The following is a 115343-nucleotide window of genomic DNA, read 5'->3' as shown; positions in this document are numbered from 1 at the left end:
TATCATTAGTAAAATGAAGATTTGAAAAAGAGAGATAGACTTGGCTATTTTGAGGAACCTCAATTTGATAATCAATCTTTGCATCTTCATTCGCAGAAGCTGTGATGCTCGTTAAACCATCTGAAGTATCTGTTTTATCATATGCTATTGGGGAGAAGTAATTTAAGTTGAGATTAGCAAGCTGGTTTATAAATAAAGCCTGATTATCTAGAGTGTGATTGTTAAAGTTTACATCTGTGTAAATAGATTGAGTGGCAAAGGCAATGGGTAAAGAGAGTTGATTTTTATATAAGATTAAATGATCCTTTTGATAAATTTCTTGAAAGCCATACTTATCAAGTGAAGTTTCAGAAATATTGTACTGGATTCCAAATAAACTGTCCGCCAAAATACTGTTATTTGCATAACGGAGATTGAGGTTGGTTCCAGAGGATTTGAATCCAAGTTTATCCAAACTAGTGCTAGCTGAACGATTTCGTACAGATGAAAATTGAGAGATTCCATTATAGTTAAATTTCATACTGTCATTTCCTGTCTGAATTTGCAGTTTCTCAGTACGTGTAAATGGATTGTCAATTTGGTTTAGAATGGATTCCATAGCAGTGATATCTCTATTATAGACGCTGCGAGAAGCAAAAGCCCATTCTTTAACTATTCCTTCCATTTGAGATGAAGCATTTAAGCTTAACTCAGCTGTTATAAATAAAGACAAAAGAATTGCAAATAGATTTACAGAGATAAATTTTCTGATGACTGCAAAGAGTAAAAGAGCATAAACTAGTAGAAATTCAAGAGTGAGTAAGATATTCAAATCTGTCAAAAAAGAATAGTGTGATTTAAAGTATACAGTAGCCAAAAATCCTGTCAGTACAAGAGAAAATGAGACAAATAGATTCCAGAGCTTCAGTTCTTTCAAGCGATTTAGTACTTCTGCTGCAGTATAAATTAACAGAGTGGAAAAAATCCAAGCATAGCGATGCAAAAACATATTTGGGGTATGCATCCCCTGCCAAAATAAATCAAGTGCTTCTATGTAAAAGCTTGTTATTAAAAAAGTGAAAAAAATTGCATAGGTAAGTTTCACGTGAAACCTTATGGATTTTATTGTGAAAAATAGAATGGTTAAAATAAAAGGAAGCAATCCAACAAAAATCATTGGTATAGATCCATACTTAGTTGTATCAAAAGATCCAATGAATTGTTTTGCGAAAATATCCAGATACCAGCTACTATCTGTCTTTAATTTTGTGATGGCAGTTAAGTTCTCCCCATGAGTTTGTAAATCAAACAGTGTAGGAAGAGTCATAATCAAACTAGCCATTCCTGCTAAAAAGGAGGTGATAATAAAATCTATAAAAGATGATTTTCGAGTTTTAAAGTCCCAAGAAATTTGGCAGAGATACCAGAAAATAAGAAACAATGCTGACATATACCCAAAATAATAATTTTGAATAAATAAAATTGACAAACTTGTAAAGTATAGTAGGCGCTTCTTTTGTGTTATAAGTAGGTGTAAACCAGTTATAATTAAAGGAATCAAGATAAAAACATCTAGCCAGGTTTTTATCTCTAACTGACTAACGGTAAAACTCATTAGAGCATAGGAAGTAGATAAGGCAAGTTTTAAAAATTTTGGGATATCTTTAAATAATCTAGTCAAACTAAAGAAGGTTGACAGACCAATCAATCCAAATTTTAATAGAGTGGTTAGATAGACAGCATCTGGCATATTCGACAGATTAAAAAAGTAAACCAGAGGTGAGAGAAAACTACCCAAGTAATAACTAGATAGAGCATAGAAATTCAGTCCGAGGCCACTTGTAAAGGTGTAAAACAAACTACCATTTCCATGTAGAATATTTCGTAAAGCTACATCAAAAATAACGTATTGATGAAAACCGTCTCCTAATAGTGGGGATGTATCGCTATTCCAGTAGATACCTTGAGATAGATATATTCCAGACATAATCACTACAGGAATAATGAAAGAAATAAAATAGGTCCAATATGTTTTAAAAAATGATTTCATGTTACCTCGCGGAATGATAGAAAACTCAGTTGGTTAACCCAACTGAGTTTTGAAGTCTTATTTAATCTTTCCAAAGTTCTTTAACTTTTGCTTGTACTTCTGCATTTTCTAGGAATTCATTATAGGTTTCATCGATACGATCAATGACGCCATTCTTAGACAAAACAATGATATGATTTGCCAAAGTTTGAATGAACTCGTGGTCATGACTGGCAAAGATGATGGATTCTTTAAAGTTTTTCAATCCATCATTTAAGCTTGAGATAGATTCCAAGTCTAAATGATTTGTTGGATCATCAAGTACAAGGACATTTGATTTCAAGAGCATGAGTTTTGAGAGCATGACACGTACTTTTTCTCCCCCTGACAAGACGTTTACAGTTTTGTTAACCTCATCACCAGAAAAGAGCATACGACCAAGGAAACCACGTAGGAAAGTATTGTCATCTTCTTCTTTACTTGCAAATTGACGCAACCAGTCAAGGATTGACTCTCCCCCTGCAAAATCAGCTGAGTTGTCTTTTGGCAAGTAAGAACGGCTAGTAGTAACTCCCCACTTGACAGTTCCTTCATAGTCAATGTCACCCATGATTGCACGAATTAATGCAGTCGTTTGGATATCATTTTGTCCAATAAGAGCTGTCTTATCACCTGGACGCAAGATAAAGCTGATATTATCTAAAATAGTCTCACCATCAATCTTTACAGTTAGATTTTCTACTGTCAAGAGATCATTACCAATCTCACGCTCTGCTTTAAAGTTGATAAATGGATATTTACGACTAGATGGCACAATTTCTTCTAGTTCAATCTTGTCAAGCATTTTCTTACGTGATGTAGCTTGTCTTGATTTAGAAGCATTAGCAGAGAAACGAGCAACGAATTCTTGCAATTGTTTAATTTTTTCTTCTGCTTTAGCATTACGGTCTGCTAACAATTTGGCAGCAAGCTCAGAAGATTCCTTCCAGAAGTCGTAGTTTCCGACATAGAGTTTGATTTTTCCAAAGTCAAGGTCGGCCATGTGAGTACATACTTTGTTTAAGAAGTGGCGGTCATGGGATACCACGATGACAGTGTTATCAAAGTCAATCAAAAAGTCTTCTAGCCATGTAATTGATTGGATATCCAAACCGTTGGTTGGCTCGTCCAAAAGAAGAACATCTGGTTTGCCAAAAAGTGCTTTGGCAAGGAGAACTTTTACTTTTTCACCATTGGCCAATTCGCTCATGTTTTGGTAGTGCAATTCTTCTGGAATATTTAGGTTTTGAAGTAGTTGAGATGCTTCACTCTCTGCTTCCCAACCTCCAAGTTCAGCAAACTCACCTTCGAGTTCAGCTGCACGAACACCATCTTCATCGGAAAAATCTTCCTTCATGTAAATAGCATCTTTCTCTTTCATAATGCTATAAAGTTTTTCATTTCCCATGATAACGACATCAATGACGCGCTCATCTTCATAGTCAAAGTGATTTTGACGAAGAACAGAGAGACGTTCATCCGGACCAAGAGAGATGTGACCAGTTGTAGGTTCGATATCACCAGCTAAAATTTTTAAGAATGTAGACTTCCCAGCACCATTAGCACCAATTAATCCGTATGTATTTCCTTCTGTAAATTTGATATTGACATCATCAAAAAGTTTGCGATCACTAAAACGTAGTGAAACATCAGATACTGTAAGCAATGTTTTTCTCCTATGATATGTAATACATTTATTCTACTAGAAAAGAGAGAAATATTCAAATTTTTATTCGTCAATTTTATGTCAACTAAGTTTACAATTGTGTTTACAACGAAGGAGAACTTTGATTTAAATAATTTTCTGTTATTTTAACAAAAAAATGCTATAATTGAAGAGACCATTTCGAAGGAGAAAAAAATGACGAAACCCATTATTTTAACAGGAGACCGTCCAACAGGTAAACTGCATATTGGACATTATGTTGGTAGTCTAAAAAATAGAGTATTACTGCAGGAAGAAGACAAGTATGACATGTTTGTTTTTTTGGCGGACCAACAAGCATTGACAGATCACGCCAAAGACCCTCAAACGATTGTAGAATCGATTGGGAATGTTGCCTTGGATTACCTAGCAGTTGGATTGGATCCTAGTAAATCGACTATCTTTATTCAAAGTCAAATTCCAGAGTTGGCTGAGCTGTCTATGTACTATATGAACTTGGTATCACTAGCTCGTTTGGAACGGAATCCGACAGTAAAAACAGAGATTGCTCAAAAAGGATTTGGAGAAAGTATTCCGACAGGTTTTTTGGTTTATCCAATTGCGCAAGCAGCTGATATCACAGCCTTTAAGGCTAATTATGTTCCTGTAGGAACAGACCAAAAACCAATGATTGAACAAACTCGTGAAATTGTTCGTTCCTTTAATAATGCTTATAATTGTGATGTATTGGTGGAACCAGAAGGGATATATCCAGAAAATGAGAGAGCAGGACGTTTGCCGGGTCTAGATGGAAATGCTAAAATGTCTAAATCTCTTAATAATGGTATTTATCTAGCAGATGATGCGGATACTTTGCGTAAAAAAGTCATGAGCATGTATACTGATCCGGACCATATTCGAGTGGAGGATCCGGGCAAGATTGAAGGAAATATGGTTTTCCATTATCTAGATGTGTTTGGTCGTCCAGAAGATGCTCAAGAAATTGCGGATATGAAAGAACATTATCAACGTGGTGGTCTTGGTGATGTGAAGACGAAACGTTATCTACTTGAAATATTAGAACGGGAACTTGGTCCTATTCGTGAGCGCCGTATCGAATTTGCTAAGGATATGGGAGAAGTGTACAATATGCTTCAAAAAGGTAGTGAAAAAGCGCGTGAGGTTGCGGGGCAAACTTTATCTGAAGTTAAGGGAGCAATGGGACTAAATTATTTTAAATAATAGATAAAATATGAATCGTAAAACTATCTCTTCCATAGAATCACAGGGATAGTTTTTTTATGTTTTCTGTTATAAATATAATTGACAAATTTTCATAGAATGGTATGATAGATACAATACAAAAAGAGTCAAGCTCAAAAAGAAAGAAAAGAGGAAACTTCAATGTCTAATTGGGATACTAAATTTTTAAAAAAAGGTTTTACCTTTGATGATGTATTGCTCATTCCAGCAGAAAGTCATGTGTTGCCTAATGATGCAGATTTAACAACAAAATTGGCAGATAATCTGACTTTAAATATCCCAATTATTACAGCCGCCATGGACACGGTCACAGAAAGTCAAATGGCCATTGCCATTGCTCGTGCAGGTGGTCTTGGAGTAATCCATAAAAATATGTCTATTGCACAACAGGCAGATGAAGTTCGCAAGGTAAAACGTTCTGAAAATGGTGTTATTATTGATCCCTTCTTCTTGACTCCAGAACACACTATTGCTGAAGCAGACGAACTGATGGGACGTTACCGTATCAGTGGTGTTCCAGTTGTGGAGACACTTGAAAATCGAAAATTGGTTGGTATTCTAACAAATCGAGATCTTCGCTTTATTTCAGATTACAATCAACCAATCTCAAATCATATGACCAGTGAAAATCTTGTCACTGCTCCTGTGGGTACAGATCTTGCAACAGCTGAAAATATTCTTCAAGAACACCGTATTGAAAAACTTCCTTTGGTTGACGAAGAAGGTCGCCTTTCTGGCTTGATTACTATTAAGGATATTGAAAAAGTGATTGAATTTCCAAATGCTGCTAAAGATGAATTTGGTCGTCTTCTAGTTGCTGGAGCGGTGGGTGTCACTTCAGATACATTTGAACGTGCAGAGGCTCTCTTTGAAGCAGGGGCTGACGCAATTGTTATTGATACTGCACATGGTCACTCTGCTGGGGTTCTACGTAAAATTGCTGAAATTCGTGCTCACTTCCCAGATCGTACTTTGATTGCTGGTAATATTGCAACTGCAGAAGGTGCGCGTGCTCTTTATGATGCGGGTGTGGATGTTGTCAAAGTCGGGATTGGACCAGGTTCTATCTGTACTACTCGTGTGATTGCAGGTGTAGGTGTCCCACAAGTGACAGCAATTTATGATGCGGCAGCAGTTGCGCGTGAATATGGTAAAACAATCATTGCTGATGGAGGAATCAAGTACTCTGGAGATATTGTAAAGGCCCTTGCTGCAGGTGGAAATGCAGTTATGCTTGGATCAATGTTTGCTGGAACAGATGAAGCGCCAGGAGAAACGGAAATATTCCAAGGACGTAAGTTTAAGACTTACCGTGGTATGGGATCAATCGCTGCAATGAAGAAAGGTTCAAGTGACCGTTACTTCCAAGGTGCGGTCAATGAAGCAAACAAACTCGTTCCAGAAGGAATTGAAGGTCGTGTTGCCTATAAAGGCGCAGCAGCTGATATTGTCTTCCAAATGATTGGTGGTATTCGCTCTGGTATGGGTTACTGTGGTGCAGCTAACCTTAAAGAATTGCATGACAATGCTCAATTTATCGAAATGTCAGGTGCTGGTCTCAAAGAAAGTCATCCACATGATGTTCAAATTACTAATGAGGCACCAAACTACTCCATGTAAGAAATAAAAAAGAACTCCTGAAATTCAGGAGTTCTTTTTTGTTTACAAAGGTGTCAATTTTAATTTACAGATATTTTACCGTTTTGGATATTGAAAATACTAAGATTTTCTGGTAAGTTTTGCAAGTGGTCTAAACTTGTTGTTGTAATAAAGGTTTGGATAGATTGAGAAATGGTTTCTAGTAATTTTAGTTGCCGTGTATTGTCAAGTTCGCTCATAACATCATCAAGCAGTAGTATCGGAGACTCGTTGGTAATACTTTCCATTAGCTCAATCTCTGCTAGTTTGATAGAAAGTACAAGACTACGATGTTGACCTTGGCTTCCAAAACTAGCGTCCATACCATTGATATAGAAAGTAATGTCATCTCGATGAGGGCCGACACCAGTATTCTTTTTAAATAAATCTCTTGATCTACTCTTCTCTAAAGCCATTTTAAAAGAATCCATTAAGACTTCTTCATTAGTGAAGTTGACAGTTGATTGATAAGATATTGACAACTCTTCTGATTGATTTGAAATTTCTAAGTGTTTTTTTTGACCAAATTTCTCTAAGTCTTTAATGAATTTTATCCGATGCTTTATGACGCGGCAACCATACTCTACTAACTGATCATCTAAGACCGACAAAAATGTTTCGTCAATCTTTTGACTGGATTTTAGGTAAGTATTTCTTTGCTTGAGTATATGGTTATAGTTTGACAGGTCTGACAAGTAGATTGGTTTAATTTGTCCCAGTTCTATATCTATAAACTTTCGACGAACGGAGGGCGCTCCTTTAATTAACTGGAGATCTTCAGGTGCGAAGAGAACCACATTCATATGTCCGATATAGTCTGAGAGGCGAGCTTGTTTTAAGTGATTGACTTTAGTCACACGCCCTTTTGGTATTAAATCAATTTCTAGAGGGATAGAGCCTGTTTTTTTCTGTAGTAATCCAGAAAGATGGAGTTGTTCTTCATCAAAATGAATGAGATTTTTATCTGTCCGAGTACGATGACTACGTGTCAAGGCTAAGAAATAGATTGCTTCGAGAATATTAGTCTTTCCTTGTGCATTTTGACCTAAAAAGATGTTTAATTTTGGATTAAAATCAATTTTTGCCTCTTTGTAATTTCGAAAGGTCTTAATTGTTAAATGTTGAAGCCACATAGTTATCTTCCTGGAAAACGTGGAGCTTGTTTGGCTTTAGGTGATGAAGTAGTTTTTTGTTTTTCTTTCTTTACACCCTTGTTCATCTCTTTGACAAGTTTAGCAATCCGCTCTTTTTCAATCTTATCTGCTTGGTATTCTTCTTGCTCTTTTAAACTTGGTTGTGTCAAGGTGATGTCAATTTTTAAATCAGGGATGTCAATCGTATCTCCAATACGGATTTTTTTCCCACGTCTACTTTCTAATTCACCATTAAAGTAAACTTGATGCTCTATTAGAAAGGATTTGATAGCACCGCCGCTTTGTATAATTCCAAGCTCTTTTAGGAGAGCTTGGAGCGTAATAAATTCTTCAAATAATTTGTATTCCATAATTCACCTCAATCTAAGGTATTATACCATATTTTCCCTGAAATAACTGAAGGAAAGTCAGTCAAAATGAAAACGATTTTACTCTTTAAAGCTATAAAGAGAACAAGAAAAATTTTGATTTTCGTGGTATAATAGAACTCTATATGTAAGGAGGTAAGATATGGAGTTAGTGCCTGGAATTTCAGCACATTTTGTTCAATCCAAAAAGTTTAAAACAAATAAAATCACTGTTCGTTTTACTGCTCCCTTATCTCTTGAGACAATAGCAGGCCGCATGTTAAGTGCGAGTATGTTGGAGACGGCAAATCAAGTTTACCCAACATCACAAGCATTTCGCAGATATTTGGCAAGTTTGTATGGAACAGATATTTCTACGAGTGCTTATCGTAGGGGACAGGCACATATTCTTGACTTAACATTTACCTACGTGCGGGATGAGTTTTTGAGTAAAAAAAATTTCTTGACTTCTCGAATTTTGGAATTGGTGAAACAGACTTTATTTGCTCCCTTAGTTGTAGATGGAGCCTTTGAACCAACCTTATTTGAAATTGAAAGAAAACAGTTATTGGCCAGTTTGGCTACTGATATGGATGATTCATTTTATTTTGCTCATAAGGAGTTGGATAGCTTGTTCTTCCGTGATGAGCGTCTTCAATTGAGATACAGTGATTTACGAAATCGCATTTCAAATGAGTCTCCGGAAAGTAGCTACACTTGCTTTCAAGATGCTCTGAAAAATGATCGAATTGATTTCTTTTTCTTGGGTGATTTTAATGAAGTAGAAGTGAAGGAGTGGTTGAGGTCATTCTCCTTTACTGGGCGTCAAATCGATGTCAAGCCTCAGTACCAACAACCATATTCAAATGTCCTTCGGGAAGGAATGGTTCGTAAGAATGTGGGCCAATCTGTTTTGGAATTGGCTTACCATTGTTCTACGAGCTATGGAGACAAGCATCATTTGGCCATGGTAGTAATGAATGGTCTATTAGGTGGTTTTGCTCACTCTAAGCTTTTTACAAATGTTCGGGAAAATGCTGGTCTAGCTTACACTATCTCCAGTCAATTGGATTTATTTAGTGGTCAATTGAGGATGTATGCTGGCATTGATCGGGAAAAGCGCAATCAAGCTAGGAAGTTGATGAATCATCAATTACTTGAACTAAAGAAAGGTAATTTTACAGATTTGGAGATTGAACAGACTAAGGAGATGATTCGCAGAACCTTATTGCTTGCGCAAGATAGTCAGAGCTCACTAATCGAGCGAGTTTACTTGAATAGTTTGTTAGGGAAATCTACATCAGATTTTGACAATTGGATTGAAAAATTAAATCAAGTTGATAAAGAAGCTATCTGCAAAGCAGCAAATAGTGTTCGGTTACAAGCGATATACTTTATGGAAGGAATAGAATGACACCAGTTACCTTTGAAGAAAAATACTATCCTGCTGTAAAGGAGACGGTTTATCAGACTCGTCTATCAAATGGATTGACAGTGTCTCTCCTTCCTAAGAAACAATTTAATGAAGTTTACGGAGTTGTAACAGTTCGATTTGGATCAGTAGACACAAGCTTTACACTATCTAAAAAAGGTTTACAGTGTTATCCAGCTGGAATTGCACATTTTCTTGAACATAAACTATTTGAGAGAGAAAATGCTGAAGATATTATGGAGTCTTTTACACGCTTGGGAGCTGATAGCAATGCTTTTACAAGTTTTACAAAGACGAGCTATTTGTTTTCAACAATAGATCATTTATCAGAAAATTTGGATTTGCTTGAGGAGTTGGTAACAGTTGCTCATTTTACAGAAGAGTCAGTTGAGAGAGAGAGGGAAATTATCCAACAGGAACGTGAGATGTACCAAGATGATCCAGATTCGCGTCTGTTTTTTGCAACATTAGCAAATCTTTATCCCAATACTCCTCTGGCAGCAGATATTGTTGGAAGTGAAAAGTCAATTAACAATATCCAGCTAAATGACTTAAAAAATAACTTTACAGCCTTTTACAAACCTGTAAATATGTCTTTGTTTTTAGTTGGGAATTTTGATGTAGATACAGTTGAGAACTATTTTTCGCAAAAGAAACTTAGAAACTTGGAAGAAATGGTAGTAAGGAAGGAGAAGCTTACTTTACAAGCTGTCAAAGAAACAGATAACCTTCGGATGGAAGTCTCTTCACCAAAAATTGCTGTTGGAATTAGGGGAGCAGGTGAGGTGGCAGCAGAAGATTGCTACCGTTATAATATTTTGCTAAAATTATTGTTTACGATGATGTTTGGTTGGACTTCTGAGCGATTTCAAAAGTTATATGAGAATGGGAAGTTAGATGCGTCATTGTCACTTGAGGTTGAAGTCAACAGTCGCTTTCATTTTGTGATGTTGACGATGGAAACGAAAGAACCTGTTTCGTTGTCTCATCAATTTCGAAAGGCTATTCTCAACTTTACGAAAGATTCAGATCTTACAGAGGAACATCTCGATCTTGTTAAGAGTGAGATGTTTGGGGAATTTTTTAGTAGTATGAACTCCTTGGAGTTTATTGCGACACAGTATGAACCAGTCGACAGAGGAGAAACTATTTTTGATTTACCAAAAATTTTACAAGAAATTACTTTAGACGATGTTCTTGAAGCAGGTCATCGTTTGATAGATGGTGGTAATCTAGTTGATTTTACAATCTTTCCAGCTTAAAAGATTAAGTAACCCTAGAAAGAAGGAATGCTAAGTATGAGAAAAAAAACAATTGGTGAGGTTCTGCGTCTAGCCAGAATTAATCAGGGATTGAGTATAGAAGAACTGCAGGCAAAAACGGATATTCAGATGAATTTATTAGAAGCTATGGAGGCTGATGATTTTGATCAACTTCCTAGTTCATTTTATGCTCGTTCTTTTTTAAGAAAATATGCCTGGGCGGTTGAATTGGACGAGCGAATCATTTTGGATGCCTATGATTCGGGAAGCATGATTACCTACGAAGAGGTAGATGTTGATGAAGAAGACTTGTCTGGTCGCAGACGATCAAATAAGAAAAAAACGTCTTATCTCCCCTTGTTTTATTTCGTTCTATTTGCTTTGTCGATTTTAATTTTTGTGACTTATTATGTTTGGAATTATATCCAGACTCAACCAACGCGTCCTTCTTCGCCTAATTATAGTGTTGTTAGCTCAACTAGTTCCACAACCTCTTCTAGTTCATCTTCTAGCAGTCAGACGTCTAGCTCATCTTCTTCTTCAGCATCAACTATTACAGTTTCGGGTGAAGGAAACCGCATTGAAGCTCGTTATAAAACGAATAAGGATACAGCTACTGTTCAACTGGCAGTTTCGGATGCAACTAGCTGGGTTAGTGTCTCAGGAAGTGAACTTGAAGGTGGTGTGACCCTGTCGTCAGACAATAAAAACGCAAAAACAACAGTTTCGACGAAAGAACCTGTGACGATTACTTTGGGTGTAGTGAAGGGAGTTACTTTAACTGTGGATAATCAAACAATCGATACCTCGAAGCTGACAACTCAGACTGGAACTGTGACACTTACATTCACTACAGATTAAGGAAAAACCAATGAAAAAAGAACAAATCCCTAATGTATTAACAATTGGTAGAATTCTCTTTATACCTCTCTTTATTCTTATTTTGACTTTGGGCCATTCACAAGGCAGTCACCTGCTGGCAGCGATTATCTTTGCAGTTGCTAGTGTAACAGATTATCTTGATGGCTACCTTGCTCGTAAATGGAATGTGGTTAGCAACTTTGGAAAGTTTGCAGATCCAATGGCGGATAAGTTGCTGGTTATGTCAGCTTTCATCATGTTGATTGAGTTAGGTATGGCTCCAGCTTGGGTTGTTGCTATTATCATCTGTCGTGAACTCGCTGTGACAGGCCTACGTCTGTTGCTCGTTGAGACGGGTGGAACGGTTCTGGCGGCAGCAATGCCTGGGAAAATCAAGACCTTCAGTCAAATGTTTGCGATTATCTTTTTGCTCTTACATTGGAATTTAATTGGGCAACTGCTGCTTTATACAGCTTTGTTTTTCACTATCTACTCTGGTTATGATTATTTTAAGGGTAGCGCTCATGTATTCAAAGGAACATTTGGTTCGAAATGAAATCGATTATTGAAGTAAAAAATCTGTCTTTTCGTTATAAGGAAGATCAAGATCATTATGATGTTAATAATGTCTCGTTTCACGTGAAACGTGGGGAGTGGCTCTCAATTGTAGGTCATAATGGGAGTGGAAAGTCAACAACTATTCGTTTGATTGATGGTTTGCTTGAAGCAGAGTCTGGAGAAATCTGGATAGATGACCAACTGCTGTCTTCTGAGAATGTTTGGGACTTGCGTCGACAAATTGGTATGGTTTTTCAAAATCCAGATAATCAATTTGTGGGGGCAACTGTTGAAGATGATGTTGCTTTTGGCCTAGAAAACCAGGGACTTCCTCGTGAAGAAATGAAGAAGAGAGTGGCTGAATCTTTGGAGTTAGTGGGTATGCTGGACTTTAACAAGAGAGAACCAGCTCGCTTATCTGGTGGACAAAAACAACGTGTGGCTATTGCAGGAGTTGTTGCCTTGAGACCAGCTATTTTGATTCTGGACGAGGCTACAAGTATGTTGGATCCCGAGGGGCGCAGAGAACTGACTCAGACTGTTCAAGAGATTCGAAAAGACTACCAGATGACAGTCATCTCCATTACGCACGACTTAGAAGAAGTTGCGATGAGTGATCGTGTCTTGGTCATGAAAAAAGGCCAAGTGGAGTCAACCAGCAGTCCAAGAGAACTTTTTTCTCGGGATGACCTTGACCAGATAGGGTTAGATGAGCCTTTTACTAATCAATTGAGAGAATCTTTGAGAGAGACTGGTTATCAGTTGCCGGATGGATATTTGACAGAAGGAGAGCTAGAGGACAAGTTATGGGAATTACTCTAGAAAATGTGAGCTTTACCTATCAAGAGGGGACACCCCTATCTTCATCAGCCTTGACTGATGTTTCTTTGACGATTGATGATAATTCCTATACAGCTTTAGTAGGGCACACAGGTAGTGGGAAGTCAACGATTTTACAGCTTTTAAATGGCCTATTGGTACCAAGTAAGGGTTCTGTTCGAATTTTCGATACTGTCATTACTCCTATATCAACCAATAAAGAAATTCGCCAGATTCGAAAGCAAGTCGGTCTAGTGTTTCAATTTGCTGAAAATCAGATTTTTGAAGAGACTGTTTTGAAAGATGTTGCATTTGGACCGCAAAATTTTGGAGTTTCTGAGGAAGAGGCCAAGAAAATTGCGCGTGAAAAGTTAGCCTTGGTAGGCATTGATGAGTCACTTTTTGAGCGCAGTCCTTTTGAACTTTCGGGTGGCCAGATGAGACGTGTGGCTATAGCAGGTATGCTAGCGATGGAGCCAACTGTCTTAGTTTTGGATGAGCCGACAGCTGGACTAGATCCTTTGGGCAGAAAAGAATTGATGTCCTTGTTTAAAAAACTCCACCTTTCTGGAATGACAATCGTTCTGGTAACGCATTTGATGGATGATGTAGCTGAGTATGCTGATCAGGTCTACGTTATGGAAAAGGGGAGCTTAGTCAAAAGTGGTAAACCGAGCGAAGTTTTCCAAGATGTAGCCTTTATGGAAAATGTGCAGTTAGGTGTGCCTAAAATCACAGCCTTTTGCAAACGTTTGGCAGATAGAGGTATAGCTTTTAAAAAACTGCCAATCAAGATAGAGGAGTTTAAGGAGTCGCTAAATGGATAGTATGATTTTAGGGCGTTATATACCAGGAGATTCCATCATTCATCGCTTGGATCCCCGTAGTAAATTGCTCGCTATGATCCTGTTGATTTTGATTGTATTTTGGGCCAATAATCCCCTTGCCAATCTCATTCTTTTTGTAGCGACAGGTATATTTATCGCTTTGTCGGGTGTTTCTCTCTCATTTTTCGTTCAGGGATTAAAGTCCATGTTCTTCTTGATTGCCTTTACGACTCTATTTCAACTCTTTTTCATTTCAAGTGGGAATGTCCTATTTGAGTTTTCTTTTATAAGAATAACGGATTATGCGTTGCAACAAGCTGGAATCATTTTCTGTCGTTTTGTGTTGATTATTTTCTTTTCAACCTTGCTAACCTTAACGACCATGCCTTTGAGTCTGGCAGCTGCAGTTGAAGCTCTTTTAGCACCGCTGAAACGCGTGAAAGTTCCCGTTCATGAAATTGGTCTCATGTTATCAATGAGTTTGCGTTTTGTTCCAACCTTGATGGATGACACAACGCGAATTATGAATGCTCAAAAAGCCCGTGGAGTTGACTTTGGCGAAGGTAGCATCGTTCAAAAAGTAAAGGCTATGATTCCGATTTTAATTCCTCTTTTTGCGACGAGCTTAAAGCGTGCAGATTCATTGGCAATTGCCATGGAAGCGCGTGGTTATAAGGGAGGAAAGGGTAGAAGTCAGTATAGACAGTTGAGATGGAGTCAAAAGGATACACTGGCGATTCTTGTGATTCTGGTGCTGGGATGTCTCTTATTTTTCTTAAAATCTTAGTGGATTTGTAAGATTGATAAAAAATCACAGTAGTAGATCTTTAGTAAAAAGGTAGGAATATGAACCGTTTTAAAAAATCAAAATATCTAATCATCGTTTTTGTCACAGTTCTGGCAGTTTCTGTACTATTAGTGACAACCTATTCAAGTGCTATTGTGACAAAACTAGGAGATGGGATTTCTTTAGTAGATAGAATTGTTCAAAAACCCTTTCAATGGTTTGATACTTTCAAATCGGATTTGGGCCATTTGACGCAGACTTACAATGAAAACGAGAGTCTAAAAAAACAACTCTATCAATTAGAGGTGGAGTCTAATCAATCAGAACGTTTAAAAACAGAAAATGAACAACTACGTCAGTTGCTAGAGATGAAGTCAAAATTGCAGGCTACAAAAACCCTAGCAGCAGATGTGATTATGCGTGCTCCAGTATCTTGGAAGCAAGAGTTAACAATTGATGTAGGAAGTTTAAAAGGAGCTTCTGAAAATATGTTGGCCATTGCAAACGGGGGCTTGGTTGGTAGTGTTTCAAAGGTGGAAGATCATTCAACAACTGTCAATCTTTTAACCAACGCTGAAAACACGGATAAGATCTCTGTTAAAATCCAACACGGTTCTACTGAAATTTACGGAATTATCGTTGGTTATGACAAGGAATCTGAACTGCTTAAAATCAGTCAATTAAATAGTAATAGTGACATCAGTGCTGGAGACAAGGTGACTACAGGTGGGCTAGGAAACTTTAATGTCAAAGATATTCCTGTTGGAGAGATTGTTGGTACAACGCACAGCAGTGACTATCTAACACGAGAGGTAACTGTAAAGTTAAGTGCTGATATCAAAGATCTTCATGTGGTAGAGTTAGTGGGGAATTAGCAATGAGATTGTTAAAACAAATTGGTATTTTCTTTTTACTCCCTTTTGTTGTGCTAATTGATGCTCATATTGGACAACTGGTGGGATCCTTTTTCCCCCACTTTCATTTAGCCAGTCATTTTCTGTTTTTGTTTCTCTTATTTGAGACAATTGAGGTTTCAGAATATCTCTACCTAGTCTATTGTTTTATAGTGGGTTTGGTTTACGATATCTATTTTTTCCACTTGATTGGAATTGCCACGCTTTTGTTTATCTTGATAGGTGCTTCGCTCCACAAGTTCAATAGCGTGATTTTGACAAATCGTTGGACAAGGATGTTGACCATTATTGTGATCAGTTTTCTGTTTGATATGGGGAGCTATCTTTTGGCTCTTGCCGTAGGACTGACTGTAGATTCCATGCCGGTATTCATCGTCTATAGCCTTGTCCCATCAATGATTCTGAACTTCTTATGGATTGTCATTTTTCAATTTATTTTTGAAAAAATTTATCTATAAGAAAGAAATATAAATGTAACAAAGGCGTAATATTTATTATGTCTTTTTTTGGTATACTAGTAATGTCTCAAATAGAAGGAGTATCGACAGAATATGAAGAAAAAAATCTTAGCGTCACTTTTGTTAAGTACAGTATTGGTCTCACAAACAGCAGTATTGACAACTGTTCGTGCAGAAACAACTGATGAAAAAATTGCTGCTCAAGATAATAAAATTAGCAGTTTAACAGCGCAACAACAAGAAGCTCAAAAGCAAGTGGATCAAATCCAAGGTCAAGTTTCAACAATTCAAGCAGAGCAAGCAAGCTTGCAATCCGAAAACGAAAAATTACAAGCTGAATCTAAAAAACTTGAAGGAGAAATTACAGAGCTTTCTAAAAATATCGTGGCTCGTAATGCTTCTTTAGAAAAACAAGCACGTAGCGCACAGACAAATGGAGCTGCGACTAGCTACATTAATACAATTGTAAACTCAAAATCAATCACAGAAGCCATTTCGCGTGTTGCTGCAATGAGCGAGATTGTATCGGCTAACAACAAAATGTTGGAGCAACAAAAGGCTGATAAAAAAGCAATTTCTGATAAACAAGTAGCCAATAATGAAGCAATTAATACAGTTATTGCTAACCAACAAAAATTGGCTGACGATGCGCAGGCATTGACAACTAAGCAAGCTGAGTTGAAGGTGGCAGAGTTGAATCTTGCTGCTGAGAAAGCTACTGCAGAAGGTGAAAAAGCTAGTTTGTTGGAGCAGAAAGCAGCAGCAGAGGCAGAAGCACGTGTCGCTGCAGAAGCAGAAGCAGCTTACAAAGCGCGTCAAACAAGCCAACAACAATCAGTAGTTGCTTCAGGAAATACAAGCTTCTCAGCTCAAGTACAAGCAACATCAACAACTGACGAGGAAGATTCAAGCTACACTCCGGCACCTGCGCCAGCGCCTGCTAGACAACGTCCAACTTACAGCTCAAATGCTTCAAGTTATCCAACTGGTGAATGTACTTGGGGAGCTAAAACATTGGCACCTTGGGCTGGAGATTACTGGGGCAACGGAGCTCAGTGGGCAACAAGTGCAGCCGCAGCAGGATTCCGTACAGGTTCAACTCCACAAGTTGGTGCGATTGCATGTTGGAATGATGGTGGTTATGGACACGTAGCGGTTGTTACAGCAGTTTCATCATCAACTCGTATTCAAGTATCAGAATCAAACTACGGTGGAGATCGTACAATCGGAAACAAACGTGGATGGTTCAACCCAACTACAACTTCTGAAGGGTACGTAACATACATCTATCCAAACTAATGTATAAAACGAAGAGACTCAATCGAGTCTCTTTTAATGTTTTTATCCGAAAGTCCTACTAAAATTCTACTAAATAGCTTGAAAATACTGTTGAAATATGATAAAATAAAACCTGTCGTGTAAACGATAATACTCATTCTTGATGAATTGTGAAACTGTTGCCCCTGGGTCGTTTTGCAAGTTGAAATCTAGAAGAGGAAAAAACAAAAAGGAGAAATACTCATGGCAGTAATTTCAATGAAACAACTTCTTGAGGCTGGTGTACACTTTGGTCACCAAACTCGTCGCTGGAACCCTAAGATGGCTAAGTACATCTTCACTGAGCGTAACGGAATCCACGTTATCGACTTGCAACAAACTGTAAAATACGCTGACCAAGCATATGACTTTATGCGTGACGCAGCAGCTAACGATGCAGTTGTATTGTTTGTTGGTACTAAAAAACAAGCTGCTGACGCTGTTAAGGAAGAAGCAGAACGTTCAGGTCAATACTTCATCAACCACCGTTGGTTGGGTGGAACTCTTACTAACTGGGGAACTATCCAAAAACGTATCGCTCGTTTGAAAGAAATCAAACGTATGGAAGAAGAAGGAATCTTCGACGTTCTTCCTAAGAAAGAAGTTGCACTTCTTAACAAACAACGTGCACGTCTTGAAAAATTCTTGGGTGGTATCGAAGACATGCCTCGTATCCCAGATGTAATGTACGTAGTTGACCCGCATAAAGAGCAAATCGCTGTTAAAGAAGCTAAAAAATTGGGTATCCCAGTTGTAGCGATGGTTGACACAAACACTGATCCAGACGATATTGATGTAATCATCCCAGCTAACGATGACGCTATCCGCGCGGTTAAATTGATCACAGCTAAATTGGCTGACGCTATCATCGAAGGACGTCAAGGTGAAGATGCAGCAGCAGTTGAAGCAGAATTTGCAGCTTCAGAAGCTCAAGCAGACTCAATCGAAGAAATCGTTGAAGTTGTAGAAGGCGATAACGCTTAATTCATATAAATAGTAATTACCTAGGAGGGCGGGGCGTAGCCCGGCTCTCCTATTTTTAAAAAATATAGGAGAATCAAAATGGCAGAAATTACAGCTAAACTTGTAAAAGAGTTGCGTGAAAAATCTGGTGCCGGTGTTATGGACGCTAAAAAAGCGCTTGTAGAAACAGACGGTGATATCGAAAAAGCGATTGAATTGCTTCGTGAAAAAGGTATGGCGAAAGCAGCTAAGAAAGCTGACCGCGTTGCTGCAGAAGGTTTGACTGGTGTTTATGTTAACGGTAACGTTGCAGCAGTAATTGAAGTAAACGCTGAAACTGACTTCGTTGCGAAAAACGCTCAATTCGTTGAGTTGGTAAATGCTACAGCTAAAGTAATTGCTGAAGGAAAACCAGCTAACAACGAAGAAGCACTTGCTTTGACAATGCCTTCAGGTGAAACTCTTGAAGCAGCTTATGTATCTGCAACAGCAACTATCGGAGAAAAAATCTCATTCCGTCGTTTTGCTTTGATCGAAAAAACAGATGCACAACACTTTGGAGCTTACCAACACAATGGTGGTCGTATCGGTGTTATCTCAGTTATCGAAGGTGGAGACGAAGCTCTTGCTAAACAATTGTCAATGCACATCGCAGCGATGAAACCAACAGTTCTTTCATACAAAGAATTGGACGCTCAATTCGTTAAAGATGAGTTGGCACAATTGAACCACGTAATCGACCAAGACAACGAAAGCCGTGCAATGGTTGGTAAACCAGCTCTTCCACACTTGAAGTATGGATCAAAAGCACAATTGACTGAAGAAGTAATTGCTCAAGCTGAAGCTGACATCAAAGCTGAGTTGGCTGCAGAAGGCAAACCAGAAAAAATCTGGGACAAAATCATCCCAGGTAAAATGGATCGCTTCATGCTTGACAACACTAAAGTTGACCAAGCTTACACACTTCTTGCACAAGTCTACATCATGGATGACAGCAAGACAGTTGAAGCTTACCTTGATTCAGTTAACGCTTCAGTAGTTGAGTTCGCTCGCTTTGAAGTTGGTGAAGGTATCGAGAAAGCTGCAAATGACTTCGAAGCTGAAGTTGCAGCTACAATGGCAGCAGCCTTGAATAACTAATGATAAAAGAGGAAGCAATTTGCTTCCTTTTTCTTTTGCTGTAGGGAACTTAGATTTTTCTTTAAATTGAACAAAGAAAAAGCCCTATAATAAGGGCTAAGTGCATTTAGGAGACTACACTTCAAATTCATAGAGTGCTGTAGACAGATAACGTTCGCCGTTATCTGGTGCTAAAGCAAGGACTTTCTTACCTGTACCTAATTTCTTGGCAACCTCAATTGCCCCGTAAATCGCTGCAGCTGAAGAAATCCCAACAAGGAAGCCTTCTTTTCCACCAATTTCACGGCCAAGCGCTAGAGCATCATCTGACGTCACGCGGACGATACCATCATAGGCCTTTGTATCAAGTGTTTCAGGAATAAATCCAGCTGAGATACCTTGAATTTTGTGAGGTCCTGGTTTTTCACCAGACAAGATAGCTGACTCGTCTGCTTCAACTGCATAAACTTGAATGTTTGAATTTGCTGCTTTAAGAGCGTGAGAAACACCTGAGATCGTTCCACCGGTACCAACACCACCCACAAAAGCATCTAGTCCATCAGAACCAAAAGCAGCCAGTATTTCAGCTCCTGTTGTTCTTTCGTGTACTTCTGGGTTAGCTGGATTATTAAATTGGAGTGGAAGGAAGCCGTCACGTTCAGCGGCGATTTCCTGAGCTTTGGCAATAGCCCCTTTCATTCCTTCACTACCAGGAGTAAGGACGAGTTCAGCACCATAGGCTTGGATAATCTTACGTCGTTCCACGCTCATCGTTTCAGGCATGACGATAACAACTTTATATCCTTTAGCAGCACCTACCCATGAAAGACCGATACCAGTGTTTCCACTCGTTGCTTCAACAATGGTAGCACCCGGTTTTAGAATACCATCTTGTTCCGCTTTTTCAATCATGCTAAGGGCAATACGGTCTTTTACTGACGATCCAGGGTTAAAAGCTTCAAGTTTTACATAAACATCTGCAGCACCCTCTGGAACAATGTTGTTAAGTTTAACAATCGGTGTTTGTCCGATTAGTTCAGTGATATTGTTATAAATAGCCATAGATATACCTCTTTGTATAAGATGATACTAGTATAACGCGCTCAAGGCTATTTGTAAAATATAGAAATCCTATCAAAGCGATAGGATTTTTTTATATCAAAGGTCTAAGCTGTAAATCTGCGAATAAATTTAGTAGGTGCTATCTATATTTTTGTTTACACTAAGTTTACAGGAACCTCAACTTCACGTAAACCTTGATCTGTTAAAGTAACCTTTCCATTAAAAAACTCAACAAGAGCAGCTTTGATATTTTCTTTCTCTTCCTTGTCAACATAAATCATCGTATCAACTTGATCTGTAAAGTTTGTATCCAGCTCCATGAGATCATGTTCTTTAAGGAAGTTACTGTACTCTTGGTATTGAGTGTAAGACATTTGAATGGCTATACCAGCTTGCTCTTTGATTTCAATAATGCCAATCTCTTTGACAGCCAAGGCCACACTACCTGCATAAGCACGAATTAAACCACCAGCACCTAGCTTAATTCCCCCGAAGTAGCGAGTAACCACTACGCAGACATTGGTAAGATTGTGATTTTCTAAGACACCGAGCATAGGGACTCCAGCAGTACCACTAGGCTCACCATCATCACTCGTACGCTTGATTTCACTTCGTTCCCCTACAATAAAAGCTGAGCAGTTATGGGTAGCTTTGTAGTGTTCTTTTTTGATGGTCGTGATGAAATCACGAGCCTCTTCTTCACTATAGACACGCTTTACATGACAGATAAATCGGGATTTTTTGATTTCTTCTTGGACCTGACCGTCCTCTTTAATTGTTCTAAATTCCATGATCTATATTGTACTAAAAAAACACCTAAAGCGCTAGATTTTTACGAATAAAGAAGTATGAAAGTAAATCCAAATTATCTCGGTCGCTTGTTTACTGAGAAAGAATTAACTAAAGAAGAACGTCAGATGGCCGTGAAACTGCCAGCAATGAGAAAAGAGAAGGGAAAACTTTTCTGTCAACGTTGTAATAGTACGATTCTAGAAGAATGGTATTTGCCTATTGACGCTTACTATTGTAGGGAGTGCTTGCTGATGAAGCGAGTTAGGAGTGATCAAGCTTTATACTATTTTCCACAGGAGGATTTTCCGAAACAAGATGTTCTCAAATGGCGTGGCCAATTGACTCCTTTTCAAGAGAAGGTGTCAGAGGGATTGATTCGAGCAGTTGAAAGGAGAGAACCTACCTTAGTTCATGCTGTCACAGGAGCTGGAAAGACAGAGATGATTTATCAAGTTGTAGCCAAAGTGATTGATGATGGTGGTGCAGTTTGTTTGGCCAGTCCTCGAATCGATGTATGTTTGGAATTGTATAAGCGACTGCAGAATGACTTTGCTTGTGAGATAGCACTACTTCATGGTGAATCAGAGCCCTATTTTCGAACTCCACTAGTTGTTGCAACGACGCATCAGTTATTAAAATTTTATCATGCCTTTGATTTGTTGATAGTGGATGAGGTAGATGCCTTTCCTTATGTTGACAATTCTATGCTTTACTATGCTGTAAAGAATGGTGTAAAGGAGGATGGGTTAAGGATATTCCTTACAGCGACTTCTACAGATGAGTTAGATAAGAAGGTTCGCACAGGAGAATTAAAACGATTGAGCTTGCCAAGACGATTTCATGGAAATCCATTGATTATTCCAAAGCCAGTTTGGTTATCGGATTTTAATCGTTACTTAGATAAGAGTCAGTTGTCACCCAAATTAAAGACCTCCATTGAGAAGCAGAGAAGAACAGGTTATCCATTGTTAATCTTTGCATCAGAAATTAAAAAAGGCGAGAAACTAAAAGAAATATTGCAGGAACAGTTTTCAAAAGAAAATATCGGCTTTGTGTCTTCTGTGACAGAAGACCGATTAGAGCAGGTGCAAGCTTTTCGAGATGGAAAGCTAACAATACTGATCAGTACGACAATCTTGGAACGTGGAGTTACCTTCCCTTGTGTGGATGTTTTCGTAGTAGAAGCTAATCATCGTCTCTTTACCAAGTCTAGCTTGATTCAGATTGGTGGGCGAGTTGGGCGTAGTATGGACAGACCAACTGGTGAGTTGCTCTTCTTTCATGATGGATTAAATACTTCCATCAAAAAGGCAATCAAGGAAATCAAGCAGATGAATAAGGAGGCGGGATTATGAATTGTTTATTATGTGGCCAGTCAACAAAGAGTGACTTGACATTTAGTCACCTCTTACTGTTTAAGAATGAGCACAACTATCTTTGCTCAGCTTGTGATTCTACTTTTGAGAAGATTGGTGAAGACCATTGTCCAAACTGCATGAAAAGAGGGTTGTCAACAACGTGTCAAGATTGTAAACTTTGGTGTGAAGATGGGATTCAAGTTGATCATAAAGCAATCTTCACCTATAATCAAGCTATGAAAGACTTCTTTAGTCGATATAAGTTTGATGGGGATTTTCTGCTTAGAAAGGTTTTTACTCCTGTACTTGCAGATGAGTTGAAAAAGTATGGAGACTATGAATTTGTGCTAATTCCTCTAAGTCCTGAAAGATTGCTTGAGAGGGGATTTAATCAGGTTGAAGGTTTGGTTGAGGCAGCCGGATTTTCTTTTCAAGACTTACTAGGGAAAAGAGAAGAGAAGGCTAGTTCTTCTAAGAATCGCTCAGAACGATTAGCTACGGAAATTCCCTTTTATATTAAAACGGAAGCCCCTCTTCCTAAGAAGATTTTGGTTATTGATGACATTTATACGACAGGGGCGACTATCAATCGTGTGAAGCGACTTTTTGAAGAGGCAGGTGTTTTGGAAGTCAAAACTTTTTCTCTTGTAAGATAAGGAAAAAATTTGCAAAATGAAAATGAAAGCGTTATAATATAGTTAGAAAAATAAAAATGTTTAGAAAGAAGGTACTTATATGATTAAATATAGTATCCGTGGTGAAAACCTAGAAGTAACAGAAGCAATTCGCAATTATGTAGTTTCTAAACTCGAAAAGATCGAAAAATATTTTCAACCTGAACAAGAGTTGGATGCACGTGTCAACTTGAAAGTTTACCGTGAAAAAACAGCAAAAGTTGAAGTAACAATTCCACTTGGATCAATTACCCTTCGTGCAGAAGATATTTCTCAAGATATGTATGGTTCTATCGATCTTGTAACAGATAAAATTGAACGCCAGATTCGAAAAAATAAAACAAAAATCGAACGCAAGAATAAAAATAAGGTTGCAACAAGCCAACTCTTTACAGATGCTCTAGTTGAAGATGCAAATGTTGTGCAGCCAAAAGTGGTTCGTTCAAAACAAATTGATTTAAAACCAATGGATTTGGAAGAAGCTCTTCTTCAAATGGACTTGTTGGGACATGATTTCTTTATCTATGTAGATGTAGAAGATCAAACAACAAATGTTTTGTATCGCCGCGAAGATGGTGAAGTTGGTTTGCTAGAAGTTAAGGAATCATAAAACCTTGACAACTATGTAAAAGTGGTTTACACAATTGTAAACCACTTTTGTATTGCATCATTATACAAGGTATAAATGGAGGTAGTTATGAAAGACGTGGTGATTGTTTCAGCAGTGCGAACTCCTATTGGTTCCTTTGGAGGGAGCTTGAAGAATGTTTCTGCTGTTGATTTGGGATCTTTGGTCATTAAGAGCGCTTTGGAAAAAGCCAATGTCAAACCAGAGCAGGTAGACGAAGTGATTATGGGGAATGTCCTAGGCGCAGGTTTAGGTCAAAACGTAGCTCGTCAAATGAGCGTTCATGCAGGACTCCCTGAATTTACACCAGCCTTTACTATCAACAAGGTTTGTGGTTCCGGTTTGAAGGCCGTGCAGTTGGCTGCTCAAGCGATTCAGTGTGGCGATGCAGATATTGTCGTGGCTGGTGGTGCAGAAAACATGAGTCAGGCTCCATACGTTTTGCCAAGTTTCCGTTGGGGTGGCCGTATGGGAGATTCAAAAGTGGTAGATACCATGATTAAGGACGGTTTGTCTGATGCTTTTAACGAATACCATATGGGGATCACAGCTGAGAATGTGGCTGAAGAATATGGTATTAGCCGGGATGAACAAGATGCTCTTGCTTTGGAATCACAAAAACGAGCAGTGGCGGCTATAGAATCTGGACGCTTTAAGAAAGAGATTGTTCCAGTGGTCATTCCTCAACGCAAAGGTGATCCTATTGTCTTTGATACAGATGAATTTCCTAGAAAAGATGCCAGCTTGGAGAGTTTGTCTAAGCTAGGTCCTGTTTTCAAAAAAGACGGTTCTGTTACGGCGGGAAATGCTTCAGGTATCAATGACGGGGCAGCAGCTGTCTTGGTCATGAGTGCTGAAAAAGCTGAAGAATTAGGACTTCCAGTGATTGCTCGCATTCGTTCGTATGCAAGTGCAGGTTTGGATCCTAAGATGATGGGATGTGGACCGATTTATGCGACTCGCAAAGCTCTTGAAAAAGGCAATTTGACAGTTGATGAGCTTGACTTGATTGAGTCAAATGAAGCCTTTGCTGCTCAGGCTTGTGCGGTTGGGAAAATACTTGGCTTTAACACAGATATTGTCAATGTCAATGGTGGTGCGATTGCTCTCGGTCACCCAATTGGAGCTTCAGGCTGTCGTATCTTAGTGACTCTGGTACATGAGATGATGAAGCGTGATGCCAAAACTGGTTTAGCAACTCTCTGTATCGGGGGAGGGATGGGAACAGCCCTCATCGTTGAACGTTAGATGGTAGTAATCTTAGTGCAGGAGGATAATGAGCTTATTCTCCTTTTTGCATTAAAACCATAAAAAAATCAATAAGGAAAAGGAGGCTTACCACTTTTTAAAGGTCGCTTTTTAAGGGCATTTGTGATATAATAATGCGCAAGAGGTTTAGAATGAAAAAAAATAATTTAACCCCGATTTCTGCGGTTCTACTAGGGATTGCAACTTTCGGAACCTTAACAATGCTGATTATTTTTTCACAAAATAATGTTGTAACAATCAGTGCCTTGTTTTTATTTGTACTTCTTTATCTGCTTTTATTCATCTGGCAAAAAAAACGGTATGAAAAGAGCGAAATTGAACAAATCCAATACGTAAACCATCAAGCGGAAGATAGCTTGAACACGCTGCTCGATCAAATGCCAGTTGGTGTTCTGAAATTAGACTTATCTAGTGGCGAAGTCGAATGGTTTAATCCTTATGCTGAGTTGATTTTGACGACTGAAGAAGGCGAAATTGATGTTGACTTGATTCAAACCATTATCAAGGCTTCTGTGGGGAACCCTGGTTCTTATGCTACCTTGGGCGAAACACGATATGCTGTTCATATGGATAAGGCCTCAGGTGTTTTGTATTTCTTTGATGTTTCTGGGGAGTACGAAGCAACCGTCGAATTGGTAACCAGTCGACCAGTGATTGGGGTTATCTCGGTAGACAACTACGATGATCTAGAAGATGCAACCTCCGACTCCGATATTAGTCATATCAATAGCTTTGTAGCAAATTTTGTTTCAGAATTTGCTAGTAAGTATGCTATGTTTTCTCGGCGTGTGGGTATGGATCGCTTTTATTTATTTACTGATTACACAGTTCTTGAGGGCTTGATGAATGATAAATTCTCTGTGATTGATGCCTTTCGTGAGGAGGCAAAACAGAGACAGCTGCCATTGACCTTGAGCATGGGCTTTTCTTATGGTGATGGAAATCATGATGAGATAGGGAAAGTTGCTCTAAGGAACTTAAACCTAGCTGAGGTTCGTGGTGGGGACCAAGTAGTTGTCAAGGAAAATGATGAAACCAAGAACCCAGTCTACTTTGGTGGTGGTTCCGCAGCCTCTGTTAAGAGAACAAGAACACGTACCAGAGCAATGATGACAGCTATTTCAGATAAAATTAGAAGTGTAGACCAAGTCTTTGTAGTCGGGCACAAGAATCTGGATATGGATGCCTTGGGGTCTGCAGTCGGTATGCAGCTGTTTGCGAGCAATATTACAGAAGACAGTTATGCAGTCTACGATGCAGAACAAATGTCGCCAGACATTGAGCGCGCCGTCAACTTCTTGGAAAAAGAGGGTGTCACTAAGCTCTTGCCTCTGGCTGATGCGATGAGATTGGTCACCAAGCGCTCTTTGTTGATTTTAGTGGATCATTCCAAGACGGCTTTGACCTTGTCCAAAGGTTTTTATGAATTATTCACGCAAACCATTGTCATTGACCATCATAGACGTGATCAGGATTTCCCTGAGAATGCAGTCATCACCTATATCGAAAGTGGAGCAAGTAGTGCGAGTGAGTTGGTCACAGAGTTGATTCAGTTCCAAAATTCTAAGAAGAATCGTTTGAGTCGTATGCAGGCTAGTGTTTTGATGGCTGGTATGATGCTGGATACCAAGAATTTCACATCTCGAGTAACGAGTCGAACTTTTGATGTGGCTAGCTACCTCAGAACACGTGGAAGCGATAGTATTGCTATTCAGGAGATTGCTGCGACAGATTTTGAAGAGTACCGTGAGGTAAATGAACTCATTTTACAAGGTCGTAAGCTAGGTTCAGATATCTTGATTGCCCAAGCTAAGGACTCAACGACTTATGACACGATTGTCATCAGTAAGGCTGCTGATGCTATGTTGGCTATGTCCGGCATTGAGGCTAGTTTCGTTCTGGCAAAAAATACACAAGGATTCATCTCTATCTCGGCTCGAAGCCGCAGTAAAATCAATGTGCAACGGATTATGGAAGAACTGGGCGGTGGTGGTCACTTTAACCTAGCTGCTGCGCAGATTAAGGATATGAGTCTATCAGAAGTTGGAGGAAAATTGACTCAACTTATCTTGGATGAACTAAAGGAAAAGGAGAAAGAAGAATGAAAGTAATCTTTTTAGCAGATGTCAAAGGAAAAGGGAAAAAAGGCGAAATCAAGGAAGTGCCAACTGGCTATGCTCAAAACTTCCTGATTAAAAAGAATTTGGCTAAGGAAGCAACTGCTCAGGCAATCGGTGAATTGCGTGGAAAACAGAAGTCTGAAGAAAAGGCTCATGCTGAAATGATTGCTGAAGCAAAAGCCATCAAGGCCAAGCTTGAAGCAGAAGAAACGGTTGTAGAGTTTGTTGAAAAGGTTGGCCCAGATGGTCGTACCTTTGGATCCATCACCAACAAGAAAATTGCAGAAGAATTGCAAAAGCAGTTTGGTATCAATATTGACAAGCGTCACATTCAAGTAAAAGCACCAATTCGAGCAGTAGGTTTGATTGATGTACCAGTAAAAATCTACCAAGATGTTACAAGCGTCATCAATCTTCGTGTAAAAGAAGGTTAAGTTTACAACTTCTTGACAAGATTGTAAAAGGAAGGAAAGTCGGATGGCAGAAGTAGAGGAACTGCGAGTTCAACCTCAGGATATTTTGGCCGAACAATCTGTTCTGGGGGCTATTTTTATAGATGAGAGCAAACTCGTTTTTGTCCGAGAATATATTGATTCTCGAGACTTCTTTAAGTATGCTCATCGGTTGATTTTCCAAGCGATGGTAGACTTGTCGGATCGTGGAGAAGCGATCGATGCGACGACGGTTCGGACGATTTTGGATAGCCAAGGGGATCTCCAAAACATTGGTGGCTTGTCCTATCTTGTTGAAATTGTCAACTCTGTACCAACTTCAGCTAACGCGGAGTATTATGCTAAAATCGTTGCAGAAAAGGCTATGCTACGTCGCTTGATTTCCAAGTTGACAGACTCTGTCAACCAAGCCTATGAAGCTTCTAAGCCTGTAGATGAAATCATTGCGCAGGCTGAAAAGGGGCTCATTGATGTAAGTGAAAACGCAAATCGTAGTGGTTTCAAGAATATCCGTGATATTTTAAATATCAACTTTGGGAACCTAGAAGTTCGGTCACAACAAACAACGGATATAACTGGTATTGCAACGGGCTACCGTGATTTGGATCATATGACGACAGGTCTCCATGAGGAGGAACTGATTATTATCGCAGCTCGTCCTGCGGTCGGTAAAACAGCCTTTGCCTTGAATATTGCTCAGAACATCGGGACTAAGTTGGACAAGACGGTAGCCATCTTTTCACTGGAAATGGGTGCGGAAAGTCTAGTAGACCGGATGCTAGCGGCCGAAGGCTTGGTGGAGTCTCATTCTATCCGTACGGGTCAATTGACCGATGAGGAATGGCAAAAGTATACCATTGCTCAAGGGAACCTAGCCAATGCGAGTATCTATATCGATGATACACCGGGGATTCGAATTACGGAAATTCGTTCGCGCTCACGGAAACTGGCTCAAGAAACAGGCAATCTAGGCTTGATTTTGATCGACTACCTACAGCTTATCACAGGGACTGGTCGGGAAAACCGCCAACAAGAAGTTTCTGAAATTTCTCGTCAGTTGAAAATTCTAGCTAAGGAATTGAAAGTTCCAGTCATTGCTCTTAGTCAGTTATCTCGTGGAGTGGAACAGCGTCAGGATAAGAGACCAGTCTTGTCTGATATTCGTGAATCGGGTTCTATCGAGCAGGATGCAGATATCGTAGCCTTTCTATACCGTGACGACTACTATGATCGTGCGGGTGAAGAAGAGGAAGGAATTCCAAATAACAAGGTAGAGGTTATCATCGAGAAAAACCGTAGTGGAGCTCGCGGAACGGTGGAATTGATTTTCCAAAAAGAATACAATAAATTTTCAAGTATCTCAAAGAGGGAGGCATAAGATGTCAGATGCATTTACAGATGTAGCCAAGATGAAAAAAATCAAAGAAGAAATCAAGGCGCATGAGGGACAAGTCGTTGAAATGACTTTGGAGAATGGCCGTAAGCGCCAAAAAAATAGATTGGGTAAGCTAATTGAGGTTTATCCGTCCCTATTTATCGTTGAATTTGGGGATGTTGAAGGAGACAAACAAGCCAATGTCTATGTTGAATCCTTCACCTACTCAGATATCTTGACAGAGAAGAATTTGATTCGCTATCTAGACCAAGAATCCTAAAATGAAGTGGGCTTTGCTCACTTTTTTCTTTTTTTCCCGAATAGTATAAACGAGGGGAACCTCGGAAATTTATATTATTAAGGAGAATGAATGACGTTTTTAAAATCAGGAGTTAAGAAGAGTAGATATACCCAGTTGGGTGTAGGATTGGCTACATTGTTGGTTACGAGTGCCTTTTTGTTTGGAGGTGAATCGGTTCAGGCCGACAGTGTAGCGCGTGGCGATGACTATCCGCTTCACTATAAAAATGGTAGTGTAGAAATCGACCAGTGGCGGATGTATTCTCGCCAGTGTACGTCTTTTGCGGCCTTTCGTTTGAGTAGTGTAAATGGCTTCGAGATTCCGCCTGCTTATGGAAATGCGAATGAATGGGGACATCGTGCAAGGCGAGAAGGCTACCGTGTTGACAGCAAACCTGAAATTGGCTCTATCGCTTGGTCGACAGAAGGTTACTACGGCCATGTGGCCTGGGTATCAAATGTATCAGGGGATACGATTGAGATCGAAGAGTATAACTATGGAGTTAGGGAGAAATACAATCGTCGAAGCGTAAAAGCTAGCTCTATGACAGGTTTTATCCATTTTAAGGACTTGGTAGGGAATGGTGGTAGAACTGGAAATCCTATCAGGTCAGGGTTGGCGTCTAGTGGGACTCATACGTTTACTCAAAAGTCTGCCATTCGAAACCAGCCGTCAAGTACAGCGCAAGTTATCGACTACTACTATCCTGGTGAAAATGTTAGCTACGATCAAATCGTAGAAAAAGACGGTTATAAGTGGCTTAGTTACCTGTCCTATAGTGGAATGAGGAGATACGTCCAGTATATGGAAACAGAATCGGTGGAGAATGGTTGGAAGAAGCAAAATGGTATTTGGAATTACCGTGAGAATGGGAAATTCGCAACTGGTTGGAAGAAAATAAATGGCAGTTGGTATCACTTCAAAGAAAATGGAACCATGTCAACAGGTTGGGTGAAGGATGGCTCGCATTGGTACTATCTAAAGGCATCAGGGGAGATGCAGACAGGTTGGCTCAAGGAAAATGGAACATGGTACTATTTGGAAAGTTCAGGGGCTATGAAGTCTAGTCAGTGGTTCCAGGTAGGCGGAAAATCTTACTACGTCAATGCTTCAGGGGCTTTAGCAGTGAATACTACTGTGGATGGCTATCGAGTGGATAGTAATGGAGCTAGAATCTAGAAAGAATATAAAAAAGAGAACTTCACTACCATTTGCCTATTCTTTCCGATGGTATTTTTCCCCTCTTTCCTTTATAATGGGTGTATGGACAAGAAAAAATTATTATTAATTGATGGATCTTCTGTTGCTTTTCGAGCTTTTTTTGCGCTCTATCAGCAGTTGGATCGTTTTAAAAATGCTAATGGCCTTCATACCAATGCAATCTATGGCTTTCAACTCATGTTGAATCATGTCTTAGAGCGGGTTGAGCCCAGCCATGTTTTGGTAGCCTTTGATGCAGGTAAGACGACTTTCCGAACAGAGATGTATGCAGACTACAAGGGTGGTCGTGCTAAAACTCCAGATGAGTTTCGTGAGCAATTTCCCTTCATTCGTGAGTTGCTAGATCATCTTGGGATTCGCCACTATGAGTTGGCCCAGTATGAAGCGGATGATATCATCGGGACCCTAGGTCGATTGGCTGAGAAAGATTTTTTTGATGTGACAATCGTTAGCGGAGATAAGGATTTGATCCAGTTGACGGATGAACATACGGTGGTCGAGATTTCCAAGAAAGGTGTGGCTGAGTTTGAGGCCTTTACACCAGATTACCTTATGGAAAAGATGGGCCTCACACCAGCTCAGTTTATTGATCTTAAGGCTCTTATGGGGGATAAGTCTGATAATATCCCTGGCGTCACGAAAATCGGTGAAAAGACGGGTATCAAGCTCTTGCTGGAGCATGGTTCGCTAGAGGGTATTTATGAAAATATCGATGGGATGAAGGCTTCTAAGATGAAGGAAAATCTCATCAAAGACAAGGAACAGGCCTTTTTATCGAAAACACTGGCGACCATTGAAACTCAGGCACCAATTGAGATTGGACTAGACGATCTGGTCTATAATGGACCCGATGTGGAAAATCTCGGGAAATTCTACGATGAGATGGGCTTCAAACAGCTCAAGCAAGCTTTGAATGTTTCGTCAACGGATGCGCCTGAAAGTTTGGATTTCACTATCGTTGATCACGTCAGTCAAGACATGCTGAGCGCAGACTCCATCTTCCACTTTGAGCTCTTTGGGGAGAATTACCATACAGATGACTTGGTTGGTTTTGCCTGGTCTTGTGGGGATAAACTTTACGCTACAGATAAACTTGAGCTCTTGCAGGAGCCGATTCTCAAGGAATTTTTAGAAAAAACACCTCTGAAAGTGTATGACTTTAAGAAAGCTAAGGTTCTTTTAAATCGTTTTGGTTTGAATCTGCAGGCTCCTGCTTTTGATAGTCGCTTGGCCAAATACCTCCTCTCTACTGTTGAGAATAATGAAATCTCAACAATTGCTAGTCTCTACGGTCAAACATACTTGGTCGATGATGAGACTTTCTATGGTAAGGGGGTCAAGAAAGCTATCCCTGAGAGAGAGAAATTCTTGGAGCACTTGGCTCGCAAGGTTGCAGTATTGGTTGAGACAGAGCCTGTTTTGCTTGAAAAACTCAGTGAACATGGACAGTTAGATCTCCTCTATGACATGGAGCAACCTCTGGCTTTTGTCCTTGCTAAGATGGAAATTGCTGGGATCAAGGTCAAAAAAGAAACCCTACTTGAGATGCAGGCTGAAAATGAGATCGTCATTGAGCAACTTACCCAAGAGATTTATGAGCTAGCTGGTGAGGAGTTTAATATCAATTCCCCTAAGCAGTTGGGCGTGCTTCTCTTTGAAAAACTGGGTCTTCCTCTAGAATATACCAAGAAAACCAAGACAGGTTACTCGACAGCGGTGGATGTGCTAGAGCGGCTGGCTCCTATTGCTCCGATTGTTAAGAAAATCCTCGACTACCGTCAGATTGCAAAGATTCAATCTACCTATGTGATTGGCTTGCAGGACTGGATTTTGGCTGATGGTAAGATTCATACTCGCTATGTGCAGGATTTGACCCAGACTGGGCGTCTGTCTAGTGTGGATCCAAATTTGCAAAATATTCCTGTGCGTTTGGAGCAAGGCCGTCTCATTCGGAAGGCTTTTGTACCTGAGTGGGAGGATAGTGTGCTTCTCAGCTCCGACTATTCACAGATTGAATTGCGAGTTTTGGCTCATATTTCTAAGGATGAGCACTTGATCAAGGCCTTCCAAGAGGGGGCAGATATTCATACTTCGACAGCTATGCGTGTCTTTGGCATTGAGCGTCCCGAGGATGTGACTCCAAACGACCGTCGGAATGCCAAGGCGGTTAACTTCGGAGTGGTTTACGGGATTTCAGACTTTGGTTTGTCTAATAATCTAGGCATCAGCCGTAAGGAAGCAAAAGCCTACATTGACACTTACTTTGAACGCTTCCCAGGTATTAAAAACTACATGGATGAGGTGGTGCGTGAGGCGCGTGATAAGGGCTATGTAGAGACCCTCTTCAAGCGTCGTCGTGAGTTGCCAGATATCAATTCGCGCAACTTCAACATTCGTGGTTTTGCGGAGCGGACAGCCATCAACTCTCCTATTCAGGGTTCAGCAGCAGATATCCTCAAGATTGCTATGATCCAGCTAGACAAAGCTCTAGTTGAAGGTGGCTATCAGACCAAGATGCTGTTGCAAGTGCATGATGAAATTGTCCTTGAAGTTCCGAAATCAGAACTGGCAGCCGTCAAAGTACTGGTGAAACAAACCATGGAAGAAGCCATCCAGCTCAGTGTTCCCCTCATCGCTGATGAGAATGAAGGAGCAACTTGGTACGAGGCTAAATAAGAAAGATATGATAGAGTTTGAAGTACTTGCCTTCAAACTCTTTTTCATGATTTTCTGTAAGCAGTTTCCTTGACTTATCCTTTTTTTTGCGTTATCATATGTCCATATAAGATACGGGAGTCTGTGTACAGTCTGAGAGGAAGTGTTAAACTTCGACCGCACCTGATCTGGGTAATGCCAGCGTAGGGAAGGATACTTAGCCGAATTCTGCACCTTTTCCGTATAAGGAAGGGGTTTTCTTTTTGTCAAAAGGAAGCCTAGAAGAGGAGGTTTTTATGAAAGCAAGCATTGCCTTGCAAGTCTTGCCCTTATCACAGGGGATTGACCGGATTGCTATTATCGATCAGGTTATTGCTTATCTACAAGCTCAGTCCGTGACCATGGTGGTGACACCCTTTGAAACGGTCTTGGAAGGGGAGTTTGATGAGCTTATGCGCATTCTCAAAGAAGCGCTAGAAGTGGCAGGGCAGGAGGCAGATAATGTCTTTGCCAATGTCAAAATAAATGTAGGAGAGATTTTAAGCATCGATGAGAAACTTGAAAAGTATGATGAGACGACACATTAGTCTTTTGGGCTTTATAGGAGTCTTGTCGGTCTGGCAGTTAGCGGGAATATTCAAACTTTTACCCAAGTTTATCCTACCAACTCCCTTTGAAATTCTCCAGGCCTTTGTTCGTGACAGAGAATTTCTCTGGCACCATAGCTGGGCGACCTTGAGAGTGGCTTTACTGGGGTTGGTTCTGGGAGTCTTGATTGCCTGTCTCATGGCGGTGCTTATGGACAGTCTGACTTGGCTCAATGATTTGATTTACCCTATGATGGTGGTTGTCCAGACTATCCCGACCATTGCCATAGCCCCTATCTTGGTCTTGTGGCTAGGTTATGGGATTTTGCCCAAGATTGTCTTGATTATCCTGACGACAACCTTCCCGATCATCGTCAGTATTTTAGATGGTTTTAGGCATTGTGACAAGGATATGCTGACCTTGTTTAGTCTGATGCGTGCAAACCCTTGGCAAATTCTATGGCATTTTAAAATTCCGGTCAGCCTGCCCTACTTTTATGCAGGTCTGAGGGTCAGTGTCTCCTACGCCTTTATCACAACAGTGGTATCTGAGTGGTTGGGAGGCTTTGAAGGACTAGGTGTTTACATGATTCAGTCCAAGAAACTGTTTCAGTATGATACCATGTTTGCCATTATTATTCTGGTGTCGATTATCAGCCTTTTGGGTATGAAATTGGTCGATATTAGCGAAAAATATGTGATTAAATGGAAACGTCCCTAAGATAAGGATGTTTTAGAAAAAGAAAAGAGGAAATCAAAATGAAAAAAACATGGAAAGTGTTTTTAACGATTGTAACGGCTTTTATAGCTGTTGTGCTTGTGGCTTGTGGTCAAGGGACTGCTTCTAAGGATAACAAAGAAGCAGAACTCAAGAAGATTGACTTTATTCTAGACTGGACGCCAAATACCAACCACACAGGGCTTTATGTAGCCAAGGAAAAAGGCTATTTCAAAGAAGCTGGAGTGGATGTTGATTTGAAATTGCCACCAGAAGAAAGCTCTTCTGACTTGGTTATCAATGGTAAGGCACCATTTGCAGTGTATTTCCAAGACTACATGGCTAAGAAATTGGAAAAAGGGGCAGGAATCACTGCCGTTGCCGCTATCGTAGAGCACAATACATCAGGGATCATCTCACGTAAATCTGACAATGTCACCAGTCCAAAAGACTTGGTTGGGAAGAAATACGGTACTTGGAATGACCCCACTGAGCTTGCTATGTTGAAAACATTGGTAGAATCACAAGGTGGAGATTTTGAAAAGGTTGAAAAAGTACCAAACAACGACTCAAACTCCATCACACCGATTGCCAATGGCGTCTTTGACACTGCTTGGATCTACTACGGTTGGGATGGTATCCTTGCCAAATCTCAAGGCGTAGATGCTAACTTCATGTACTTAAAAGACTATGTTAAGGAGTTTGACTACTACTCACCCGTTATCATCGCAAACAACGACTATTTGAAAGACAATAAAGAAGAAGCTCGTAAAATCATCCAAGCCATCAAAAAAGGCTATCAATATGCTATGGAGCATCCAGAGGAAGCAGCCGATATTCTCATCAAGAATGCACCTGAGCTCAAAGAAAAACGTGACTTTGTCATCGAATCTCAAAAATACTTGTCAAAAGAATATGCAAGCGACAAGGAAAAATGGGGTCAATTTGATGCAGCTCGCTGGAACGCCTTCTACAAATGGGATAAAGAAAATGGTATCCTTAAAGAAGACTTGACAGACAAAGGCTTCACTAACGAATTTGTAAAATAATGACAGAAATTAGACTTGAACATGTAAGTTATGCCTATGGCGATGAAAAGATTTTAGAGGATATTAACCTGCAGGTGACTTCGGGTGAAGTGGTTTCTATCCTAGGTCCAAGTGGTGTTGGAAAGACCACTCTCTTTAACCTAATAGCTGGGATTTTAGAAGTCCAGTCGGGGCGAATTGTCCTTGACAGCGAGGAAAATCCTAAGGGGCGCGTGAGTTATATGTTGCAAAAGGATCTCCTCTTGGAGCACAAGACAGTCCTTGGCAATATTATCCTGCCTCTCTTGATTCAAAAGGTGAATAAGGCAGAAGCCATTGCCCGAGCGGATGAAATTCTTGCGACCTTCCAGTTGACAGCCGTAAGGGACAAGTATCCTCATGAACTCAGCGGAGGGATGCGGCAACGTGTGGCCTTACTCCGTACCTACCTTTTCGGGCATAAACTCTTTCTCTTGGACGAGGCTTTCAGTGCCTTGGATGAAATGACCAAGATGGAACTTCATGCTTGGTATCTGGAGATTCACAAACAGCTGGAGTTGACAACTTTAATTATCACGCATAGTATCGAGGAGGCACTCAATCTCAGTGACCGCATCTATATCTTGAAAAATCGCCCTGGGCAAATTGTTTCAGAAATTAAACTAGATTGGTCTGAAGGTGTGGACAAGGAAGTTCAAAAAATTGCCTACAAACGTCAAATCTTAGCAGAATTGGGCTTAGATAAGTAGAAAAATAGGGAGTTGGTGAAGATTATTCTTTACCAGCGCCCTTTTTGTAAAGCAATAGAAATAGTGTACGACATGTTAAGCAGACTGAAGAAATTACGGAGAGAAAATGGAACATCAGTTGTCTCCTTTGCATTTATTGCAATTGCTATAGTATCAGGATTTATAATTTACTTTAGTCCTGATATTGCAAAGTTATTAGGATTAGATGAAAAAAGATTTGAAAACGTAGTGGGAACAGTTTTAACTCCGACATTATTATTTATAGGTTATTTAATTTTTGAAAAATCTGTAGATAAATATCGAAAAGAAATTAAATAGGAACAGAAAATACTAAAAGAAAAACAGAATGAGTTGGGAGACAATTTTAAAAGTTAAGAGAAAATTAGAATTGTTGGTGGAATAGGTTTCCTTTACTAGGGAAATGGAGATATAGAAAAAAGCACGTTTGACCGTACTAGCGGAAGTAGAAAGGCTAAAAATGAAAGGCGATTATTATGAGTAAAAAAAGTAGAACAGAAAAAGCCAAAGTAACAGAAAATGCAGATTTGGGAGCGTATTTTTTAATTTTAGCAGTTGTAGCCGTTGGGGCACTTGCTTATTTTTCAGAAGATTTTGGGACAAGGTGGGCAAAAGTTATAGAAATAGTCGGAGCGCCGTTTTCTTTAGGTTTAGGTTTTTTCGCTTTTGATAAAGGTTTTGAAATGTTAGGCAAGTATAACGAAAAAAACAAAGGCGACGAATGAAAAGTCAAGAAACTAAAACAGAATTTATTAAACTAAGAGCGTCTGGGAAATCATTTGACTATATAGCTAAAGAACTAAGTATCAGTAAGTCAACTTGTAGCAGTTGGGAAAAAGAACTAAAAGACGCTATAGCAGAATTAAAACAGGAACAGCTTAACGAATTATAGTTCCTTGCCTGCTGAACTCGTCAATATTACGCCCTTTTTAGGGCTCTTTTTTGTGGACTTTTTTAGGAACTTTCAAGAAAAACTAAGGCGAATTAATGCCAAAGTGTTTTTTAAAAAAGTCAGTATTTCCAATGGTTGAGCCTTAAAAATTTGACTTATAGAGTGTTAAATGATAGTATAGTCAAAGATAGTCAAGGTTCAAAGAAGGAGTTTGATTTACTATGAGATTTAAAAATACATCAGATCATATCGAAGCCTATATCAAGGCGATTTTAGACCAGTCTGGTATCGTGGAATTGCAGCGGAGCCAGTTGGCAGATACCTTTCAGGTTGTGCCGAGTCAGATCAACTATGTCATCAAGACACGTTTTACTGAAAGCAGAGGTTACTTGGTTGAGAGCAAGCGGGGTGGCGGAGGCTACATTCGCATAGGCCGGATTGAGTTTTCCAATCATCATGAGATGCTCCGCGATTTGCTTTACTCGATTGGTGAGCAAGTTAGTCAGGAGATTTATGAGGATATTCTCCAGCTTTTGGTGGAGCAGGACTTGATGACCAAGCAGGAGATGACCTTACTGGTATCTGTGGCAACGGATCGTGTCCTAGGGGAAGAATCCTCAGTTGTCCGTGCCAATATGCTCCGACAGCTATTACAAGAGGTAGATAGAAAAGAGAAGTAAGATGAACTATTCAAAAGCATTGAATGAATGTATCGAGAGTGCCTACATGGTTGCGGGCCATTTTGGAGCTCGATATCTAGAGTCTTGGCATTTATTGATTGCCATGTCCAATCACAGTTACAGTGTAGCAGGGGCGACTCTAAATGATTATCCTTATGAAATGGACCGTTTAGAAGAGGTTGCGTTGGAACTGACTGAAACGGATTATAGCCAAGACGAAACCTTTACAGTATTGCCTTTTTCCCATCGTTTGGAGGTTCTCTTTGCAGAAGCAGAGTATGTGGCCTCAGTGGTCCATGCTAAGGTGCTAGGGACAGAGCATGTCCTCTATGCGATTTTGCATGATGGCAATGCCTTGGCAACTCGCATCTTGGAGAGAGCAGGCTTTTCTTATGAAGACCAGAAAGATCAGGTCAGAATTGCTGCTCTTCGTCGCAATCTAGAAGAGCGTGCAGGATGGAGTCGTGAAGACCTTAAGGCTTTGCGTCAACGTCATCGCACAGTAACTGACAAACAAAATTCCATGGCAAATATGATGGGTATGCCTCAAGCTCAAAGTGGCGGTTTAGAGGATTACACGCATGACCTAACGGAGCAAGCGCGCTCTGGCAAGTTAGAGCCAGTTATCGGTCGAGACAAGGAAATCTCACGTATGATTCAAATCTTGAGCCGTAAAACCAAGAACAATCCTGTCTTGGTTGGTGATGCTGGTGTTGGGAAAACAGCTCTGGCACTTGGACTTGCTCAGCGTATTGCCAGTGGGGATGTACCTGCGGAAATGGCTAAGATGCGCGTTTTGGAGCTTGATTTGATGAATGTTGTTGCGGGGACACGTTTTCGTGGTGACTTTGAAGAGCGCATGAACAATATCATCAAGGATATCGAGGAAGATGGCAAAGTGATCCTCTTTATTGATGAACTTCACACCATTATGGGTTCTGGAAGCGGTATTGATTCGACTCTGGATGCTGCCAATATCTTGAAACCAGCCTTAGCTCGCGGAACTCTGAGAACGGTTGGTGCAACCACTCAGGAAGAATACCAAAAACACATCGAAAAAGACGCAGCTCTTTCTCGTCGTTTTGCAAAAGTGACGATTGAAGAGCCAAGTCTAGCTGACAGTATGACTATTTTGCAAGGTTTGAAAGCGACCTATGAGAAACACCACCGTGTGCAAATCACAGATGAAGCCGTTGAAACAGCTGTCAAGATGGCGCATCGTTACTTGACCAGTCGTCACTTACCAGACTCTGCTATCGACCTTTTAGATGAAGCAGCAGCAACAGTGCAAAACAAATCCAAGCAAGTGAAAGCAGACGAATCCGACTTGAGTCCAGCTGACAAGGCCTTGATGGATGGCAAGTGGAAACAAGCTGCCCAGTTAATCGCAAAAGAGCAGGAAGTCCCTGTCTATAAAGACTTGGTGACAGAATCTGATATTTTGACCACCTTGAGTCGCTTGTCAGGGATTCCAGTTCAAAAACTGACGCAAACAGATGCTAAGAAATATCTGAACTTGGAAGCGGAGTTGCACAAACGTGTCATCGGACAAGATCAAGCTGTTTCAAGTATTAGTCGTGCGATTCGCCGCAATCAGTCAGGTATTCGCAGTCACAAGCGTCCAATTGGTTCCTTTATGTTCCTAGGGCCAACGGGTGTCGGTAAGACCGAATTGGCCAAGGCTCTGGCAGAAGTCCTCTTTGATGACGAATCAGCCCTTATCCGCTTTGATATGAGTGAGTATATGGAGAAATTTGCGGCCAGCCGTCTCAATGGAGCTCCTCCAGGCTATGTGGGCTACGAAGAAGGTGGGGAGTTGACTGAGAAGGTTCGCAACAAACCATACTCCGTTCTCCTCTTTGATGAGGTAGAGAAGGCTCACCCAGACATCTTTAATGTCCTCTTGCAGGTTCTGGACGACGGTGTCTTGACAGATAGCAAGGGGCGCAAGGTTGATTTTTCAAATACTATTATCATCATGACGTCAAACCTTGGTGCGACGGCTCTTCGTGATGACAAGACGGTCGGCTTTGGGGCCAAGGATATTCGTTTTGACCAGGAAAATATGGAAAAACGAATCTTTGAAGAGTTGAAAAAAGCTTATCGACCAGAGTTTATCAACCGTATTGATGAAAAGGTGGTCTTCCATAGCTTGGATAGCGAACACATGCAGGAAATCGTTAAGATCATGGTTAAACCATTAATTGCTAGCCTGGCAGAGAAGGGTATCGACTTGAAACTGCAAGCTTCAGCGTTGAAGTTACTGGCAAGCAAAGGTTACAATCCAGAAATGGGAGCTCGTCCACTTCGTAGAACCCTGCAAACAGAAGTGGAAGACAAGTTGGCAGAACTCCTCCTTAAGGGAGAACTGGTAGCAGGAAGAACCCTCAAGATCGGTGTCAAAGCTGGTCAATTAAAATTTGATATTGCTTAAAAATGGAGAGTCAGGAGCAATCCTGATTCTTTTTTGCTACTTTTTTATAAAAAATGATAAAAAAACTATTGACAAAACAAAAATATAGTATATAATAAAAACATAGAAAATAAAAATATCAAAAATTATAAAAAGGTAAAACGTTTATGAAAAAGAAAACTGCAGTGGTGTTTGGAACATTTGCTCCGCTTCATCAAGGGCATATCGATCTGATTCAGCGAGCGAAGCGTCAGTGTGAGCAGGTCTGGGTAGTCGTGTCAGGCTATGAGGGAGACCGTGGTGAGCAGGTTGGGTTGACATTGCAAAAACGATTTCGCTATATCCGAGAGGCTTTTCGTGATGACGAGTTGACCTCTGTCTGCAAGCTGGATGAGACCAATCTTCCCCGTTATCCTATGGGCTGGCAGGAGTGGTTGGACCAGATGTTAGCGGAGATTTCCTATGATGAAACCCAGCAAGAACTGACTTTTTTTGTGGGAGAAGAAGAATACCAGCAAGAGCTAGCTAAACGTGGATTTGAGACCGTTCTGCAAGAAAGAAAGTTTGGTATCACGGCGACTATGATTCGAGAAAATCCAAGCAAATATTGGAAATACATCGCTCAACCCTTCCGTCGTCAGTTTACAAAGAAAGTGTTGATTATGGGAAGTGCCAGCAATGGGAAGACTACTTTAGCAAAGGATTTGGCTAGGTATTACGATGCGCCCGTCAGTCTGGAATACGCGCGTGAGTATCAGATTAAAAATAACGTCCGCGATGATGAATTGACTCCAAAGGATTACTACTATCTCCTGTTGGGACAGTATGACCAGACCTCAAAACTAATCGACAGCAATGCCAATCGAGGTCTAGTGATAGCCGATACCAACTCCTTGGTAACCAAGGGTTACTATGACTATTACATGGAGACTGAGGACCAAGGGGACTTATCAGGAGAAACCTTTGACAATCTCTTTGCCTCTATCTTGGCCAAGGAAAAATGGGATTTGATTCTCTTTGTGCAGCCTGTGGGTTCCTATGTTAATGACGGGTTTAGAGATATGACCATGGCAGAAGACCACATTCGCTACAGTTTTTCCCAGCATTTGGATCAGATGAGAGAGATATATTTAACCAACATTCCACTAGTTTATCTAGCGGAGGATTATCTAGGCAATTATGAAGCAGCAAAAGTGGCTATTGATGCCATTTACCAAGCAGATTAGGAGAAAAATATGAAAAAACTAACTGAAAAAATCACACAATTTATCGAAAACTTTAAAAATGTCCATGCCGAAGCCCGTAAGATCGGTTTTGCAGGGATCATGCGCTTGCTATGGAAAGATCTCTTTGTCGGCCGTAGCCTTTTCCAGTGGTTGTATCTCATTGCCCTGTCAAGTGTTCCCTTGATCTTGGAATTCACGCAAAATACGCAAAGTCATGATTGGCTGAGCTTATTTGCATCCTGGACTGGGATTGTCTGTGTTATCCTAGTAGCAGAAGGGCGTGCAAGCAATTATCTCTTTGGGGCCATTAACTCGGCAATCTACTTGATCTTGGCCATGAATGCGACTTTTTATGGAGAAGTCTTGACGACTGTTTACTTCTTTGTCATGCAGCCGATTGGTCTTTATGCTTGGCTGTCCAATCGTATCAATGAACAGGAAAAACCAGAAGAATCCCACTTTGAAGCTAAGAAATTATCTGTTCTTGACTGGCTCAAGTACTTGGCCTTGACTGCTATTATCTGGATTGGTATGGGCTTGGCTTATCAAAGTATCAATAGTGCTCGACCTTTCCGTGATAGTGTAACCGATGCGACCAATGGTGTTGGTCAGCTCTTGATGACACGTCTCTACCGTGAGCAATGGATTTTCTGGATTGCAACCAATCTCTTTAGTATCTATCTCTGGTGGGGTGAAAATATCCACATTCAAGGGATGTACTGGGTTTACACACTCAACAGTCTAGTGGGTTGGTACCAATGGACTAAGGCAGTTCGAAAGGAGGCATAAGATGGCAGACATAAAGATTCCAGAAGGGATGACGGAAAAAGAATATTATGAAATCCATGCCAGTCAGGAGGAGTTTTTGGATTGGTACTACAAGCAGGAACTCCCTCAATACGAAAAACCAAGTGTGACGGTGGATATGGTAGCCTACTGCTTTGTTGAAGGAAAGATCAAACTCTTATTAATTCGTCGCAAGGCCCACCCTTATCAAAACTGTTTGGCCTTAGTTGGAGGCTTTATGGACAAGGGAGAAGATGCTGCACATGCCTGTCAACGCGAGGTGAGAGAAGAAGTCGATCTCGATCTACCTTTGGAAAAAATCGAGCAATTGATGACCGTATCGACCCCCGGTCGTGATCCACGGGGCTGGACAGTGACCATTGCCCACTTAGTGTACCTACCTAGTCGTGCATTAGAACTGGTTCAGGCAGGTGACGATGCCAAGGATGTGGTTTTTGTAGATGTCGATTTCCAGACAGGCAAATGCTACCTTGAGGGAGTCGAGCTGGACGAGAGAGCCTTTGCCTTTGACCATTATGCCATTATCCAAGAATCCATCAAACGAATCCAAGGCCGTCTCGACTGGAATCCAACCTTCCTCTATCTGCTAGAGGAAGAGTTCACTGTCTACGAGGGAACTGAACTGGTCAATCTCATCAACCCCGGTCGCCCCATCGTCAGCAATAACTTTCTCGTAAAATACGGCGAATATGTAGAAGAAGTTGGACTCAAACGAGTACCCAAAAAGAAACCAAGAAAAACCTATCAATTGAAATAAAAAGTGAGGTCGGGAACTTTGTCCCGGCCTCTTTATTTGCTATTATTAGATGTTTTTATCCTATTTCAATAGTACTGTAGGCCTTTATCCAAAATCATGCAAGCGATTACACAAGAGTGATGTAAAAAAAATGACTCTAATCTAAGAAATTTTCTATTTTTTCGTTTTGATTACGAATAGAAATGGTGGAGGGAACAATTTTAATTCAATTTGCTGAAATTTTTAAACTAGTTTCTCTAAATAGTTGACAGATCTAAAGCCTAATGTTACAATTATATTACAAAAAGATTTCTTGGTGTTTCAAAAATATTACAAAGGAGCGAAAAATGAAAAAGAAAACCTATATCAAATTGATGGCAGCAACTGTATTGGCTTCTACCTTGCTACTGGGAGCTTGTGGAAATAAAAACGAAACCACTCAAACCAGCAGCTCTGCAAAGACAAGCCAATCATCAAGTTCTAAAGCAGCTTCTTCTAACAAAGAAAGCAAGACTCAAAAATCTTCAAGCTCAGCTTCATCTGAAAAAGCTCAAGCATCTTCTGATCAATCTTCTACAACAGCAGATCAGTCACAAGCGAAACCAGCCCCTGAATCAAGACAAGAACAAGCAACTCCTAGTCAACCAGCCCCTTCTCAGGCTCCGTCAACTCAGCAAGGCTCTCAAGCCCAGTCTAACCAGTCAAGCTATGATCCAACAACTGACCGCAAACTTCAAGACAAGCAAGCAGAACACAACAAACGCTACAAGGGTGTTTTAACCATGGTCGATGGTGATTTCTCAGCAGCTGCAGGCAACTGGAAGGGAGCGAATGGCGAAACTATTACGGTTTCATCAGGGGGCCAATTTACAGTAGAAACTGCAGATGGAAAGAAAGAAAACTACTCTATTAGAGGCTACTCTTACACTCTTGATGATGGCAAGTATAATGCCAAAATCGGTGGAGGAAAAATCATCCAAATTACAACAGGTGCGGATGGTAAAGTTTCGAGCGTTGCCTTGATTCAATAATAGTATCTAGGTTTTCCTAGGAACTAAAAAACCGTAAACTCCAAGCGAGTTACGGTTTTTTGTGTATTATACTTTATCTAATTGCAAGAGTTCTTCAATCTCTGCCAATGTGCTGGCCTGTGAAATGGCGCCGCGAAGTTTGGCTGCACCAGATGTTCCCCGAAGATAGTGAGGAGCGAGACCACGGAATTCACGAACGGCTACGTTTTCCCCTTTGAGGTTAATCAAGCGTTTCAAATGTTCGTAGGCGATTTTCATCTTGTCCTCGAAAGTCAAATCAGGGAGAATTTCTCCCGTTTCAAAATAGTGATTGATTTGATTGAAGAGGTAGGGATTTCCCATGGCTGCGCGACCAATCATGACAGCGTCAGCCCCGACTTCTTCGATACGCTGTTTGGCTTCTTGTACCGTACGGATGTCACCATTGGCGATAAATGGAATCTTGGTCAGAGCTTGAGCAACCTTGTGAAGGGTCTCGAGGTCTGCGTGACCTGTGTACATTTGTTCGCGGGTACGGCCGTGCATGGCAAGGGCAGAAACACCTGCTGCTTCAGCAGCAAGGGCATTTTCTACAGCCAGAGATGGGTCAGCCCAGCCTGTACGCATTTTGACAGTGAGGGGGATATCAAGGACAGATTGGACCTTATTGATAATAGAGTAGATCTTGTCTGGGTCCTTGAGCCACATAGCGCCAGCTTCGTTTTTCACGATTTTGTTAACAGGGCAGCCCATGTTGATATCGACGATATCGGTCTTGGTGTTTTCTTGGATGAATTCTGCTGCGCGTGCGAGGCTGTCTTCATCACTACCAAAAAGTTGGATTGACACGGGATTTTCTCCTTCGTCAATATGAAGCATGTGAAGGGTTTTTTCATTGTTGTATTGGATGCCCTTGTCAGAGACCATTTCCATGACAACGAGTCCAGCTCCGAGCTCTTTTGCGATGGTGCGAAAGGCTGAGTTAGTGACTCCAGCCATGGGTGCTAAAACAGTACGATTGGGAATCTCAACATTGCCAATCATAAAAGGTGTATTAAGATTTGTCATGAATGAGTTCCTCCAGGTCGTTTTCGTCAAAGTTATAAGTTGTTTGGCAGAATTGACAAGTGATTTCTGCCCCGTGATCTTCCGCTTTCATTTCCTCAAGGTCTGAGTTTGGAAGGCTGGCAAGAGCGTTTAAAAAGCGATCTTTGCTGCAGTCACATTGGAAACGGATTTCTTCTTCAGATAGGCGTTTGTATGATTCGTCACCATAAATAGCTTTGAGGAGAGATTCGATATGGTCGTCGCTTTCAAGAAGTGTCGAGATAGCTGGCATTTCTTGGATGCGTTTTTCAAAGCGAGCAATCTCTTCTTCCTTGGCTCCTGGCAAGACTTGGAGAAGAAAACCACCGGCAACTTCGACCTTGTCGTCTTTATCCAAAAGAACATTGAGGCCGACTGCTGAAGGGGTTTGTTGGCTTTCAGTCAGGTAGTATGCCAAGTCTTCACCGATTTCCCCAGAGATGAGAGGAGTCATGGAGTTGTAAGGATTTCCAGTGCCATAGTCTGTGATAACGAGAAATTGACCATTTCCGACAAAAGGTCCGACAAGGACTTCACCAGTTGCAGTTTTTTTGATGTCAACACCTGGATTTTGAACGTAGCCTTTGACATTGCCCTTAGTATCTGCGACCGTGATGATGGCACCGAGAGAGCTCGTTCCAAGAACTTTAACCGTTAGCTTGGTATTTCCTTTTTCATTGGCTGCGAGAATTTGGCTGGCGATAAGGGTACGGCCAAGTGCAACAGTTGAACTGGCTTGAGTTTGATGTTTTTCTTGAGCAGTGCGGACGGTTTCCGTGCTATCAAGGACAAAAGCACGAAAGGCTCCGCTTTCTGATATTGTTTTAATAATTTTATCCATAGCTACTATTTTAGCATAAAAATGCTCAAAGGGGGAGCCGTGTGTTTGCTGTTTCTGAGGAATAGTGACGAGAAAATCGGCCTTAAAATAAAATGAGAAACAGATTATTTCAGCATTTGAAAGATTTATGCTATGCTTGTAGGAGAAAATGAAAGGGGTAACAAATGTATTTAGGTGATTTGATGGAAAAAGCTGAATCTGGTCAATTTTTAGTCCTTTCCTTTCTATTACAAGATTCGCAGACAACAGTCAAGAAAGCTATGGAAGAAACAGGTTTTTCAAAGGCGACCTTAACCAAGTACATTTCTCTGATTAACGAAAATGCCTTGGAAAGAGGTTTAGAGCTGACCATCCACTTGGAAGATGAAAATCTGCGTCTGTCGATTGGTGCAGCTACCAAGGGGAGAGAGATTCGGAGCTTGTTTTTAGACAATGCCATTAAATACCAAATTTTGGTTTACCTTCTCTATCACCAACAGTTTCTAGCTCATCAGTTGACTCAAGAATTGATGATTAGCGAGGCCACGCTTGGTCGCCATTTGGCTAGTTTAAATCAGATTTTGTCAGAATTTGATTTATCTATTCAAAATGGTCGTTGGCGAGGTCCGGAGCATCAGATTCGCTATTTCTATTTCTGTCTTTTCCGCAAGGTTTGGTCCAGTCGGGAGTGGGAAGGTCACATGCAGAAAGCTGAGAGAAAACAAGAGATTGCCAGCTTAGAAGAAATCTGCGGTGCTAGCTTGTCTTCGGGCCAGAAATTGGACTTGGTTCTCTGGGCTCATATCAGTCAACAGCGTCTTCGGGTCAATGCCTGTCAGTTTCAAGTCATAGAAGAAAAAATGAGAGGGTATTTTGACAATATTTTCTATCTTCGTTTGCTTCGAAAGGCTCCGTCTTTTTTTGCTGGGCAACACATCCCTCTAGGAACTGAGGATGGGGAGATGATGATTTTCTTCTCTTTCCTCCTTTCTCATCGCATTTTGCCACTTCATACTATGGAGTATATTCTTGGATTTGGGGGAGAACTTGCGGCTTTACTAACACAAATGATCCAGGAAATGAAGAAGGAGGAGCTGCTGGGGGACTACACAGAGGACCATGTCACCTATGAACTCAGCCAGCTCTGTGGTCAAGTTTATCTATACAAGGGCTATATCTTGCAAGATCAGTACAGATACCAGACAGAGAATCGCCATCCCTATTTGCTGATGGAACATGATTTTAGAGGGACTGCAGAGAGAATTTTTCATATCTTGTCAGCCTTTCATCAGGGGACCGACCTGGATAAGAAAATTCTCTGGGAATGGCTCCAGTTGATAGAGTATATGGCAGAAAATGGTGGCCAACATATGAGGATTGGTCTGGATTTGACATCTGGTTTTCTTGTCTTTTCAAGGATGGCTGCCATTTTGAAACGGTATTTGGAATACAATCGTTTCATTACCATAGAAGCCTATGATCCTAGTCGACATTATGATTTGTTGATTACCAACAACCCGATTCATAAGAAAGAACAGACTCTGGTCTATTATTTAAAAAATGATTTGGATATGGAGGATTTGGCGAAGATTCGTCAGATGCTCTTTGCTTAAAAGGCCTGAATTTTCAGGTCTTTTTTGTGAAATTCGCACAATCTCCTCACATTTTTTTAAAATTTTAAAAAAATTGATGAACAAGAAAGCGCTTTATTTTATATACTAGTTACTGTAAAGAGGAACCACCTCAAGATTTTATCAGGAGGACAGCACATGTCACAAGAAAAATACATCATGGCTATTGACCAAGGAACGACCAGTTCTCGTGCCATCATTTTTAACAAAAAAGGAGAAAAGGTCAGCTCTAGTCAAAAAGAGTTCACTCAGATTTTCCCTCAAGCAGGTTGGGTAGAACACAATGCCAATGAAATTTGGAACTCTGTTCAGTCAGTTATCGCGGGTGCTTTCATCGAAAGTGGTGTGAAACCAAGTCAAATCAAGGCCATCGGGATTACCAACCAGCGTGAAACAACTGTCGTCTGGGATAAGAAAACAGGGCTCCCTATCTACAACGCGATTGTTTGGCAGTCTCGTCAGACTGCTCCTCTGGCTGAACAGCTGAAAAGCCAAGGTTATGTGGAAAAATTTCATGAAAAGACTGGTTTGATCATTGATGCTTACTTCTCTGCGACTAAGGTTCGTTGGATTTTGGACCATGTAGAAGGAGCTCAAGAGCGAGCTGAAAAAGGAGAATTGCTCTTTGGTACCATTGATACTTGGTTGGTTTGGAAATTGACTGATGGTGCGGCTCACGTGACCGACTACTCCAATGCGGCTCGTACCATGCTCTATAACATTAAAGAACTCAAATGGGATGATGAGATTTTGGAAATTCTTAACATTCCTAAGGCCATGCTTCCAGAAGTTCGTTCTAACTCTGAAATCTATGGAAAGACTGCTCCATTCCATTTCTATGGTGGAGAAGTGCCAATCTCAGGTATGGCTGGGGACCAACAGGCAGCCCTCTTCGGTCAGTTGGCTTTTGAACCAGGTATGGTCAAAAATACTTATGGAACAGGTTCTTTCATCATTATGAACACTGGTGAAGAGATGCAGTTGTCTGAAAATAACCTCTTGACAACGATTGGTTATGGAATCAACGGCAAGGTTTACTATGCTTTGGAGGGTTCTATCTTCATCGCAGGAAGTGCCATTCAGTGGCTTCGTGATGGACTTCGCATGGTTGAAAATTCACCAGAGTCTGAAAAATATGCTCTCAATTCTCACAACAATGACGAAGTTTATGTCGTACCTGCCTTTACAGGTCTAGGGGCTCCATACTGGAACCAAAATGCTCGTGGTTCGGTCTTTGGCTTAACTCGTGGAACAAGCAAAGAAGACTTTATCAAGGCAACCTTGCAATCTATCGCTTATCAAGTGCGTGACATCATTGATACGATGCAAGTGGATGCTCAGACAGCTATCCAAGTCTTGAAAGTAGATGGTGGTGCAGCTATGAATAACTTCCTCATGCAGTTCCAAGCTGACATCTTGGGAATCGACATCGCACGCGCCAAAAACTTGGAAACAACTGCCCTAGGAGCAGCCTTCCTAGCTGGTTTGTCAGTAGGCTACTGGAAAGACTTGGATGAGTTGAAACTCTTAAATGAGACTGGAGAACTCTTTGAGCCATCCATGAACGAATCGCGCAAGGAACAACTCTACAAGGGCTGGAAGAAGGCTGTGAAAGCAACGCAAGTCTTTGCGGAAATCGATGACTAATACTCAATGAAAATCAAAGAGCAAACTAGGAAGCTCGCCGCAGGTTGCTCAAAGCACTGCTTTGAGGTTATAGATAAGACTGACGAAGTCAGTAACCATACATTCGGTAAGGCGACGCTGACGTGGTTTGAAGAGATTTTCGAAGAGTATAATGCTGGAAGAATAAAGCGACACAGTTAGAAAGTGTGTAAATATGGAATTTTCAAAGAAAACACGTGAATTATCAATTAAAAAAATGCAGGAACGTACCCTAGACCTCTTGATTATTGGTGGAGGGATAACAGGAGCTGGTGTAGCCTTGCAGGCGGCCGCTAGTGGTCTTGACACTGGATTGATTGAAATGCAGGACTTCGCAGAAGGAACATCTAGCCGTTCAACAAAATTGGTCCACGGAGGTCTGCGTTACCTCAAGCAATTTGACGTGGAGGTGGTCTCAGATACAGTTTCTGAGCGTGCGGTGGTTCAACAAATCGCCCCACACATTCCAAAACCAGACCCAATGCTCTTGCCAGTTTACGATGAGGATGGAGCGACCTTTAGCCTCTTCCGTCTCAAAGTAGCCATGGACTTGTACGACCTTTTGGCAGGTGTTAGCAATACGCCAGCTGCTAACAAGGTCTTGAGCAAGGATCAAGTCTTGGAACGTCAACCAAACTTGAAGAAAGAAGGTTTGGTAGGAGGTGGAGTTTACCTTGACTTCCGTAACAACGATGCGCGTCTCGTAATTGAAAACATCAAACGTGCCAACCAAGACGGTGCCCTCATTGCCAACCACGTTAAGGCAGAAGGCTTCCTCTTTGACGAAAGCGGCAAGATTACAGGTGTTGTAGCTCGTGATTTGTTGACAGACCAAGTCTTTGAAATTAAGGCTCGTCTGGCTATCAACACGACAGGTCCTTGGAGCGACAAGGTTCGTAATTTGTCTAATAAGGGTACGCAATTCTCACAAATGAGACCAACTAAGGGAGTTCACTTGGTAGTGGATTCAAGCAAGATCAAGGTTTCACAGCCGGTTTACTTTGACACAGGTTTGGGAGACGGGCGTATGGTCTTTGTTCTCCCACGTGAAAACAAGACTTACTTTGGTACAACGGATACAGACTACACAGGCGATTTGGAACATCCAAAAGTGACTCAGGAAGATGTAGATTATCTACTTGGTATTGTCAACAACCGCTTCCCAGAAGCAAACATTACCATTGATGATATCGAAAGCAGCTGGGCTGGTCTTCGTCCATTGATTGCAGGTAATAGCGCTTCTGACTACAATGGAGGAAATAACGGAGCCATTAGCGATGAGAGCTTCAATAGCTTGATTGCGACTGTCGAAGCTTATCTCTCGAAAGAAAAAACGCGTGAAGATGTTGAATCTGCTGTCAGCAAGCTTGAAAGCAGCACATCTGAGAAACATTTGGATCCATCTGCAGTTTCTCGTGGTTCGAGTTTGGACCGTGATGATAATGGCTTGTTGACCCTTGCTGGTGGTAAAATCACAGACTACCGTAAGATGGCTGAAGGAGCTATGGAGCGTGTGGTTGACATCCTCAAAGTCGAATTTGACCGCAGCTTTAAACTGATCAACTCGAAGACTTATCCTGTTTCAGGTGGAGAATTGAACCCAGCAAATGTGGACTCAGAAATTGAAGCCTTTGCTCAACTTGGAGTGTCACGTGGTTTGGATAGCAAGGAAGCCCAGTATCTCGCAAATCTTTACGGTTCAAATGCACCGAAGGTCTTTGCCCTTGCTCACAGCTTGGAACAAGCGCCAGGACTCAGCTTGGCAGATACCTTGTCCCTTCACTATGCAATGCGTAATGAGTTGGCTCTAAGCCCAGTTGACTTCCTCCTTCGTCGTACTAACCACATGCTCTTTATGCGTGATAGTTTAGATAGCATCGTTGAGCCAGTTCTGGATGAAATGGGACGATTTTATGATTGGACCGAAGAAGAAAAAGTAGCCTACCGTGCGGATGTTGAAGCAGCCCTTGCTAACAACGATCTAGCGGCATTGAAAAATTAAGAAAAACTAGAAGAGAGGGAGACAAGCCTTCCTTGCCTTCTCTCTCCTTCTTTTAAATGGAGACAAAGATATGATGAAAGAATTATTTGGAGAATTTTTGGGGACCTTAATCCTTATCCTCCTAGGAAATGGTGTTGTTGCAGGTGTGGTTCTTCCCAAAACTAAGAGTAACAATTCAGGATGGATTGTCATCACTATGGGATGGGGAATTGCTGTAGCCGTTGCGGCCTTTGTATCTGGCACGCTCAGTCCGGCCCACCTAAATCCAGCTGTGACGTTTGCGATGGCCTTAAAAGGAACGCTCTCTTGGGGTTCAGTTTTCCCTTATATCCTAGCCCAATTCGCAGGAGCGATGGTGGCTCAGATTTTGGTTTGGTTGCAATTCAAACCACATTATGAGGCAGAAGAAAATGCAGGAAATATCCTAGCGACCTTTAGTACTGGACCAGCCATCAAGGACACAGTATCGAACTTGGTTAGCGAAATCCTTGGTACCTTTGTTTTGCTCTTGACAATCTTTGCCTTGGGACTCTATGACCTTCAAGCAGGTTTAGGGACCTTTGCAGTGGGAACCTTGATTGTCGGCATCGGTCTTTCACTAGGTGGGACAACTGGTTATGCCTTGAACCCAGCTCGTGACCTTGGTCCTCGCATCATGCACAGCATCTTACCAATTCCAAACAAGGGAGACGGAGACTGGTCTTATGCTTGGATTCCTGTTGTGGGGCCTGTTGTTGGTGCGGCCCTAGCAGTTCTCGTATTTTCACTTTTCTAAGATAAAAGAGTTATTGGCAACAGAGTTTGAGATGGAAATCTCAGGCTCTTTTTTGATGGCCAAAACATTAATATTTTAACTTATCTTAAAATAAGCTAAAACGAACTTTTAAGTTATGGTAAACAGTTGAAAAAAAGGTTGATAAAATGGTAAAATGTTAGGAAGATAAGATAGTAAATGCATAGTTGCATAGCTTTTTTGAAAAATCATAGAAAATTGAACACACTAACTATGGGAAAACACAGAAAATTGTATATGTTTTTGGGACAGACCGTCCTATATTTTGTAATCTTACTTGGTTTGCTTTATTTTTTTAGTTACCTTGGTCAGAGTCAAGGAACCTTTATTTATAATGAGTTCTAGTTTAAAGGAGAAGAAGAACTGTGTCTAATAAACCGATAAAAGATATGATTGAAACGATTGAGCACTTTGCTCAGACACATTCAAGCTACCCTGTTTACAACGTTTTGGGGCAAGAGCATACTTATGGAGATTTGAAGGTTGATTCGGATAGTTTGGCTGCAGCTATAGACCAACTAGGCTTGCCTGAGAAATCTCCAGTCGTCGTTTTTGGTGGTCAGGAATATGAGATGTTGGCTACCTTTGTAGCGCTGACTAAGTCGGGTCATGCCTATATTCCCATTGACAGCCATTCGGCTTTGGAACGAGTTTCTGCTATCGTAGGAGTTGCAGAGCCAAGCTTGATTATTGCCATCTCGGATTTTCCATTAGAGCAAACTAGCACACCGATGCTGAATTTAGAGCAAGTTCAAGAAGCTTTTGCTCAAGCTTCTAGCTATGAGATCACGCATCCAGTCAAGGGAGATGATAACTACTACATCATCTTTACTTCTGGTACGACTGGTAAGCCAAAGGGAGTGCAGATTTCCCATGACAATCTCCTCAGTTTTACCAACTGGATGATTACAGACAAAGAATTTGCGACGCCAAGTCGTCCGCAAATGCTGGCTCAGCCCCCTTATTCTTTTGACCTATCTGTCATGTACTGGGCGCCAACCTTGGCACTAGGTGGTACGCTTTTCGCTCTTCCTTCAGCCATTACTCAGGACTTCAAGCAACTCTTTGCAACTATCTTTTCACTACCAATCGCTATCTGGACCTCAACGCCTTCCTTTGCAGATATGGCCATGTTATCAGAAGACTTTAACAGTGAGAAAATGCCTGGAATCACGCATTTCTACTTTGATGGTGAAGAATTGACGGTCAAAACAGCTCAAAAACTGCGTGAGCGATTCCCAAATGCCCGTATTATCAATGCCTACGGTCCAACAGAAGCAACAGTGGCTCTGTCAGCAGTTGCTGTGACAGACGAGATGTTGGCGACTCTCAGACGCCTTCCAATCGGCTATACCAAGGCTGATTCTCCAACCTTTATCATTGATGAGGAAGGCAATAAGCTGCCAAATGGTGAACAGGGAGAAATCATTGTTTCTGGGCCAGCTGTTTCAAAAGGCTATATGAATAATCCTGAAAAAACGGCAGAAGCTTTCTTTGAGTTCGAAGGTCTTCCGGCCTACCATACAGGGGATGTAGGAACTATGACAGATGAGGGCTTGCTTCTCTACGGTGGACGTATGGATTTCCAGATTAAGTTCAATGGTTATCGCATTGAGCTTGAAGATGTCTCTCAAAACCTCAACAAATCTCGCTATATCGAGTCGGCCGTTGCTGTCCCACGTTATAACAAGGACCACAAGGTACAAAATCTACTGGCCTATGTCATCCTAAAGGACGGTGTCCGCGAGCAGTTTGAGCGTGATATCGATATTACCAAGGCTATCAAGGAAGACCTAGCAGATATCATGATGTCTTATATGATGCCATCCAAGTTTCTCTATCGAGACAGTTTGCCACTAACGCCTAATGGTAAAATTGATATCAAGGGCTTGATCAACGAGGTAAACAGTAGATGATGGAGCTTTACAAACAGCTACCTCATTTGGAACCTTATGGCAATCTTTATTATTTTTTGTATGTGATTGCTGCGACCCTACCGATATTTATCGGACTCTTTTTCAAGAAACGTTTTGCCTGGTATGAGGTGCTGGTTAGTCTCTTCTTTATCGTCACCATGTTGGTCGGTGGAAAGACCGATCAAATAAGCACTCTTATCCTTTATGTTATCTGGCAAGTACTACTTGTATCTTTCTACAAAAGGTACAGGAAAAAGCGAGATAGTAAATGGATATTTTATCTAGTTAGCTTTTTATCCCTATTGCCTATCGTCTTTGTGAAAGTATCTCCTGCTATTCATGGCCCTCAATCTTTGTTTGGCTTTTTAGGGATTTCTTACTTAACCTTTCGTGCAGTTGGTGTTATCGTTGAGTTGAGAGACGGTGTCATCAAGGATTTAACGATTTGGCAATTCTTACGTTTTCTTCTTTTTATGCCGACTTTCTCAAGTGGTCCCATTGATCGTTTTAAACGTTTCAATGAAAATTACGAGACCATTCCTGAGCGGGATGAGCTGATGGATATGCTAGAAGAGGCTGTCAAGTATATCATGCTTGGCTTCCTCTACAAGTTTATCTTGGCGCATATTTTAGGAGAGACATTATTGCCTCCGCTGAAAAATTTGGCCTTGCAGACAGGTGGTTTCTTTAACCATTATGCTCTTGCAGTTATGTATACCTTCGGTTTAGAACTGTTCTTTGACTTTGCGGGCTACTCTATGTTTGCCTTAGCCATTTCAAACTTGATGGGTATTCATAGTCCTGTCAACTTTAACACGCCCTTTTTGTCAAGGGATTTAAAAGAGTTTTGGAATCGCTGGCACATGAGTCTGTCTTTCTGGTTCCGTGACTTTGTCTTTATGCGGATGGTCATGGTGTTGACCAGAAAGAAGGTCTTTAAAAATCGCAATGTGACCTCAAGTGTAGCCTATATTCTCAATATGCTGATTATGGGATTCTGGCATGGAGTGACCTGGTACTACATCGCCTATGGACTTTTTCATGGGATTGGGCTGGTTATCAATGACGCTTGGGTTCGTAAGAAAAAAGCGCTCAATAAAGAACGGAAAAAAGCTGGGAAGGCTTCCTTACCTGAGAATCGCTGGATTCAGTTGCTTGGCATGGTTGTCACCTTCCATGTCGTGATGGTTTCATTCTTAATCTTTTCTGGATTTTTGAATGATTTGTGGTTTAAAAAATAAAAGGATATAAAAATGGATATCAAATCAGAAGTTATTGAAATTATTGATGAGTTGTTTATGGAAGATGTTTCTGACATGATGGATGAAGATCTTTTTGATGCCGGTGTCTTGGATAGTATGGGAACGGTTGAATTGATTGTTGAGATTGAAAACCGTTTTGACATTCGTGTTCCAGTGACAGAGTTCGGTCGTGATGACTGGAATACAGCTAATAAAATCGTAGAAGGTATTGCGGAGTTGAAGAATGCTTAAACGCTTGTGGCTGATCTTCGGGCCCATCTTTGCTGCAGCTTTTTTGGTTCTTTTGCTCATCTATTTCTTTCCTAGTAAACAAAGCCACAATCTGATGGAGGAGAAATACTCTGCTGCTTCCATCAGTAGGGAAAGTTTTAAAGAGAGAAGTCAAAAAGTGAGGGCGCTAACGGATCCCAATATGCGTTTTGTCCCTTTTTTAGGGTCAAGTGAATGGATTCGATTTGATAGTGTCCATCCAGCTGTTTTAGCAGAAAAATACAATCGTCCCTATCGCCCTTACTTTATGGGTCAGGCAGGAGCGGCCTCGCTTAACCAATATTTCGGTTTGCAGCAGATTCTGCCAGAAATTGAGGAAAAGCAGGCGGTGTTTGTCATCTCTCCTCAGTGGTTTACAGAGACGGATTACGAGCCAGCAGCGTTTCAGAGATTCTTTAATAGTGACCAGTTGACAGCTTTTTTGGAAAATCAATCTGGGGACATTTCGGCTAAGCATGCTGCGACGCGTTTGTTGAAGCAGAACCCGAGTGTGGCATTAAAAGGCATCCTTCAAAAGCTTTCAAAAGGAGAGGACTTGTCAGATGCTGATCGACTTATCATCAACCTCTTTGCACGATTCAATGAAAAGCAGTCCTCTCTTTTTGGTCAATTTTCCATTCGGGGGAAACTCAAGTACAAAGAACATGTAGAAAACTATTTAAAAGATCTTCCTGATCAGTTTTCCTATGATGCTTTAGAAGAAATTGCCCGTAAGGATGCAGAGGCAAATACGACCAATAACGATATGGGGATGGAGAATCATTTCTACACGTATGAGGTCAAAAAAGACTTAAAAAAATGGGAAGGGTATCAAAAAAATTATAACTTCCTAAAGTCGTCTGAATACAATGATTTGCAGCTGGTTCTCAATCAATTTGCCAAATCAAAAGTCAATGTGCTCTTTGTTATCCAGCCCGTCAACAAGAAATGGATGGAATACACAGAACTCAGTGAAGAAATGTATCAACATGCAGTGGAGAAAATTCGTTACCAGTTAGAAAGTCAAGGCTTTACCAACATTGCTGACTTTTCAAAAAATGGAGGGGATCCTTACTTTATCAAGGATACCATCCACTTAGGTTGGTTGGGCTGGTTGGCTTTTGATAAGGTTGTGAATCCCTTCTTGACGGATCCAAAACAAGCTCCAGACTACAAGATGAATGACCGCTTCTTCAGTAAGGACTGGGCGACCTATGATGGAAATATCAAAGACTTCCAATAACAAATCAAAAGAGTTCAAGTGTGAAATGTGCTCTCATGTTCTCCCTTGACTCTTTTTTGATTTGTGATATAATTAACCAGTAAAGAATCGGTGGCTATCTATGCTTTTTACAAAAAAGATAGCTAGGGAAGGAGTAACACATGAGACAGCTTGCACAGGAAATCGATAACTTTTTAAACGAGGTGATCTTGAGATCTGAGAACCAGCATGAAATTCTGATCGGGCATTGCACAAGTGACGTTGCCTTAACTAATACTCAGGAACACATCCTCATGCTCTTATCAGAAGAATCCCTAACCAACTCGGAGTTGGCCCGTCGCCTTAATGTCAGTCAGGCGGCAGTAACCAAGGCTATCAAGTCTTTGGTCAAAGAGGGCATGTTAGAGACATCGAGAGATCCTAAGGATGCGCGTGTGATTTTTTACCAACTGACAGAACTAGCTCGACCAGTGGCAGAGGAACACCACCATCATCATGAACACACGCTCTTAGCCTATGAACAAGTAGCAAGTCAGTTTACTCCAAATGAACAAGAAGTTATCCAGCGGTTTTTAACTGCTTTAGTAGGAGAAATCAAATAATGCGGTATATTACAGTAGAGGACTTGTCTTTCTATTATGACAAAGAGCCTGTCCTCGAGCACATCAACTACAGTGTTGATAGCGGGGAGTTTGTCACCCTGACTGGTGAAAATGGAGCTGCCAAGACGACGCTTATCAAGGCGAGCCTAGGTATCCTGCAACCAAGATTTGGTAAAGTAACCATCTCAAAGACAAATACTCATGGAAAAAAGTTAAGGATAGCTTATCTTCCCCAGCAGATAGCCAGTTTTAATGCTGGCTTTCCAAGTACGGTTTATGAATTTGTCAAGTCGGGTCGTTATCCACGGAAGGGCTGGTTCCGTCGCTTGAATGCCCATGATGAGGAGCATATCAAGGCCAGTCTAGACTCAGTTGGTATGTGGGAACACCGTGACAAACGAATTGGCTCCCTCTCTGGAGGCCAAAAGCAACGAGCAGTGATTGCTCGGATGTTTGCTTCTGACCCAGATATTTTTGTCTTGGATGAGCCGACAACAGGGATGGATGCTGGAAGCAAAAATGAATTTTACGAACTCATGCACCATAGTGCCCACCATCATGGCAAGGCTGTTTTGATGATTACCCATGATCCTGAGGAGGTCAAGGACTATGCGGATCGCAATATCCATCTAGTGCGCAATCAAGACTCGCCGTGGCGTTGTTTCAACGTTCACGAAAGCGACCAGGAGGTGGACCATGCTTAGTTTGTTATCCTATGACTTCATGCAGCGTGCCTTCTTGGCGGTCATTGCCATGAGTCTCTTTTCTCCAGTTCTTGGGACCTTCCTTATCTTACGTCGTCAGAGTCTCATGAGTGATACCCTCAGTCACGTTTCTCTGTCAGGGGTAGCCTTTGGTCTGGTTTTGGGAATTTCTCCAACCATTTCAACCATTGCTATTGTCTTGATCGCTGCTGTCTTTCTAGAGTATCTCCGGACAGTCTATAAGAACTTTATGGAAATCGGGACAGCCATCCTCATGTCTACAGGGCTTGCAGTGTCTCTTATCGTGATGAGTAAGGGTAAAAGTTCGAGCTCCATGAGTTTGGACCAATATCTCTTTGGATCTATTGTGACCATTAGCCAGGAGCAGGTGATTTTCCTCTTTGTCATTGCGGCGGTCGTTTTACTCTTGACTTTCTTGTTCTTGCGACCAATGTATATCCTGACTTTTGATGAGGACACGGCCTTTGTGGATGGCTTGCCAGTTCGTACTATGTCTATCCTCTTTAACATGGTGACAGGGGTGGCCATTGCCCTTATGATTCCAGCTGCGGGGGCTCTTTTGGTGTCGACCATTATGGTCTTGCCGGCTAGTATTGCCCTTCGTATGGGGAAAAACTTCAAATCCGTTATGTTACTAGCCAGCGCTATTGGCTTTTTGGGAATGGTGGCAGGACTTTATATTTCCTACTATGCGGAAACACCTGCCAGCGCTAGTATCACCATTATCTTTGTAGCTGTCTTTTTGTTAGTCAGTCTACTGAAACGTTTTATCAAATAGGAGAATGAAATGAAAAAAATTAGCTTACTACTAGCCAGTCTATGTGCTCTGTTTTTAGTGGCTTGTTCCAATCAAAAGCAGGCAGATGGGAAACTCAATATCGTAACAACCTTTTACCCTGTCTACGAATTTACCAAGCAAGTCGCAGGAGATACTGCTAATGTAGAACTTTTAATCGGTGCGGGTACAGAACCCCATGAATACGAACCGTCTGCCAAGGCAGTTGCCAAAATCCAAGACGCAGATGCCTTTGTCTATGAAAATGAAAACATGGAGACCTGGGTTCCCAAATTGCTAGAATCCTTGGATAAGAAAAAAGTCAAGACTATCAAGGCGACAGGCAATATGCTGCTCTTACCAGGAGCTGAGGAAGAAGAGGAAGGTCATGATCACGGGGGTGAAGGTCACCATCATGACTACGATCCCCATGTATGGCTCTCACCAGCACGCGCCATCAAACTGGTAGAGCATATCCGTGATAGTTTGTCAGCAGATTATCCTGATAAAAAAGAGGCTTTTGAAAAGAATGCGTCTGCCTATATTGAAAAATTGCAAGCCTTGGACAAGGCCTACACAGAAGGCTTGTCTCAAGCTAAACAAAAGAGCTTCGTAACGCAACACGCAGCCTTTAACTATCTTGCCTTGGACTACGGTCTCAAGCAAGTATCCATCTCAGGTCTCTCACCAGATGCAGAGCCATCAGCAGCACGTTTGGCAGAGTTGACAGAGTATATCAAGAAAAACAAGATTTCTTATATCTACTTTGAAGAAAATGCCTCCCAAGCCCTTGCCAATACCCTTTCCAAAGAAACGGGTGTCAAACTAGATGTGCTCAATCCGCTAGAAAGTCTGACAGAAGAAGCAACCAAGGCTGGTGAGGACTATATCTCTATCATGGAGAAAAACCTCAAGGCTCTCAAGCAGACAACAGATCAAGAAGGACCGGAAATCGAGCCAGAGAAGGAAGAAAACACCAAGACAGTTCACAATGGTTACTTTGAGAATGCAGATGTCAAAGACCGTACCTTGAGTGACTATGCAGGTAACTGGCAGTCAGTTTATCCTTTCCTTGAAGATGGAACTTTTGATCAAGTCTTTGATTACAAGGCTAAGTTGACTGGTAAGATGACCAAGGATGAGTACAAGGCCTACTATAGAAAAGGCTATCAGACAGATGTGACTAAGATCAACATCACGGACAACACTATGGAATTTGTTCAAGGTGGTCAAAGCAAGAAATTCACCTACAAGTATGTCGGCAAGAAAATCTTGACTTATAAGAAAGGCAATCGTGGCGTGCGCTTCCTCTTTGAAGCGACAGATGCGGACGCTGGACAGTTCAAGTATGTTCAGTTTAGCGACCACAATATCGCCCCAGTCAAGGCAGAACATTTCCATATCTTCTTTGGAGGTGCTAGCCAAGAAGCCCTCTTTGAGGAGATGGACAACTGGCCAACCTATTACCCAGATAACCTATCTGGTCAAGAAATCGCCCAAGAAATGTTGGCGCATTGATGCAAGAGAAAAATCCCGCAAATCTGCGGGATTTTTTGGGTAGAAACGATCATCCAGTTAGGTTGCGAGACGGCAAACCGCCTCTGCGTAGATGTCCATAGCGCGATAAAGATCGTCTAGGACAGCTGCTTCATTTGCCTGATGTTCAGTTTGTTGTGCTCCTGGGAAAAGAGCGCCAAAGGCTACACAGTTTGGCATGGTGCGGGCAAAGGTAGCACCACCTGATGAGAGAGGAGGAGTTTTATCTCCGGTTTTTTCTTGGTAGACTTGCATAAGGGTAGTAACAAGTTGGCTATCTCTTGCGACATAGAGGGGGGCTAGATAGTCAAATTCTTGGTAGTCAAGTTGGTAGTCTTTGGCGCACTGAGTGAGCTGTGCCACCAGTTTCTCCTTATCTGCTAGCACAGGTATGCGTATATCGATCCGAATTTCGGAGCGATCGGGATTGATGGTCAACCCTGCAACATTAAAGGAAAGGGAACCAGACGGTTCATCAGCAACTTCTCCAAAGATTCCAAGCCCTTTACCATCTTGCCCTGCTTTGTCGGTTAGAAAATGGAGGGCAGAGTGGGGTTGGAGAGGTGCGAGTACACTAGCAAGTCGAATGACTGCATTGACACCTTGACTAGCATCTTTGGCGTGTTTAGGTACCCCGAGTACGGTCACGGTTTGGTCTGTGGTTTGGTGATCAAAATTTGCTTCCTTCAACCCCCTACAAACCGCTTCATAAAGAGGACCTTGGTAACTTGCCTTATCTGGTACAACATTAAAGGCACCTCCGACATCGAGCTTGAGATGATCAGAACCGGGGCCATGAAGCTTGACTTGAAGGAGCCCCTTTTCAGCGTATGTCAAAGGAAATGACGAATCCGGTGCAAATCCCATGCTGGCTTGTTCTTCGAGGGCGTTGTAGCGTGCCATACATCTCCAAAGAGTTTCTTCATCCGTACCAAAGATAAAACGCACGCGCTTCTTAAATTGGATGCCTTGGTCAAGCAAGCTTTTCACTGCATAGAGAGCTGCCAGTGAAGGACCTTTGTCGTCTTGTGCCCCTCGTCCAAAGAGTTTTCCTTCTCTGATAGTTGCTTCAAATGGAGGAGATTGCCAATCTGACAAATCTCCTGCAGGCACAACATCCAAGTGGCAGAGGATGGCAAGGAGTTCTCCCTCACCAACCTCTGCATAACCATAATAGCCCTTGGGATCAATATAAGTTTTAAAGCCAAGTTCACGGCAGATTTCCAGCGTCTTTTCTAGAACGTCTTGAATAGCTTGTCCAAAAGGTGTCCCATTTTCCCCTTCTTGGAGTACAGATGGGTAGGAGATGAGAGTCTTTAGACTCTGTATAAAGCTCTGTTTAATGGAGTCAGTGATGTAGACGGTCATTCGTTTTACCTCACACTTTGTTCTAAAGGAATGGTAGGAAGGTACCTAGGATAAGAAGAAGTATGCTCACAATGACAATAACGACAATGAGTTTAGTAACAAATTTCCACCAAGTTCCTAGACTGATACGGCCGAGCGCGAGAGCCCCCATAACGATACCAGAAGTTGGAGCGACAAGGTTGAGTACACCAGATGCAGATTGATAGGCAGTGATGATGAGACTAGGTTTTACGTTAACGAACTCACCAAGTGGTGCCATGATTCCCATTGTAGCACTAGCAAGTCCAGATGAAGATGGGATAAGGAATGACATAGGAAGGTAGAAGAGGTAGGTCAAAACGATGAAGACCTGAGAAGAGAGACCTTGAAGTCCGACTTCACCCCAGTGTAGAATAGTTGCAGTAATCATACCGTCGTTCATGATAACTTGGATACCACGAGCTACTGCACAAATCAAGGCTACGGTGAGAAGATCTGCTGCACCAGCCATAAAGGTAGAGATAATCTTGCTTTCCTTGAGACCGTAAACAACACCAATAAGAATACCCATCACAGCAAAGAGCATCGCACCTTCTGGGAAGTACCAGCTACCGAATGGTAGAGCAGATGAACCGATAGCTCCACCAATAACAGGGAGACCAATCAACCAATTCTTGAAGTCTTCAAATAGAGTGATGTGCAAGTCTACCCAAGGGATAAAGCTGGCGATCATGATGATGAAAGTCAAGATGAACAAGGCAAGAACATGTTTTTGTTTCTTATTCAAGACAGATGGAGCATTTTCGTTATCAGTGACATTGAAGTGTTTAAGGTCTTCTTCACGTTGAGAGTAGACAAGTGATTTTGTAGGATCCTTTTGAATCTTTTCTGCATAGCGGTAGACAAAGTAAGTACTAATACCTGTCATAACAAACCAGAAGATGATACGAAGGATAACCCCGTCCATAGATGACACACCTGCGGTATCAGAAGCGATAACAGTAGCAAAAGGATTGAGAGTAGAGGCAAGACAGCCGACTTGGGAACCTAGTAGAATGATGGCAACGGCAGTAATGCTATCAAAACCAACAGCCATCATAACAGGAACAAGGAGTGGGTAAAATGCCATGGTTTCTTCACCCATACCATAAGTTGTTCCTCCAAGTGCGAAGAGGGGCATGAGGATGAGGATCAGCATTTTTTCGCGTCCTTTGTATTTCTTAACAATAGAGGCAATACCAACATCTAATGTGCCTGTCGCATTGACGACACCTAGAAATCCCCCAACCATGAGGATGAAGAAGGCTACGTCAATAGCGGCTTTAGTTGGTTCGTGACCGAGCATCGCCCGAATCGGAGCCATTAGGATATCGTAAATCCCTTGGGGATTAGATTCAACAGTTTGATAGGTACCTGCAATGAGGCCACCTGCTTCGTTCGTGTCATACTTACCTGCTGGAATGATCCAAGTTAAGATTGCCATGATGGCAATAATAATGATCAAAACAGTGTAAGATGAAGGCATTTGGAACCTTTTTTTTGTTTTTTCACTCATTTGTTTTTCCTCCTAAACTATGCCACAAAGTATAAAAACGAATGATGTTGGTTTACCTGAGTACTCCTGGTTAGAGCTTGTACTTGGGTTAAAATGGCTAGTCTTTAACAATAATTGTTCCGCTTTCGGACTCGATCAAGGCGCCTAGATTGCTGAGGGAGGTGATAACAGCCTTGCCTTCTGGGCGGTTGGTTACAAAATCGATAGCAGCTTCGACTTTTGGTAGCATGCTACCCGGTGCGAATTGTCCTTGTTTGATGTATTCTTTTAGTTGACTGACAGTAACGTGTTCCAGTTTTTCTTGGTCTGGTTTATTGTAGTTGACATAAACATAGTCTACGCCAGTAAGGACGATAAAGAGGTCAGCTTCGACGAGTTCTGCTAGTCGTTGAGACGCAAAGTCTTTATCAATAACGGCTTCGACTCCACTTAAGTAACCGTTTTCATTTTTGACAACAGGGATACCTCCTCCACCTGCTGCGATGACAACTTGACCATTATCAAGCAAGGTGCGGATGCTGTTGATTTCTTTGATGTCGATTGGTTTTGGTGAAGCCACCACTTTACGCCAGCCACGACCGGCATCTTCTTTGAAGGTTGCTCCTGTTTTTTCGCTCTCAGCTTTGGCATCCTCTTCTGAGTAGAATGGACCGATTGGTTTGGTTGGATTGATAAAGGCAGGGTCTTCTTTGTCTACTATAACCTGGGTAACAACAGAAGCGACATTTTTATCAAGTCCTACATCGAGCAATGCGTTATCAAGAGCACATTGTAGCCAAAAACCGATACTACCCTCGGTCATGGCAACCAAAGAATCAAGGGGGAAGGCAGGGTTTTTTTCCGAATCTGCCATCAAGTGTTGAAGCAAGAGGTTACCCACCTGAGGACCATTTCCGTGAGTAATGATCAGTTCATCTCCGTTTTGAATCAACTTGACCAGATGACGAGCTGTTTCCACCAGAGCAGCTTGTTGAGCTTGGGCAGATGGGTCAGTGGAGAGGATGGCATTTCCGCCTAAAGCAACGACGATTTTTCTATGAGACATGAGCTCTCCTTTCTTTAATATGGTAAACCTGACAGAACTCCAAGAGCTACAGGCAGGTATGATGATAAAATATGAAGTGGAGGTAGCGTCTTTTCAAAAGACAAATTAGTCATTACTACTAGTAAAAGGGGTTGAACGCACAGCCGACGTTTATCAGAATGAGACTAGGAAGCAGGAAGGTGACAAGAGTAAGGTGGCAAATTTGTCAAAGAGGATCCTTGCTTTCTTTCGCTAGAACTGATAAGCTGTCATAGCTTTCGTCTCAACCCCTGTGTTGTGTATACGAGTAAGTTTTATACTTTAGGAATGTAGAGATTTCCAAGAGTAGCAGCCATAACAGCTTTGATAGTGTGCATACGGTTTTCTGCTTGGTCAAAGTGACGAGCATACTTGCTGCGGAAGACTTCGTCTGTTACTTCCATTTCCTCTACGCCAAATTTTTCAGCAACATCTTTACCGTAAACAGTGTGAGTGTCGTGGAATGCTGGTAAGCAGTGCAAGAAGATCAAGTTTTCGTTACCTGCTTTTTTCACTAAGTCCATATTGACTTGGTAAGGTTTCAAAAGTGCAACGCGTTCTGCGAATTTGTCTTCTTCGCCCATAGATACCCAAACGTCTGTGTAAAGTACGTCTGCACCTTTGACAGCTTCGTCTGCATCTTCGGTGATGAGGATGTGTGCACCACTTTCTTTAGCAAATCCTTCAGCCAATTCAACGATCTCTTTTTCTGGGAAGAGTTCTTTTGGTGAGAAGATGTGAACGTTAACACCAAGGATAGCACCTGTTACCAGCAAGCTGTTGGCAACGTTATTGCGTCCATCACCACAGTATACCAATGTCAATCCTTCCAAACGACCAAAATTTTCTTGAACAGTCAAGTAGTCAGCGAGCATTTGAGTTGGGTGCCATTCGTCAGTTAGACCATTCCATACTGGGACACCTGAGAATTCTGCCAATTCTTCAACCATACGTTGGCTGAAGCCGCGGAATTCAATCCCGTCAAACATACGACCCAAAACTTTTGCAGTATCTTCAGTAGATTCTTTTTTACCTAACTGAATGTCATTTGCTCCGAGGTATTCTGGATGAGCACCAAGGTCAATAGCCGCAGTTGTAAAGGCTGCACGTGTACGAGTAGAAGTTTTTTCAAACAGGAGGGCGATATTTTTACCAGCAAGGTAGTGGTGTTGGATATTGCGTTTTTTCAAATCCTTCAAGTGAGCTGAAAGACCGATAAGGTATTCTAACTCTGCGCGAGTAAAGTCTTTTTCTGCTAAGAAGCTGCGTCCTTGGAATACTGAATGTGTCATTCTATTATTTCCTCTTTCTATTTTTTTACATTTTTTATTGACAAATACTGAACAGCGATTATACTTCTTCACGTTCAAATGGCATAGACATACAACGAGGTCCACCACGGCCCCGAACCAATTCGCTTCCGCGAATCTTAATCAAGCGAAGCCCGTATTCTTCTAGGATCTTATTGGTAATGGTATTGCGGGCATAAACGACGACTACACCAGGTGCGATTGTCAAAGTGTTGGAGCCATCATTCCATTGTTCACGCGCAGCTGCTACGATATTGCCACCACCGCAACGGATCAAATGAACTTTTTCTACGCCGAGGTTCTTTGCAAGAAGTTCAGCTAAGTCACCTTTTTCTTCAACAATCTTGAGTTTTTCATCTTCATAAGTGACAGAGTACACACGAAGATCGCCTTCGATTTCTGGGTGAATTGTGAACTTGTCGTAGTCAACCATGGTGAAGACAGTATCCAAGTGCATGAATTTACGGTTGTTAGCAAATTCAAATGCCAATACTTTCTTGAAGCCAACATTTTTCTTGAAGATGTTCACCAAGAGTTTTTCAATTGAAGCTGCATCTGTACGTTGAGAGATACCTACTGCAAGAACGTCTTTAGAAAGAACGAGCTCATCTCCACCTTCAATACGTGTATCTTCTTCACGGTTGTAGACCAATTCTACTTTTCCACCATAGATTGGATGGTGTTTGAAAATATATTTACCATAAAGAGTTTCACGGTTACGAGTATCTGCATACATGTGGTTAAGCGATACGGCATTACCAATAGTTGCAAATGGGTCGCGAGTGAAGTAGAGGTTTGGCATTGGGTCGATTGCAAATGGATAGTCTGAGTCAACCAAGTCAGTTAAGCCTTTTGCTTCTTCAGGAATTTCTGGCAATTCAACTTTTTGAACCCCTGCCATAGTTTTTTCAACCAATTCTTGGTTGTCCTTGATACCGTGAAGCAATTCACGAATAGCCGCCTTGGTTTGACGACCACGGATGTTGGCTTCGTCTAAATATTCCTCGATAAATTGATCGCGGATTTCTGGGGAAGTCAATGATTCAGCAGCCAATTGCTCTAGGTAAAGGACCTCAATTCCTTCATCACGAAGAGCTTGAGCAAATGCGTCATGTTCTTTTTGAGCATCTTCCAAGAATGGAATGTCATCAAAAAGAAGCCTTTCGAGATAGTCCGGCAACAAGTTTTCCAACTCTTTGCCTGGACGGTGCAACATAACTTTTTTCAGTTTCCCAATTTCTGAGAATACCTGAATTGGATGTGAAGACATGTGTTTTCCTCCTTAAAAATTTCTACGGTGGCACCTTTTTGGTACCGCTTACATTTACGTTATATCATATTCTCAGAGGCGTGTCAATAGTAAAAAATGATTAAAAATTCGGACAAAACAAGGTTTTAGTAGTATTTTATGTTATTATACGATGGCAAAAGGAATTAGAGGAAATAAATGTATAAACTTCTACTAAAAAGAATATAATATTTTTTGAAAAAATTATGCTAAATTTCACATTTTAAGAAGAAATGTCCAGATTTTAATTCAGTTCTGACGAGGAATTGAGAGGAACTGTGATTGAAAGTTGCTTAGAAAATTATATGAAATCTATCAGAAAAGTTTTTCCTCTAGCCCACTTTAAATGTATATTGTACAAATTATAGAATCTTTTCTGAGTATTTAGGAAGACAGCCTTGTCTTATTGACGGTACCTAGATTTTTTGTTATAGTCAACGAGGCAACAACTAGGAAGAATGGTTTATTCACAAGCTGTGGATAAGTCTGGTTAGAGCAGGACACTCAGCTAATATCCTAGAGGGATCTTGATAATAGTACCAGAAACTAGTAACTGGCTAGCTTTCTAGTAGAAATCCTGGTGCATTGGGGATTTGAGCAGGATTTCCCGAGGGGGGAAGGCCCCAAGTCTAAGAGCTGGAGTCTGGAAAAGCTAGTTTTTAGGCATATGTTCTTATCCACAACTTGTGGATAACTTTGTGAACAAGAGAAAGAGATATGAGATGATGACGAAAATAAAACCACATGGACCATTACCAAGTCAGGCGCAGCTAGCCTATCTGGGGGATGAGCTAGCAGCCTTTATCCATTTTGGTCCCAATACCTTTTATGACCAAGAATGGGGGACTGGTCAAGAGGAGCCTGAACGCTTTAACCCGACCAAGTTGGATGCGCGTGAATGGGTTCGGGTACTTAAAGAAACGGGTTTTAAAAAGGTGATTTTGGTGGTTAAGCACCACGATGGTTTTGTGCTCTACCCGACAGCTTATACAGACTACTCGGTCAAGGCTAGTCCTTGGCGGGATGGAAAGGGGGACTTGCTCCTCGAAGTATCCCGAGCTGCAACTGAGTTTGACATGGATATGGGAGTTTATTTATCTCCTTGGGATGCCCATAGTCCCCTTTATCATGTGGACCGAGAAGCAGACTACAATGCCTATTATCTGGCTCAGTTGAAGGAAATCTTATCAAATCCTGACTATGGGAATGCTGGTAAGTTCGCTGAGATCTGGATGGATGGTGCCAGAGGGGAAGGGGCCCAGCAGGTTAACTATGAGTTTGAGACTTGGTTTGAGACCATTCGTGAATTGCAGGGCGATTGTTTGATTTTCTCAACTGAGGGAACTAGTATTCGCTGGATTGGCAATGAACGAGGCTATGCAGGGGATCCCTTGTGGCAAAAAGTCAAGCCCGACCAGTTGGGGACAGAGGCTGCATTAGATTATCTACAGCACGGTGATCCCTCAGGGACGCTGTTTTCAATCGGTGAGGCAGATGTATCCCTTCGGCCGGGTTGGTTTTACCATGAGGATCAGGATCCCAAGTCTCTTGAGGAGTTGATCGAAATCTACTTTCACTCAGTGGGGCGGGGAACCCCTCTCTTGCTCAATATTCCTCCAAACCAAGATGGTCTATTTGATGAAAGGGATATCCAGCGACTGTATGAATTTAGAGCCTACCGTGACGCACTCTATAGAGAAGATTTAGCTCTGGGAGCCAAGGTATCTGGGCCTGCTTTATCAGCAGACTTTGCTTGTTGCCACCTGACAGATGGACTAGAGACCAGTTCTTGGGCAAGTGATGCAGAACTGCCAATTCAGTTAGAGATTGATTTAGGAACTCCTAAAACTTTTGATGTAATCGAGTTGAGGGAAGAGTTGAAGCTAGGGCAACGCATCGCTGCTTTCCATGTGCAGGTAGAGTTGGATGGTGTCTGGCAGGAGTTTGGTTCGGGTCATACTGTTGGTTATAAACGTCTCTTACGAGGGCTAGTTGTTGAGGCTCAGAAGGTGCGTGTAATAATCACAGAGGCACAGGATTTGCCAGTATTAACTAAGATTTCACTTTATAAAACACCTAGCTTGTCAAAAAAAGAAGCTGTTCAGCAACTAGAGTTTTCAGAAAAAAGTCTAGCTGTAATCAAGGGAGAAAATGCCTATTTTACAGTTAAGCGCAGAGAATGTAGTGGTCCTTTAGAAGCTAAGATTTCGATTCAACCCGGGACGGGTGTGCATGGTATCGCTTATCAGGATGAGATTCAAGTCCTTATGTTTCAAGCTGGCGAGACTGAAAAAAGGTTGACGTTTCCAACCTTGTATTTCGCAGGAGATAAAAGCTTGGATTTCTATCTGAACCTAATGGTGGATGGTCAGCTTGTGGATCAACTTCAAGTCCAAGTTTCATAAAAGAAGAACCTTTGCGCCATGCAAAGGTTCTTTTGGTTATGAGTGATTTGGTAGCCAGCTGAGGGTGAAGGTCAGTTGCTCAGATTTCAAGAGGTCCTGGTGTTGGATGCTAGATACAGGAGTCTTGTCCAATCGACACTCTTTGACAAAGTTAAAATGGCTGTAGTTTTGCTCAGCATGGATATCTAGCCATTTATTTTCCTTAGCTAGGTAGACACGGAGATGATCAAAGAGAGGGATTCCGAGGTCGTAGCTTGGTTTTCCTGGACAGGTCGGGTAGAATCCAAGAGCTGACCAGATATACCAAGCAGAGAGACTACCGTTGTCCTCATCGCCAGGATAGGCTTTCCAACTTGGGTGAAAGGCCTTCTGACGTATCGTCTTAATGAGAAGAGCAGTGTAGTCAGGGTAGTCACTGTAGCGGAAGAGATAAGGGATGTGGAAACTAGGTTGGTTGGAAATGGCGATTTGCCCAAAAGGAGCGGTAGCCATCTCGCTCATTTCATGAATTTCGTAACCATAGCCAGTTGTCTCAAAGAGAGGAGCATCCTGACAGGTTTTCAAAAGGTAGCGGCTAAAGGCTTCTTTTCCACCCATAAGTTGGATTAAGTCAGGGATGTCGTGTAGAACGCCTAAAGTCGCTTGAATGGCAGAACATTCGGCGTAGTCGCGTCCCCAACTATAAGGAGAGAAATCAGGCCGGAAGTTGCCTTGACGATCTCGCGCACGCATATAGCCTGTCTCAGCATCAAATAGATGACGGAAATTTTGAGAAGAAGTGTTATAAGTGTCAGCAATCTCTGTTTGCCCAAGCTTTTGGGCGCAGCTGGCGATACAAAAGTCACTATAGGCATAGTCTAGGGTGTGGCTGACACTTTCGTGATTGTCCGTGGATAGATAGCCCAGTTCTTGGTATTGTGCCAAACCGTGGCGACCATTGATGCCGAGAAGGTCGGTCTTGCTGGCTGTTTCAAGCATAGCTTGGAGGAGTTCTTCTTCTAGGTCGGGGGCCATGTCCTTGCAGGCGCTGTCAGCGATAATGCCATCTAGCAGAGTACCAGGCATCATGCCACGTTCATCTGGGGCTAGCCATTTTGGCAGGAAACCAGTATCGCGGTTGCTATTGAGGAAACCTTCTAAAAATCGGTGATAGTGTTCCGGTATGATAAGGGCAAAGAGGGGGAAGGTGGTGCGGAAGGTATCCCAGAAGCCATTGTTGCTAAAGAGGACGCCGGGCTTGACAGTACCAGTAGCTAGGTCCATGTGGATGGCTTGTCCTGATTCATCAACCTCATAAAATGTCTGTGGGAAGAGAAAGAGTCTGTAGAGGCAGTGGTCAAAGAAGGTTCGGTCAGCCTCTCCTGTCTCCAACACATCAAAACGATGGAGGAGATTTTCCCAGTCCGCTTGGGCACTTGCTTTACAGCTATCAAAGTCCGTTTCAGGTAGATTAAGTAGCGCTTGAGAAGGAGAGATAAAAGAAGTCGCTAATTGAATCTCAGCATGACTACTTGCTAAATCAATTCGCCAGTCTCCCTCTTCTTGTGTGATAGCAAGAAGATCCGCATTCATTTGTAGGGCAGTGAATAGTATCAGCGGACTTTTATTGGTCTCTGTTTTACCTTCTTGTCTTAGGACCAGAGTCCGCTTATCTACTTGCTTGACTGTCAGTTCATCTGCTGCGTGAAGATAGAGGGAGAGGGCTTTGCCTTGCTTTTGCTCCAAACGAATAGAAGCGCCGTAGCAAGTTGGTGTGAGCTGGGTTTCAATCTGATAGCGCAGGGAGAAAATCTTCAGATAATGAGGTTGGAAGGAGGCCTTATCTAGGTCATAGGAAGACTGACGATGAAAGAGACTATCTCCACCTAGCTGGCCTATGACAGGTGTCAGAAGCAGCCAAGAGTAGTCACCAATCCAAGGACTGGGCTGGTGGGTTAAGCGAATCCCCTGAAAGATGGGTAGATGCGGATCGAAGAACCAAGCTCCCTCCTGGTCACTGGTCTGGGGCACAAAATAATTCATCCCAAAAGGAACGCCTGTGTAAGGCAGGGTATTCCCCCGAGAAAAGGCATGCTTGCTAGCAGTGCCAAAACGAGTATCGATGATTTCAAGTAGTGGTTTCATAGTCGTTCCTTTAGCTGTTTTTCTACATTATATCAGAAAAAGGGTGGCTTTAGATATGGGGTTCAAAAGAAAGCAATTTTGTAGAGAAATGACTAACATTTGTGTATATATTTTCTAAGCTAAAAGCTTTATACTGAACATGAAACTTGTTTGAAAGAGGTAAAATTGATTATGGTATATTCTAAAGAAATTGTCAGAGAGTGGCTTGATGAAGTAGCAGAGCGTGCCAAGGACCATCCGGAGTGGGTGGATGTCTTTGAGCGTTGCTATACAGACACCTTGGATAATACGGTCGAGATTCTAGAAGATGGCTCAACCTTTGTCTTGACTGGGGATATTCCTGCCATGTGGCTTCGGGATTCGACGGCCCAACTCAGACCCTACCTTCATGTGGCTAAAAGAGACGCCCTCCTGCGTCAGACCATTGCAGGTTTGGTTAAGCGTCAGATGACCTTGATTCTCAAGGATCCTTATGCCAATTCCTTCAATATTGAGGAAAACTGGAAGGGACACCACGAGACTGACCATACCGATCTTAATGGCTGGATTTGGGAACGCAAGTACGAGGTGGATTCGCTTTGCTATCCTTTGCAACTGGCTTATCTCCTCTGGAAAGAAACAGGAGAAATTAGTCAGTTTGATGAAACTTTTGTCACAGCAACTAAGGAAATCCTTCATCTGTGGACGGTGGAACAAGACCATAACAACTCTCCTTATCGTTTTGTCCGCGACACAGATCGAAAAGAAGATACTTTGGTAAATGATGGCTTTGGACCTGACTTTGCAGTGACAGGTATGACCTGGTCAGCTTTCCGACCGAGTGATGACTGCTGCCAGTATAGCTATTTGATTCCGTCCAATATGTTTGCTGTAGTAGTCTTGGGGTACGTGCAAGAAATCTTTACAGAACTAGACCTAGCTGATAGTGAGAGTATTATTGCTGATGCTAACCGTCTCCAGGCTGAAATCCAAGAAGGCATCGAAAATTACGCCTACACCACTAATAGCAAGGGTGAAAAGATTTACGCCTTTGAAGTGGATGGTTTAGGAAATGCTAGCATCATGGACGATCCAAATGTACCGAGTCTGCTGGCGGCGCCTTATCTGGGCTATTGCGACATTGAAGACGAAGTTTATCAAGCAACTCGTCGCACCATTCTAAGCCCTGAAAATCCATATTTCTACCAAGGAGAATATGCTAGTGGTCTCGGAAGTTCTCATACCTTTTATCGCTATATCTGGCCGATTGCTCTGTCTATCCAAGGCTTGACAACAAGTGATAAGGCAGAGAAAAAATTCTTGCTGGATCAGCTGGTTGCCTGCGATGGTGGTACAGGTGTTATGCACGAAAGCTTCCACGTGGACGACCCAACGCTTTACTCACGTGAATGGTTCTCTTGGGCCAACATGATGTTCTGTGAATTGGTCTTGGATTACCTGGATATCCGCTAGTCAGTTCTTTAGTTAGATAGAAATAAAAATTTAAGTTAGAATGAGGTTTTACTCATGGAAAATGTTGTAGTTCATATTATCTCACACAGTCACTGGGATCGTGAGTGGTACTTGCCTTTTGAAAGTCACCGGATGCAGCTGGTGGAATTGTTTGACAATCTTTTTGATCTCTTTGAAAATGATCCTGAGTTCAAGAGTTTCCACTTGGACGGCCAAACCATTGTCCTTGATGACTACTTGGAAATTCGTCCTGAAAATCGCGATAAAGTCCAAGGTTACATCGACCAAGGCAAACTCAAAATTGGTCCCTTTTACATCTTGCAGGATGATTACTTGATTTCCAGCGAAGCCAATGTCCGTAATACCTTGATTGGTCAAGCAGAATGTGCAAAATGGGGCAAATCAACCCAGATTGGTTACTTCCCAGATACCTTTGGAAATATGGGACAAGCTCCTCAAATCCTTCAAAAATCAGGCATTCACGTGGCAGCCTTTGGGCGTGGTGTGAAGCCGATTGGATTTGACAACCAAGTCCTCGAAGATGAGCAGTTTACTTCCCAGTTTTCAGAAATGTACTGGCAGGGTGCGGACGGAAGTCGCGTTCTCGGTATCCTCTTTGCCAACTGGTACAGTAACGGGAATGAAATCCCAGTTGATAAGGATGAGGCCTTGGCCTTCTGGAAACAAAAACTGTCAGACGTGCGTGACTACGCTTCGACCAACCAATGGTTGATGATGAATGGCTGTGACCACCAGCCTGTACAGCGAAATCTGAGTGAAGCCATTCGTGTGGCCAATGAACTCTTCCCAGATGTGACCTTTGTGCATAGTTCCTTTGATGACTATGTCCATGCAGTAGAAAGTGCCCTACCGGAGCAACTATCTACCGTTACGGGTGAGTTGACAAGTCAGGAAACAGATGGCTGGTACACGCTTGCCAATACTTCTTCATCACGCATTTACCTCAAACAAGCCTTCCAAGAAAATAGCAACCTCCTAGAACAAGTGGTGGAGCCATTGACTGTCATCACTGGTGGTCACAACCATAAGGACCAGTTGACCTATGCTTGGAAAGTTCTTCTACAAAATGCGCCACATGACAGTATCTGTGGCTGTAGTGTGGACGAGGTTCACCGTGAGATGGAAACTCGCTTTGCCAAGGTCAACCAAGTTGGAAACTTCGTTAAGACCAATCTTCTCAACGAATGGAAGGGCAAAATCGCAACCCACGAAGCCCAAAGCAACCATCTCTTTACCGTCATTAACACAGGCTTGCATGACAAGGTTGATACGGTCAGCACCGTGATTGATGTGGCGACTTGTGATTTCAAAGAATTGCACCCAAAAGAAGGCTATAAGAAGATGGCAGCCTTGACCTTGCCAAGTTACCGTGTCGAAGACTTGGAAGGGCATGCTGTAGAAGCGAAAATCGAAGATCTGGGAGCTAACTTTGAGTATGATTTGCCAAAAGACAAGTTCCGTCAGGCTCGTATCGCTCGTCAAGTGCGCGTGACAGTAACTGTTCATCTGGCACCACTTTCTTGGACAACCTTCCAATTGCTCGAAGGAGAACAAGAACACCGTGACGGTATTTACCAAAATGGAGTGATTGATACGCCATTTGTAACGGTCAGTGTGGATGACAATATCACAGTTTACGACAAGACAACTCATGAAGCGTATGAAGATGTTGTTCGCTTTGAAGACCGTGGTGACATAGGAAATGAGTATATCTACTTCCAACCAAAAGGAACAGAGCCTATCTACGCCGAGTTGAAAGGCTATGAGGTCTTGGAAAATACAGCTCGTTTTGCTAAGATTTTGCTCAAGCATGAATTGACAATTCCAGTAAGTGCAGACGAAAAACTGGATGCAGAACAAAGAGGCATCATCGAGTTTATGACGCGTGAAGCTGGGCGCTCAGATGAATTGACAAGCATTCTTCTTGAAACAGAGATGACTGTCTTTGTTGACAATCCACAAATCCGCTTCAAGACTCGCTTTACTAACACTGCCAAAGACCACCGTATCCGTCTCTTGGTCAAGACTCATAATACGCGTCCAAGTAATGACTCTGAGAGCATCTATGAGGTGGTGACACGACCAAACAAACCAGCGGCTTCATGGGAAAATCCTGAAAATCCTCAACACCAACAAGCCTTTGTCAGCCTTTATGATGATGAAAAAGGAGTGACGGTGGCCAATAAAGGACTGCACGAGTATGAAATCCTTGAAGATGACACCATTGCCGTGACCATTCTTCGTGCCTCAGGTGAGTTAGGTGACTGGGGTTACTTCCCAACGCCAGAGGCTCAGTGCCTGCGTGAGTTTGAAGTCGAGTTTACACTTGAATGCCACCAAGCAGGGGAACGCTTCTCAGCCTTCCGTCGTGCCAAAGCCTTCCAAACACCATTTACCAGCCTTCAGGTTGCTAAACAAGAAGGAAGTGTTGCAGCGACTGGTAGCCTCTTGAGTCATGCGGCACTCAGCTTACCACAAGTTTGCCCAACAGCCTTTAAAGTCGCGGAAAATGAAGAAGGATATGTACTTCGTTACTACAATATGAGTCAAGAAAATGTGCGCATATCAGAACACCAACAAACCATTTTGGACTTACTTGAGCGACCATATCCAGTTCATTCAGGACTATTAGCGCCACAAGAAATTCGCACAGAATTGATTAAAAAAGAAGAGATTTAAGATTTGAAAGTGTTTGATAACTAATAATAAGAGATAGAAAGGAGGGGCGAAAAGGTAAGAACTAACTGCTGATTCGCCCCTTTTTTGGTGAAAATATGACGATTGCAACCATTGATATTGGAGGGACTGGGATTAAGTTTGCCAGTCTGACTCCTGATGGAAAAATACTAGATAAGACAAGTACACCGACGCCAGAAAACTTGGAGGATTTACTAACTTGGCTAGACAAATGCTTGGCAGAGAGAGATTATAACGGCATTGCTATGAGCGTTCCAGGCGCGGTCAATCAAGAAACAGGTGTGATTGAGGGCATCAGCGCTGTGCCCTACATCCATGGCTTTTCTTGGTATGAGGCGCTTAGCTCTTATCAGATTCCTGTCCATCTCGAAAATGATGCTAACTGCGTTGGTTTGAGTGAATTGCTGGCTCATCCTGAGATTGAAAATGCAGCCTGTGTCGTGATTGGGACAGGGATTGGCGGAGCTATGATTATCAATGGCAGACTTCACCGTGGCCGCCACGGCCTAGGTGGTGAGTTTGGCTATATGACAACCATTGCACCAGCAGAAAAACTCAACAACTGGTCGCAACTAGCATCAACTGGGAATATGGTGCGATACGTAATTGAAAAATCTGGTCAGACTGACTGGGACGGTCGCAAGATTTACCAAGAAGCTGCAGCCGGAAATGCCCTTTGCCAAAAAGCTATCGAGCGCATGAACCGTAATCTGGCGCAAGGCTTGCTCAATATCCAGTATCTGATCGATCCAGATGTCATCAGTCTGGGAGGCTCAATTAGTCAAAATCCAGATTTTATCCAAGGCGTCAAAAAAGCTGTCGATGGCTTTGTCGAAACCTACGAAGAATACACGGTCGCACCAGTTATCCAAGCTTGCACCTATCATGCAGATGCCAATCTCTATGGTGCCCTTGTCAACTGGTTGCAGGAGGAAAACCAATGGTAAGATTTACAGGACTTAGTCCCAAACAAGAGCAGGCAATAGAGTTGCTTAAAAAGCATATTTCGCTAGCAGATGTAGAGGTAGCAGTTGCTCAGTCTGACCAAGCCTCTATCTCTATCAAGGGTGAGGATGGCCACTATCAACTGACTTATCGCAAACCTCACCAACTCTATCGCGCCTTGTCTGTGCTAGCAACAGCTTTAGTAGAAGGTGACAAAGTAGAGATTGAAGAACAGGCTGCTTACGAAGATTTAGCCTACATGGCGGATTGTTCCCGTAATGCAGTGCTAAATGTTGCATCTGCCAAGCAGATGATTGAAGTCTTGGCTCTCATGGGCTACTCAACCTTTGAGCTCTACATGGAAGACACCTATCAGATTGAAGGGCAACCTTATTTTGGTTATTTCCGAGGGGCTTATTCAGCTGAAGAGTTACAGGAAATCGAAGCCTATGCCCAACAGTTTGATATGACCTTTGTACCATGTATTCAGACCTTGGCCCACTTATCAGCCTTTGTCAAATGGGGTGTTAAGGAAGTGCAAGAACTCCGTGATGTAGAGGACATTCTCCTTATTGGCGAAGAAAAGGTTTATGCCCTGATTGATAGGATGTTTGCCACTCTGTCTAAACTGCAGACTCGCAAGGTCAATATTGGGATGGACGAAGCCCACTTGGTTGGCTTGGGACGTTACCTCATCTTGAACGGTGTTGTGGACCGTAGTCTCCTCATGTGCCAACACTTGGAGCGCGTATTGGATATTGCAGATAAGTATGGTTTTCACTGCCAGATGTGGAGCGATATGTTCTTTAAGCTCATGTCAGCGGATGGTCAGTACGACCGTGACGTGGAGATTCCTGAGGAAACTCGTGTCTACCTAGACCGTCTCAAAGACCGTGTAACCTTGGTTTACTGGGATTATTATCAAGACAGCGAAGAAAAGTACAATCGTAATTTTCGCAATCATCACAAGATTAGCCAAGATATTGCCTTTGCAGGTGGTGCTTGGAAGTGGATCGGTTTTACACCCAACAACCATTTCAGCCATCTCATCGCTATGGAGGCCAACAAAGCCTGTCGTGCCAATCAGATCAAGGAAGTCATTGTAACGGGTTGGGGGGACAATGGTGGGGAAACTGCCCAGTTTTCTATTCTACCAAGTCTGCAAATCTGGGCAGAACTCAGCTACCGCAATAACCTCGACCGTTTGTCTGCTCACTTCAAGACCAATACAGGTCTATCAGTTGAGGAATTTATGCAGATTGACCTAGCTAACCTCTTGCCAGACCTACCAGGCAATCTCAGTGGTATCAATCCTAACCGCTATGTCTTTTATCAGGATATTCTCTGTCCTATTCTTGATAGACACATGACACCTGAACAGGATAAACCGCACTTCGCTCAGGCCGCTGAAACGCTTGCTGAAATCAAAGAAAAAGCTGGGAACTATGCTTATCTCTTTGAAACACAGGCTCAGTTGAACCAGATTTTAAGTAGCAAAGTGGATGTGGGACGACGCATTCGTCAAGCCTACCAAACAAACGATAAAGGAAGTCTGCAAGAAATCGCAAGACAAGAATTACCAAAACTTAGAAGCGAGATTGAACACTTCCATGCCCTCTTTAGCCACCAATGGTTGAAAGAAAACAAGGTCTTTGGCTTGGATACAGTCGATATCCGTATGGGCGGACTCTTGCAACGCATCAAGCGAGCAGAAAGTCGCATCGAGGCTTATCTGGCAGGTCAGCTGGACCGTATCGATGAGCTAGAAGTGGAAATCTTACCATTTACTGACTTCTATGCAGACAAGGATTTCGCAGCAACTACAGCCAATCAGTGGCATACTATTGCGACAGCATCGACCATTTATACGACTTAGGCATTTGTCACAAACAATTAAACATCTCCTTTTAAACACATGGAGATGTTTTTTGATTTGGAGATAGGGAAGGAGTATAATGAAGGTATAAAGATAGTTTGGAGGTCTGACCATGAAAAAGCTACTACTAGTCCTAGCTACTAGCATGCTAGTCTTATCTGCCTGCCATAAAACGACAGAGGATGGAGCAACTAGTCCGTCCATACCAAGGGAGCAACAAACCAAGGAGACAACCAACTATTTTCACTATTTAGCAGATTCCTATCAAAAGGCTCTTTCGCACGAAAAAGAATCCAAGGATACAACCGTCCAATCACCTATGGCTGCTACAGTTGCAGCCATGGAAGAACTTGAGTTATCTAATCCGACTGATCAAGCCTTGATTATGAAGAACTACTCAGATTTTCAGAAGCTAATCCAATACAACACCGAAAAGTGGGAGGAAGAGTTTGCAAGCTGGGCTTCTTCTATGGGGCAGTCCTATCATAGACTAGAGCATGCAAACTTTGATGAAAAAAATGAACTAATCAAAAAATTAGAAGCTACAACAGTCTCTCAGAAAAGTGTCAAATGGAATGTTTTTGGAGTATCGAGTGACAATGCTTATGACTACTTGGCTTTGGATGCCTACTATGACAAGCAGAACAAACATTTCTACTTGTTTACACTGAAAGATGGGCAAGCACAAATCTTGCATGCTGATAAGACACTGGAAACTATCCCTACTGCAAATTTTGAAGAGACTGAGAATACAGATTTAGCGCAACGTTTTAAGGAATTTCTATTAAAAACAAGTGTAACTACAGAGAGCGAGCCAGATACAGATAATAGTTCTTTAATAGACAAGATAAAAACAGCCATGGAATCCTACTCGGATAGTAAAGGTGAAAGATTTAAGTCAACTAATTTGGTCACCTATGGTAATTACTATGGACTTGCAGTGCCAGACCAGATAATGCAATTTGGGCAAGTAGATGGGGTGAATTATACTTTTAAATGGTATGGCTATATTGCAGGTTCAGGTTCTGGGCGGTTTGATATCCTAGCTTGCTATGTGAATGAAGCAGAGACAGAGGTGATTCTCTTTGGCTACAAGGATGGCAATCCTGCTCTTTTACAAACCGAAGGAAGACCAGAGATTGAGAAAAACGAATCAGGGGCTATCATAAATGCCCAGGTTCATTTTGTTGAGTTTCATCACTCAATATTGGAACAAGTTTTCAATTAGTAAAGCGGAAATACACTTATCGTATGCAAAGTGTTTCTCGTGAAACCTATTTCTTATAAAAAACTTCTCCACAAAAAATAATTTGTGGAGTTTTTTCTATAATTAGTAGTTTAACCTAGCCTTCAAATAGGAGTATACTAATAATGTAATCGTTATCAAACCTAAAAATTCGATGAAATCAGTTTTTAGGAATAAAAAGGGAGGAAATTATGAAAAAGTTTTCAAAGACCTTGAGAGATAACTGGATCTTTCTCTTGATGGTTTTACCAGGGGCACTCTGGTTGATTCTATTCTTTTACATTCCAGTATTTGGGAATGTGGTCGCCTTTAAAGACTACCATATGACCAGTAATGGTTTCATAGATAGTATTGTGAATAGTAAATGGGTCGGGTTAGATAATTTCAGATTCTTGTTTAGTTCAAAAGATGCCTTTATCATCACTCGAAATACCGTTCTCTACAATCTCGGCTTTATCTTTATCGGTTTGATTGTATCAGTAGGGATTGCCATCATCCTCAGCGAGCTTCGCTCTAAGAGAATGGTTAAGATTTTCCAAACGTCTATGTTGTTCCCTTACTTCCTGTCATGGGTTATCATCAGTTTCTTTACAGATGCCTTCCTAAACATTGACAAAGGGGTCTTCAACCATTTCCTAACGTCCATTGGCATGAAGGAAGTCAACTTCTACGCTGACTTAGGCATTTGGCCATACCTTCTCCTTTTCCTAGGTATTTGGAAAGGCTTTGGATATAGCAGTGTCATGTACTATGCGACAATCATGGGAATTGATCCAACCTATTACGAAGCAGCAACAGTGGACGGGGCTAGCAAGTGGCAACGTATTCGCAATGTAACCATTCCTCAGTTGACTCCACTTGTAACAGTCTTGACCATCCTTGCAGTCGGAAATATCTTCCGTGTAGACTTTGGTCTCTTCTATCAAATTCCACACAATGCTGGTCAGCTTTACAATGTAACCAACGTTTTGGATGTATATGTCTTTAATGGTTTGACTCAGACAGCAGATATCGGTATGGCTTCAGCAGCCGGTCTTTACCAATCCGTTGTCGGTTTGATTCTGGTTATCCTATCAAACTTGCTTGCAAGACGAGTCGATCCAAATTCAGCACTATTCTAGAAAGGAGGAAAGCATGGCAGAAAAAATTAAAAAAGAAAAAATCGATAATGTCGGCATTCACTCCTTCAGTAAGAAAGCAGATATCTTCTTTAGTATCATCTCTGGTTTGATCGCTCTTTCTTGTATCTTGCCCTTTATCTTCGTTATCATCATTTCGGTGACAGATGAAAAGAGCATCCTCCAGTATGGATATAGCTTTTTCCCTTCGAAGTTCGGTGTAGATGGATTCCAGTTCCTAGCTCAGTTTAAAGATAAGATCCTCCAAGCGCTCTTTATCTCAGTCTTTGTAACAGTAGTCGGGACAGTGACCAACGTCTTCATCACAACCACTTATGCCTACGCCATCTCACGTACAACCTTTAAGTACCGCAGATTCTTTACGATCTTTGCTCTTCTTAGTATGTTGTTCAATGCTGGTTTGGTACCAGGCTATATCGTGGTGACTCGTTTGCTCCAACTTGGTGATACGGTTTGGGCCTTGATTGTTCCAATGCTTCTCTCACCATTCAACATCATCTTGATGCGTTCCTTCTTCAAGAAGACCATTCCAGAAGCCATTCTCGAATCCGCTCGTATCGATGGTGCCAGTGAAGCTCGGATCTTCTTCCAGATCTGTTTACCATTGTCACTTCCAGGTATCGCAACCATCACTCTTTTGACAGCTCTTGGTTTCTGGAACGACTGGTTCAACGCTCTTCTTTACATCAAGAGTGACAACTTGTATCCATTGCAATATTTGCTCATGCAAATCCAGCAAAATATGGACTACATTGCAAAAGCAGTCGGCCTATCTGGCCAACTGGGAGTCGCTCTACCAAAAGAAACAGGTCGTATGGCCATGGTTGTTCTTGCAACCCTTCCAATCGCGATTCTGTATCCATTCTTCCAACGCTACTTTGTTAAAGGTTTGACTATCGGTGGTGTGAAAGAATAGCACTTACTGAGAAACACCGTTTCTCCCTTCCCAACTTCATCTTAGTGACTGAAGTTACAAATCATTAAATCGTTTATAAGTTTAAAAATAAAAAAGGAGTTTTTATCATGAAAAACTGGAAAAAATATGCTTTTGCATCTGCTAGCGTAGTCGCTTTGGCTGCAAGCCTTGCTGCTTGTGGAAACCTTTCAGGTAACAACAAAAAAGCTGCTGACTCAGCTTCAGGTGACAAACCTGTTCTTAAAATGTACCAAATCGGTGACAAACCAGACAACTTGGATGAATTGCTAGAAAATGCCAACAAAATCATCGAAGAAAAAGTTGGTGCTAAATTGGATATCCAATACCTTGGATGGGGTGACTACGGTAAGAAAATGTCAGTTATCACATCATCAGGTGAAAACTACGATATCGCTTTTGCAGATAACTATGTCGTAAATGCTCAAAAAGGTGCTTATGCGGACTTGACAGAATTGTACAAGAAAGAAGGAGCAGAGCTTTACAAAGCACTTGATCCAGCTTACATCAAAGGGAACACTGTAAACGGTAAGATCTACGCTGTTCCAGTTGCAGCCAACGTTGCATCGTCACAAAACTTTGCCTTTAACGGCGCTCTTCTTGCCAAATATGGCATTGACATTTCAGGTGTCACTTCATACGAAACACTTGAACCAGTCTTGAAACAAATCAAAGAAAAAGCTCCAGACGTAGTACCATTTGCGGTTACGAAGAACTTTATCCCATCTGATAACTTTGACTACCCAGTACCAAATGGACTTCCATTTGTTATCGACCTTGAAGGAGATACTACTAAGATCGTAAACCGTTACGAAGTACCTCGTTTCAAAGAACACTTGAAGACTCTTCACAAATTCTATGAAGCTGGATACATTCCAAAAGACGTAGCAACAAGCGACACTTCATTTGACCTTCAACAAGATACTTGGTTCGTTCGTGAAGAAACAGTAGGACCAGCTGACTACGGTAACAGCTTGCTCTCACGTGTTGCTAACAAAGACATCCAAATCAAACCAATCACTAACTTTATCAAGAAAAACCAAACAACACAAGTTGCTAACTTTGTCATCTCAAACAACTCTAAGAACAAAGAAAAATCAATGGAAGTGTTGAACCTCTTGAACACTAACCCAGAACTCTTGAACGGTCTTGTTTACGGTCCAGAAGGCAAGAACTGGGAAAAAGTTGAAGGTAAAGAAAACCGTGTACGCGTTCTTGATGCTTACAAAGGAAACACTCACATGTCAGGTTGGAACACTGGTAACAACTGGATCCTTTACATCAACGAAAACGTTACAGATCAACAAATCGAAGATTCTAAGAAACAATTGGCAGAAGCCAAAGAATCTCCAGCGCTTGGATTCATCTTTAACACTGACAGTGTGAAATCTGAAATCTCAGCAATCTCTAACACAATGCAACAATTCGATACAGCTATCAACACTGGTACTGTAGACCCAGATAAAGCTATTCCAGAATTGATGGAAAAATTAAAATCTGAAGGTGCCTACGAAAAAGTATTGAACGAAATGCAAAAACAATACGACGAATTCTTGAAAAACAAAAAATCATAAGATAAACTGATTTCGTGTATTCATTCCTAATTCCTAAAAATGTGATCACTGCCTTCCCTAGTTTTCTAGGGGAGGTAGTGATTTTTAGGATGCAAAAATGAAAAGAGTAGTTCTAAGAGTTTTGGCGATGTGATACACATACATCTATAGGGGATTTATTATGAAAAAATATCGTCTTCTTTTCAAAATGAGTGCTGTCTTCTCTTACCTATTTTTCGTATTTGGTCTTTCTCAGCTGACTCTTATCGTCCAAAACTATTGGCAATTTTCTTCTCAGATAGGAAACTTCTTCTGGATTCGAAATATCTTGAGTTTGCTATTTAGTGGAGTCATGATTGGTATTCTTGTTAAGATAGGCCACGGCTATCTCTTTCGCATTCCAAGAAAAAAATGGCTTTGGTATTCGATTTTGACAGTATTAGTGGTAGTGCTCCAGATTTATTTTAACGTTCAGACAGCTAAACATGTTCAGTCAACTGCTGAAGGTTGGGCCGTATTGATTGGTTATAGTGAAACCAATTTTGCTGAGCTAGGTATCTACATAACTCTGTTCTTTCTAGTGCCGCTGATGGAAGAGTTGCTCTATAGAGGATTACTTCAACACGCCTTCTTTAAACATTCGAGATTTGGTCTTGATTTGCTCCTTCCTTCTATTTTATTTGCTCTCCCTCATTTTTCAAGCCTGCCTAGTCTGTTAGATATTTTGGTCTTTGCAACATTTGGAATCATCTTTGCCGGTTTGACCCGCTATACCAAGAGCATTTATCCATCCTATGCGGTGCACGTGATTAATAATATTGTAGCGACATTACCATTTCTGCTGACTTTTTTACATAGGGTGTTTGGGTAAAATACTGGCGCGAGTTAGGAATTATAGTGTTTCAATTTATAAGCGAATTTCAGGAGGAAAATGAGTATGACACCATTAAAATGGTTTGCAGGAGGAAGCGAAAGACGTTGTGAAGCCATGATGATCCTTGATCATCTACTGGAAGATATAAAGGATGAGCCTCAACTTACTCCCTTGAAAAATCAGTTATTGATTTATAAAAGACGACTAAGGGACGACGGGGCTTCTGTTCCATTTATATTGAGCCAAATGAATGTTGACCTTTCGCGTGTATTGATTGAAAACAAGCTGGGTTTGTCAGAAAGTCAAGCCGAGCAGATCAAAAAATTGAGAGAATTATCTGCGATTCGGTATGGTTACTGATGAAGTGCAGTGGCAGGTCTCTCTCTACAATTTCCGGTCAAATAAATTGCATTCGTTTTCCCAAGTGGGTATACTAGTATGGTTAGATGAAAAATTCTGAAAATTTAAGAATAGAAAAGAGAACAAATCTTATGGCAAAAGATATTCGTGTCTTACTTTACTACCTTTATACTCCAATTGAAAACGCAGAGCAATTTGCGGCAGATCACTTGGCTTTCTGTAAATCAATCGGCCTTAAAGGTCGTATCCTAGTCGCTGACGAGGGAATCAACGGAACCGTTTCAGGTGACTACGAAACAACCCAAAAATATATGGACTACGTTCACAGCCTCCCAGGTATGGAAGACCTCTGGTTCAAGATTGACGAAGAAAGTGAACAAGCCTTCAAGAAGATGTTTGTTCGCTACAAGAAAGAAATTGTCCACCTTGGGTTGGAAGACAACGACTTTGATAACGATATCAACCCACTTGAAACAACAGGTGCTTACTTGTCTCCAAAAGAGTTCAAAGAAGCCCTTCTTGACGAAGATACCGTTGTCCTTGACACACGTAACGATTACGAGTATGACCTAGGACATTTCCGTGGGGCTATCCGTCCAGACATCCGCAACTTCCGTGAGTTGCCACAATGGGTTCGTGATAACAAGGAAAAATTCATGGACAAGCGTGTCGTGGTTTACTGTACAGGTGGCGTTCGCTGTGAGAAATTCTCAGGTTGGATGGTCCGTGAAGGCTACAAAGATGTTGGCCAATTGCACGGAGGAATCGCAACTTATGGTAAGGACCCAGAAGTCCAAGGTGAACTTTGGGATGGGAAAATGTACGTCTTTGACGAGCGTATCGCAGTTGATGTTAACCATGTCAACCCTACCATTGTAGGGAAAGATTGGTTTGATGGAACACCATGCGAACGCTATGTCAATTGTGGAAATCCCTTCTGTAACCGCCGTATCTTGACATCAGAAGAAAACGAAGACAAGTACCTTCGTGGATGCTCACACGAGTGCCGTGTTCACCCACGCAACCGCTATGTTTCAGAAAATGAATTGACACAAGCAGAAGTGGTGGAGCGCTTAGCTGCTATCGGTGAAAGCTTGGACCAAGTTGCTACAGTATAAAGTAAACAGCCTTCAGGGGCTGTTTTTCTATGCTTTTTATCTAAAAATCTAAAATTTGTTTCTGTATCTTTCAGGAAAATAGGGTATACTGTATGTAAACGATTTGAAAGGAGGCCAGTTATGGCGAAAACATTTTTTATCCCAAATAAAGATAGTATTCTAGGACAACAGGAGGTCTTGACTGCCAAGTCTATCTTGGCCTTGGTGGAGGGCTTGGAGTCACACAGTTATGATGCAGTCTATCTCCGTCAGCCCCTCAATCGTCTCGAGTATATCGAGTGTGGGATTGGAGGCCAGTCGCAATTTCTCTTCAAAGTGAACTATGCGGATAGCCGAAAAGGTTATCAAGTGGTGATTCCAGATTTCCTTACTAGAGCGGACTGGGAGATTGTAGAGACTCTCCTCCAGGCCCTATCTGGCAAGTTGGGGGAAGCGGTAGAAGGGTTAGAAGAATTTGACTTTGAAGCTTATTTCCGAGAAACAGTCAAGAATTATCTAGCTGATAAAGCGGCTCGTCTAGTATATTGCCAAGGACTCTTGTCCCCTATCTATCTCAACAAGAAATACCTCGAGAGTTTTTTGGCTGAGGATGGATTGGCACGTTTTGAAGAGCTGGTCAAGAAGGTTCAAGGCTCTGATGCCTACCTTGCCAGTGTGAAATTTTACCCAGACGCTCAAGGCAGGGTGCACGGTATCTATCACCTAGCCCAGGGAGTCAAGACGATTTTGCCAAAGGAACCCTTTGTACCAGCGCCTTATACCGAGCAGCTGGCAGGCAAGGAGCTTGTTTGGGAGATTGACCTAGTGAAGATTTCTGGTGATGGCTCAAAAGCAGAAGACTATGAAGCCATCGCTCGCTTGGATTATGAAAAATTCCTAGAGTCACTACCAAAAGCATTTTACCACCAACTAGATGCCAATCAATTAGAAGTACAAGCCATCCTAGGACAAGATTTTGAAGGAGTGGCAAGCATCAAGTAGACACCGTTTAAAAAAGAGTAAGCATAAAAATCCCTGTCATTGACTAATGGCAGGGATTTTGGTTAAAAGAATGTCAGGGTGCGAAGGTAGTCAACTGTCAGCGCAAGCTCTGCAATGAAGAAGGGTAAGAGAATAGCGCCATCAAGTAAGACAGCTAGTAAGAAACGATAGAATGGGTCAAGGCTACTGGTCTTACTTGGCTTGCTAATCACAAAGAGATTGCCGAGGGCAAAGATGGCCATGCTTAGAAGAGTGAGGATGCCAGCAAATCGTAAGCCACCAAAGAGTGCAAAGAAACTTGCTAGAGCTGTTAGGACAAGTGGGATAGCAAAGAGTCTGCTATACCGATCAAAGGCTTCTTGGAATGTGAAGTCGCTCTCCTGGTCCAACACACGTCGGACAGTAAAACCTCCCAAAATGATGGAAAAGTAAAATAGAGCGCTAGCGACTAGAATCGAAAGCCCGGCAAAGAGATCTAAAGGTGGGAGCTGGTTAGGAGAACCATTAGCAATAGAAATCATATAGCCATAGTAGAGGTGCTTGATATGATAGATACTAAAGAAAAGGTTGATTGACGACAGCAAGGTGAGTAGGGCAAAGACACTATAACGATGCTTTTGGTCCGTATTCTTGCTGGCAGTTGGTTCTTGGATAGCATCCAGCAACCAAGTCCAAAATAGTGCGATTTCTTCTTTGAATCGAGCAGTTTTGCGGGGGTCAATGTCTGGGATATAGGGACTTTCTAAAGCCTTGCTGAAGATGCTTTTCTCTTTTGCAGGTTTTTCTTGCTTGTGTTCTTCTTCAGCTTTCCCATCTCCCTCTTCCTCGGTTTGGTCTTCCTCCGTTATTTGGGGAGCTTCCTCCTCATGCGTTTCCGACTCTTTAGGTGAGACAGGTGTTTCTTGGCTTGCTTGTGGTTCGGTCTCCACAGTTTCCGAAGTATCTGGTTGGTCGGGTTGGATTTCCGATTTCGTCTGAGCTGATTTCTTCTCAAGATCGGCGCTTTCAAACCATTCTTGTGTCATGGTGGAACCTCCTTTTTTATGGTTATTTTCTATCTTTAGACTAGCAGATGAAAGCGTTTTTGTCAATGGTTTCTAGATGGAGAAGAGTACTCTTCCTCCTTAGGTAGGTAGATATCCTGGTTGGCTTTTATAATCAGTAGGTCCTTGACATCGGCTTTTTCAGTTTTATAAGGGTTGGCAAGTTCATTCTCTTTTTGTTTAGGATGCTCTCTTTGTGCTTTACGATAGATACCGCCATGCTGAGAAGAAATATCTAGATTGATACGATCGAATTCTGTCTTAGAAAGAAAGAGTCTTAAGTCGTTATGAGAGTCTAGTTCTACCTTACCGCGGACCTTGATATTTTCAGCATAGATGTGTTCCCCTTCCGTCTTGACCTGGCTATCTGTCAATTCTGTATCAAAAATATTGATAATACTAGGTGTCGTTAGTGTACTGTTCTTGATGGAGCTTTCTGTTATTCTTAAGTGGTAGCCTTTTGTTTTGATTGTCGCATTTTCAAGGGTGGCTTGACGGATGGAGGTCTGTCCACGATTGACTGAGACGGTGATGGCTTGCAACCTTCTTCCTTTAGGTAGGGAGAGAATAACTTCATTAAAACGGTTGGAATAGCTGCTGGCGATATGAAGTAGGCCTTCGATTCCTGATCCGAGAAAACGATGTTGGGAGGCTTGTTTGTCAGTGACGCTCAGTGTTTTGTCACTCATGCCAGTAGTCAGATCGTGACGGCCAGACACGGAAGGATGATAGGTGATATGGATCTTGTCATCTACAGACTCTGTGATGGTTAGGCTGTGTTCTTCAAGGGTCAAATCAAGTTTTTCCACTTCGCTTCCAAAGGTAACTTCTTCGATACGATTGTCATAGACGGGGTCTTTTGACATGGCAAGCAAACTTTGAATACCATTGGACTGGGCGCCTACAATGATCATGATAAAACCAAGGATTGTAGAAACCACACCAAAGATGAGAAATCCTTTCGTCAATTTACGCATGTCTGTCACCTCTCTTTCCTTTTTTAAGAATCCATTGCACCAAGCGGACGACCAGAAGGCCAAAGAAACGAGCTACATAGGAGATACCCAGTAGAACAAGAGAAGAAGCACCGATAGAGAGCAAACCAGCCCCGAAAATTAAGATAAAGGCAGATTTAGCTTCGGCTAGGATGCTAAAACTTTCTACGATAAAGAGTCCGCCCAGCAGGATACCCGTCACAGAGACGGTAAAGAAGGCTAGAATGACAGCGGCCGCTGCGATAAAAAGTCCGATGATTGCCATGAGGATGCCGATCCCGACCGGAATTCCGATAGGAGCTACTAGCAGAGCTAGAAGGGCAATGTGTAGCAGTTGACGGTCATTCTTTTGAGCAGGACCTTCATTGACTTTTTTGTTGAGAAGGTCAGAGAGGATATCATGAGCGGCTTCTTTTGGAGTTCCCAGACTGGCGATGAGCTCCTCTTCACCCTCTGTACCTGCATCGTCAAATAGTTCCTTAAAGTAGTCCATGGCTTCGATGCGGTCAGCTTCAGGCAGTTTATGGAGATAGGTTTCTAACTGAGTCAGATAGTCAGTTCTTGTCATGGCGGATACTCCCTTCTATGATGCCGTTGACGGTGTCGGTATAGAGCGTCCACTCTTCCTTTAGAGTAACGAGCTGCTCTACGCCCCGATTGGTCAAGGAGTAGTATTTGCGCATACGCCCCTGAAACTCTCTAGAGTAGGTGGTCAGAAAGCCACTGGCTTCCAATTTTTTGAGAATGGGATAGAGCGTAGATTCTTTGATATTGGCAATGAGCTTAATGGTTTGGCTAATCTCATAACCATAAGAATCTCCCCGCTCCAGTACAGCCAAGATGAGAAACTCAATCAAGGCAGAGGATGTTGGGAAGTACATGGGAAACCTCCTTTATATTATATAAAAATTTTATATATACTCTTTTCAAATATATTGTATCTCAAGTTGAAAGCCCTGTCAAGAAATATGTGTAAAAATTTTATATATAAAAAACTCCTAGTAAAAACTAGAAGTTTAGAGAATGTTGTTAGCCTTTATCTAAATTTTATCGTAGATTTCTTATAGTTAATTTTCTTATCTAAAAGTTTTAATAGAGGAGTCACGTACTCAGGATTTGGAAATTTAGGACCGAAAATGACTTCATCGATTTGAATTGAATTTTCACGTTCTACATAAAGTCTGCCTATCCCAGAGGTTTTATCAATTTTGATTTTATCATTACTTGGGTCTAGGTTAGCATAGCGTAAGATACGCAGTTCATTCTCATATTTATAATCGACAGATTTAAACAAGTAACGAATTTCTTCGATACAGTCAGAAATCGCTTTTTGATAAAAATCATCTCTTTTGTTCAAATTCTTATCTATTTTTTCCTTTAAAGCTTCCAAGAATTCTTCTAATTTTTTGATTTCATCGTCGTTGAAGAGTTCCGTTTTTTCTATGCTAAACTCACCATCTGAATCATTGACATAGGCTATTCGGTAGAGATAATCAATATTCCCTTTAGCTACCTTATCTTTTTTTTCAGGTTGGTGCTGTATTTCTTCAATCCTAGCAGAAAAAGTTTGCTCTTTTTTCTTGGCTTCGTTTGCTGAGATTTTTAAATCACTGCTTAATTCCGACATAGACAAATCAATCTTATTAATGAACTCTAGGGATGTAGTTTCTCGACGCCATGAAACATCATTGAAAGAAGTAAATCTTGAGAAATCATCTTCCTTAAGTACCAGACAAACACCCTGTGCATCATCGCCGTATTGGGACCACATAGTCAAGTCATCTGTTTTACTGGTGAAGCTCATTAAAAACCATGGACTAGGATCTAAAATATTTCGCTTTTCGAAGTAGGATGTTCTTTCCCCATCTTTGCTAGGTTCCAATATTTCTTCGATAACTACACCTTCTTCGGGGTCGTTCATATAATTGGCATTATACAAACGAGTTTTTCCAGATACGGAAAACTTTGTATCATCTGTCTTTCCTGTATCTTGATCTAATAAATTTTGGAGAGTTTTTCCTTTGGTATAATGACCAAATTTAAGATTCGAATTTTTATCTTTTGCTTTCAAGCCAAGTTGATACTTGATTTCTTGAACAATTCTATAGATATCTATTAACTGATTGAGCTTATTTTCATCATCTTTATAGCGTTTTATCCAATCCTTTAAAATATCGTATTTTGTATTTATAACAAGGTCAAGATTTAAAGCCCGAATGAGTAGTTTTCTGTCAAAATCATCATTGGAATAAAAACATAGTTTATCTAAAATCTTTGTGATGCTAGTGGATGGAGTATTGTTTGTATCTAATGGAGTATCAGGATTTTTTTCTAATATTTCCACTACAATTTTAAATATTTCAACGCTAGAGAGATTTGTTAAGATAGCTAATGTTTGTTTAACTGTATCGCCTATTTTATCTCTTTCATTTTGAAGGATTGCTAGATTAAACAAAACCTTAGCATATTGTAAAGCAATTTCTTCAGACTGTTTAAACTGCTCAAAAATTTGTTTGACTGAATTAGCGGTATTCCCTCTCTCTTCTACATTTATTTGTTTAGCTGACAAATTGACTAAAGCCATAGCATATCGTAACGCAATTTCTTCAGAATGTTGGAACTTTAAGGTTAAAGCTTCTATTTCTGATATGTATTCTTTACGCTCCTCGACATTATTTTGTCTGTTTGAAAGATTGTATAAAACCATGGCATATTGTAAAGCGATATTTTCAGATTGCTTGAACTGCTCAAAAATTTCTTTGACTAAATTAGCGGTATTCTTTCTCTCCTCTACATTTACTTGTTCAGCTGACAAATTGACTAAAACCATAGCATATCGTAACGCAATGTCTTCAGACTGTTTAAACTGCTCAAAAATTTTTTTAACTGAATTAACGGTATCGGCTAGTTCTTCGATATTTACTTGTTTAATTGACAAATTCACTAAAACCATAGCGTATTGTAACGCAATGTCTTCAGACTGTTTAAACTGCTCAAAAATTTTTTTGACTGAATTAACGGTATCGGCTAGTTCTTCTACATTTACTTGTTCAGCTGACAAATTGACTAAAACCATAGCATATCGTAACGCAATGTCTTCAGACTGTTTAAACTGCTCAAAAATTTTTTTGACTGAATTAACGGTATCGGCTAGTTCTTCGATATTTACTTGTTTAATTGACAAATTCACTAAAACCATAGCGTATTGTAACGCAATGTCTTCAGAATCCGTGAACCCTTCAAAAATTTCTTTGACTAAATTAGTGGTATTCTTTCTCTCTTCTACATTTACTTGTTCAACTGACAAATTGACTAAAGCCATAGCATAATGTAATGCAATGTTTTCAGAATGTTGAAACTTTAGGGTTAAAGTTTCTATTTCTGAGATGGTTTCTTTACGCTCTTTGATTTCATTTTGTCTGTTTGAAAGATTGTATAAAACCATGGCATATCGTAACGCAATATTTCCAGACTGCTCAAACTGCTCAAAAATTTTTTTGACTAAATTAGCGGTATTCTTTCTCTCTTCCACACTTACTTGTTCAACTGACAAATTGACCAAAACCATAGCATATCGTAACGCAATGTCTTCAGAATCTGTGAACCCTTCAAAAATTTCTTTGACTAAATTAGTGGTATTCTTTCTCTCTTCTACATTTACTTGTTCAACTGACAAATTGACTAAAGTCCTAGCATAATGTAATGCAATGTCTTCAGACTGCTTGAAGAGTTCAAAAATTTGTTTGATTGAATTAGCGGTGTTTAGTAGTTCCTCAACATTTCCTTGTTCAACTGACAAATTGAACAAAATCCTAGCATACCGCAACGCAATGTCTTCTGATTCAGGATGTTCCTCATAAATTATTCTTGCCTTTTCTGCTAGAGTTTCACAGGCAGTCTTATCTGTCTCCTTGGCTGATAAGTCAAGGAGCTTATCTAACTCTGCTAAGCTTTGATCCAAATTGTATTTCAGTTCATCCATTCTGTGCACCTCGCTTGAATAGTAGCTATCTTATAAACTAATTTATTTTTCGTATGACAATTAGTTTTTATACATTTTATTATATCAAAAATGCCATCTTTCTGCTAACAGATGGATGGTGCTTTTTGTTGCTAGAAACGCCTAAAAAGCCAGACAGAGTCTGGCTTTGCATTATTTATATTTGAGAAGTAATTACAGAATCTTATCCGTCCGATCCACCATAAATAGTGAGATAGTCATGATGATATTGATGGCTAGAAGGGCAAGGACAGCTGGAATCCAAGATTGGAAAAGATCAAAACTATAGCCAAACAAGGTAGGACCAAAGGCCGCTAAGATGTAGCCACCTGTTTGCGCCAGTCCTGAGAGTTGCGCAGTCTTTTCAGGCGAGCTGGTCTTAAGTGAGAAGCAAACCATGAGATAAGGAAAGAGAGCACTACAGGCAGTCCCAATCAAGAGGTGAGCGACTAGCCAGTAGAGAAAGTTATTGCTTGGATACAAGATCATGGCAATTCCAATCATACCAGCGATAGAGATAATTGTCAGCATGATTTGACGGTGGCCGTCTGACAAACGAGTCGTCAGACTTGGGATGGTCATGGAAAAAGGAATGCTGATCAGCGAGAAGATAGAAGCCAGAATAGCCGCATCACTATTAGAAAGACCAGCACTAATAGCCATAGTTGGCAACCAGGTCATGCTTGTATAGAAAAGCAAGGACTGAAGACCACCAAAGACAATGATGGCCCAGACAGATTTGCTTTTTAGAATATTTTCTTTCGATTTCTTTTCTTGCTGCCCTTCTAGATAGTGGTTGTGGCGATGATTTGGCAACCAGACTAGCAGAGTGACCAAGCAGAGGAGGCTGAGAACGAGGATGAGACCTTTCCAAGAACTAGCTTGGGTGATAGGGACCGATAGATACGAGGCAATAGCTGTAGAAACTCCCATAGAAGTGACATAGAGTGTCGTTAGGAGACTGATTTTTTGAGGTTGATTTGCCTGAATCATACTAGGGAGAAGAACATTGAAAATAGCAATGCTCGCTCCGACAATCAAGGTCCCTAGATAGAGAAGAGGAAGATTGAAGATACGAATGACAGAACCAATAGTTAAGAGAAGGAGACAGTAGGTAAAGAGATGCTCTAGTCCAATCTTTTGCGCCAAGCGACTCGTAAAAGCAGAGAAAAGAGCAAACATCAAGAGAGGGAGACTGGTTAAAATTCCAAGAGAACTAACCTCCACTCCTAGTCCCTGAGCAATATCTCCTAAAATAGTTGGTAAAGCAGTAAAAGGAGAGCGCAAAACGGTCCCGATTAATACAATTCCAAGAACAAAAAAGAGTGATTGTTTTTTCATGAAAACCTCGATAAGATGATTTTAATAACAGCTTATTTTAAGGTTTTTTCCTTATAATGTCAAGGAGAGGACTGCTAAGAAAGCTAGAACGATTTAACTGAAAATAGAGTGAAAAGGGACAGATTTCTTTACCAGAATTTTTCTTGATTTGAGATAAAAATAGGAAACTAGGAAATTTTATGATAAAATAGTGGAAGGAAATCTATAAATTGGAGAAAAACTGTGTCTGAAAACCAAAAAATCAGCGTCTTGATGTCGGTCTATGTAAAGGAAAATCCGACATTTTTGAGAGATGCTATCAAGAGTGTTCAAAACCAGACCTTAAAACCAAGTGAGCTTGTTCTTGTTGAGGACGGGCCGCTCACGCCCGAACTCTATCAGGTGCTAGATGAAGTGGAAGCTCAGTCAGAAATTCCAGTTAAGCGTTGCCCCTTAGAGGAAAATCAAGGTTTAGGTTTGGCTCTTCGATACGGTGTTTTACAGTGTCAGTACGATATCATCGCTCGTATGGATACAGATGATATAGCGGTAGCTGACCGCTTTGAAAAGCAAGTCCAACTAATGGAAGAGGAAAATCTGGATCTCTTAGGTGGACATATTGCAGAATTTATTGACAATCCTGACGAGATTGTTTCTTACCGTCGTGTTCCAACTCGGCACGCAGACATTGTGGCTTACCAAAGAATGAGAAGTGCCTTCAATCACATGACTGTCATGTTCAAGAAGGATATGGTTCTCAAGGCAGGTAACTATGAAGATGGGCTTTACATGGAGGATGATCTCCTCTGGCTCAATATGACTGCCGCAGGAGCCAAGACTGGAAACCTGGATCAAATCTTGTGTAAGGTTCGTGTCGGTGCAGGGATGTTTGAGCGTCGGGGTGGTTTGCGCTATCTCAAACTCTATCGCCAGGCTCGTCAGCGCATGCTTGAAAGAGGCCAAATTTCCTACATGGAATATGCGAAAAGCATTGCCATTCAGGCGGTTGTGGCACTTTGTCCAGGTTTTGTACGTCAGTTTATTTTTGTAAAATTACTAAGAAAAAATAAATAGTATTGTAAAAGATAAAATAGCCAAAAGATGTTATAATGACAGTATATTTATTTGCATTCTTTTAAGAAAGAGTAAATTCCTATGAATAAAAAACTAACAGATTATGTGATTGATCTGGTTGAAATTTTAAATAAACAGCAAAAGCAGGTGTTCTGGGGTGTATTTGACATTGTTAGTATGGTGGTTTCCATCATTGTGTCTTACATTCTCTTTTATGGTTTGATTAACCCAGCGCCTGTGGACTATGTTATCTATACTGGTTTGGCTTTCCTCTTCTATCAAATCATGATTGGATTTTGGGGGCTCAATGCGAGTATTAGTCGTTATAGTAAAATCACAGATTTCTTAAAAATCTTTTTTGGGGTAACCGTCAGCAGTATTGTCTCTTACGGACTTTGCTATGCCTTTCTTCCACTATTTTCTATCCGTTTCATCGTGCTCTTTATCTTGTTGAGTACCTTCCTGATTTTGCTTCCTCGCATCACTTGGCAGTTGATTTATTCAAAGCGCAAGCAGGGTAGTGGGGATGGCGAGCACCGTCGGACCTTCTTGATTGGTGCTGGTGATGGTGGTGCCCTCTTTATGAACAGCTACCAACATCCAACTAGCGACCTTGAGCTAGTGGGGATTTTGGATAACGATGAAAAGAAAAAGGGACAAAAACTAGGTGGAATCCCAGTTTTGGGCTCCTATGACAATCTGCCTGAATTGGCTAAACGTCACCAAATCGAGCGAGTTATCGTAGCCATTCCTTCGCTTGATCCGTCAGAGTACGAACGTATCCTGCAGATGTGTAATAAACTCGGTATCAAATGTTACAAGATGCCCAAGGTTGAAACAGTTGTCCAGGGACTTCACCAACCAGGTAGCGGCTTCCAGAAAATTGATATCACAGACCTTTTGGGCCGTCAGGAAATCCGTCTTGACGAATCCCGTCTTGGTGCAGAGCTTACAGGCAAGACCATCTTGGTGACAGGAGCTGGCGGTTCGATTGGTTCAGAGATTTGTCGTCAGGTCAGTCGCTTCAATCCAGAGCGTGTCATCTTGCTGGGGCATGGTGAAAACTCCATCTACCTTGTTTATCATGAATTGATCCGTACATTCCAAGGGATTGATTATGTTCCTGTCATTGCAGATATTCAGGACTACGACCGTCTCTTGCAGGTGTTTGAGCAGTACAAACCAGCCATTGTTTATCATGCTGCAGCCCACAAACACGTTCCGATGATGGAGCGCAATCCAAAAGAAGCCTTCAAGAACAATATCCTCGGAACCTACAATGTTGCCAAGGCTGTTGATGCAGCCAAAGTACCTAAGATGGTTATGATTTCGACAGACAAGGCGGTCAATCCACCGAATGTTATGGGCGCAACCAAGCGCGTGGCAGAGTTGATTGTCACTGGCTTTAACCAACGTAGCAAATCAACCTACTGTGCAGTTCGTTTTGGGAATGTTCTCGGTAGCCGTGGTAGTGTGATTCCTGTCTTTGAACGTCAGATTGCTGAAGGCGGCCCTGTAACGGTGACAGACTTCCGTATGACACGTTACTTCATGACCATTCCAGAGGCTAGCCGTCTGGTAATCCATGCAGGGGCTTATGCCAAGGACGGAGAAGTCTTTATCCTTGACATGGGCAAACCAGTTAAGATCTACGACTTGGCTAAGAAAATGGTGCTTCTAAGCGGGCACACGGAAAGTGAAATTCCAATCGTTGAGGTCGGTATTCGTCCGGGTGAAAAACTCTATGAGGAACTCTTGGTTTCGACTGAATTGGTTGATAACCAAGTCATGGACAAGATTTTCGTTGGTAAGGTAAATGTCATGCCTCTAGAAGCCATCAATCAAAAAATTGAAGAGTTCCGTTCACTCAGTGGAGATGAGCTCAAAGAAGCGATCATTTCCTTTGCAAATGAAACAACTCATATTGAGTAAGAGTGATTCATACAATTAATCATAAATCAAAGACCAAGGTTTTGTATAGACAGAACCTTGGTCTTTTTACTCTGTAGTTTCAAATTGTCGTATTATTTATAGCTGGTTAATGATATCATCGATTGTATGGGCAGTCCAGTCAGGTTGATAGCTGAGTAAATCAGCTTCTTCTCCAAATCCCCAAGTAACAGCGAACTTTTTAATGCCAGTTTCTTGGGCTCCGATCATATCAAACTTGGTGTCTCCGATGATGAGGACTTGGTCTGCAGGGAGTTGGTGCGTTTGCAAAGCATAACGGATAACATCCGCCTTGTGTGGCGTTTCAGGACTAGAACCGTAAATGCCATCAAAGAAATGATGGATTCCCAGATTTTTAGTCATATCATGAGCAGTAGGGGTATTCTTTGTAGTGGTGATATAGAGAGGATAGTTTTGCGAGAGTTCTTGAAGCAATTCCGTCATTCGGGGGAAGAGTTGGGCTTCGTGGATTCCTTTTTTCTTGTAGCAAGAACGGTATATCTGCACAGCCTCCGAGATTTGCTCCTTGGGAAGACACGTTGCAAAACTAGTTTCAAGCGGTGGACCCATGAAACCACGAATGGTTTTAGCATCAGGAGTCGGAACTCCCAGTTGTTCAAAGGTATGAGTAAAGGAATTGTGGATCCCGATGGAACTGTCAACCAGAGTTCCGTCTAGATCGAAAAAGATGGCTGAGATTGATGACATAGTTTCTCCTATTAGATAAGGTTATTCTCCGAAGATTTCTTTTTGTAGGCGACGACCAGTTGGGGTGGCTGCGAGTCCACCTTCAGCCGTTTCTCGGAAGGCAGTTGGAAGGCTGGATCCGACTTGGTACATGGCATCGATAACTTCATCGACAGGGATCTTAGATTCGATACCTGCCAAGGCCATATCTGCCGCTATAAAGGCAAAGCTAGCTCCCATGGCATTTCGTTTGACACAAGGAACTTCGACCAAACCAGCGACGGGGTCGCAGATGAGGCCTAGCATATTTTTAATGACAAAGGCAATGGCTTGGCTAGCCTGATAGGGCGTTCCACCTGCAGCCAAGGTCAAGGCTGCGGCACTCATAGCAGAGGCAGAGCCAACCTCGGCCTGGCAGCCACCTTCAGCACCTGAGATAGAAGCATTGTTTGCGATGACTAGTCCAAAGGCACCAGCAGTAAAGAGGAAATCCAGCTGTTCTTCGTGGGTAAGGTCTAATTTTTGGATAGCAGCAGTGAGAACGGCTGGCAGACAGCCAGCACTTCCTGCGGTTGGAGTAGCGCAGACCAAGCCCATTTTAGCGTTGTGTTCGTTGACCGCGATGGCATTTCGGGCTGCTGATAGGATGGTAAAGTCTGACAAGGCCTTGCCACTTTTGAGATGGCGATCTAGCTTAGCCGCATCTCCACCCGTTAGGCCACTGCGGGATTTGTTTTCACTAAGGCCAAGCTCGACAGAGGCTTTCATGACTTCTAGATTGCGTTCCATGAGGAGGAGAACTTCATCTCGGCATCGGCCGGTCAGTTCATATTCTGTCGCAATCATGAGCTCTGCGACATTTCCTTGGAAATCTAGATCCGCCTGCTCGACCAATTCTTTGATAGAATAAAACATGTTTCCTCCTACTTAAAGAAATTGACATTGTGGAGATGAGGGATTTTTCGGATTTCTTCAATCGCCTCTTCGCAACTTCGACTATCGACTTCGATAATCATGATGGCTTTTTCTCCAGCTTTTTCCCGAGTCACATTCATCTGAGCGATGTTGATATCGAAACGAGAGAGGGCTTCTGTAACATGGGCAATCATCCCCGGAATATCTTGGTGCACAATGATGATGGTCGGGGTATTCATGTTGAGAGAGACGGCAAAACCATTGAGTTCCGTGACCTGGATATTTCCCCCACCGATTGAAATACCTGTCACACTGATGGACTTGTGTTCATTCTTCACAGTAATTTTAGTGGTGTTAGGGTGAGGAGCGTTGCTGTCTTTCTGAATGGTCCAGACAATCTTGATACCACGTTTATGGGCAATCTCGAGACTATTTGGAATGTCAGGATCATCCGTATCCATACCTAAAATTCCAGCAACGAGAGCTAGGTCAGTTCCATGACCACGGTAGGTCTTGGCAAATGAATTAAATAGTTGGAATTCTACCTCTGTCGGTCTATCACCAAAGATGGAAGACACGATTTTCCCGATACGAACTGCACCAGCTGTATGGCTACTGGATGGACCAATCATGACAGGGCCGATAATATCAAAGACAGATTGAAAACGAAGTGAGTGCATCTGTTTCCCCTTACAAAGATTCTTGTTTCTATTATATCAAAGAATGAAGTTCTGTGCTTATTTCCCTTATAAAACTGAAAAAATGGATAAAAATAGTATAAAATCTTGTCTTTTATGACAAAAATATCAATGTTTCAGTAAATATAAAATATTTTTGTAATATTTCTACACGAAACCGTCAAGAAACGGTAATATTCAAACGGTATGATAGAAGCATAGTAAAAAGGAGAATTTTTAGAAATGACATTAACAACTAAACAAATTAAATTAACTCTTGCAGGAGCAGCAACTTTCCTTGCTTTCCTTGCACCATCACTTGCTTTTGCGGATGAAACAGTCACTTATACAGTGAAATCAGGTGACACTCTTTCAGAAATCGCTGAGAAGTACAACACCACTGTTGAAAAATTGGCAGAAAAAAACAAGATAGAGGATATTCATCTGATCTTTGTGGACCAAGTTTTGATCATCGAAGGGACAGCTCCAGCTGCGACAACTTATGAAGCACCAGCTGCAACAGGAGAAACAATCGAAGAGACTACGACTTACGAAGAAATAACTGAAACAACAACTTACGAAGCGCCCGCTGCTACAAACAGCACTTCTTATGAAGAAGAAAGTTACACAGCTTCAACTGTAAGCGGTTCTGAAGCAGAAGCCAAAGAGTGGATCGCTCAAAAAGAATCAGGTGGTAGTTACACAGCGACAAACGGACGTTACATCGGACGTTACCAATTGACAGATTCATACTTGAACGGTGACTACTCAGCTGAAAACCAAGAACGTGTAGCAGATGCCTACGTTGCAGGACGTTACGGTTCATGGACAGCTGCCAAGAACTTCTGGCTTAACAACGGTTGGTATTAAGAAGATATAGAAAAGGAAGTCTTAATGACTTTCTTTTTTGTTTACAAAGATGTCAACTTCTCGCTCTAGCTCTGTTAGTAAGTGTTCATCTTCGACTAGTTTAGCTAAGGAGAGTCCATTTTGTATCAACTGAGCATCATTAGTACAAATGCCTATACGAATATAGGAAAACGCAAGTGTGTCATACTGTTTGCTTACTTTTGCTTCCTCTAAGAGAGTGTAGCAAAGCTGTTTGCAAAGCAACTTATCACCATTGTAAAGATAAAGAGTTGAGAGATTCAGAAGCAACATCATACGAAGCTGAAAGATAGGACTATAGTGTTTATAAACCTCTATTCGTTCGAGAATTTTTTCGGTAATCTGATGAATATACTCCATAGGAAAAGCAAAGAGAATGGTATTAAGGACTTTGAGGTCGCTCTCATACCAAGTATCTTGTTTCTCAATCTTATCCCATAGTCTGTTTACAATGTTATCAACCTTACCTGACAATTTTTCTATCCCATTTTCACGGATGTAGATAACGATTTCGAGCATATCTTGTAACTGCTGGATGGGGAAATCATGGTGTGTTTTTAGATAATGTTGGCATTTTTTGAGTAATTTACTTAAGTCGCTCGTACCACTAATAGAAGCCATTTTTAGAAAAGTCTGCATGATAGTTGATCGTTCACTTGGGTGATAGAGATGGCAAATATAGTCAAACTCTTCGAAGGTCATATTAATTTGCTGAAGAAGAAACTCCATATTTTCATATTTAGGAGTTGTTTTTCCACTTTCGATTTTTGATAGGCTGGTTCTTGAGAGAATATCCCCACAGACCTCCTCTTGGGTTAATCCTTTTGACTCACGGATTTCTTTATAAACATTTCCAAAATCGTAGCGCATGTTCTCCTCCTTGTTCGTGAAAAAAGTTAACAATAAATTGAATTCTATTAAAAATATTGTATCATAGTAATATAAAAAGTAAAAAAGAAATCTAAAATAAATCTGTGAAAAGGTTAACAAATTCTACGACTAAGATGATAAAGTACTAAGGGGGTATCTTTATGAAAAAAATCAGTAATTTCTGTATGTTACTCCTGCTTCTGTGTACTACTTTTTTGGTTTTTAATGTAAACCACACACGAGAAGTGGTTCGGATTCAGGAAATGGGAAAGACAACGGGTTCTTTGGATGTATATTTGAAAGATGTTAATGAACCAGCAGAATCTGTTCTTCGATTTTTTGAGGATGTATCAAAGGAGTACAAAGTCTCCATCATCAAAACAGACAGCGGTGATGAGGTGGTCAAGTCTGGTGTTTTTGATAAAGATACCTTCCCCTACCAAGAGTTTGGGATTTCTTCTCTTGATTTTACCACAGATGGTGAGGGAGTTTACAGTAATAAAGAAATTTCCAATAAACTTGGTACGATTCCGACCTTTCTAAAAGCCAAGCCTATTCAGCTTATGACTTTTCAAACCTATATCAAGGATACATCTCGTAGTTTAAATGGCCGCTACACGATTAGTTCGACTCAAGAGATGGATAGAGATCAGATTTTACAGAAGTGGAGTGATTTTTTCAAGACCGACCAGACTACCTTGCTAGAGCCAACCTATAAAAGTGCAGTGGAAGTCTTAAATCGAGATTTGCTCTTATCTGCTATTATTTTTGTCTTGGCTATTTTGCTTCTTGTCTTAGTAACAGTGTATCAGCCAATGATGGAGATGAAAAGAGTTGGGGTACAAAAATTACTTGGTTTTCAAGATCGGGCTGTTTTAGCTGATGTTGTTAAAGGCAACCTCTACCTCCTCCTAGGTGGGGCGCTTGTGATCAATCTAGGGGTGTTTTTCTTGCTTGATTATAAGCCGAAAGATTTGTTCCCTATGCTGTGGTTGTCTCATTTTTTGCTTTTGCAGCTTTATCTCTTTATCAGTTGGTTGACTTATCTCTTAATTCAAAAAATGACAATCAGCTCTCTGCTGAAAGGTTTTTCATCTTTTAAATTTGGTCTACTCTTTAATTATTTGATGAAAATTGGAACCACCATTTTACTGACAGTCTTGCTAGTTGGGGTGGGGAAAAGTTTGGAGCAAGAAAACAATGAGTTGAATTACCAGAAACAGTGGATCAGTCAAGGAAATTATCTGATCTTAGAAACTTTCCAACTCAATGATAACCTGTGGCAAGAGCAGTTGGCAGGCTCGGGGCAAGCAGTGGATTATTTCTATCGATTTTATCAAGACTTGGTAGAAAAAACGCAGGCAGGCTATGTACGAAGTAGCAGTCTTCCTGTAAAAAATTTTGTCAAATCAGAACAGATTCAGCAATATCAGTTACCAGATACGGTGGATGTTTACTATGCTAATAGCAATTTTCTAAAGAGCAAGGGATTCAAGCTACCAGATACCGGCACTAAAAAAGTTATTTTGATGCCAGCAAGTACGAAAGGTGAAGAAGATAAAAATCAGCTCTTGGGGAAATTAATTGCCTATCTTTCGATGAAGTATGAAGAGCAGCAAAAGCAAACGATAGAGGAAATGGACGTCGAAATTGCTTACTATGAAGGTGATTGGTCATTCTTCCCCTATAACGAGAAGCGAAAGGAAAATCTCTACAATCCAATCATTAGTTTGGTCAATGATTCTGATATGATGTGGGATGAAAAAGCCTCCCTGTCAACAACAGGTTTAAATAATCCCATTAAAATCGAAAATACAGCTCAACACCAAAAAGAGGTGACAGCGTTAGTTGAGAAATTATCAGATGGGAATTATTTAAAATTTTCATCTATTCAAGCCATTCAACAAGAGAAGGTAGATTCTTATCGAGATGCAGTTCGGAATTTTAACCTACTTTTTGCTTTGTTTGGTCTTCTTAGTATGATGATCTCCTACTTCTTATTAGTAACAACTTTCTTATTGAAGCGAACAGATATCATCACCAAGAAATTTATGGGGTGGAAATTGATAGATCGGTATCGTTCCTTGCTGGGTCTCCTATTAGCCGTTTATAGCCTTCCTTTTATGGTTTTGTTATTCTTTGCCCATGCTCTTTTTCCGCTCCTACTTTTTGCAGGATTTACATGCCTAGATATTCTGTTTGTACTTTTCTTGGGTTCTAAGATGGAAAAACGAAATGTAGCGCAGTTATTGAAAGGGGATCACCTATGATAAAGTTGGAAAATGTTACGAAAACCATTGGGAAAAAAGTTATTTTGGAGAACTTATCCCTAAAGATTAACCAAGGGGACTTAGTTGCGATAGTTGGAAAGAGTGGTAGTGGCAAGTCAACCTTATTAAATCTATTGGGTTTGATAGATGGCGATTACAGTGGACATTATGAAATATTCGGTCAGCAAAATGTACCTGTCAACTCTGTTAAGTCGCAAGCGATTATCCGCGAACATATCTCCTATCTGTTTCAAAACTTTGCTCTGATTGATAATGAAACGGTAGAGTATAATCTCATGCTCGCTCTAAAGTATGTGAAATTGTCTAAGAAGGACAAAGTCAAAAGGATAGAAGAAATTTTAGAGAGAGTGGGGTTGCCATCAACTCTACATCAAAAGGTTTCAGAGTTATCTGGAGGGGAACAGCAGCGAATCGCAGTTGCTAGAGCTATTTTAAAACCCAGTCAGCTCCTTTTAGCAGATGAACCAACCGGTTCTCTAGATCCTGAAAATCGAGATTTGGTTTTAAACTTTCTCTTAGATATGAACAAGGAAGGTAAAACGGTCATTATCGTTACCCACGATGCCTATGTGGCCGAACAGTGCCATCGAGTTATTGAATTGTGAAAGAGAATGTAGGGAGTTTGTTTATCTCTCTGTCCTTTGGCATTTAATAGAGTGATTATATTTTTCCAAAAAATGAATAGTATAAATACGCTTAGGGATAACATTTTTATGTAATTTCCCTAAGTTTTTTTGTTTAAAATGAAATAAAATTCAGTTTTGGCTTGACAAATGTTTTCGAGAAGTGTATTATTTATACAATTTAAAAGTATAAAAATAAGAGGAGGTTTTCTATGAATAAAGTAAAGAAGGTGCTGATGGCGATGTTTAGTTTGCTTATGTTTCCCTTATTGTTTGCTTGTAGTAACAGTCAGTCCCAAGGTGTTGAAGCCATTAAGGCTAAAGGAAAATTGGTGGTGGCTCTGAATCCAGAGTTTGCTCCATTTGAATACCAGAAATTGGTTGATGGGAAAAATCAGATTGTAGGTTCAGATGTTGAGCTAGCCAAAGCCATCGCAAAGGAACTAGGTGTGGAAGTGGAGTTCTCTCCAATGAGTTTTGACAATGTACTGGCTAGTCTTGATTCAGGTAAAGCCGATCTTGCCATATCAGGCATTTCTAAAACGGAGGAGAGAAGTCAAGTTTACGATTTTTCAATTCCCTACTACACTTCGAAAAATAAGGTGATCGTAAGAAAATCTGAATTAACGAATTACCAATCAGTGAAGGATTTGGCCCAGAAAAAGGTTGGAGCGCAGAAAGGTTCGATACAGGAGACTTTGGTCAAAGAAACCTTGCAGAATTCTTCTCTCGTTTCACTTCCTAAAAATGGAAATTTGATAACAGATTTGAAATCAGGGCAACTGGATGCTCTTATCTTTGAGGAACCAGTGGCGAAAGGATTTGTAGAGAATAATCCAGACCTAGCCATCGCTGAGTTTGATGTTGATAATGACAAGGAAGATTCCTACGCTGTTGCGATGAAAAAAGACAGTAAAAAATTAAAAGAGGCGGTTGACAAAACTATCCAGAAGTTGAAGGATTCTGGGGAATTGGACAAATTGATTGACGATGCTTTTAAAGCCTCTATCGAAAAATAGAAAGAAGGAAGAGAAATGAGTAAGGAAAAAGTTATTTTAGCCTATTCAGGTGGATTGGATACATCAGTTGCTATTACATGGTTAAAAAAAGACTATGATGTGATCGCTGTTTGTATGGATGTGGGCGAAGGAAAAGATTTGGAGTTCATCCATGCTAAGGCTCTCAAGGTTGGGGCTGTAGAGTCTTATGTCATTGATGTTAAGGAAGAATTTGCTAATGACTATGTTTTAGTGGCCCTTCAGGCACATGCCTACTATGAACAAAAGTACCCCTTGGTATCTGCTCTGAGTCGCCCTCTTATTTCAAAAAAACTCGTTGAAATAGCTCATCAGACGGGGGCAACCACAATTGCCCATGGTTGCACAGGTAAGGGAAACGACCAAGTTCGGTTTGAAGTCTCTATTGCAGCTTTGGATCCTAATTTAAAGGTAGTAGCGCCTGTTCGTGAGTGGAAATGGTCTCGTGAAGAAGAAATCCAATATGCAAAAGAAAATGGCGTCCCAGTTCCAGCTGACCTTGACAATCCTTACTCTGTCGATCAAAATCTTTGGGGACGTGCAAATGAATGTGGTGTTTTGGAAAATCCTTGGAACCAAGCGCCAGAAGAAGCATTTGGAATTACATCTTCTCCAGAAGAGGCACCAGACAGTCCAGAATTTATTGACATTGAGTTTAGTTGCGGAGTGCCTATCTCCCTCAATGGTGAGAAGATGAAAGTGGCGGATTTGATTCAAAAGCTAAATGAAATTGCGGGGAAACACGGTGTCGGTCGTATTGACCATGTGGAAAATCGCCTAGTCGGTATTAAGTCAAGAGAGATTTATGAGTGCCCAGGTGCTGTGACTTTATTGGCAGCTCATAAGGAGATTGAAGACTTGACTCTTGTAAGAGAAGTGGCTCATTTCAAACCCATTATCGAAAATGAGTTGTCCAATCTCATCTATAATGCCTTGTGGTTTAGCCCAGCAACTCAGGCTTTGATTGCCTATATCAAGGAGACACAGAAAGTTGTCAATGGAACTGCAAAAGTTAAACTCTATAAGGGGAACGCCCAGGTAGTGGCTCGGAAATCACCAAATTCTCTTTACGATGAAAATTTGGCGACTTATACTAGTGCGGATACCTTTGACCAAGATGCGGCTGTGGGATTTATCAAGCTTTGGGGGTTTCCGACTAAGGTTTATTCAGAAGTTCAGAAAAATGTTGAGTAGTGACGCGATAGAAAGGGACGACAGGATATGTCGAAAAATACAAAATTATGGGGTGGTCGATTTGAAGGCACTGTGGAAGAGTGGGTAGAGCAGTTCGGTGCGAGTATTTCCTTTGACCACCAGCTGGCAAAATTTGATTTGATGGGTTCCCTAGCTCATGTTCAAATGCTAGGACAGACTGGCATTTTGAGCTTGGAAGAGGCAGAGCAGATCCAAGATGGTCTGAAAGCTTTGTTGCGAGATTTAGAGGCAGGGGAGCTTCATTTTGATATTGCAAATGAAGATATTCATATGAATATGGAAGTGTTGCTGACAGAGAAAATCGGTTCTCTGGCTGGGAAACTACATACGGCTCGTTCTCGGAATGACCAAGTCGCAACGGATATGCACTTATATCTAAAGGAGCAGCTTGGCCATGTCTTGGATAAGTTGGCGAGTCTAAACCGTGTTTTGCTGGATTTGGCTGAAAAACATGTGGAAACCATCATGCCAGGCTATACTCATTTACAGCACGCCCAACCGATTAGTTTTGCCCACCATCTCATGGCTTATTACAATATGTTCCAAAAGGACAGCGAGCGCTTTGCATTTAACTTGAAACATACGGACCTATCTCCCCTAGGTGCAGCTGCTTTGGCGGGGACAACTTTTCCAATCAATCGTCAATTATCGAGTGATTTACTGGGTTTCCAACAACCCTATACCAATTCCTTGGACGCAGTGAGTGACCGTGATTTTATCTTGGAATTTCTGTCAAATGCCAGCATTTTGATGATGCATATGAGTCGTTTTTGTGAGGAAATCATCAATTGGTGCAGTTTTGAGTATCAGTACATTAGCTTGTCTGATAGCTTTTCAACGGGTTCGTCTATCATGCCCCAGAAGAAAAATCCTGATATGGCTGAGTTGATTCGAGGGAAGACAGGACGGGTTTACGGGCACTTACTCGGACTATTGACCGTCATGAAATCTTTGCCCCTGGCTTACAATAAGGATTTGCAAGAGGACAAGGAAGGCATGTTTGATACAGTAGAAACAATTTTAAATTCTCTGGATGTGTTGGCAGGTATGCTATCGAGCATGCAGGTTAATAAGGCCAAAATGCAGCAATCCACAGAGAATGATTTTTCGAATGCGACCGAACTGGCAGATTATTTGGCTGAAAAAGGCCTCCCCTTTAGAGAAGCGCATGAAATAGTAGGGAAATTGGTTCTAGACTCTATCAAGCATGGTAAAAACATCCAAGATTGGGATTTGAAGGAGTTGCAAGCCTACCATCCCTTGATTGAAGAGGATATTTATATCTACTTGCGTCCAGAAACCGCTGTTCAGAGACGGAATTCCTTAGGAGGAACTGGCTTTGAGCAAGTGAAATACCAGATAGAACAAGCGAAGAAAGAACTTAAAGGGGAAAATTGATTCGTTTGCAAAGAAGAAAGAGAGGTTGAGATGATTTATCAGCCTCTTTCTTGTCTTCTCCAACCAAGCGTGTTATAATGAATACTGCTCAAGCGACCTTCAATCGTAAAGCACACACGACCTTCAATCGTGAATAAACGAATAGATGGGAGACTTACCATGAGTGATAACTCTAAAACACGTGTTATTGTGGGGATGAGTGGTGGTGTTGATTCGTCGGTGACGGCTCTCTTGCTCAAGGAGCAGGGCTACGATGTGATCGGTATCTTCATGAAAAACTGGGACGACACAGATGAAAACGGCGTCTGTACGGCGACCGAGGATTACAAGGATGTGGCTACGGTGGCAGACCAGATCGGCATTCCTTACTACTCTGTCAATTTTGAAAAAGAGTATTGGGACCGCGTCTTTGAGTATTTCCTAGCGGAATACCGTGCAGGGCGTACGCCAAATCCAGATGTTATGTGCAACAAGGAAATTAAGTTCAAGGCCTTTTTGGACTATGCCATGACCTTGGGGGCAGACTATGTAGCGACTGGGCACTATGCCCGAGTGGCGCGTGATGAGGATGGCATCGTTCACATGCTTCGTGGCGTGGACAATGGCAAGGATCAGACTTATTTCCTCAGTCAACTTTCGCAAGAACAACTCCAAAAAACCATGTTCCCATTGGGGCATTTGGAAAAGCCTGAAGTACGAAGACTAGCAGAAGAAGCAGGTCTTGCGACTGCCAAGAAGAAAGATTCGACAGGGATTTGCTTTATCGGAGAAAAGAACTTTAAAAACTTTCTCAGTAACTACCTGCCAGCTCAGCCTGGTCGCATGATGACTGTGGATGGACGTGATATGGGTGAGCATGCTGGTCTCATGTATTATACAATCGGTCAGCGTGGTGGACTCGGTATCGGTGGGCAACACGGCGGTGACAATGCCCCTTGGTTCGTTGTTGGAAAAGACCTAAGCAAGAATATCCTCTATGTCGGTCAAGGCTTCTACCATGATTCGCTCATGTCAACCAGCCTTGAGGCTAGTCAAGTTCATTTTACTCGTGACATGCCAGAGGAATTTACGCTAGAATGCACAGCAAAATTCCGCTACCGTCAGCCTGATTCTAAGGTGACAGTACATGTCAAAGGAGATAAGGCAGAGGTCATCTTTGCAGAGCCACAGCGCGCTATCACACCAGGACAGGCAGTTGTCTTTTACGACGGTGATGAGTGTCTAGGTGGTGGATTGATTGACAATGCTTATCGAGATGGGCAAGTTTGTCAGTACATTTAGATTGACAAATTTTCTCAATTTGCTACAATAATAAAAGCAATAGAAATGATGGTCAAAGCTCATGGATGTTGCAGGCTTTTTTGTCCTGCACTTCTTTGGAGTTTTGACTGTTTTTGTGTCGTTTAATGGAAAGGACAAAAATGACTCAACAAGACTTTCGGACAAAAGTGGAAAATACTGTTTTTGGTGTTCGGGCGACAGCCTTGATTCTCCAAAATGGCAGGATCCTAGTCACCAAAGATAAGGGCAAGTATTACACTATTGGCGGTGCGATTCAAGTCAATGAAAGTACGGAAGATGCGGTAGTCCGTGAAGTGAAGGAAGAACTGGGTGTCAAAGCTCAAGCTGGGCAGCTAGCTTTTGTAGTTGAAAATCGCTTTGAACAGAACGGTGTTTCCTATCACAATATCGAGTTTCATTATTTGGTGGACTTACTTGAGGATGCCCCATTGACCATGCAGGAAGATGAGAAAACACTGCCCTGTGAGTGGATTGAGTTGGATAAGCTCCAGAATATCCAGCTAGTTCCAGACTTTTTAAAAACAACTCTACCAGATTGGGACGGCCAACTAAGACACATTCATCTTGAGGAATAGGAGAGAAAATGACTTATAATTTTACTGAAGAATACGATATTATTGTAATCGGTGCGGGGCACGCGGGGGTAGAAGCATCCCTAGCAGCTAGCCGTATGGGCTGTAAGGTCTTGCTTGCGACTATCAACATTGAAATGTTGGCTTTCATGCCTTGCAACCCTTCTATCGGTGGTTCTGCCAAGGGGATTGTCGTGCGTGAAGTCGACGCCCTTGGTGGTGAAATGGCCAAGAATATTGACAAGACCTACATCCAGATGAAGATGCTCAACACTGGGAAAGGTCCAGCTGTCCGTGCTCTTCGTGCGCAGGCTGACAAGGAGCTTTACTCTAAGGAAATGCGCAAGACAGTTGAAAATCAAGAGAATCTCACCCTTCGTCAAACCATGATTGATGAGATTTTGGTCGAAGATGGAAAGGTTGTTGGTGTGCGTACAGCTACCCATCAAGAGTATGGAGCAAAAGCGGTTATTGTAACCACAGGGACTGCACTCCGTGGGGAAATTATCATCGGAGACCTCAAGTACTCGTCTGGCCCTAACCACAGCCTAGCTTCTATTAACCTAGCTGACAACCTCAAGGAGTTGGGCCTCGAAATCGGTCGTTTTAAGACAGGAACGCCTCCACGTGTCAAGGCTTCTTCTATCAATTACGATGTGACAGAGATTCAGCCAGGGGACGAAGCGCCAAATCACTTCTCATATACTTCACGTGATGAGGACTATGTCAAGGATCAAGTGCCATGCTGGTTGACCTATACCAATGGTACCAGTCATGAGATTATCCAAAACAACCTCCACCGTGCGCCTATGTTTACAGGTGTAGTTAAGGGCGTGGGACCTCGTTACTGTCCGTCGATTGAGGACAAGATTGTGCGCTTTGCAGACAAGGAACGCCACCAACTCTTCCTTGAGCCAGAAGGGCGCAATACAGAGGAAGTCTATGTTCAAGGGCTTTCAACCAGTCTGCCTGAGGATGTACAGCGCGAGCTGGTTCATTCCATCAAAGGGTTGGAAAATGCTGAAATGATGCGAACTGGTTATGCTATTGAGTACGACATGGTCTTGCCACACCAGTTGCGTGCAACACTTGAAACCAAGAAAATCTCAGGTCTTTTCACTGCTGGTCAGACAAATGGAACGTCAGGTTATGAAGAGGCAGCTGGTCAAGGGATTATCGCGGGTATCAATGCGGCTCTGAAAATCCAAGGCAAGCCTGAGTTGATTTTGAAGCGCAGTGACGGTTATATCGGAGTGATGATTGATGACTTGGTGACCAAGGGAACCATTGAACCCTACCGTCTCTTGACCAGTCGTGCTGAATACCGTCTCATTCTTCGTCATGACAATGCCGATATGCGTTTGACAGAGATGGGACGCGAGATTGGCCTTGTTGACGATGAACGCTGGGCTCGTTTTGAAATCAAGAAAAATCAATTTGACAATGAGATGAAACGCCTAGATATCATCAAACTCAAGCCGGTTAAAGAAACAAATGCTAAGGTTGAGGAGATGGGCTTCAAGCCGTTGACAGATGCGGTGACAGCCAAGGAATTCCTTCGCCGTCCAGAAGTTTCTTACCAAGATGTGGTGGCCTTCATCGGGCCAGCTGCTGAGGATTTGGATGACAAGATTATCGAATTGATTGAAACAGAAATCAAGTACGAAGGCTATATTTCTAAAGCCATGGATCAGGTTGCCAAGATGAAACGCATGGAAGAAAAACGCATTCCAGCCAATATCGACTGGGATGATATTGATTCTATCGCAACAGAAGCTCGCCAGAAGTTCAAACTTATCAATCCAGAAACTATCGGCCAAGCCAGCCGTATTTCGGGAGTGAATCCAGCAGATATTTCTATTTTGATGGTGTATCTCGAAGGTAAAAATCGTAGTATTTCTAAAAATCAAGAAAAGAAAGCATAGAAAAAACAGCTCCGAAGACGGGGCTGTTTTGTTGGTTTATTCTTCTTCATCTGGTGTGAGGATCATCGGGATGATAATCGGTTCACGTTCTGTGTTTTCATAGAGGAAAGGACGAATGGCGTTGACAATAGCACCATTGACGGATTGTATGCTGGCGTCCTTATTTTTCAATGCGATACGAATAGCATTGAAGAGGATGCGCTGGCTTTGGCGAATCAAGTCACCAGATTCTCTCATGTAGACAAAGCCTCGGCTGAGGATATCAGGCCCAGACAAGATCATTTTAGACTTGAAGTCAACAGTAGCGACTGCTAGAACGACACCGTCTTCAGATAGATCACGACGATCTTTGAGGACAGCAGCGCCGATTTCACCGATACGATTTCCATCGACATAGATGTCTTGGGCGTTGAAATGACCTGCGATACGAGCAGAATCTGCGGTAAGGGCAAGGACATCACCATTGCTCATGATAAAGATATTATCCTTCTCAACACCAGTGTCCACCGCTAGTCCAGCGTGGACTTTCTGCATACGGTATTCACCGTGGACAGGCATGAAGTATTTGGGCTTAATCAAGCGGAGCATGAGTTTTTGCTCTTGCTGACCACCGTGTCCAGATGTGTGGATATTGTTAATCTTTCCGTGGATGACTTCGACACCAGCTTCTGAGATAATGTTAATCAATTTGTTGACGCTAGTGGTGTTTCCAGGGATTGGACTTGAAGAGAAGATAACGGTATCGCCGGGTTGGAGTTGTACCTGACGGTGGGTTCCGTTAGCGATACGAGAGAGGGCTGCCATCGGCTCGCCCTGACTACCTGTACAGAGGATCAGAACCTCGCCTGCAGGATAGTCTTTGATTTCATTTGGCTCGATAAAGGTTCCCTTAGGAGCTTTGATGTAGCCAAGCTCGATTCCGTTGACAATGGCCTTTTCCATAGAACGTCCAAAGACCGCAATCTTACGTCCAGTCTTAACAGCGGCATCTGTTGCTTGTTGGAGACGGAAGATATTTGAGGCAAAGGATGCAAAGATGATGCGTCCTTCAATGCCTTGGATGATTTTCATGATAGACTGGCCAACGACCTTTTCAGAGTTGGTAAAGGTTGGCACTTCTGCGTTTGTCGAGTCAGACAGGAGACAGAGAACACCCTCTTCACCAAGAGCTGCCATACGGTGCAAGTCTGCAGGTTCGCCAACTGGAGTAAAGTCAAACTTGAAGTCACCTGTACAGACGATTTTTCCTTGAGGGGTATGAATGACAATCCCCAAAGGTTCTGGAATAGAGTGAGTTGTTCTAAAGAAAGTTGCCTTGAGATTTTTAAAGGTCAACTCAGTATTGTGGTTGATTTCATATAGTTTGGCGTTGCGCAAGAGGCCGTGTTCTTCGAGTTTTCCACGGATCAAAGCCAGGGCAAGCGGTCCAGCGTAGATAGGGACATTTGCTTGCTTGAGCAGGAAGGGAATCCCACCGATGTGGTCCTCGTGTCCGTGTGTGATCAAGACAGCCTTGACGCGGTCGATATTGTCCACGATGTATGAGTAATCAGGAATGACATAGTCGATACCCAGCAAGTCATCTTCTGGGAATTTAATCCCAGCATCGACGATGATAATCTCGTCTTGGTATTCAATTCCATATGTATTTTTCCCGATTTCTCCCAGACCACCGATGGCAAAAACGCCGACTTCTTCAGGTTTAAGAGTGTAGGTCATATTAGAACTCCGTAATCTCGAAAGCGCCAGTTTCTTTTTCGTAATCTAGCAATTTGTCAGACAAGAGTTCGATAAATTCGATGTTGTACTCTGGGCGGTTTTCTTCGACAAGTTGGCGAGCAGCGATACGGCCCTCAAGATCTGAGCTAGCATCGATGTCTAGGTAAAGTGAGCGTGTTGTTTCACGACGTGGGCTACGTTCTTTTGTTTCTTGATAAAAAACTTTGTAAATCATATAGTTCCTTTCTATTTACAGGTCAGCTTATTCCAAACTTTTAGCAGAGATTTGCTTGATTTCATTCCATTTTGTGTCTAGATTGACCTTGATTCGTTACAATTATTTCAATTATACCACAAAATGAAAAATTAGTAAAAGACGGAAAATGAGAAAGTCGGGAGAGAAAGAAGAAGCAAAAAGACAGGTAGGATTTGGTCGGAGAGCGCTTAGGTGTTATAATGGAAAGAGAAGTTTATGGATGGGAATATTTCCTATAGTTTTTAAAATAAGGAGGATTAAGAATGTTTAGTTTGTTTGAATTTGCGATTGGGGTTCGCCTCTTGATGTTTATAGTCTTTGTAGCCTGTGTCTACGGTGGAAATCTTATTTTTACGTATCTAGAACACCGCAAAACAAAATTCCTTTGGAAGCTTGCTTTTGTGACACTCTATTCAATTTTTCTCCTTCTTGTCACCTATGTTGTCTGGCTCGTTTTTCATTTTGGTTTAAATGTTTGAGCTCAATTATTCATCTAAATATACAGAAAATCCACCTCGTCTTGATAAAGGGGGCGGATTTTCTATTTTCAGGTGATATCTTAATTCTTACGATGATGATTTCTCACATCGAAAATCGAGTTGAAACATAAAAAGAAAACAATGCAAAGAAATAAATCAAATGGCAAGGGTGTAACGATTATGTTTAAATCATTGAAAATGATGAGAAAACTATAAGAGATGAAGAGAATAAAATTTACCCTTCTAAAAATGTGTTTTTTATCTAACATAACTGGTCCAAATTTCTTATAGCGATCCTCTCAAATTCCTTGTTCACTTATATATTCGTAAAAGATAGGGGAAAGCTACAACTTTTTTGCCTTCCTCTTTGTCTAAGTGGTAGGCCTATTTTGTTTGGGGCAAAGAAAATTCCCATGCGTCAGCTTTTGTAGTATAATAGTAAGCAGACCAAAAGATAGGAATGTATTATGAAAGTATTAGCTTTTGATACGTCCAGCAGGGCTCTTTCTCTAGCCATTTTAGAGGACAAGCAGGTTCTTGCTGAGACCACGATCAATATCAAGAAAAATCACAGTATTACCCTCATGCCTGCCATTGATTTTTTGATGGCGAGTCTGGATTTGACACCCAAGGACTTGGATCGCATCGTGGTGGCAGAGGGACCTGGCAGCTACACAGGCTTGCGAATTGCGGTAGCAACTGCCAAGACTCTAGCCCATACCTTGAACATCGAGTTGGTTGGCATGTCTAGCCTCTTGGCTTTGGTGCCACGTCAGCAAGAAGGATTGGTGGTTCCTATCATGGATGCACGCCGTAACAATGTATATGCAGGGTTTTATGAAAATGCCAAGCAAGTCTTGCCAGAAGCGCACCTGTCTTTTGCGGAAGTGTTAGAGCAGGTCAAGGATGCTGAACAGGTGACCTTTGTCGGAGAAGTTGGAGTCTTTGTGGAACAAATTCAAGAGCAGCTGCCACAAGCTAGCTATCAAGAAACCTTGCCAAATGCAGCTGATCTAGCTCTTTGGGCCTGGGACCAGGAAGCGGACTCCTTGCATGACTTTGTGCCCAATTATCTCAAACGTGTTGAAGCTGAGGAGAACTGGCTCAAGAACCACACCGAATCTGGCGAGTCCTACATTAAACGCCTATGATAGAGATCAAACGAATCCAACAGCAACCTGACTTGGCTCAAGCCATCTACGCTGTCATGATAGATGTATACCCAGTCAGTCCTTGGACGCTGGAACAAATCCAAGCAGACCTGTCCCAAGACCAGACTTGGTATGCTCTGGCTTATGATGGAGCAGAAGTGATTGGATTTTTAGCCGTTCAGGAGAATCTCTTTGAAGCAGA

At 41.7% G+C, this 115343-nt stretch carries 103 protein-coding genes (2 of these 103 cut by a window edge); 77 read left to right on the top strand and 26 right to left on the bottom strand.

What is annotated here, in order from left to right; all coding sequences use genetic code 11:
• A protein-coding gene (locus EJF26_RS07185; protein ID WP_000834490.1) for a YfhO family protein crosses the window boundary here: on the bottom strand, positions 1 to 2029 show its 5' portion. Its footprint begins 524 nt before the window's first position; only the first 2029 of its 2553 coding nucleotides appear in the window; its start codon is at positions 2027 to 2029; its stop codon lies beyond the left edge, outside the window.
• Positions 2030 to 2090: 61 nt separating this feature from the next.
• The gene (locus tag EJF26_RS07180; RefSeq protein ID WP_000958797.1) at positions 2091 to 3713 is read right to left on the bottom strand and encodes an ATP-binding cassette domain-containing protein; all 1623 of its coding nucleotides are present in this window, start codon (positions 3711 to 3713) and stop codon (positions 2091 to 2093) included.
• Between the two features lie 195 nt (positions 3714 to 3908).
• On the opposite strand from EJF26_RS07180, the gene trpS reads away from it, so the two are divergent.
• Together trpS and guaB are read left to right on the top strand one after the other, a co-directional pair.
• Positions 3909 to 4934 (top strand): tryptophan--tRNA ligase, encoded by a 1026-nt coding sequence (trpS, locus tag EJF26_RS07175; RefSeq protein WP_000165455.1) that lies wholly within the window; start codon positions 3909 to 3911, stop codon positions 4932 to 4934.
• A gap of 162 nt (positions 4935 to 5096) precedes the next feature.
• Positions 5097 to 6575 carry an IMP dehydrogenase gene (guaB, locus tag EJF26_RS07170; RefSeq protein ID WP_000073410.1) on the top strand — a complete coding sequence of 493 codons (1479 nt, stop codon included), beginning with the start codon at positions 5097 to 5099 and terminating at the stop codon, positions 6573 to 6575.
• 59 nt (positions 6576 to 6634) lie between these two features.
• On the opposite strand, the gene recF is transcribed toward guaB, so the two are convergent.
• On the bottom strand, positions 6635 to 7726 hold the full coding sequence (recF, locus tag EJF26_RS07165; RefSeq protein WP_000266682.1) for a DNA replication/repair protein RecF: 1092 nt from the start codon (positions 7724 to 7726) through the stop codon (positions 6635 to 6637).
• A 2-nt stretch (positions 7727 to 7728) separates the two neighbouring features.
• The gene (gene yaaA / locus EJF26_RS07160) at positions 7729 to 8097 is read right to left on the bottom strand and encodes a S4 domain-containing protein YaaA (protein ID WP_000455878.1); all 369 of its coding nucleotides are present in this window, start codon (positions 8095 to 8097) and stop codon (positions 7729 to 7731) included.
• Between the two features lie 160 nt (positions 8098 to 8257).
• Here yaaA and yfmF point away from each other — a divergent pair, with 160 nt between their 5' ends.
• The 12 genes from yfmF (at position 8258) to tsf (ending at position 19432) form a co-directional block, all read left to right on the top strand.
• Positions 8258 to 9508: an EF-P 5-aminopentanol modification-associated protein YfmF gene (gene yfmF, locus EJF26_RS07155; protein WP_000424579.1), complete on the top strand. Its 1251-nt coding sequence runs from the start codon at positions 8258 to 8260 to the stop codon at positions 9506 to 9508.
• Entirely contained in the window at positions 9505 to 10788 is a 1284-nt protein-coding gene (gene yfmH, locus EJF26_RS07150) for an EF-P 5-aminopentanol modification-associated protein YfmH (protein ID WP_000189299.1), read from the top strand. Before yfmF ends, yfmH begins: the two co-directional genes overlap by 4 nt.
• A gap of 36 nt (positions 10789 to 10824) precedes the next feature.
• Positions 10825 to 11649 carry a cytoskeleton protein RodZ gene (gene rodZ, locus EJF26_RS07145; RefSeq protein WP_001227951.1) on the top strand — a complete coding sequence of 275 codons (825 nt, stop codon included), beginning with the start codon at positions 10825 to 10827 and terminating at the stop codon, positions 11647 to 11649.
• A gap of 10 nt (positions 11650 to 11659) precedes the next feature.
• Complete coding sequence (gene pgsA / locus EJF26_RS07140; protein WP_000712152.1) at positions 11660 to 12205, top strand: CDP-diacylglycerol--glycerol-3-phosphate 3-phosphatidyltransferase; 546 nt, start codon at positions 11660 to 11662, stop codon at positions 12203 to 12205.
• The gene (locus EJF26_RS07135; protein ID WP_000835741.1) at positions 12202 to 13029 is read left to right on the top strand and encodes an energy-coupling factor ABC transporter ATP-binding protein; all 828 of its coding nucleotides are present in this window, start codon (positions 12202 to 12204) and stop codon (positions 13027 to 13029) included. Before pgsA ends, EJF26_RS07135 begins: the two co-directional genes overlap by 4 nt.
• The gene (locus tag EJF26_RS07130; protein WP_000513201.1) at positions 13014 to 13853 is read left to right on the top strand and encodes an energy-coupling factor transporter ATPase; all 840 of its coding nucleotides are present in this window, start codon (positions 13014 to 13016) and stop codon (positions 13851 to 13853) included. The genes EJF26_RS07135 and EJF26_RS07130 overlap by 16 nt, the downstream gene beginning before the upstream one ends.
• Entirely contained in the window at positions 13846 to 14640 is a 795-nt protein-coding gene (locus tag EJF26_RS07125; RefSeq protein WP_000377877.1) for an energy-coupling factor transporter transmembrane component T family protein, read from the top strand. The genes EJF26_RS07130 and EJF26_RS07125 overlap by 8 nt, the downstream gene beginning before the upstream one ends.
• A gap of 59 nt (positions 14641 to 14699) precedes the next feature.
• On the top strand, positions 14700 to 15515 hold the full coding sequence (gene mreC / locus EJF26_RS07120) for a rod shape-determining protein MreC (RefSeq protein WP_001078969.1): 816 nt from the start codon (positions 14700 to 14702) through the stop codon (positions 15513 to 15515).
• 2 nt (positions 15516 to 15517) lie between these two features.
• Positions 15518 to 16012, top strand: coding sequence for a rod shape-determining protein MreD (mreD, locus tag EJF26_RS07115; RefSeq protein WP_001237919.1), 495 nt, complete (start codon positions 15518 to 15520; stop codon positions 16010 to 16012).
• A 93-nt stretch (positions 16013 to 16105) separates the two neighbouring features.
• Positions 16106 to 17311, top strand: coding sequence for a peptidoglycan hydrolase PcsB (gene pcsB / locus EJF26_RS07110; protein ID WP_000726996.1), 1206 nt, complete (start codon positions 16106 to 16108; stop codon positions 17309 to 17311).
• Between the two features lie 222 nt (positions 17312 to 17533).
• Positions 17534 to 18313, top strand: a complete 780-nt coding sequence (rpsB, locus tag EJF26_RS07105; protein WP_000268474.1) for a 30S ribosomal protein S2 — start codon at positions 17534 to 17536, stop codon at positions 18311 to 18313.
• A gap of 78 nt (positions 18314 to 18391) precedes the next feature.
• Positions 18392 to 19432, top strand: a complete 1041-nt coding sequence (tsf, locus tag EJF26_RS07100; RefSeq protein WP_000808061.1) for a translation elongation factor Ts — start codon at positions 18392 to 18394, stop codon at positions 19430 to 19432.
• A 114-nt stretch (positions 19433 to 19546) separates the two neighbouring features.
• On the opposite strand, the gene cysK is transcribed toward tsf, so the two are convergent.
• Both cysK and EJF26_RS07090 read right to left on the bottom strand, forming a co-directional pair.
• Positions 19547 to 20473 (bottom strand): cysteine synthase A, encoded by a 927-nt coding sequence (gene cysK / locus EJF26_RS07095; protein WP_001029449.1) that lies wholly within the window; start codon positions 20471 to 20473, stop codon positions 19547 to 19549.
• Positions 20474 to 20628: 155 nt separating this feature from the next.
• Positions 20629 to 21264, bottom strand: a complete 636-nt coding sequence (locus tag EJF26_RS07090) for a YigZ family protein (RefSeq protein WP_000395764.1) — start codon at positions 21262 to 21264, stop codon at positions 20629 to 20631.
• Positions 21265 to 21321: 57 nt separating this feature from the next.
• Between EJF26_RS07090 and EJF26_RS07085 the strand changes: the two genes are divergently transcribed.
• From EJF26_RS07085 to EJF26_RS06980, 23 genes are all read left to right on the top strand, one after another.
• The gene (locus tag EJF26_RS07085; RefSeq protein WP_000867716.1) at positions 21322 to 22620 is read left to right on the top strand and encodes an ATP-dependent helicase ComFA; all 1299 of its coding nucleotides are present in this window, start codon (positions 21322 to 21324) and stop codon (positions 22618 to 22620) included.
• Entirely contained in the window at positions 22617 to 23279 is a 663-nt protein-coding gene (locus EJF26_RS07080) for a ComF family protein (RefSeq protein WP_000995710.1), read from the top strand. Before EJF26_RS07085 ends, EJF26_RS07080 begins: the two co-directional genes overlap by 4 nt.
• Before the next feature lie 79 nt (positions 23280 to 23358).
• On the top strand, positions 23359 to 23907 hold the full coding sequence (gene hpf, locus EJF26_RS07075) for a ribosome hibernation-promoting factor, HPF/YfiA family (protein ID WP_000599119.1): 549 nt from the start codon (positions 23359 to 23361) through the stop codon (positions 23905 to 23907).
• Positions 23908 to 23994: 87 nt separating this feature from the next.
• Entirely contained in the window at positions 23995 to 25173 is a 1179-nt protein-coding gene (locus EJF26_RS07070; protein ID WP_000656058.1) for an acetyl-CoA C-acetyltransferase, read from the top strand.
• Positions 25174 to 25325: 152 nt separating this feature from the next.
• Positions 25326 to 27299: a DHH family phosphoesterase gene (locus tag EJF26_RS07065; RefSeq protein WP_000739993.1), complete on the top strand. Its 1974-nt coding sequence runs from the start codon at positions 25326 to 25328 to the stop codon at positions 27297 to 27299.
• Positions 27296 to 27748 (top strand): 50S ribosomal protein L9, encoded by a 453-nt coding sequence (gene rplI, locus EJF26_RS07060; RefSeq protein WP_000864203.1) that lies wholly within the window; start codon positions 27296 to 27298, stop codon positions 27746 to 27748. Before EJF26_RS07065 ends, rplI begins: the two co-directional genes overlap by 4 nt.
• 43 nt (positions 27749 to 27791) lie before the next feature.
• The gene (dnaB, locus tag EJF26_RS07055; protein WP_000852473.1) at positions 27792 to 29144 is read left to right on the top strand and encodes a replicative DNA helicase; all 1353 of its coding nucleotides are present in this window, start codon (positions 27792 to 27794) and stop codon (positions 29142 to 29144) included.
• A 1-nt stretch (position 29145) separates the two neighbouring features.
• Positions 29146 to 29421 carry a Veg family protein gene (locus EJF26_RS07050; protein WP_001278166.1) on the top strand — a complete coding sequence of 92 codons (276 nt, stop codon included), beginning with the start codon at positions 29146 to 29148 and terminating at the stop codon, positions 29419 to 29421.
• A 90-nt stretch (positions 29422 to 29511) separates the two neighbouring features.
• Complete coding sequence (locus tag EJF26_RS07045) at positions 29512 to 30621, top strand: SH3 domain-containing protein (protein ID WP_000143411.1); 1110 nt, start codon at positions 29512 to 29514, stop codon at positions 30619 to 30621.
• 84 nt (positions 30622 to 30705) lie between these two features.
• Positions 30706 to 33339, top strand: coding sequence for a DNA polymerase I (gene polA, locus EJF26_RS07040; RefSeq protein WP_004245942.1), 2634 nt, complete (start codon positions 30706 to 30708; stop codon positions 33337 to 33339).
• Positions 33340 to 33614: 275 nt separating this feature from the next.
• Positions 33615 to 33905 carry a thiamine-binding protein gene (locus EJF26_RS07035; RefSeq protein WP_000647674.1) on the top strand — a complete coding sequence of 97 codons (291 nt, stop codon included), beginning with the start codon at positions 33615 to 33617 and terminating at the stop codon, positions 33903 to 33905.
• Positions 33868 to 34626, top strand: coding sequence for an ABC transporter permease (locus EJF26_RS07030; RefSeq protein WP_004246532.1), 759 nt, complete (start codon positions 33868 to 33870; stop codon positions 34624 to 34626). Before EJF26_RS07035 ends, EJF26_RS07030 begins: the two co-directional genes overlap by 38 nt.
• Positions 34627 to 34664: 38 nt before the next feature.
• Positions 34665 to 35672 (top strand): ABC transporter substrate-binding protein, encoded by a 1008-nt coding sequence (locus EJF26_RS07025; RefSeq protein WP_000754527.1) that lies wholly within the window; start codon positions 34665 to 34667, stop codon positions 35670 to 35672.
• Positions 35672 to 36400 (top strand): ABC transporter ATP-binding protein, encoded by a 729-nt coding sequence (locus tag EJF26_RS07020; protein ID WP_000136208.1) that lies wholly within the window; start codon positions 35672 to 35674, stop codon positions 36398 to 36400. Before EJF26_RS07025 ends, EJF26_RS07020 begins: the two co-directional genes overlap by 1 nt.
• A gap of 15 nt (positions 36401 to 36415) precedes the next feature.
• Entirely contained in the window at positions 36416 to 36718 is a 303-nt protein-coding gene (locus tag EJF26_RS07015) for a hypothetical protein (protein ID WP_000691712.1), read from the top strand.
• Positions 36719 to 36894: 176 nt separating this feature from the next.
• Entirely contained in the window at positions 36895 to 37143 is a 249-nt protein-coding gene (locus EJF26_RS07010; protein ID WP_000039417.1) for a hypothetical protein, read from the top strand.
• Positions 37140 to 37310 carry a helix-turn-helix domain-containing protein gene (locus EJF26_RS09845; RefSeq protein ID WP_000841982.1) on the top strand — a complete coding sequence of 57 codons (171 nt, stop codon included), beginning with the start codon at positions 37140 to 37142 and terminating at the stop codon, positions 37308 to 37310. The genes EJF26_RS07010 and EJF26_RS09845 overlap by 4 nt, the downstream gene beginning before the upstream one ends.
• 221 nt (positions 37311 to 37531) lie before the next feature.
• Positions 37532 to 37990: a CtsR family transcriptional regulator gene (locus tag EJF26_RS07005; RefSeq protein WP_001211254.1), complete on the top strand. Its 459-nt coding sequence runs from the start codon at positions 37532 to 37534 to the stop codon at positions 37988 to 37990.
• Between the two features lies 1 nt (position 37991).
• Positions 37992 to 40424: an ATP-dependent Clp protease ATP-binding subunit gene (locus EJF26_RS07000; RefSeq protein ID WP_001109714.1), complete on the top strand. Its 2433-nt coding sequence runs from the start codon at positions 37992 to 37994 to the stop codon at positions 40422 to 40424.
• Between the two features lie 146 nt (positions 40425 to 40570).
• Complete coding sequence (locus tag EJF26_RS06995) at positions 40571 to 41629, top strand: AAA family ATPase (RefSeq protein ID WP_000730577.1); 1059 nt, start codon at positions 40571 to 40573, stop codon at positions 41627 to 41629.
• Positions 41630 to 41638: 9 nt separating this feature from the next.
• Entirely contained in the window at positions 41639 to 42418 is a 780-nt protein-coding gene (gene pnuC / locus EJF26_RS06990) for a nicotinamide riboside transporter PnuC (RefSeq protein ID WP_000736879.1), read from the top strand.
• A gap of 1 nt (position 42419) precedes the next feature.
• Positions 42420 to 43193 (top strand): NUDIX domain-containing protein, encoded by a 774-nt coding sequence (locus EJF26_RS06985; RefSeq protein ID WP_000763400.1) that lies wholly within the window; start codon positions 42420 to 42422, stop codon positions 43191 to 43193.
• Between the two features lie 326 nt (positions 43194 to 43519).
• Positions 43520 to 44203, top strand: coding sequence for a hypothetical protein (locus EJF26_RS06980; protein WP_000730902.1), 684 nt, complete (start codon positions 43520 to 43522; stop codon positions 44201 to 44203).
• Positions 44204 to 44269: 66 nt separating this feature from the next.
• Here EJF26_RS06980 and dusB read toward each other — a convergent pair whose 3' ends face one another.
• Positions 44270 to 45250, bottom strand: a complete 981-nt coding sequence (gene dusB, locus EJF26_RS06975; protein WP_162284874.1) for a tRNA dihydrouridine synthase DusB — start codon at positions 45248 to 45250, stop codon at positions 44270 to 44272.
• Entirely contained in the window at positions 45237 to 46109 is an 873-nt protein-coding gene (hslO, locus tag EJF26_RS06970; RefSeq protein ID WP_000357861.1) for an Hsp33 family molecular chaperone HslO, read from the bottom strand. Before hslO ends, dusB begins: the two co-directional genes overlap by 14 nt.
• A 164-nt stretch (positions 46110 to 46273) precedes the next feature.
• Here hslO and EJF26_RS06965 point away from each other — a divergent pair, with 164 nt between their 5' ends.
• The 13 genes from EJF26_RS06965 (at position 46274) to EJF26_RS06905 (ending at position 60448) form a co-directional block, all read left to right on the top strand.
• A complete protein-coding gene (locus EJF26_RS06965; RefSeq protein WP_000280560.1) occupies positions 46274 to 47701 on the top strand; it encodes an AcpB/EbpR/MafR family transcriptional regulator in 1428 nt (475 codons plus the stop codon).
• A 156-nt stretch (positions 47702 to 47857) separates the two neighbouring features.
• Positions 47858 to 49366: a glycerol kinase GlpK gene (gene glpK, locus EJF26_RS06960; RefSeq protein WP_000076801.1), complete on the top strand. Its 1509-nt coding sequence runs from the start codon at positions 47858 to 47860 to the stop codon at positions 49364 to 49366.
• A gap of 193 nt (positions 49367 to 49559) precedes the next feature.
• Positions 49560 to 51386 carry a type 1 glycerol-3-phosphate oxidase gene (gene glpO / locus EJF26_RS06955; RefSeq protein ID WP_000395890.1) on the top strand — a complete coding sequence of 609 codons (1827 nt, stop codon included), beginning with the start codon at positions 49560 to 49562 and terminating at the stop codon, positions 51384 to 51386.
• Positions 51387 to 51456: 70 nt separating this feature from the next.
• Positions 51457 to 52161, top strand: a complete 705-nt coding sequence (locus EJF26_RS06950; RefSeq protein WP_000975173.1) for an MIP/aquaporin family protein — start codon at positions 51457 to 51459, stop codon at positions 52159 to 52161.
• A 231-nt stretch (positions 52162 to 52392) separates the two neighbouring features.
• Positions 52393 to 52524, top strand: a complete 132-nt coding sequence (locus EJF26_RS06945) for a teichoic acid D-Ala incorporation-associated protein DltX (RefSeq protein WP_025168981.1) — start codon at positions 52393 to 52395, stop codon at positions 52522 to 52524.
• Between the two features lie 20 nt (positions 52525 to 52544).
• Positions 52545 to 54095 (top strand): D-alanine--poly(phosphoribitol) ligase subunit DltA, encoded by a 1551-nt coding sequence (dltA, locus tag EJF26_RS06940; protein WP_004246545.1) that lies wholly within the window; start codon positions 52545 to 52547, stop codon positions 54093 to 54095.
• Positions 54092 to 55336: a D-alanyl-lipoteichoic acid biosynthesis protein DltB gene (dltB, locus tag EJF26_RS06935; protein WP_000970397.1), complete on the top strand. Its 1245-nt coding sequence runs from the start codon at positions 54092 to 54094 to the stop codon at positions 55334 to 55336. Before dltA ends, dltB begins: the two co-directional genes overlap by 4 nt.
• A 12-nt stretch (positions 55337 to 55348) precedes the next feature.
• Positions 55349 to 55588: a D-alanine--poly(phosphoribitol) ligase subunit DltC gene (dltC, locus tag EJF26_RS06930; RefSeq protein WP_000351970.1), complete on the top strand. Its 240-nt coding sequence runs from the start codon at positions 55349 to 55351 to the stop codon at positions 55586 to 55588.
• Complete coding sequence (gene dltD / locus EJF26_RS06925; RefSeq protein WP_000919833.1) at positions 55581 to 56849, top strand: D-alanyl-lipoteichoic acid biosynthesis protein DltD; 1269 nt, start codon at positions 55581 to 55583, stop codon at positions 56847 to 56849. The genes dltC and dltD overlap by 8 nt, the downstream gene beginning before the upstream one ends.
• 140 nt (positions 56850 to 56989) lie before the next feature.
• Complete coding sequence (adcR, locus tag EJF26_RS06920; RefSeq protein ID WP_001249328.1) at positions 56990 to 57430, top strand: zinc-dependent transcriptional regulator AdcR; 441 nt, start codon at positions 56990 to 56992, stop codon at positions 57428 to 57430.
• Positions 57430 to 58134, top strand: coding sequence for a metal ABC transporter ATP-binding protein (locus EJF26_RS06915; protein ID WP_001269482.1), 705 nt, complete (start codon positions 57430 to 57432; stop codon positions 58132 to 58134). The genes adcR and EJF26_RS06915 overlap by 1 nt, the downstream gene beginning before the upstream one ends.
• Positions 58127 to 58933 carry a metal ABC transporter permease gene (locus EJF26_RS06910; protein ID WP_000950026.1) on the top strand — a complete coding sequence of 269 codons (807 nt, stop codon included), beginning with the start codon at positions 58127 to 58129 and terminating at the stop codon, positions 58931 to 58933. The genes EJF26_RS06915 and EJF26_RS06910 overlap by 8 nt, the downstream gene beginning before the upstream one ends.
• A gap of 9 nt (positions 58934 to 58942) precedes the next feature.
• The gene (locus EJF26_RS06905; RefSeq protein ID WP_000724042.1) at positions 58943 to 60448 is read left to right on the top strand and encodes a zinc ABC transporter substrate-binding protein AdcA; all 1506 of its coding nucleotides are present in this window, start codon (positions 58943 to 58945) and stop codon (positions 60446 to 60448) included.
• Between the two features lie 57 nt (positions 60449 to 60505).
• Here the strand turns inward: EJF26_RS06905 and EJF26_RS06900 are convergent, their stop codons facing one another.
• The 5 genes from EJF26_RS06900 to arcA form a co-directional block, all read right to left on the bottom strand.
• Positions 60506 to 61834, bottom strand: coding sequence for a dipeptidase (locus EJF26_RS06900; RefSeq protein WP_000219479.1), 1329 nt, complete (start codon positions 61832 to 61834; stop codon positions 60506 to 60508).
• Between the two features lie 22 nt (positions 61835 to 61856).
• Positions 61857 to 63368 carry a YfcC family protein gene (locus tag EJF26_RS06895; protein WP_001291840.1) on the bottom strand — a complete coding sequence of 504 codons (1512 nt, stop codon included), beginning with the start codon at positions 63366 to 63368 and terminating at the stop codon, positions 61857 to 61859.
• Between the two features lie 97 nt (positions 63369 to 63465).
• Positions 63466 to 64413, bottom strand: a complete 948-nt coding sequence (gene arcC / locus EJF26_RS06890) for a carbamate kinase (protein ID WP_000019632.1) — start codon at positions 64411 to 64413, stop codon at positions 63466 to 63468.
• 293 nt (positions 64414 to 64706) lie between these two features.
• A complete protein-coding gene (gene argF / locus EJF26_RS06885) occupies positions 64707 to 65723 on the bottom strand; it encodes an ornithine carbamoyltransferase (RefSeq protein ID WP_000149839.1) in 1017 nt (338 codons plus the stop codon).
• A 58-nt stretch (positions 65724 to 65781) separates the two neighbouring features.
• The gene (gene arcA / locus EJF26_RS06880) at positions 65782 to 67011 is read right to left on the bottom strand and encodes an arginine deiminase (protein ID WP_000094624.1); all 1230 of its coding nucleotides are present in this window, start codon (positions 67009 to 67011) and stop codon (positions 65782 to 65784) included.
• 743 nt (positions 67012 to 67754) lie between these two features.
• Here arcA and EJF26_RS06875 point away from each other — a divergent pair.
• Positions 67755 to 69434: an alpha-L-fucosidase gene (locus EJF26_RS06875; RefSeq protein ID WP_025168982.1), complete on the top strand. Its 1680-nt coding sequence runs from the start codon at positions 67755 to 67757 to the stop codon at positions 69432 to 69434.
• Positions 69435 to 69470: 36 nt separating this feature from the next.
• Here EJF26_RS06875 and EJF26_RS06870 read toward each other — a convergent pair whose 3' ends face one another.
• Entirely contained in the window at positions 69471 to 71558 is a 2088-nt protein-coding gene (locus tag EJF26_RS06870; RefSeq protein ID WP_000803385.1) for a GH92 family glycosyl hydrolase, read from the bottom strand.
• Between the two features lie 171 nt (positions 71559 to 71729).
• Between EJF26_RS06870 and EJF26_RS06865 the strand changes: the two genes are divergently transcribed.
• The 12 genes from EJF26_RS06865 (at position 71730) to EJF26_RS06810 (ending at position 86754) form a co-directional block, all read left to right on the top strand.
• Complete coding sequence (locus tag EJF26_RS06865) at positions 71730 to 73010, top strand: glycoside hydrolase family 125 protein (RefSeq protein WP_000263068.1); 1281 nt, start codon at positions 71730 to 71732, stop codon at positions 73008 to 73010.
• A 54-nt stretch (positions 73011 to 73064) separates the two neighbouring features.
• Positions 73065 to 75710 (top strand): alpha-mannosidase, encoded by a 2646-nt coding sequence (locus tag EJF26_RS06860; RefSeq protein WP_000432724.1) that lies wholly within the window; start codon positions 73065 to 73067, stop codon positions 75708 to 75710.
• Positions 75711 to 75805: 95 nt separating this feature from the next.
• On the top strand, positions 75806 to 76675 hold the full coding sequence (locus tag EJF26_RS06855; RefSeq protein ID WP_000150727.1) for an ROK family protein: 870 nt from the start codon (positions 75806 to 75808) through the stop codon (positions 76673 to 76675).
• Entirely contained in the window at positions 76669 to 78549 is a 1881-nt protein-coding gene (locus EJF26_RS06850; protein WP_000251376.1) for a beta-N-acetylhexosaminidase, read from the top strand. Before EJF26_RS06855 ends, EJF26_RS06850 begins: the two co-directional genes overlap by 7 nt.
• Positions 78550 to 78661: 112 nt before the next feature.
• On the top strand, positions 78662 to 79777 hold the full coding sequence (locus tag EJF26_RS06845; RefSeq protein WP_000735127.1) for a DUF4767 domain-containing protein: 1116 nt from the start codon (positions 78662 to 78664) through the stop codon (positions 79775 to 79777).
• Between the two features lie 209 nt (positions 79778 to 79986).
• Positions 79987 to 80916: an ABC transporter permease gene (locus tag EJF26_RS06840; protein WP_000714586.1), complete on the top strand. Its 930-nt coding sequence runs from the start codon at positions 79987 to 79989 to the stop codon at positions 80914 to 80916.
• Between the two features lie 13 nt (positions 80917 to 80929).
• Positions 80930 to 81850, top strand: coding sequence for a carbohydrate ABC transporter permease (locus EJF26_RS06835; protein WP_000818293.1), 921 nt, complete (start codon positions 80930 to 80932; stop codon positions 81848 to 81850).
• A 107-nt stretch (positions 81851 to 81957) separates the two neighbouring features.
• Complete coding sequence (locus EJF26_RS06830; protein ID WP_000800423.1) at positions 81958 to 83442, top strand: ABC transporter substrate-binding protein; 1485 nt, start codon at positions 81958 to 81960, stop codon at positions 83440 to 83442.
• A 160-nt stretch (positions 83443 to 83602) separates the two neighbouring features.
• The gene (locus EJF26_RS06825; RefSeq protein ID WP_000760782.1) at positions 83603 to 84292 is read left to right on the top strand and encodes a CPBP family intramembrane glutamic endopeptidase; all 690 of its coding nucleotides are present in this window, start codon (positions 83603 to 83605) and stop codon (positions 84290 to 84292) included.
• Positions 84293 to 84358: 66 nt separating this feature from the next.
• On the top strand, positions 84359 to 84655 hold the full coding sequence (locus EJF26_RS06820; protein ID WP_000188101.1) for a bacteriocin immunity protein: 297 nt from the start codon (positions 84359 to 84361) through the stop codon (positions 84653 to 84655).
• Between the two features lie 131 nt (positions 84656 to 84786).
• Positions 84787 to 85773, top strand: a complete 987-nt coding sequence (gene trhO, locus EJF26_RS06815) for an oxygen-dependent tRNA uridine(34) hydroxylase TrhO (protein WP_001030025.1) — start codon at positions 84787 to 84789, stop codon at positions 85771 to 85773.
• Positions 85774 to 85893: 120 nt separating this feature from the next.
• Entirely contained in the window at positions 85894 to 86754 is an 861-nt protein-coding gene (locus tag EJF26_RS06810; RefSeq protein ID WP_001140319.1) for a DUF4299 family protein, read from the top strand.
• 62 nt (positions 86755 to 86816) lie between these two features.
• On the opposite strand, the gene EJF26_RS06805 is transcribed toward EJF26_RS06810, so the two are convergent.
• The 6 genes from EJF26_RS06805 to EJF26_RS06775 form a co-directional block, all read right to left on the bottom strand.
• Positions 86817 to 87779 carry a stage II sporulation protein M gene (locus EJF26_RS06805; protein ID WP_000191317.1) on the bottom strand — a complete coding sequence of 321 codons (963 nt, stop codon included), beginning with the start codon at positions 87777 to 87779 and terminating at the stop codon, positions 86817 to 86819.
• Positions 87780 to 87841: 62 nt separating this feature from the next.
• The gene (locus EJF26_RS06800) at positions 87842 to 88774 is read right to left on the bottom strand and encodes a DUF4097 family beta strand repeat-containing protein (protein ID WP_001229043.1); all 933 of its coding nucleotides are present in this window, start codon (positions 88772 to 88774) and stop codon (positions 87842 to 87844) included.
• On the bottom strand, positions 88767 to 89360 hold the full coding sequence (locus tag EJF26_RS06795; RefSeq protein ID WP_000198656.1) for a DUF1700 domain-containing protein: 594 nt from the start codon (positions 89358 to 89360) through the stop codon (positions 88767 to 88769). Before EJF26_RS06795 ends, EJF26_RS06800 begins: the two co-directional genes overlap by 8 nt.
• Positions 89347 to 89673: a PadR family transcriptional regulator gene (locus EJF26_RS06790; RefSeq protein ID WP_000273866.1), complete on the bottom strand. Its 327-nt coding sequence runs from the start codon at positions 89671 to 89673 to the stop codon at positions 89347 to 89349. Before EJF26_RS06790 ends, EJF26_RS06795 begins: the two co-directional genes overlap by 14 nt.
• A 155-nt stretch (positions 89674 to 89828) precedes the next feature.
• Complete coding sequence (locus tag EJF26_RS10120; protein ID WP_000343911.1) at positions 89829 to 92774, bottom strand: DUF2971 domain-containing protein; 2946 nt, start codon at positions 92772 to 92774, stop codon at positions 89829 to 89831.
• A gap of 192 nt (positions 92775 to 92966) precedes the next feature.
• Positions 92967 to 94133: a CynX/NimT family MFS transporter gene (locus EJF26_RS06775; protein WP_000744872.1), complete on the bottom strand. Its 1167-nt coding sequence runs from the start codon at positions 94131 to 94133 to the stop codon at positions 92967 to 92969.
• A 222-nt stretch (positions 94134 to 94355) separates the two neighbouring features.
• On the opposite strand from EJF26_RS06775, the gene EJF26_RS06770 reads away from it, so the two are divergent.
• Together EJF26_RS06770 and EJF26_RS06765 are read left to right on the top strand one after the other, a co-directional pair.
• Positions 94356 to 95186, top strand: a complete 831-nt coding sequence (locus EJF26_RS06770; protein WP_001293809.1) for a glycosyltransferase — start codon at positions 94356 to 94358, stop codon at positions 95184 to 95186.
• 81 nt (positions 95187 to 95267) lie between these two features.
• Complete coding sequence (locus tag EJF26_RS06765; RefSeq protein WP_001035735.1) at positions 95268 to 97118, top strand: nucleoside-diphosphate sugar epimerase/dehydratase; 1851 nt, start codon at positions 95268 to 95270, stop codon at positions 97116 to 97118.
• Positions 97119 to 97214: 96 nt separating this feature from the next.
• Here the strand turns inward: EJF26_RS06765 and EJF26_RS06760 are convergent, their stop codons facing one another.
• Genes EJF26_RS06760 through sdaAB form a run of 3 tightly spaced genes read right to left on the bottom strand, consistent with a single transcriptional unit; the run spans position 97215 to position 99418 of the window.
• Positions 97215 to 97844: an HAD-IA family hydrolase gene (locus EJF26_RS06760; protein ID WP_000095109.1), complete on the bottom strand. Its 630-nt coding sequence runs from the start codon at positions 97842 to 97844 to the stop codon at positions 97215 to 97217.
• A 21-nt stretch (positions 97845 to 97865) separates the two neighbouring features.
• Positions 97866 to 98738, bottom strand: a complete 873-nt coding sequence (gene sdaAA / locus EJF26_RS06755; protein WP_000500026.1) for an L-serine ammonia-lyase, iron-sulfur-dependent, subunit alpha — start codon at positions 98736 to 98738, stop codon at positions 97866 to 97868.
• Positions 98739 to 98746: 8 nt separating this feature from the next.
• A complete protein-coding gene (sdaAB, locus tag EJF26_RS06750; RefSeq protein ID WP_000555875.1) occupies positions 98747 to 99418 on the bottom strand; it encodes an L-serine ammonia-lyase, iron-sulfur-dependent subunit beta in 672 nt (223 codons plus the stop codon).
• Between the two features lie 240 nt (positions 99419 to 99658).
• On the opposite strand from sdaAB, the gene apf reads away from it, so the two are divergent.
• Positions 99659 to 100285: an aggregation-promoting factor gene (apf, locus tag EJF26_RS06745; protein WP_000176937.1), complete on the top strand. Its 627-nt coding sequence runs from the start codon at positions 99659 to 99661 to the stop codon at positions 100283 to 100285.
• Positions 100286 to 100306: 21 nt separating this feature from the next.
• Here apf and EJF26_RS06740 read toward each other — a convergent pair whose 3' ends face one another.
• Complete coding sequence (locus EJF26_RS06740; RefSeq protein ID WP_001268186.1) at positions 100307 to 101173, bottom strand: helix-turn-helix domain-containing protein; 867 nt, start codon at positions 101171 to 101173, stop codon at positions 100307 to 100309.
• 161 nt (positions 101174 to 101334) lie between these two features.
• Here EJF26_RS06740 and EJF26_RS06735 point away from each other — a divergent pair, with 161 nt between their 5' ends.
• The 8 genes from EJF26_RS06735 to mnmG all read left to right on the top strand — a co-directional run bounded on the left by EJF26_RS06735 (position 101335) and on the right by mnmG (position 111536).
• The gene (locus tag EJF26_RS06735; protein WP_000724270.1) at positions 101335 to 103443 is read left to right on the top strand and encodes a bacteriocin-associated integral membrane family protein; all 2109 of its coding nucleotides are present in this window, start codon (positions 101335 to 101337) and stop codon (positions 103441 to 103443) included.
• Complete coding sequence (locus EJF26_RS06730; protein ID WP_000593113.1) at positions 103440 to 104069, top strand: ABC transporter ATP-binding protein; 630 nt, start codon at positions 103440 to 103442, stop codon at positions 104067 to 104069. The genes EJF26_RS06735 and EJF26_RS06730 overlap by 4 nt, the downstream gene beginning before the upstream one ends.
• Before the next feature lie 230 nt (positions 104070 to 104299).
• On the top strand, positions 104300 to 105106 hold the full coding sequence (locus tag EJF26_RS06725; RefSeq protein WP_001045243.1) for an ABC transporter substrate-binding protein: 807 nt from the start codon (positions 104300 to 104302) through the stop codon (positions 105104 to 105106).
• Positions 105107 to 105121: 15 nt separating this feature from the next.
• Positions 105122 to 106318 (top strand): argininosuccinate synthase, encoded by a 1197-nt coding sequence (locus EJF26_RS06720; protein WP_000031898.1) that lies wholly within the window; start codon positions 105122 to 105124, stop codon positions 106316 to 106318.
• Positions 106319 to 106345: 27 nt separating this feature from the next.
• A complete protein-coding gene (argH, locus tag EJF26_RS06715) occupies positions 106346 to 107737 on the top strand; it encodes an argininosuccinate lyase (protein WP_000042246.1) in 1392 nt (463 codons plus the stop codon).
• Positions 107738 to 107896: 159 nt separating this feature from the next.
• Positions 107897 to 109018 (top strand): tRNA 2-thiouridine(34) synthase MnmA, encoded by a 1122-nt coding sequence (mnmA, locus tag EJF26_RS06710; protein WP_001282930.1) that lies wholly within the window; start codon positions 107897 to 107899, stop codon positions 109016 to 109018.
• 140 nt (positions 109019 to 109158) lie between these two features.
• On the top strand, positions 109159 to 109614 hold the full coding sequence (locus EJF26_RS06705; protein WP_000193642.1) for an NUDIX hydrolase: 456 nt from the start codon (positions 109159 to 109161) through the stop codon (positions 109612 to 109614).
• Positions 109615 to 109622: 8 nt separating this feature from the next.
• Positions 109623 to 111536 carry a tRNA uridine-5-carboxymethylaminomethyl(34) synthesis enzyme MnmG gene (gene mnmG / locus EJF26_RS06700; protein WP_000221895.1) on the top strand — a complete coding sequence of 638 codons (1914 nt, stop codon included), beginning with the start codon at positions 109623 to 109625 and terminating at the stop codon, positions 111534 to 111536.
• A gap of 36 nt (positions 111537 to 111572) precedes the next feature.
• On the opposite strand, the gene rnjA is transcribed toward mnmG, so the two are convergent.
• Both rnjA and EJF26_RS06690 read right to left on the bottom strand, forming a co-directional pair.
• The gene (rnjA, locus tag EJF26_RS06695) at positions 111573 to 113255 is read right to left on the bottom strand and encodes a ribonuclease J1 (protein ID WP_000222721.1); all 1683 of its coding nucleotides are present in this window, start codon (positions 113253 to 113255) and stop codon (positions 111573 to 111575) included.
• A 1-nt stretch (position 113256) separates the two neighbouring features.
• Positions 113257 to 113490: a DNA-dependent RNA polymerase subunit epsilon gene (locus tag EJF26_RS06690; protein WP_000639584.1), complete on the bottom strand. Its 234-nt coding sequence runs from the start codon at positions 113488 to 113490 to the stop codon at positions 113257 to 113259.
• A gap of 284 nt (positions 113491 to 113774) precedes the next feature.
• Between EJF26_RS06690 and EJF26_RS06685 the strand changes: the two genes are divergently transcribed.
• The 3 genes from EJF26_RS06685 to rimI all read left to right on the top strand — a co-directional run.
• Complete coding sequence (locus EJF26_RS06685) at positions 113775 to 113990, top strand: hypothetical protein (RefSeq protein WP_000492020.1); 216 nt, start codon at positions 113775 to 113777, stop codon at positions 113988 to 113990.
• 467 nt (positions 113991 to 114457) lie between these two features.
• Positions 114458 to 115141 carry a tRNA (adenosine(37)-N6)-threonylcarbamoyltransferase complex dimerization subunit type 1 TsaB gene (gene tsaB / locus EJF26_RS06675; RefSeq protein WP_000865737.1) on the top strand — a complete coding sequence of 228 codons (684 nt, stop codon included), beginning with the start codon at positions 114458 to 114460 and terminating at the stop codon, positions 115139 to 115141.
• On the top strand, positions 115138 to 115343 hold the 5' end (the start) of the coding sequence (rimI, locus tag EJF26_RS06670) for a ribosomal protein S18-alanine N-acetyltransferase (protein ID WP_000569836.1). The gene runs 232 nt beyond the window's last position; only the first 206 of its 438 coding nucleotides appear in the window; its start codon is at positions 115138 to 115140; the stop codon falls past the right edge of the window. The genes tsaB and rimI overlap by 4 nt, the downstream gene beginning before the upstream one ends.

The organism is Streptococcus oralis subsp. dentisani (assembly GCF_007475365.1).
GTDB lineage: Bacteria > Bacillota > Bacilli > Lactobacillales > Streptococcaceae > Streptococcus > Streptococcus mitis_AX.
The sequence above is the reverse complement of the archived record's forward strand: the minus strand, read 5'-3'. Positions and strand labels throughout refer to the sequence as shown.

Bases quoted from the DNA above. Each gene is read 5' to 3' on its own strand.
- trpS (WP_000165455.1), top strand. From the start codon at position 3,909: ATGACGAAACCCATTATTTTAACAGGAGACCGTCCAACAGGTAAACTG.
- guaB (WP_000073410.1), top strand. From the start codon at position 5,097: ATGTCTAATTGGGATACTAAATTTTTAAAAAAAGGTTTTACCTTTGAT.
- recF (WP_000266682.1), bottom strand. From the start codon at position 7,726: ATGTGGCTTCAACATTTAACAATTAAGACCTTTCGAAATTACAAAGAG.
- yaaA (WP_000455878.1), bottom strand. From the start codon at position 8,097: ATGGAATACAAATTATTTGAAGAATTTATTACGCTCCAAGCTCTCCTA.
- yfmF (WP_000424579.1), top strand. From the start codon at position 8,258: ATGGAGTTAGTGCCTGGAATTTCAGCACATTTTGTTCAATCCAAAAAG.
- yfmH (WP_000189299.1), top strand. From the start codon at position 9,505: ATGACACCAGTTACCTTTGAAGAAAAATACTATCCTGCTGTAAAGGAG.
- rodZ (WP_001227951.1), top strand. From the start codon at position 10,825: ATGAGAAAAAAAACAATTGGTGAGGTTCTGCGTCTAGCCAGAATTAAT.
- pgsA (WP_000712152.1), top strand. From the start codon at position 11,660: ATGAAAAAAGAACAAATCCCTAATGTATTAACAATTGGTAGAATTCTC.
- EJF26_RS07135 (WP_000835741.1), top strand. From the start codon at position 12,202: ATGAAATCGATTATTGAAGTAAAAAATCTGTCTTTTCGTTATAAGGAA.
- EJF26_RS07130 (WP_000513201.1), top strand. From the start codon at position 13,014: ATGGGAATTACTCTAGAAAATGTGAGCTTTACCTATCAAGAGGGGACA.
- EJF26_RS07125 (WP_000377877.1), top strand. From the start codon at position 13,846: ATGGATAGTATGATTTTAGGGCGTTATATACCAGGAGATTCCATCATT.
- mreC (WP_001078969.1), top strand. From the start codon at position 14,700: ATGAACCGTTTTAAAAAATCAAAATATCTAATCATCGTTTTTGTCACA.
- mreD (WP_001237919.1), top strand. From the start codon at position 15,518: ATGAGATTGTTAAAACAAATTGGTATTTTCTTTTTACTCCCTTTTGTT.
- pcsB (WP_000726996.1), top strand. From the start codon at position 16,106: ATGAAGAAAAAAATCTTAGCGTCACTTTTGTTAAGTACAGTATTGGTC.
- rpsB (WP_000268474.1), top strand. From the start codon at position 17,534: ATGGCAGTAATTTCAATGAAACAACTTCTTGAGGCTGGTGTACACTTT.
- tsf (WP_000808061.1), top strand. From the start codon at position 18,392: ATGGCAGAAATTACAGCTAAACTTGTAAAAGAGTTGCGTGAAAAATCT.
- cysK (WP_001029449.1), bottom strand. From the start codon at position 20,473: ATGGCTATTTATAACAATATCACTGAACTAATCGGACAAACACCGATT.
- EJF26_RS07090 (WP_000395764.1), bottom strand. From the start codon at position 21,264: ATGGAATTTAGAACAATTAAAGAGGACGGTCAGGTCCAAGAAGAAATC.
- EJF26_RS07085 (WP_000867716.1), top strand. From the start codon at position 21,322: ATGAAAGTAAATCCAAATTATCTCGGTCGCTTGTTTACTGAGAAAGAA.
- EJF26_RS07080 (WP_000995710.1), top strand. From the start codon at position 22,617: ATGAATTGTTTATTATGTGGCCAGTCAACAAAGAGTGACTTGACATTT.
- hpf (WP_000599119.1), top strand. From the start codon at position 23,359: ATGATTAAATATAGTATCCGTGGTGAAAACCTAGAAGTAACAGAAGCA.
- EJF26_RS07070 (WP_000656058.1), top strand. From the start codon at position 23,995: ATGAAAGACGTGGTGATTGTTTCAGCAGTGCGAACTCCTATTGGTTCC.
- EJF26_RS07065 (WP_000739993.1), top strand. From the start codon at position 25,326: ATGAAAAAAAATAATTTAACCCCGATTTCTGCGGTTCTACTAGGGATT.
- rplI (WP_000864203.1), top strand. From the start codon at position 27,296: ATGAAAGTAATCTTTTTAGCAGATGTCAAAGGAAAAGGGAAAAAAGGC.
- dnaB (WP_000852473.1), top strand. From the start codon at position 27,792: ATGGCAGAAGTAGAGGAACTGCGAGTTCAACCTCAGGATATTTTGGCC.
- EJF26_RS07050 (WP_001278166.1), top strand. From the start codon at position 29,146: ATGTCAGATGCATTTACAGATGTAGCCAAGATGAAAAAAATCAAAGAA.
- EJF26_RS07045 (WP_000143411.1), top strand. From the start codon at position 29,512: ATGACGTTTTTAAAATCAGGAGTTAAGAAGAGTAGATATACCCAGTTG.
- polA (WP_004245942.1), top strand. From the start codon at position 30,706: ATGGACAAGAAAAAATTATTATTAATTGATGGATCTTCTGTTGCTTTT.
- EJF26_RS07035 (WP_000647674.1), top strand. From the start codon at position 33,615: ATGAAAGCAAGCATTGCCTTGCAAGTCTTGCCCTTATCACAGGGGATT.
- EJF26_RS07030 (WP_004246532.1), top strand. From the start codon at position 33,868: ATGAGAAACTTGAAAAGTATGATGAGACGACACATTAGTCTTTTGGGC.
- EJF26_RS07025 (WP_000754527.1), top strand. From the start codon at position 34,665: ATGAAAAAAACATGGAAAGTGTTTTTAACGATTGTAACGGCTTTTATA.
- EJF26_RS07020 (WP_000136208.1), top strand. From the start codon at position 35,672: ATGACAGAAATTAGACTTGAACATGTAAGTTATGCCTATGGCGATGAA.
- EJF26_RS07010 (WP_000039417.1), top strand. From the start codon at position 36,895: ATGAGTAAAAAAAGTAGAACAGAAAAAGCCAAAGTAACAGAAAATGCA.
- EJF26_RS09845 (WP_000841982.1), top strand. From the start codon at position 37,140: ATGAAAAGTCAAGAAACTAAAACAGAATTTATTAAACTAAGAGCGTCT.
- EJF26_RS07005 (WP_001211254.1), top strand. From the start codon at position 37,532: ATGAGATTTAAAAATACATCAGATCATATCGAAGCCTATATCAAGGCG.
- EJF26_RS07000 (WP_001109714.1), top strand. From the start codon at position 37,992: ATGAACTATTCAAAAGCATTGAATGAATGTATCGAGAGTGCCTACATG.
- EJF26_RS06995 (WP_000730577.1), top strand. From the start codon at position 40,571: ATGAAAAAGAAAACTGCAGTGGTGTTTGGAACATTTGCTCCGCTTCAT.
- pnuC (WP_000736879.1), top strand. From the start codon at position 41,639: ATGAAAAAACTAACTGAAAAAATCACACAATTTATCGAAAACTTTAAA.
- EJF26_RS06985 (WP_000763400.1), top strand. From the start codon at position 42,420: ATGGCAGACATAAAGATTCCAGAAGGGATGACGGAAAAAGAATATTAT.
- EJF26_RS06980 (WP_000730902.1), top strand. From the start codon at position 43,520: ATGAAAAAGAAAACCTATATCAAATTGATGGCAGCAACTGTATTGGCT.
- dusB (WP_162284874.1), bottom strand. From the start codon at position 45,250: ATGACAAATCTTAATACACCTTTTATGATTGGCAATGTTGAGATTCCC.
- hslO (WP_000357861.1), bottom strand. From the start codon at position 46,109: ATGGATAAAATTATTAAAACAATATCAGAAAGCGGAGCCTTTCGTGCT.
- EJF26_RS06965 (WP_000280560.1), top strand. From the start codon at position 46,274: ATGTATTTAGGTGATTTGATGGAAAAAGCTGAATCTGGTCAATTTTTA.
- glpK (WP_000076801.1), top strand. From the start codon at position 47,858: ATGTCACAAGAAAAATACATCATGGCTATTGACCAAGGAACGACCAGT.
- glpO (WP_000395890.1), top strand. From the start codon at position 49,560: ATGGAATTTTCAAAGAAAACACGTGAATTATCAATTAAAAAAATGCAG.
- EJF26_RS06950 (WP_000975173.1), top strand. From the start codon at position 51,457: ATGATGAAAGAATTATTTGGAGAATTTTTGGGGACCTTAATCCTTATC.
- EJF26_RS06945 (WP_025168981.1), top strand. From the start codon at position 52,393: ATGGGAAAACACAGAAAATTGTATATGTTTTTGGGACAGACCGTCCTA.
- dltB (WP_000970397.1), top strand. From the start codon at position 54,092: ATGATGGAGCTTTACAAACAGCTACCTCATTTGGAACCTTATGGCAAT.
- dltC (WP_000351970.1), top strand. From the start codon at position 55,349: ATGGATATCAAATCAGAAGTTATTGAAATTATTGATGAGTTGTTTATG.
- dltD (WP_000919833.1), top strand. From the start codon at position 55,581: ATGCTTAAACGCTTGTGGCTGATCTTCGGGCCCATCTTTGCTGCAGCT.
- adcR (WP_001249328.1), top strand. From the start codon at position 56,990: ATGAGACAGCTTGCACAGGAAATCGATAACTTTTTAAACGAGGTGATC.
- EJF26_RS06915 (WP_001269482.1), top strand. From the start codon at position 57,430: ATGCGGTATATTACAGTAGAGGACTTGTCTTTCTATTATGACAAAGAG.
- EJF26_RS06910 (WP_000950026.1), top strand. From the start codon at position 58,127: ATGCTTAGTTTGTTATCCTATGACTTCATGCAGCGTGCCTTCTTGGCG.
- EJF26_RS06905 (WP_000724042.1), top strand. From the start codon at position 58,943: ATGAAAAAAATTAGCTTACTACTAGCCAGTCTATGTGCTCTGTTTTTA.
- EJF26_RS06900 (WP_000219479.1), bottom strand. From the start codon at position 61,834: ATGACCGTCTACATCACTGACTCCATTAAACAGAGCTTTATACAGAGT.
- EJF26_RS06895 (WP_001291840.1), bottom strand. From the start codon at position 63,368: ATGAGTGAAAAAACAAAAAAAAGGTTCCAAATGCCTTCATCTTACACT.
- arcC (WP_000019632.1), bottom strand. From the start codon at position 64,413: ATGTCTCATAGAAAAATCGTCGTTGCTTTAGGCGGAAATGCCATCCTC.
- argF (WP_000149839.1), bottom strand. From the start codon at position 65,723: ATGACACATTCAGTATTCCAAGGACGCAGCTTCTTAGCAGAAAAAGAC.
- arcA (WP_000094624.1), bottom strand. From the start codon at position 67,011: ATGTCTTCACATCCAATTCAGGTATTCTCAGAAATTGGGAAACTGAAA.
- EJF26_RS06875 (WP_025168982.1), top strand. From the start codon at position 67,755: ATGACGAAAATAAAACCACATGGACCATTACCAAGTCAGGCGCAGCTA.
- EJF26_RS06870 (WP_000803385.1), bottom strand. From the start codon at position 71,558: ATGAAACCACTACTTGAAATCATCGATACTCGTTTTGGCACTGCTAGC.
- EJF26_RS06865 (WP_000263068.1), top strand. From the start codon at position 71,730: ATGGTATATTCTAAAGAAATTGTCAGAGAGTGGCTTGATGAAGTAGCA.
- EJF26_RS06860 (WP_000432724.1), top strand. From the start codon at position 73,065: ATGGAAAATGTTGTAGTTCATATTATCTCACACAGTCACTGGGATCGT.
- EJF26_RS06855 (WP_000150727.1), top strand. From the start codon at position 75,806: ATGACGATTGCAACCATTGATATTGGAGGGACTGGGATTAAGTTTGCC.
- EJF26_RS06850 (WP_000251376.1), top strand. From the start codon at position 76,669: ATGGTAAGATTTACAGGACTTAGTCCCAAACAAGAGCAGGCAATAGAG.
- EJF26_RS06845 (WP_000735127.1), top strand. From the start codon at position 78,662: ATGAAAAAGCTACTACTAGTCCTAGCTACTAGCATGCTAGTCTTATCT.
- EJF26_RS06840 (WP_000714586.1), top strand. From the start codon at position 79,987: ATGAAAAAGTTTTCAAAGACCTTGAGAGATAACTGGATCTTTCTCTTG.
- EJF26_RS06835 (WP_000818293.1), top strand. From the start codon at position 80,930: ATGGCAGAAAAAATTAAAAAAGAAAAAATCGATAATGTCGGCATTCAC.
- EJF26_RS06830 (WP_000800423.1), top strand. From the start codon at position 81,958: ATGAAAAACTGGAAAAAATATGCTTTTGCATCTGCTAGCGTAGTCGCT.
- EJF26_RS06825 (WP_000760782.1), top strand. From the start codon at position 83,603: ATGAAAAAATATCGTCTTCTTTTCAAAATGAGTGCTGTCTTCTCTTAC.
- EJF26_RS06820 (WP_000188101.1), top strand. From the start codon at position 84,359: ATGACACCATTAAAATGGTTTGCAGGAGGAAGCGAAAGACGTTGTGAA.
- trhO (WP_001030025.1), top strand. From the start codon at position 84,787: ATGGCAAAAGATATTCGTGTCTTACTTTACTACCTTTATACTCCAATT.
- EJF26_RS06810 (WP_001140319.1), top strand. From the start codon at position 85,894: ATGGCGAAAACATTTTTTATCCCAAATAAAGATAGTATTCTAGGACAA.
- EJF26_RS06805 (WP_000191317.1), bottom strand. From the start codon at position 87,779: ATGACACAAGAATGGTTTGAAAGCGCCGATCTTGAGAAGAAATCAGCT.
- EJF26_RS06800 (WP_001229043.1), bottom strand. From the start codon at position 88,774: ATGCGTAAATTGACGAAAGGATTTCTCATCTTTGGTGTGGTTTCTACA.
- EJF26_RS06795 (WP_000198656.1), bottom strand. From the start codon at position 89,360: ATGACAAGAACTGACTATCTGACTCAGTTAGAAACCTATCTCCATAAA.
- EJF26_RS06790 (WP_000273866.1), bottom strand. From the start codon at position 89,673: ATGTACTTCCCAACATCCTCTGCCTTGATTGAGTTTCTCATCTTGGCT.
- EJF26_RS10120 (WP_000343911.1), bottom strand. From the start codon at position 92,774: ATGGATGAACTGAAATACAATTTGGATCAAAGCTTAGCAGAGTTAGAT.
- EJF26_RS06775 (WP_000744872.1), bottom strand. From the start codon at position 94,133: ATGAAAAAACAATCACTCTTTTTTGTTCTTGGAATTGTATTAATCGGG.
- EJF26_RS06765 (WP_001035735.1), top strand. From the start codon at position 95,268: ATGAATAAAAAACTAACAGATTATGTGATTGATCTGGTTGAAATTTTA.
- EJF26_RS06760 (WP_000095109.1), bottom strand. From the start codon at position 97,844: ATGTCATCAATCTCAGCCATCTTTTTCGATCTAGACGGAACTCTGGTT.
- sdaAA (WP_000500026.1), bottom strand. From the start codon at position 98,738: ATGTTTTATTCTATCAAAGAATTGGTCGAGCAGGCGGATCTAGATTTC.
- sdaAB (WP_000555875.1), bottom strand. From the start codon at position 99,418: ATGCACTCACTTCGTTTTCAATCTGTCTTTGATATTATCGGCCCTGTC.
- apf (WP_000176937.1), top strand. From the start codon at position 99,659: ATGACATTAACAACTAAACAAATTAAATTAACTCTTGCAGGAGCAGCA.
- EJF26_RS06740 (WP_001268186.1), bottom strand. From the start codon at position 101,173: ATGCGCTACGATTTTGGAAATGTTTATAAAGAAATCCGTGAGTCAAAA.
- EJF26_RS06735 (WP_000724270.1), top strand. From the start codon at position 101,335: ATGAAAAAAATCAGTAATTTCTGTATGTTACTCCTGCTTCTGTGTACT.
- EJF26_RS06730 (WP_000593113.1), top strand. From the start codon at position 103,440: ATGATAAAGTTGGAAAATGTTACGAAAACCATTGGGAAAAAAGTTATT.
- EJF26_RS06725 (WP_001045243.1), top strand. From the start codon at position 104,300: ATGAATAAAGTAAAGAAGGTGCTGATGGCGATGTTTAGTTTGCTTATG.
- EJF26_RS06720 (WP_000031898.1), top strand. From the start codon at position 105,122: ATGAGTAAGGAAAAAGTTATTTTAGCCTATTCAGGTGGATTGGATACA.
- argH (WP_000042246.1), top strand. From the start codon at position 106,346: ATGTCGAAAAATACAAAATTATGGGGTGGTCGATTTGAAGGCACTGTG.
- mnmA (WP_001282930.1), top strand. From the start codon at position 107,897: ATGAGTGATAACTCTAAAACACGTGTTATTGTGGGGATGAGTGGTGGT.
- EJF26_RS06705 (WP_000193642.1), top strand. From the start codon at position 109,159: ATGACTCAACAAGACTTTCGGACAAAAGTGGAAAATACTGTTTTTGGT.
- mnmG (WP_000221895.1), top strand. From the start codon at position 109,623: ATGACTTATAATTTTACTGAAGAATACGATATTATTGTAATCGGTGCG.
- rnjA (WP_000222721.1), bottom strand. From the start codon at position 113,255: ATGACCTACACTCTTAAACCTGAAGAAGTCGGCGTTTTTGCCATCGGT.
- EJF26_RS06690 (WP_000639584.1), bottom strand. From the start codon at position 113,490: ATGATTTACAAAGTTTTTTATCAAGAAACAAAAGAACGTAGCCCACGT.
- EJF26_RS06685 (WP_000492020.1), top strand. From the start codon at position 113,775: ATGTTTAGTTTGTTTGAATTTGCGATTGGGGTTCGCCTCTTGATGTTT.
- tsaB (WP_000865737.1), top strand. From the start codon at position 114,458: ATGAAAGTATTAGCTTTTGATACGTCCAGCAGGGCTCTTTCTCTAGCC.